106 protein-coding genes, 5 pseudogenes and 1 riboswitch (2 of these 112 running past the window's edge) are annotated in these 112467 nt (G+C 72.5%); of the genes and pseudogenes, 61 read left to right on the top strand and 50 right to left on the bottom strand.

Features of this window, described 5'->3' with window-relative positions; all coding sequences use genetic code 11:
• A protein-coding gene (locus KME66_RS02305) for an ABC transporter substrate-binding protein (RefSeq protein ID WP_216318351.1) crosses the window boundary here: on the bottom strand, positions 1-1258 show its 5' portion. It extends 53 nt beyond the left edge of the window; the window shows 1258 of its 1311 coding nt (coding positions 1-1258); the start codon lies at positions 1256-1258; its stop codon lies beyond the left edge, outside the window.
• Between the two features lie 142 nt (positions 1259-1400).
• On the opposite strand from KME66_RS02305, the gene KME66_RS02300 reads away from it, so the two are divergent.
• Positions 1401-2732, top strand: coding sequence for an ROK family transcriptional regulator (locus KME66_RS02300; RefSeq protein ID WP_073223756.1), 1332 nt, complete (start codon positions 1401-1403; stop codon positions 2730-2732).
• On the opposite strand, the gene KME66_RS02295 is transcribed toward KME66_RS02300, so the two are convergent.
• Both KME66_RS02295 and KME66_RS02290 read right to left on the bottom strand, forming a co-directional pair.
• Positions 2725-3228: an NUDIX domain-containing protein gene (locus KME66_RS02295; protein ID WP_216318348.1), complete on the bottom strand. Its 504-nt coding sequence runs from the start codon at positions 3226-3228 to the stop codon at positions 2725-2727. The two genes, KME66_RS02300 and KME66_RS02295, sit on opposite strands and share 8 nt — an antisense overlap.
• 58 nt (positions 3229-3286) lie before the next feature.
• The gene (locus KME66_RS02290) at positions 3287-4504 is read right to left on the bottom strand and encodes a LacI family DNA-binding transcriptional regulator (RefSeq protein ID WP_216318345.1); all 1218 of its coding nucleotides are present in this window, start codon (positions 4502-4504) and stop codon (positions 3287-3289) included.
• Positions 4505-4848: 344 nt separating this feature from the next.
• Here KME66_RS02290 and KME66_RS02285 point away from each other — a divergent pair, with 344 nt between their 5' ends.
• On the top strand, positions 4849-6195 hold the full coding sequence (locus tag KME66_RS02285; RefSeq protein WP_216318342.1) for a transglycosylase family protein: 1347 nt from the start codon (positions 4849-4851) through the stop codon (positions 6193-6195).
• A gap of 77 nt (positions 6196-6272) precedes the next feature.
• Here KME66_RS02285 and KME66_RS02280 read toward each other — a convergent pair whose 3' ends face one another.
• Positions 6273-7469 (bottom strand): DMT family transporter, encoded by a 1197-nt coding sequence (locus KME66_RS02280; protein ID WP_216318339.1) that lies wholly within the window; start codon positions 7467-7469, stop codon positions 6273-6275.
• A gap of 245 nt (positions 7470-7714) precedes the next feature.
• Here KME66_RS02280 and KME66_RS02275 point away from each other — a divergent pair, with 245 nt between their 5' ends.
• Complete coding sequence (locus tag KME66_RS02275) at positions 7715-8419, top strand: (2Fe-2S)-binding protein (protein WP_216318336.1); 705 nt, start codon at positions 7715-7717, stop codon at positions 8417-8419.
• A gap of 50 nt (positions 8420-8469) precedes the next feature.
• Here KME66_RS02275 and KME66_RS02270 read toward each other — a convergent pair whose 3' ends face one another.
• Together KME66_RS02270 and KME66_RS02265 are read right to left on the bottom strand one after the other, a co-directional pair.
• Positions 8470-8832 carry an STAS domain-containing protein gene (locus KME66_RS02270; RefSeq protein ID WP_073223751.1) on the bottom strand — a complete coding sequence of 121 codons (363 nt, stop codon included), beginning with the start codon at positions 8830-8832 and terminating at the stop codon, positions 8470-8472.
• A 224-nt stretch (positions 8833-9056) separates the two neighbouring features.
• Positions 9057-9572 carry a MarR family transcriptional regulator gene (locus KME66_RS02265; RefSeq protein WP_073223750.1) on the bottom strand — a complete coding sequence of 172 codons (516 nt, stop codon included), beginning with the start codon at positions 9570-9572 and terminating at the stop codon, positions 9057-9059.
• A gap of 86 nt (positions 9573-9658) precedes the next feature.
• On the opposite strand from KME66_RS02265, the gene KME66_RS02260 reads away from it, so the two are divergent.
• On the top strand, positions 9659-10828 hold the full coding sequence (locus KME66_RS02260) for a PP2C family protein-serine/threonine phosphatase (protein WP_216318333.1): 1170 nt from the start codon (positions 9659-9661) through the stop codon (positions 10826-10828).
• Positions 10829-10896: 68 nt separating this feature from the next.
• Here the strand turns inward: KME66_RS02260 and KME66_RS02255 are convergent, their stop codons facing one another.
• Entirely contained in the window at positions 10897-11280 is a 384-nt protein-coding gene (locus tag KME66_RS02255) for a helix-turn-helix domain-containing protein (protein WP_073223748.1), read from the bottom strand.
• Between the two features lie 144 nt (positions 11281-11424).
• Here KME66_RS02255 and KME66_RS02250 point away from each other — a divergent pair, with 144 nt between their 5' ends.
• A complete protein-coding gene (locus tag KME66_RS02250) occupies positions 11425-11835 on the top strand; it encodes a RidA family protein (RefSeq protein WP_216318330.1) in 411 nt (136 codons plus the stop codon).
• Between the two features lie 40 nt (positions 11836-11875).
• Here KME66_RS02250 and KME66_RS02245 read toward each other — a convergent pair whose 3' ends face one another.
• From KME66_RS02245 to KME66_RS02225, 5 genes are all read right to left on the bottom strand, one after another.
• A complete protein-coding gene (locus tag KME66_RS02245; RefSeq protein ID WP_216318327.1) occupies positions 11876-12367 on the bottom strand; it encodes an ATP-binding protein in 492 nt (163 codons plus the stop codon).
• Positions 12368-12463: 96 nt separating this feature from the next.
• Positions 12464-12907: a response regulator gene (locus tag KME66_RS02240; RefSeq protein WP_073223746.1), complete on the bottom strand. Its 444-nt coding sequence runs from the start codon at positions 12905-12907 to the stop codon at positions 12464-12466.
• A complete protein-coding gene (locus KME66_RS02235; protein WP_216318324.1) occupies positions 12904-14535 on the bottom strand; it encodes an ATP-binding protein in 1632 nt (543 codons plus the stop codon). Before KME66_RS02235 ends, KME66_RS02240 begins: the two co-directional genes overlap by 4 nt.
• Entirely contained in the window at positions 14525-15760 is a 1236-nt protein-coding gene (locus KME66_RS02230; protein ID WP_253208207.1) for a PP2C family protein-serine/threonine phosphatase, read from the bottom strand. Before KME66_RS02230 ends, KME66_RS02235 begins: the two co-directional genes overlap by 11 nt.
• A 205-nt stretch (positions 15761-15965) precedes the next feature.
• Positions 15966-16859 carry an RNA polymerase sigma factor SigF gene (locus tag KME66_RS02225; protein ID WP_073223743.1) on the bottom strand — a complete coding sequence of 298 codons (894 nt, stop codon included), beginning with the start codon at positions 16857-16859 and terminating at the stop codon, positions 15966-15968.
• 254 nt (positions 16860-17113) lie between these two features.
• On the opposite strand from KME66_RS02225, the gene KME66_RS02220 reads away from it, so the two are divergent.
• On the top strand, positions 17114-18598 hold the full coding sequence (locus tag KME66_RS02220) for an SDR family NAD(P)-dependent oxidoreductase (protein ID WP_216318317.1): 1485 nt from the start codon (positions 17114-17116) through the stop codon (positions 18596-18598).
• A 673-nt stretch (positions 18599-19271) separates the two neighbouring features.
• Here the strand turns inward: KME66_RS02220 and KME66_RS02215 are convergent.
• The 3 genes and pseudogenes from KME66_RS02215 to KME66_RS02205 form a co-directional block, all read right to left on the bottom strand.
• Positions 19272-20699 (bottom strand): annotated as a pseudogene (locus KME66_RS02215) (lipase maturation factor family protein); the annotation flags it as partial.
• A 78-nt stretch (positions 20700-20777) separates the two neighbouring features.
• Complete coding sequence (locus KME66_RS02210; RefSeq protein WP_216318315.1) at positions 20778-21290, bottom strand: DUF1990 family protein; 513 nt, start codon at positions 21288-21290, stop codon at positions 20778-20780.
• Positions 21287-22168, bottom strand: coding sequence for a YndJ family protein (locus tag KME66_RS02205; RefSeq protein WP_216318310.1), 882 nt, complete (start codon positions 22166-22168; stop codon positions 21287-21289). Before KME66_RS02205 ends, KME66_RS02210 begins: the two co-directional genes overlap by 4 nt.
• A gap of 171 nt (positions 22169-22339) precedes the next feature.
• Between KME66_RS02205 and KME66_RS02200 the strand changes: the two genes are divergently transcribed.
• The 4 genes from KME66_RS02200 (at position 22340) to KME66_RS02185 (ending at position 27983) form a co-directional block, all read left to right on the top strand.
• A complete protein-coding gene (locus KME66_RS02200; protein ID WP_216318307.1) occupies positions 22340-23437 on the top strand; it encodes a DUF6777 domain-containing protein in 1098 nt (365 codons plus the stop codon).
• A 66-nt stretch (positions 23438-23503) separates the two neighbouring features.
• Complete coding sequence (locus KME66_RS02195) at positions 23504-25567, top strand: serine/threonine-protein phosphatase (RefSeq protein ID WP_216318304.1); 2064 nt, start codon at positions 23504-23506, stop codon at positions 25565-25567.
• 151 nt (positions 25568-25718) lie between these two features.
• Positions 25719-27086, top strand: coding sequence for a wax ester/triacylglycerol synthase family O-acyltransferase (locus KME66_RS02190; protein WP_216318302.1), 1368 nt, complete (start codon positions 25719-25721; stop codon positions 27084-27086).
• 36 nt (positions 27087-27122) lie between these two features.
• Positions 27123-27983, top strand: coding sequence for an Fpg/Nei family DNA glycosylase (locus KME66_RS02185; protein ID WP_216318298.1), 861 nt, complete (start codon positions 27123-27125; stop codon positions 27981-27983).
• 5 nt (positions 27984-27988) lie between these two features.
• Here KME66_RS02185 and KME66_RS02180 read toward each other — a convergent pair whose 3' ends face one another.
• Positions 27989-28624, bottom strand: coding sequence for a zf-HC2 domain-containing protein (locus KME66_RS02180; protein WP_216318295.1), 636 nt, complete (start codon positions 28622-28624; stop codon positions 27989-27991).
• Between the two features lie 70 nt (positions 28625-28694).
• On the opposite strand from KME66_RS02180, the gene KME66_RS02175 reads away from it, so the two are divergent.
• The 4 genes from KME66_RS02175 (at position 28695) to KME66_RS02160 (ending at position 32561) form a co-directional block, all read left to right on the top strand.
• On the top strand, positions 28695-29447 hold the full coding sequence (locus KME66_RS02175) for a LytTR family DNA-binding domain-containing protein (RefSeq protein ID WP_216318292.1): 753 nt from the start codon (positions 28695-28697) through the stop codon (positions 29445-29447).
• Positions 29448-29509: 62 nt separating this feature from the next.
• Positions 29510-29872 (top strand): hypothetical protein, encoded by a 363-nt coding sequence (locus tag KME66_RS02170; protein ID WP_073223733.1) that lies wholly within the window; start codon positions 29510-29512, stop codon positions 29870-29872.
• On the top strand, positions 29869-31374 hold the full coding sequence (locus KME66_RS02165; protein ID WP_073223732.1) for a cation acetate symporter: 1506 nt from the start codon (positions 29869-29871) through the stop codon (positions 31372-31374). Before KME66_RS02170 ends, KME66_RS02165 begins: the two co-directional genes overlap by 4 nt.
• The gene (locus KME66_RS02160; protein WP_073223731.1) at positions 31371-32561 is read left to right on the top strand and encodes a sensor histidine kinase; all 1191 of its coding nucleotides are present in this window, start codon (positions 31371-31373) and stop codon (positions 32559-32561) included. Before KME66_RS02165 ends, KME66_RS02160 begins: the two co-directional genes overlap by 4 nt.
• A gap of 18 nt (positions 32562-32579) precedes the next feature.
• Here the strand turns inward: KME66_RS02160 and KME66_RS02155 are convergent, their stop codons facing one another.
• Positions 32580-33095, bottom strand: coding sequence for a hypothetical protein (locus KME66_RS02155; RefSeq protein WP_216318289.1), 516 nt, complete (start codon positions 33093-33095; stop codon positions 32580-32582).
• A gap of 112 nt (positions 33096-33207) precedes the next feature.
• Here KME66_RS02155 and KME66_RS02150 point away from each other — a divergent pair, with 112 nt between their 5' ends.
• Entirely contained in the window at positions 33208-33405 is a 198-nt protein-coding gene (locus KME66_RS02150; protein ID WP_073223729.1) for a zf-HC2 domain-containing protein, read from the top strand.
• On the opposite strand, the gene KME66_RS02145 is transcribed toward KME66_RS02150, so the two are convergent.
• Complete coding sequence (locus tag KME66_RS02145) at positions 33339-33911, bottom strand: sigma-70 family RNA polymerase sigma factor (protein WP_216318286.1); 573 nt, start codon at positions 33909-33911, stop codon at positions 33339-33341. The genes KME66_RS02150 and KME66_RS02145 overlap by 67 nt on opposite strands.
• A gap of 267 nt (positions 33912-34178) precedes the next feature.
• Between KME66_RS02145 and KME66_RS02140 the strand changes: the two genes are divergently transcribed.
• Positions 34179-35375, top strand: a complete 1197-nt coding sequence (locus KME66_RS02140) for a CapA family protein (RefSeq protein WP_216318283.1) — start codon at positions 34179-34181, stop codon at positions 35373-35375.
• Positions 35376-35392: 17 nt separating this feature from the next.
• Here KME66_RS02140 and KME66_RS02135 read toward each other — a convergent pair whose 3' ends face one another.
• On the bottom strand, positions 35393-35854 hold the full coding sequence (locus tag KME66_RS02135; RefSeq protein ID WP_073223726.1) for a universal stress protein: 462 nt from the start codon (positions 35852-35854) through the stop codon (positions 35393-35395).
• 152 nt (positions 35855-36006) lie between these two features.
• Between KME66_RS02135 and KME66_RS02130 the strand changes: the two genes are divergently transcribed.
• A complete protein-coding gene (locus tag KME66_RS02130) occupies positions 36007-36858 on the top strand; it encodes a polysaccharide deacetylase family protein (RefSeq protein ID WP_216318280.1) in 852 nt (283 codons plus the stop codon).
• A 63-nt stretch (positions 36859-36921) separates the two neighbouring features.
• Here KME66_RS02130 and KME66_RS02125 read toward each other — a convergent pair whose 3' ends face one another.
• Positions 36922-37584, bottom strand: coding sequence for a class F sortase (locus tag KME66_RS02125; RefSeq protein ID WP_073223725.1), 663 nt, complete (start codon positions 37582-37584; stop codon positions 36922-36924).
• Positions 37585-37919: 335 nt separating this feature from the next.
• On the opposite strand from KME66_RS02125, the gene KME66_RS02120 reads away from it, so the two are divergent.
• Positions 37920-38402 (top strand): hypothetical protein, encoded by a 483-nt coding sequence (locus KME66_RS02120; protein ID WP_073223724.1) that lies wholly within the window; start codon positions 37920-37922, stop codon positions 38400-38402.
• A 91-nt stretch (positions 38403-38493) separates the two neighbouring features.
• Here KME66_RS02120 and KME66_RS02115 read toward each other — a convergent pair whose 3' ends face one another.
• Positions 38494-39057, bottom strand: coding sequence for a hypothetical protein (locus KME66_RS02115; protein ID WP_216318277.1), 564 nt, complete (start codon positions 39055-39057; stop codon positions 38494-38496).
• 171 nt (positions 39058-39228) lie between these two features.
• Positions 39229-39993: a DUF4239 domain-containing protein gene (locus KME66_RS02110; protein WP_073223722.1), complete on the bottom strand. Its 765-nt coding sequence runs from the start codon at positions 39991-39993 to the stop codon at positions 39229-39231.
• 428 nt (positions 39994-40421) lie between these two features.
• Here KME66_RS02110 and KME66_RS02105 point away from each other — a divergent pair, with 428 nt between their 5' ends.
• The 4 genes from KME66_RS02105 (at position 40422) to KME66_RS02090 (ending at position 44996) form a co-directional block, all read left to right on the top strand.
• A complete protein-coding gene (locus KME66_RS02105) occupies positions 40422-40616 on the top strand; it encodes a hypothetical protein (RefSeq protein ID WP_216318274.1) in 195 nt (64 codons plus the stop codon).
• A 168-nt stretch (positions 40617-40784) separates the two neighbouring features.
• A complete protein-coding gene (locus KME66_RS02100; protein WP_216318271.1) occupies positions 40785-41750 on the top strand; it encodes an SCO0930 family lipoprotein in 966 nt (321 codons plus the stop codon).
• Positions 41751-42006: 256 nt separating this feature from the next.
• Positions 42007-42825: an SAM-dependent methyltransferase gene (locus KME66_RS02095; protein WP_216318268.1), complete on the top strand. Its 819-nt coding sequence runs from the start codon at positions 42007-42009 to the stop codon at positions 42823-42825.
• Positions 42822-44996, top strand: coding sequence for a bifunctional diguanylate cyclase/phosphodiesterase (locus tag KME66_RS02090; RefSeq protein WP_073223719.1), 2175 nt, complete (start codon positions 42822-42824; stop codon positions 44994-44996). The genes KME66_RS02095 and KME66_RS02090 overlap by 4 nt, the downstream gene beginning before the upstream one ends.
• Before the next feature lie 42 nt (positions 44997-45038).
• Here the strand turns inward: KME66_RS02090 and KME66_RS02085 are convergent, their stop codons facing one another.
• Entirely contained in the window at positions 45039-45935 is an 897-nt protein-coding gene (locus tag KME66_RS02085; protein ID WP_216318265.1) for a LysR substrate-binding domain-containing protein, read from the bottom strand.
• Positions 45936-46067: 132 nt separating this feature from the next.
• On the opposite strand from KME66_RS02085, the gene KME66_RS02080 reads away from it, so the two are divergent.
• The 3 genes from KME66_RS02080 to KME66_RS02070 are packed head-to-tail and all read left to right on the top strand — an operon-like array spanning position 46068 to position 49430.
• The gene (locus KME66_RS02080) at positions 46068-46736 is read left to right on the top strand and encodes a succinate dehydrogenase cytochrome b subunit (RefSeq protein WP_073223717.1); all 669 of its coding nucleotides are present in this window, start codon (positions 46068-46070) and stop codon (positions 46734-46736) included.
• Between the two features lies 1 nt (position 46737).
• Positions 46738-48687 (top strand): fumarate reductase/succinate dehydrogenase flavoprotein subunit, encoded by a 1950-nt coding sequence (locus KME66_RS02075; RefSeq protein WP_216318262.1) that lies wholly within the window; start codon positions 46738-46740, stop codon positions 48685-48687.
• The gene (locus tag KME66_RS02070) at positions 48684-49430 is read left to right on the top strand and encodes a succinate dehydrogenase/fumarate reductase iron-sulfur subunit (RefSeq protein ID WP_216318259.1); all 747 of its coding nucleotides are present in this window, start codon (positions 48684-48686) and stop codon (positions 49428-49430) included. The genes KME66_RS02075 and KME66_RS02070 overlap by 4 nt, the downstream gene beginning before the upstream one ends.
• Before the next feature lie 116 nt (positions 49431-49546).
• On the opposite strand, the gene uvrA is transcribed toward KME66_RS02070, so the two are convergent.
• The 3 genes from uvrA to KME66_RS33760 are packed head-to-tail and all read right to left on the bottom strand — an operon-like array spanning position 49547 to position 53248.
• Positions 49547-51985 (bottom strand): excinuclease ABC subunit UvrA, encoded by a 2439-nt coding sequence (gene uvrA, locus KME66_RS02065; protein WP_216318256.1) that lies wholly within the window; start codon positions 51983-51985, stop codon positions 49547-49549.
• 40 nt (positions 51986-52025) lie between these two features.
• Positions 52026-52532 (bottom strand): hypothetical protein, encoded by a 507-nt coding sequence (locus tag KME66_RS33765; RefSeq protein ID WP_253208206.1) that lies wholly within the window; start codon positions 52530-52532, stop codon positions 52026-52028.
• A complete protein-coding gene (locus KME66_RS33760; RefSeq protein ID WP_253208205.1) occupies positions 52529-53248 on the bottom strand; it encodes an MFS transporter in 720 nt (239 codons plus the stop codon). Before KME66_RS33760 ends, KME66_RS33765 begins: the two co-directional genes overlap by 4 nt.
• Positions 53249-53304: 56 nt before the next feature.
• Between KME66_RS33760 and KME66_RS02055 the strand changes: the two genes are divergently transcribed.
• Complete coding sequence (locus KME66_RS02055; protein WP_253208204.1) at positions 53305-53859, top strand: CGNR zinc finger domain-containing protein; 555 nt, start codon at positions 53305-53307, stop codon at positions 53857-53859.
• Positions 53860-53890: 31 nt separating this feature from the next.
• On the opposite strand, the gene KME66_RS02050 is transcribed toward KME66_RS02055, so the two are convergent.
• Positions 53891-54901 (bottom strand): LLM class flavin-dependent oxidoreductase, encoded by a 1011-nt coding sequence (locus KME66_RS02050; protein ID WP_216318251.1) that lies wholly within the window; start codon positions 54899-54901, stop codon positions 53891-53893.
• A 75-nt stretch (positions 54902-54976) separates the two neighbouring features.
• Between KME66_RS02050 and KME66_RS02045 the strand changes: the two genes are divergently transcribed.
• Positions 54977-55465 (top strand): hypothetical protein, encoded by a 489-nt coding sequence (locus KME66_RS02045; protein ID WP_073223712.1) that lies wholly within the window; start codon positions 54977-54979, stop codon positions 55463-55465.
• On the opposite strand, the gene KME66_RS02040 is transcribed toward KME66_RS02045, so the two are convergent.
• Positions 55466-55681, bottom strand: a complete 216-nt coding sequence (locus KME66_RS02040) for a dodecin (RefSeq protein WP_073223711.1) — start codon at positions 55679-55681, stop codon at positions 55466-55468.
• Positions 55682-55884: 203 nt separating this feature from the next.
• On the opposite strand from KME66_RS02040, the gene KME66_RS02035 reads away from it, so the two are divergent.
• From KME66_RS02035 to KME66_RS02025, 3 genes are all read left to right on the top strand, one after another.
• Positions 55885-57141: an extracellular solute-binding protein gene (locus KME66_RS02035; RefSeq protein WP_216318250.1), complete on the top strand. Its 1257-nt coding sequence runs from the start codon at positions 55885-55887 to the stop codon at positions 57139-57141.
• Positions 57142-57416: 275 nt separating this feature from the next.
• Positions 57417-58268 carry a GNAT family N-acetyltransferase gene (locus KME66_RS02030; RefSeq protein WP_073223709.1) on the top strand — a complete coding sequence of 284 codons (852 nt, stop codon included), beginning with the start codon at positions 57417-57419 and terminating at the stop codon, positions 58266-58268.
• Positions 58265-59197 carry a 1-acyl-sn-glycerol-3-phosphate acyltransferase gene (locus KME66_RS02025; RefSeq protein WP_216318247.1) on the top strand — a complete coding sequence of 311 codons (933 nt, stop codon included), beginning with the start codon at positions 58265-58267 and terminating at the stop codon, positions 59195-59197. Before KME66_RS02030 ends, KME66_RS02025 begins: the two co-directional genes overlap by 4 nt.
• On the opposite strand, the gene egtD is transcribed toward KME66_RS02025, so the two are convergent.
• From egtD to egtA, 4 genes are read right to left on the bottom strand one after another with little or no spacing between them, the layout of a single operon-like run.
• Positions 59140-60102, bottom strand: a complete 963-nt coding sequence (gene egtD / locus KME66_RS02020; RefSeq protein ID WP_073223707.1) for an L-histidine N(alpha)-methyltransferase — start codon at positions 60100-60102, stop codon at positions 59140-59142. The genes KME66_RS02025 and egtD overlap by 58 nt on opposite strands.
• On the bottom strand, positions 60099-60854 hold the full coding sequence (egtC, locus tag KME66_RS02015; RefSeq protein ID WP_216318244.1) for an ergothioneine biosynthesis protein EgtC: 756 nt from the start codon (positions 60852-60854) through the stop codon (positions 60099-60101). The genes egtD and egtC overlap by 4 nt, the downstream gene beginning before the upstream one ends.
• Positions 60854-62290, bottom strand: coding sequence for an ergothioneine biosynthesis protein EgtB (gene egtB, locus KME66_RS02010; protein WP_216318241.1), 1437 nt, complete (start codon positions 62288-62290; stop codon positions 60854-60856). Before egtB ends, egtC begins: the two co-directional genes overlap by 1 nt.
• Positions 62287-63726, bottom strand: a complete 1440-nt coding sequence (gene egtA / locus KME66_RS02005) for an ergothioneine biosynthesis glutamate--cysteine ligase EgtA (protein WP_216318238.1) — start codon at positions 63724-63726, stop codon at positions 62287-62289. Before egtA ends, egtB begins: the two co-directional genes overlap by 4 nt.
• 145 nt (positions 63727-63871) lie before the next feature.
• Here egtA and KME66_RS02000 point away from each other — a divergent pair, with 145 nt between their 5' ends.
• The gene (locus KME66_RS02000; protein ID WP_216318235.1) at positions 63872-64693 is read left to right on the top strand and encodes a TIGR02452 family protein; all 822 of its coding nucleotides are present in this window, start codon (positions 63872-63874) and stop codon (positions 64691-64693) included.
• 33 nt (positions 64694-64726) lie between these two features.
• On the opposite strand, the gene KME66_RS01995 is transcribed toward KME66_RS02000, so the two are convergent.
• Complete coding sequence (locus tag KME66_RS01995; protein WP_216318232.1) at positions 64727-65194, bottom strand: type II toxin-antitoxin system PemK/MazF family toxin; 468 nt, start codon at positions 65192-65194, stop codon at positions 64727-64729.
• A 145-nt stretch (positions 65195-65339) separates the two neighbouring features.
• Between KME66_RS01995 and KME66_RS01990 the strand changes: the two genes are divergently transcribed.
• Together KME66_RS01990 and KME66_RS01985 are read left to right on the top strand one after the other, a co-directional pair.
• Positions 65340-66362: a LacI family DNA-binding transcriptional regulator gene (locus KME66_RS01990; RefSeq protein ID WP_216318229.1), complete on the top strand. Its 1023-nt coding sequence runs from the start codon at positions 65340-65342 to the stop codon at positions 66360-66362.
• 54 nt (positions 66363-66416) lie between these two features.
• The gene (locus tag KME66_RS01985) at positions 66417-66695 is read left to right on the top strand and encodes a hypothetical protein (protein WP_073223702.1); all 279 of its coding nucleotides are present in this window, start codon (positions 66417-66419) and stop codon (positions 66693-66695) included.
• A 10-nt stretch (positions 66696-66705) separates the two neighbouring features.
• Here the strand turns inward: KME66_RS01985 and trxA are convergent, their stop codons facing one another.
• Entirely contained in the window at positions 66706-67104 is a 399-nt protein-coding gene (gene trxA, locus KME66_RS01980; RefSeq protein ID WP_073223701.1) for a thioredoxin, read from the bottom strand.
• 125 nt (positions 67105-67229) lie between these two features.
• On the opposite strand from trxA, the gene KME66_RS01975 reads away from it, so the two are divergent.
• The 6 genes and pseudogenes from KME66_RS01975 (at position 67230) to KME66_RS01950 (ending at position 73534) form a co-directional block, all read left to right on the top strand.
• Positions 67230-68675: an NAD(P)/FAD-dependent oxidoreductase gene (locus KME66_RS01975; RefSeq protein ID WP_216318225.1), complete on the top strand. Its 1446-nt coding sequence runs from the start codon at positions 67230-67232 to the stop codon at positions 68673-68675.
• A gap of 144 nt (positions 68676-68819) precedes the next feature.
• A pseudogene (glgA, locus tag KME66_RS01970) lies at positions 68820-69982 on the top strand (glycogen synthase).
• Between the two features lie 37 nt (positions 69983-70019).
• Entirely contained in the window at positions 70020-71237 is a 1218-nt protein-coding gene (gene glgC / locus KME66_RS01965; protein WP_216318222.1) for a glucose-1-phosphate adenylyltransferase, read from the top strand.
• 188 nt (positions 71238-71425) lie between these two features.
• Entirely contained in the window at positions 71426-72205 is a 780-nt protein-coding gene (locus KME66_RS01960; protein ID WP_073223698.1) for a trypsin-like serine protease, read from the top strand.
• 209 nt (positions 72206-72414) lie between these two features.
• A pseudogene (locus KME66_RS01955) lies at positions 72415-72695 on the top strand (hypothetical protein); the annotation flags it as partial.
• Between the two features lie 194 nt (positions 72696-72889).
• On the top strand, positions 72890-73534 hold the full coding sequence (locus tag KME66_RS01950; RefSeq protein WP_073223697.1) for a ScbR family autoregulator-binding transcription factor: 645 nt from the start codon (positions 72890-72892) through the stop codon (positions 73532-73534).
• A gap of 192 nt (positions 73535-73726) precedes the next feature.
• Here the strand turns inward: KME66_RS01950 and KME66_RS01945 are convergent, their stop codons facing one another.
• The 4 genes and pseudogenes from KME66_RS01945 to KME66_RS01930 form a co-directional block, all read right to left on the bottom strand.
• Positions 73727-74665 carry a pentapeptide repeat-containing protein gene (locus KME66_RS01945; RefSeq protein WP_216318219.1) on the bottom strand — a complete coding sequence of 313 codons (939 nt, stop codon included), beginning with the start codon at positions 74663-74665 and terminating at the stop codon, positions 73727-73729.
• Between the two features lie 108 nt (positions 74666-74773).
• Positions 74774-74944 carry a 50S ribosomal protein L32 gene (gene rpmF / locus KME66_RS01940; RefSeq protein WP_073223696.1) on the bottom strand — a complete coding sequence of 57 codons (171 nt, stop codon included), beginning with the start codon at positions 74942-74944 and terminating at the stop codon, positions 74774-74776.
• 175 nt (positions 74945-75119) lie between these two features.
• Positions 75120-75935, bottom strand: a pseudogene (ddaH, locus tag KME66_RS01935) (dimethylargininase); the annotation flags it as partial.
• A gap of 16 nt (positions 75936-75951) precedes the next feature.
• Entirely contained in the window at positions 75952-76896 is a 945-nt protein-coding gene (locus KME66_RS01930) for a methionyl-tRNA formyltransferase (RefSeq protein ID WP_216318215.1), read from the bottom strand.
• A 211-nt stretch (positions 76897-77107) separates the two neighbouring features.
• Here KME66_RS01930 and KME66_RS01925 point away from each other — a divergent pair, with 211 nt between their 5' ends.
• The 3 genes from KME66_RS01925 to KME66_RS01915 all read left to right on the top strand — a co-directional run bounded on the left by KME66_RS01925 (position 77108) and on the right by KME66_RS01915 (position 80608).
• The gene (locus tag KME66_RS01925; RefSeq protein WP_216318214.1) at positions 77108-78685 is read left to right on the top strand and encodes an amidohydrolase; all 1578 of its coding nucleotides are present in this window, start codon (positions 77108-77110) and stop codon (positions 78683-78685) included.
• A gap of 32 nt (positions 78686-78717) precedes the next feature.
• Complete coding sequence (locus tag KME66_RS33755; RefSeq protein ID WP_253208203.1) at positions 78718-79065, top strand: hypothetical protein; 348 nt, start codon at positions 78718-78720, stop codon at positions 79063-79065.
• Positions 79066-79324: 259 nt separating this feature from the next.
• On the top strand, positions 79325-80608 hold the full coding sequence (locus tag KME66_RS01915) for an MraY family glycosyltransferase (protein ID WP_216318213.1): 1284 nt from the start codon (positions 79325-79327) through the stop codon (positions 80606-80608).
• A 17-nt stretch (positions 80609-80625) separates the two neighbouring features.
• Here the strand turns inward: KME66_RS01915 and KME66_RS01910 are convergent, their stop codons facing one another.
• Positions 80626-81513 carry a glycosyltransferase family 2 protein gene (locus KME66_RS01910; RefSeq protein WP_216318209.1) on the bottom strand — a complete coding sequence of 296 codons (888 nt, stop codon included), beginning with the start codon at positions 81511-81513 and terminating at the stop codon, positions 80626-80628.
• A gap of 69 nt (positions 81514-81582) precedes the next feature.
• Here KME66_RS01910 and KME66_RS01905 point away from each other — a divergent pair, with 69 nt between their 5' ends.
• From KME66_RS01905 to KME66_RS01895, 3 genes are all read left to right on the top strand, one after another.
• Complete coding sequence (locus KME66_RS01905; RefSeq protein ID WP_216318206.1) at positions 81583-83802, top strand: hypothetical protein; 2220 nt, start codon at positions 81583-81585, stop codon at positions 83800-83802.
• Positions 83803-83962: 160 nt separating this feature from the next.
• On the top strand, positions 83963-84919 hold the full coding sequence (locus KME66_RS01900) for a metallophosphoesterase (RefSeq protein WP_216318203.1): 957 nt from the start codon (positions 83963-83965) through the stop codon (positions 84917-84919).
• A complete protein-coding gene (locus KME66_RS01895) occupies positions 84916-85632 on the top strand; it encodes a 4'-phosphopantetheinyl transferase (RefSeq protein WP_216318200.1) in 717 nt (238 codons plus the stop codon). The genes KME66_RS01900 and KME66_RS01895 overlap by 4 nt, the downstream gene beginning before the upstream one ends.
• A gap of 69 nt (positions 85633-85701) precedes the next feature.
• On the opposite strand, the gene KME66_RS01890 is transcribed toward KME66_RS01895, so the two are convergent.
• Positions 85702-86292 (bottom strand): histidine phosphatase family protein, encoded by a 591-nt coding sequence (locus KME66_RS01890; protein WP_216318197.1) that lies wholly within the window; start codon positions 86290-86292, stop codon positions 85702-85704.
• Between the two features lie 125 nt (positions 86293-86417).
• A riboswitch (adenosylcobalamin (AdoCbl) riboswitch) is annotated at positions 86418-86511 on the top strand.
• 45 nt (positions 86512-86556) lie between these two features.
• On the opposite strand from KME66_RS01890, the gene KME66_RS01885 reads away from it, so the two are divergent.
• The 3 genes and pseudogenes from KME66_RS01885 to KME66_RS01875 form a co-directional block, all read left to right on the top strand.
• The gene (locus KME66_RS01885) at positions 86557-86772 is read left to right on the top strand and encodes a CbtB domain-containing protein (RefSeq protein ID WP_216318193.1); all 216 of its coding nucleotides are present in this window, start codon (positions 86557-86559) and stop codon (positions 86770-86772) included.
• Between the two features lie 96 nt (positions 86773-86868).
• Positions 86869-87624 carry a CbtA family protein gene (locus KME66_RS01880; protein WP_216318191.1) on the top strand — a complete coding sequence of 252 codons (756 nt, stop codon included), beginning with the start codon at positions 86869-86871 and terminating at the stop codon, positions 87622-87624.
• Between the two features lie 251 nt (positions 87625-87875).
• Positions 87876-87998: pseudogene (locus KME66_RS01875) on the top strand (TetR/AcrR family transcriptional regulator); the annotation flags it as partial.
• Positions 87999-88112: 114 nt separating this feature from the next.
• Here the strand turns inward: KME66_RS01875 and KME66_RS01870 are convergent.
• Entirely contained in the window at positions 88113-88478 is a 366-nt protein-coding gene (locus tag KME66_RS01870) for a tetratricopeptide repeat protein (RefSeq protein ID WP_073223676.1), read from the bottom strand.
• A gap of 147 nt (positions 88479-88625) precedes the next feature.
• On the opposite strand from KME66_RS01870, the gene KME66_RS01865 reads away from it, so the two are divergent.
• Positions 88626-89591, top strand: coding sequence for a pirin family protein (locus KME66_RS01865; RefSeq protein WP_216318188.1), 966 nt, complete (start codon positions 88626-88628; stop codon positions 89589-89591).
• 383 nt (positions 89592-89974) lie between these two features.
• Here the strand turns inward: KME66_RS01865 and KME66_RS01860 are convergent, their stop codons facing one another.
• From KME66_RS01860 to KME66_RS01835, 6 genes are all read right to left on the bottom strand, one after another.
• Positions 89975-90691 (bottom strand): DUF2993 domain-containing protein, encoded by a 717-nt coding sequence (locus tag KME66_RS01860; RefSeq protein ID WP_253208202.1) that lies wholly within the window; start codon positions 90689-90691, stop codon positions 89975-89977.
• A gap of 125 nt (positions 90692-90816) precedes the next feature.
• The gene (locus KME66_RS01855; RefSeq protein ID WP_216318184.1) at positions 90817-92331 is read right to left on the bottom strand and encodes a protein kinase; all 1515 of its coding nucleotides are present in this window, start codon (positions 92329-92331) and stop codon (positions 90817-90819) included.
• A gap of 241 nt (positions 92332-92572) precedes the next feature.
• Positions 92573-94132 carry an MFS transporter gene (locus KME66_RS01850; RefSeq protein WP_216318181.1) on the bottom strand — a complete coding sequence of 520 codons (1560 nt, stop codon included), beginning with the start codon at positions 94130-94132 and terminating at the stop codon, positions 92573-92575.
• A 12-nt stretch (positions 94133-94144) separates the two neighbouring features.
• Positions 94145-95194 carry an amidohydrolase family protein gene (locus KME66_RS01845; protein WP_216318178.1) on the bottom strand — a complete coding sequence of 350 codons (1050 nt, stop codon included), beginning with the start codon at positions 95192-95194 and terminating at the stop codon, positions 94145-94147.
• A 207-nt stretch (positions 95195-95401) separates the two neighbouring features.
• Positions 95402-96193, bottom strand: a complete 792-nt coding sequence (locus tag KME66_RS01840) for a fumarylacetoacetate hydrolase family protein (protein ID WP_216318175.1) — start codon at positions 96191-96193, stop codon at positions 95402-95404.
• A complete protein-coding gene (locus KME66_RS01835) occupies positions 96190-96822 on the bottom strand; it encodes a TetR/AcrR family transcriptional regulator (protein ID WP_216318172.1) in 633 nt (210 codons plus the stop codon). Before KME66_RS01835 ends, KME66_RS01840 begins: the two co-directional genes overlap by 4 nt.
• Positions 96823-96960: 138 nt before the next feature.
• On the opposite strand from KME66_RS01835, the gene KME66_RS01830 reads away from it, so the two are divergent.
• From KME66_RS01830 to KME66_RS01810, 5 genes are all read left to right on the top strand, one after another.
• A complete protein-coding gene (locus tag KME66_RS01830; RefSeq protein ID WP_216318169.1) occupies positions 96961-98565 on the top strand; it encodes a bifunctional 3-(3-hydroxy-phenyl)propionate/3-hydroxycinnamic acid hydroxylase in 1605 nt (534 codons plus the stop codon).
• 30 nt (positions 98566-98595) lie between these two features.
• Positions 98596-99471: an alpha/beta fold hydrolase gene (locus KME66_RS01825; protein ID WP_253208201.1), complete on the top strand. Its 876-nt coding sequence runs from the start codon at positions 98596-98598 to the stop codon at positions 99469-99471.
• Entirely contained in the window at positions 99468-100487 is a 1020-nt protein-coding gene (locus tag KME66_RS01820; RefSeq protein WP_216318164.1) for a VOC family protein, read from the top strand. Before KME66_RS01825 ends, KME66_RS01820 begins: the two co-directional genes overlap by 4 nt.
• Before the next feature lie 129 nt (positions 100488-100616).
• Complete coding sequence (locus tag KME66_RS01815) at positions 100617-101009, top strand: hypothetical protein (RefSeq protein WP_216318161.1); 393 nt, start codon at positions 100617-100619, stop codon at positions 101007-101009.
• Positions 101006-102646: a cation acetate symporter gene (locus KME66_RS01810; protein ID WP_216318158.1), complete on the top strand. Its 1641-nt coding sequence runs from the start codon at positions 101006-101008 to the stop codon at positions 102644-102646. The genes KME66_RS01815 and KME66_RS01810 overlap by 4 nt, the downstream gene beginning before the upstream one ends.
• 32 nt (positions 102647-102678) lie before the next feature.
• On the opposite strand, the gene KME66_RS01805 is transcribed toward KME66_RS01810, so the two are convergent.
• Entirely contained in the window at positions 102679-103425 is a 747-nt protein-coding gene (locus KME66_RS01805; RefSeq protein ID WP_216329018.1) for an IclR family transcriptional regulator, read from the bottom strand.
• 182 nt (positions 103426-103607) lie between these two features.
• Between KME66_RS01805 and mhpD the strand changes: the two genes are divergently transcribed.
• Genes mhpD through dmpG form a run of 3 tightly spaced genes read left to right on the top strand, consistent with a single transcriptional unit; the run spans position 103608 to position 106410 of the window.
• Entirely contained in the window at positions 103608-104429 is an 822-nt protein-coding gene (gene mhpD / locus KME66_RS01800) for a 2-keto-4-pentenoate hydratase (RefSeq protein ID WP_216318154.1), read from the top strand.
• Positions 104426-105382 carry an acetaldehyde dehydrogenase (acetylating) gene (locus KME66_RS01795; protein ID WP_216318151.1) on the top strand — a complete coding sequence of 319 codons (957 nt, stop codon included), beginning with the start codon at positions 104426-104428 and terminating at the stop codon, positions 105380-105382. Before mhpD ends, KME66_RS01795 begins: the two co-directional genes overlap by 4 nt.
• A complete protein-coding gene (gene dmpG, locus KME66_RS01790; RefSeq protein ID WP_216318148.1) occupies positions 105379-106410 on the top strand; it encodes a 4-hydroxy-2-oxovalerate aldolase in 1032 nt (343 codons plus the stop codon). The genes KME66_RS01795 and dmpG overlap by 4 nt, the downstream gene beginning before the upstream one ends.
• A gap of 212 nt (positions 106411-106622) precedes the next feature.
• Here the strand turns inward: dmpG and KME66_RS01785 are convergent, their stop codons facing one another.
• A complete protein-coding gene (locus KME66_RS01785) occupies positions 106623-107489 on the bottom strand; it encodes an alpha/beta fold hydrolase (protein WP_216318145.1) in 867 nt (288 codons plus the stop codon).
• A gap of 106 nt (positions 107490-107595) precedes the next feature.
• On the opposite strand from KME66_RS01785, the gene KME66_RS01780 reads away from it, so the two are divergent.
• The 4 genes from KME66_RS01780 (at position 107596) to KME66_RS01765 (ending at position 110744) form a co-directional block, all read left to right on the top strand.
• On the top strand, positions 107596-108075 hold the full coding sequence (locus tag KME66_RS01780) for a CGNR zinc finger domain-containing protein (protein ID WP_216318143.1): 480 nt from the start codon (positions 107596-107598) through the stop codon (positions 108073-108075).
• Between the two features lie 278 nt (positions 108076-108353).
• Positions 108354-108794 carry a DUF4440 domain-containing protein gene (locus KME66_RS01775; RefSeq protein ID WP_216318140.1) on the top strand — a complete coding sequence of 147 codons (441 nt, stop codon included), beginning with the start codon at positions 108354-108356 and terminating at the stop codon, positions 108792-108794.
• The gene (locus KME66_RS01770; protein WP_216318136.1) at positions 108791-109987 is read left to right on the top strand and encodes an MFS transporter; all 1197 of its coding nucleotides are present in this window, start codon (positions 108791-108793) and stop codon (positions 109985-109987) included. Before KME66_RS01775 ends, KME66_RS01770 begins: the two co-directional genes overlap by 4 nt.
• A gap of 97 nt (positions 109988-110084) precedes the next feature.
• Positions 110085-110744: a TOPRIM nucleotidyl transferase/hydrolase domain-containing protein gene (locus KME66_RS01765; protein ID WP_216318132.1), complete on the top strand. Its 660-nt coding sequence runs from the start codon at positions 110085-110087 to the stop codon at positions 110742-110744.
• Between the two features lie 37 nt (positions 110745-110781).
• On the opposite strand, the gene KME66_RS01760 is transcribed toward KME66_RS01765, so the two are convergent.
• A protein-coding gene (locus KME66_RS01760; RefSeq protein ID WP_216318129.1) for an iron ABC transporter permease crosses the window boundary here: on the bottom strand, positions 110782-112467 show its 3' portion. Its footprint extends 462 nt past the window's final position; 1686 of the gene's 2148 nt are visible here — the last part of the coding sequence; its start codon lies beyond the right edge, outside the window; its stop codon occupies positions 110782-110784.

The following is a 112467-nucleotide window of genomic DNA, read 5'->3' as shown; positions in this document are numbered from 1 at the left end:
CGGTCACCGGGCGTCCGGCCGCCGCGTCCGCCCACAGCTCCTTGACCGCCGTGCCCACGGCCGTCTCGAACTGCGACTCGTTGGGGACCTGGGGGAGCGGGGCGGCGCTGGTGGCGAGGGTGTCGCGCAGGACCTTGAGATCGGGGGCGGCGAACGCGTCGTCGGCCTGGGCGGCCTTGACCGGCGGGATGGAGCCGTAGGTCTTGTTGAGCAGCTTCTGCTCGGCGTCGCTCGTCATGAACTTCACGAACTTCTTCGCGCCGTCGATGTTCTTGCTGTTCTTGAACACCGCCATGTTGATGCCCGCGACCATGGAGTTGACCTGCGTGCCGGTGCCGGGGGCGCCCGAGGGCACCGGCACCGGGGCCGCGCCCCAGTCCTCCGGCTTCATCCCCTGGGCGGCGAAGGTGGAGGCGGCCGCCTGCCACAGCACCATCGCCGTCTTCCCCTTGGCGAAGTCGGTGAGCGACTGGTTCTGGGCGTACTCCGCGTTGCCCGGGGCGATGATCTTGTCCTTGGCCATGAAGTCGATGTACTGCTTCACCGCCGCGACCGCACCGTCCGAGGTGAACGTCGCCTTGCCGTCCTGGTCGAAGAAGTCGGCGCCGTGCTGCCGGCCGAGGACGAAGGTCTGGTGGATGTTGTTGGAGAGGTTCCCGCCCTCGGCGCCCAGACCCCACTTGCCGTCCTTGGATATCCTCTTGCCGGTCGCGACCAGCTCGTCCCAGGTGGCCGGGGGCTTCTCGATGCCCGCCTCGGCGAACATCTTCTTGTTGTAGTAGAGGGCGTACGCCAGCGAGTACAGCGGTACGGCGGCGGGCGGTTCGCCCTCCTTGCCGGCCGAGGCGACCGCCGAGTCGACGAAGCGGTCCCGGCCGCCGATCGCCTCGAAGTTCGCCTCGTCCCACGGCAGGAGCGCGCCGGTCGCCTGGAGCGAGGCCGACCAGGTGTTGCCGATGTTCAGCACGTCCGGGCCCTGACCGGAGGTGGTGGCGGCGAGGATCCGGTTCAGCAGGTCGGCCCACGGCACGACCTCCAGCTTCACCTTGATCCCGGTCTCCTTCTCGAACTTCTTCAGTTCGGGAGTGAGGATCTCCTTGTCGGCCTCGATGCTGGGGCCCTGGTTGGACGCCCAGTAGGTGAGGGTCTTCGGCGACGCGTTGCCGCCGCCCGACGTGGTCCCGCCGCCGCAGCCGGTGGCGGCCACGGCGATGGAGAGGGCGAGGGTGACGGCGCTTGCGGCTCTGAGGTGACGCATGAGAGGTGGCCCCTTTCCGGGGATGGCTGCGTTCGGGAACCGAACGGCCTCCATGACTTAATTTATGCCGTGATTTAAGAGGTGAGAGAAGGTCGCGTCAAGGCCTTGGGCCGGGGTATGTTCCTGGACGGGAAGGAGCACCATGGCCGAGCGCAACAGACGAACCGTGCGTGACCTGCGGCGGGGCAACCGGGCACGCGTATTGCAACGGTTGTATTTCGACGGCCCGTTGAGCCGTCAGGAGCTCGGCCCGGTCACGGGCCTGAGTTCAGGTTCCATCAGCAATGTCGTCGCGGAACTGTCCGCCGAGGGCCTGCTGGAGGAGGCCGGCGTCGTCGACTCCGACGGCGGCCGCCCCCGTACGCTGCTGCGCGTCGCTCCGGACGGCGGCCTCCTCGTCGGCATCGACATCGGCGAGACCCGTGTCCGCGTCGAGCTGTTCGACCTGTCGCTCACCGAACTGGCCCGCACGGAAAGGCTGCTGGCCCAGCACGGTTACGACGTCGAGCGCATCGTCGCCCACGTCCGCACCGGCGTCGCGGACGTGCTGCGCGACGCGGGCGCCGATCCGCGACGGCTCCTCGGGATCGGGATCGGGGTCCCCGGCATCATCGAGCGCGACGGCCCCGAAGGCCCCGACGGCACCAGCGGCGCGGTCGTGCACGGCCAGACGATCGGCTGGCGCGCGGTCCCCTTCGAACACCTGCTGCGGGAGGCGGTCGACGTGCCGCCCGAGGTGCCGCTCTTCATCGACAACGGCGCCAAGACGCTCGGCCAGGCCGAGATGTGGTTCGGCGGCGGCCGGGGCGCGGGCGCCGCCGCCATCGCGCTGATCGGCTCGGGCGTGGGCGCCTGCGTCGACCACGGCGACGTCCTCGACGAGGACCGCACCAGCCTCGCGCTCGAATGGGGCCACACCACCGTCCAGTTGCGCGGCCGCCGGTGCCGCTGCGGCTCCATCGGCTGCCTGGAGGCGTACGCGGGTGCCGAAGCCCTGCGCGAGCGCTGGCGGGAGGCGGGCGGCCCGCTGCCCGAGGACGCCGACGACGAGACCGCGCTCGCCGCCCTGCTCGCCGCCGCCTTTCCGGGACGGGGCGGCACCCCGGATCCGGTGGCCCTCGCGCTGCTCGACGAGACGGCCGAATGCCTCGGCGCGGCCCTCGCGGACCTGGTGAACCTCTTCCTGCCCGAGCGGATCCTGATCGGCGGCTGGGCGGGCCTGCTCCTCGGCCCCCGCCTGCTGCCCGAGATCCGCCGGTACGCGAGCGAGTACGCCCTGAGCCACGCGGCGGCCCGCACCACCATCGAGATGGGCCGACTCGGCCCGGACGCGGTCACCGTGGGCGCGGCCACGCTCCCGCTCGCGGACTTCCTGACCCGAGGAGGCAGCCGCCCGGAGCCGGGCGGCGGCGGAACGCCACCGCGGACGGCCGTCGAGGCGGTACGGGAGCGCCACCGGACCCCGGTCATCTGAGGGGGCCCGCCTCGTCGGGCCGGCCTGCCGCCTCGCCCCGCGCGACCCAGCGCGGGTCCACCCGGCCCAGGTGTGCGTCCTGGCCGTCGGCGAGCGGGTGGGCCAGGGGGAGCGGCGCGAACCGGCAGGCGAACCGCATCCCGGCGTCGCCGCCGTCGCCGCTGACCCGGTGCTCCCACTCCACCGGGCCCTGTGATGGCGCGTCGAGCAGGAGAAAGGTGGTCAGCCGGGGCTGCCCGGTCTCGGGGTGCGGCCGCCCGTCCACGGCGATCCGCCGCACGACGCGGGCCCCGGTCAGCCCGCTCTCCTCGGCGACCTCGCGCAGAACCGCGCGCTCCGGACCCTCGCCGGGCGCGACACCGCCCGCCGGAACCTGGGTGCCGGCCCCGGGGAAGTCCGTGTGGTCGAACACCAGCAGGGCGGGGGAGGGGTGGCGCCGGATCACATACGCGGCGACCCGGGCGCGCGGCGGGGGCGCGGGCGAGGCAGTGGTCATGAACCGCATCCTCGCGTACACCGGCGAGCCCCCGCCCGGCAGGCCCGTGCGCAGGCGCTCAGGCGGATTCCCGCACCACCAGCTCCGGTTCGAAGATCACGGAAGTCACCGGACCGTCCGGCCGGGCGAGCCGGTCCAGCAGCAGACGCGTCATCTCGGCGGCCATCTCCTCCACCGGCTGGCGGACCGTGGTCAGCGGCGGACGGCAGGCGAGGGCCGCGCTGCTGTCGTCGAAGCCGACCACCGCCACGTCCTGCGGCACCGAGCGGCCGTGCTCCCGCAGGACATGGCAGGCGCCCAGGGCCATCAGGTCGTTGGCGGCGAAGACCCCGTCCAGATCCGGGTGTTCCGTCAGCAGCCGCGCCATCGCCGCCTCGCCGCTCTCCTGGGTGAACTGCCCCTCGGCGACGGGGATGCAGGCGTGCCCGTGGCGTGCCATGGTGTCCCGGAATCCCGTCAGACGTGCCTGTCCGGCCGGGACGTCCAGGGGACCGCTGATCGTCGCCGGCCGGCGGCAGCCCCGGCCGAGCAGATGCTCGGCGGCCAGCCGTGCTCCGTCCTGGTGCGCCAGGTCGACGTAGCTGACCGGGACCGGTCGCGCCGGGCGGGCGAACAGCACCGCCGCCAGGCCGGCTTCGGCGATCAGGGCGGGCAGCGGGTCCTCGGCGTGCGTGGAGACGACCAGGGCACCGTCCGCGCTGCCCTGGCGCAGGTACGCCACCACCTCCTCGCGCGCCCGCGGGGACTCCGCGAACATCAGCACCGGGTGCATCCCGTGCGGCCGCAGGGAGCCGACCACCCCGGTCACCACCCGGCCGAAGAACGGGTCGGCGAAGACCTGAGCGGTGAACGAACTCCCGTCCCCGCGCGCTCCGGCCTCCGGCTCGAACCCGGACGCCCCGGTCCCGGAGGCCGCGGTGGTCCCCGGCGCCGCGGTGGTCCCGGAGCCCGCGGTGTTCCCGGCCTTCAACCCGCTGCCGCGCATCCCGGCGGAGACCCCGGTGCCGGGGGAGGCCCCCGGCGCCTCCCCCGGCTCGACGCCCGCGCCCGACACGACCAGCGCGACGGCGTCGGCCCGCCGGGTGACCAGGGACCGCGCCGCCCGGTTCGGGGTGTAGCCCGTGACGGAGACCGCCTGCCGGACCGCCTGCTGGATCTCCGGGTCGACATTGCGTACGCCGTTGACGACCCGGGAGACGGTGGCCCGTGAGACACCGGCCGCTCGTGCCACGTCCTCCAGGGTGGGTGCTGCGGCCGCCCGCCGATCATCTGTCATGGGCGCCTTTATAGCACCGATGGAGAGCGCTCTCCACGAGTGGGCCGCGCCTGCCTGGCCTTGACGGGCCGACGCCGTGTCCCAGGCCAGGAGATGTCGCGGCAGGCCCGGGACGGTGCGGGCGGCGCGGAGCCGGCGGCGCTCGCGGAGGTGGCCGTGCGGGTCCGGCCGGAGGAGTCCGCGAGGGACTGAACCCGCCCGGCCGAGGGGGGAGTTCCGGGCGGCGGTATTCGGCCACGGGCGGGCCGGCGGCGGCCGAGTATCACGTTTTGCTTGTGATCAGTCACGGTGCGGACCTACGTTGCCCCTTGCGAGATGTACCGAAGCCAGTGGGGGAGCCACGTATGGCCGCGACCGGACGGCACCGCAGATACCAGCCCAGTCGGATCAACCGAGCCTCGCTGACGGTGACGGCGGGCGGTGCGGGCCTCGCGCTCCCGCTCATCACCGCGGCCTCGGCCGGGGCCGCCTCGGGCGAGGTCTGGGAGAAGGTCGCCGCCTGCGAGTCCAGCGGCAACTGGGCCGTCAACACCGGCAACGGCTACTACGGCGGGCTGCAGTTCAGCGGCTCCACCTGGGCCGCCTTCGGCGGAACGCAGTACGCGCCACGCGCCGACCTCGCCACCCGGGACCAGCAGATCGCCATTGCCGAGCGGGTGCTCGACGGGCAGGGGCCCGGGGCCTGGCCCACGTGTTCCGTGCGGGCGGGGCTCACGCGGGGCGGTGACGCACCCCGGACCGGAACGGCCCCGCAGAGCGCGGGCAGCCGGACCGTCCAGGCAGCGGCTCCGCAGAGCGCTCCGCCCAGGCAGCCGCAGACCCGGCCCGCCGCGGCGACGCCCACCCATGTGCCGGGCAAGCGTGATGCGTACACGGTCACCAGCGGGGACTCCCTCTCCGGAATCGCGTCCGCCCAGCGGGTCCCCGGCGGCTGGCAGGGCCTCTACGCCGCCAACCGCACCGTCGTCGGGGACGACCCGGACCTGATCTTCCCCGGACAGCGGCTGCGTCTGGACGGGAGCCGGTCTCCGAAGGCGGGGGAGGGCACGAGCGCCGGGAAGCCCACGCGGCAGACCGCCCCGAAGCCCTCGGCCCCCGCCCCCGGCAGGACGGACCGGCACGCCGAGGCCAAGAAGGAAACCCCGAAGCGGGAAGCCCCGAAGAAGGAGACCCCGAAACAGAAGGCGCCCGAGAAGGAAGCGCCCAAGCAGCAGGCCCCGAAGAAGGAGGCGCCGAAGAAGGCCGCCCCCGAGAAGGAGCAGCCCGCTTCGGAACGGGCCGTGCAGCACTCCGGATTCAGTGCCCCCGTCGCCGCCGGCACCGGCACCCCGTACCGTCAGGCCGGTTCCTGGTCGAGCGGCTACCACACCGGCGTGGACTTCCCCGTACCCACCGGGACGTCCGTGAAGTCGGTGGCCCCCGGCCGCGTCGTCTCGGCCGGCTGGGCGGGAGCGTACGGCTACGAGGTCGTCATCCGGCACAGTGACGGCAAGTACAGCCAGTACGCCCATCTCTCCGCGCTGCACGTGCGCGCCGGGCAGTCGGTCTCCGGCGGACAGCGCATCGCCCGCTCCGGTTCCACGGGCAACAGCACAGGGCCCCACCTGCACTTCGAGATCCGTACGGGCCCCGGCTACGGCTCGGACGTCGACCCGCTCGCCTATCTGCGAGCCGGCGGCGTCAGGGTCTGACCACCGGCCGCCCTGCCCGCGGGCAGGGCGGCGCCGGATCCAGCCGTCCGCCTCGCCCGCGAGCCGGAGGCGGCGGGTCAGGTCGTCTCCTGCCTCCGGGCGGGCGGCATCACCGTGTGAACCCTGCGCTCGGTACGGGAGCGCCGCAAGGTGGCTCCGCCGCGCCGCTGCTGCTCCCCGAGCGGGCCCGGCGTGCCGAACCCCACCTGCGGCACGGCGCTCCCCGGCGGCAGTGGCGACGACGTCCCCGCCCTCGGCAGCTGACCCGAGGCCGGTTCCGGCACGGCGGGCCCAGCAGGCACGCCGGGGGACAGCGGGGGACGCCCATGGTCCTGCTCCTCCGCGCCGCGGACCCCGTCCCCCTGGCCCGGGACCGCGCGCCGGGCCCCGCGGCCGGCCCGCCGGGAATGCACCGGCTCGGGGCCGGCCCCCGCCGCCTCGGCATGGGCCCGGCGCATCCGCTCCCGCGTCAGCATGATCAGGCCGGCGGCGGCCAGTGCTCCGCAGGAGAGGGCCAGCACGGTCCCGGGGACGCCGAGGCGGAAGTGCTCGCCGAACAGCGTGAGCCCGATGGCCGCGGCCACCACCGGGTTGACCACCGTCACCGTGGCCAGCGGAGCGGTGAGCCCGGCGCCCCGGTACGCGGCCTGGGACAGGAACAGGCCCGCCGCGGCGAGCCCGGCGATCACCAGCAGCGGCAACGCACCCGAGCGCACCGAACCGGACGTCCACTCCACGGCCACGGTCTTGGTGAACACCGAGGCCATACCGAACGCCGCGCCCGCGCCCGTGGCCAGGACGATGCTGCGCAGGACCGGCCGGCGCAGCGTACGGGAGAGGACGACGAGCGCGCCGACGGCCCCGAACGTCACCGAGGCCAGCAGTGCCTGCTCCGGGCCGTTCAGGGTGTGCGGTTCGGCGTTCCCCGTGAGCGCCAGCAGTCCGCCGAGCCCGGCCGTCGCCATCAGCGCCCCGCGCCACGCGGTCGCCCCGGCCCGCCGCCCGACGAACAGGGCCGCCATCGGCAGAGCGAAGACGATCGTGAGCGCCCCGAGGGGCTGGACCAGGCTGAGCGGACCGTAGGCGAGCGCCACCACGTGCAGGACCGCGCCGATCCCGTTGAGCACGACGGCGACCCACCACACCCCGTTGCGCAGCAGGGAGTTCCAGGCGTTGTCATCGGTCGCGGCCACGCGCTCCTGGATGATCGCCCCGGCCGCGTAGGCGACCGCGGAGACCAGTGACAGCAGCACGGACAACGCAAGGGAGCTCATGTACACCACGATGTCCCGTCCGGGGCCCCACGTCGTCGTCCTTGAGTCTCCACTTCGGCGTACTGCCCCAGGAGTACGCCCGTCGGACCGACGTCCTCCTCCCGACGGTAGTCCTGCCGCCCCCGGTCGTCAGAAGTTGCCGCCCGGCGGATACGGTGAGCCGCCGGGGCGGTACAGCCGGTATCCGCCGGGCCGGTCGCACGGGCCGGCCGCGGACGGACCGGACAACGGGGAAGGGGCGGGCCATGGACCTGGCACTACTGGCATCGGTCGGGGGATTCTTCGCGCTGCGGACCAGCCCGGTGCCGGGTGGCGGGCACCGGCCGCTGGAGCGGTTGTACGCGGGCGAGAACGCTCCGCTCGCCGCGCGTGTCGACCGGGTCGCCGCCCGGCTCCGGGCCCCCGAGCGCCGGGTCGCCGCCTCCATCGCCCACCTGGGGCTCGCCGCGCGGCTCTGGTCCATCGCCCTGGGCCCGGCCGCGCTGTTCGGGCGGATGCCCGCCCTGGCCCCCGGCGACCTGCACTGGGACCCGTCCGCCACCTCCCCGGACGACCTGTGGCTCGCGGGGACGGCCGAGCTGCCCGGCACGGCGGCCCGGATCCGGGCCGAGGTCCAGGACGGGCACCTGGCCCCGCTGGCCGAGGCGTTCCGGCGCGACGGGAACATCTCCCGGCAGCTGCTGCGCGGCAACGAGGGATCCGCGCTCGCCGGGGCCGTCCGCGAACTGGTCGCCTTCGCGCGTGCCCACGACCGGCCGGACGCCGCCGCGCGGGCCCGCGCGCTGGCGGCCGAGCTCTTCGACGACGAGACGCTGCGCGCCACCGGATCCCCGCACGGTACGGCGTTCCGGCGGCGCAGCTGCTGCCTGTACTGGCGCTGCCCCGGCGGCGGGCTGTGCGGGGACTGCGTGTTCGACCGGGTGCCCGGCCCGGCCCGTGCGGAGCCCTAGCCGGACCTCTCGTCACCCTGCCGCCTGCCGCGCGACCCTGGGTCCGGGCGTCAGGAAGGCAGTACGGCGTCGATGGCGTCGTCCACGGACGGCAGGACGGGCAGGGCGCTGTCGAGGCCGATCATGCCGATCAGGCGTCGCATGAACGGGGACGGGGCCGCCAGCCGCAGTCGGCCGCCGAGCGTGGTGTGCCCCTGAAGAAGCACGTTCACCGTCGTCGAATCCGCGAATCCGACGCCCGAGAGATCCACCACGACCGGGCCGGAACCGTCGTCGGCCGCCGAGGCCAGAGCCCGGCTCAAGGGGCCCACGTTGTCGATGTCGAGGTCACCCGAGACGGCGAGGACCAGAGCCTCCCGCTCCCGCCGCGTGATGATGCTGACGGCTCTGTCCTCGTTGGGCGATGAAAGCACGGAAGGCACCTCGGGCGGGATCGGAAGGGGAGTGGAGAGCCGTGTCGCCGGACGGGCCGGAAGCGTTCCGTCCCTGGTCGCGGCGGGATAACGGGATAACGATAGAAGTAACAGTTGCCATTTGACAACATTCACCATCGGGTAACAATCTGATCCCCGACGGGTGATCGTCCGGCCGTCGACGGCGGCGAGCCGATGGATGCGGAAGCAGGAGCTGGATGAGGCTAGGCGCTGTCGGCGACATCATTGCGGAGCGAGGCGGCGCCCGTCTCCCCCTGCGGGGAAAGTCGCTCCGAGGCCGCGGCGTGGAAGGCCGCGAGACCGTCCGTGAGCGCGGCCAGATCGGCCGGAGCCATCCGCTCCAGCACCGCGTTCAGCTCGGCGGCGCGCACGGCCCGGTATTCTTCGAGGAGGGCGCGGCCGCGCAGGCTCAGCCGCAGCTCGACCTCGCGTCGGCTGGTCGGGCTGGGCGCGCGCAGGACGAGCCCCATCGCCTCCATCCGGTCGCAGAGCCGGCTGACGGAGGGGGCGCGCGAGCCCAGGGCTTCGCCCAGGGCCCGGAGGTTGGCGCCTTCGTGCTTCTCGATGACGAGAAGAGCCCGAAGCTGGGAGGGCGATACGGCTCGAGAGGCTGCGGACTCCTGGCCTCGGCCCCACAACACCTCCAGCAGCTCCGAGGCGGCGACGGCGTAGGCGGACGGTTGTTCGCTACGGCGCGGGCGGAATCCTCGGTGGGGCATCCAGCCACTCTGTCATCCGTCGGCCCCACTTGTCAGCCCGGGTCCGGCCCCTACCACGTCACAGGACGAAGATTGCGCGAGAGACCGTGAACAGACGAACCCACATCGAGGCCGCGGTGCGGGCCGCCGCACCGCACGCCCTGCTGGCCACCCTGCGCACGGAGCTCATCAGTGCCTACGGGGCCCTCGCGGTGGAGCTGCACCTCGCCGACTACGGTCTGCGGTTTCTCACGTCGCTCGACGAGCCGGACGGCGAGAGCGAGCCGCTGTCCCTCCACAACAGCCCCGAGGGCCGGGCGTTCGGCAGTCAGGAGCCCCGCGAACAGCAGGTCCGGCACGACGACGCCGTCGATCATCATCTGCCCGTGACCGTCCGGGGCGAACGGCTCGGCATCCTCACCGTCCGGCTGCCCCAGACCCTGTCCACCCCGGAGCTGGTCGGCGAGCTCACCCACGTCGCCGACCTCCTGGGACACGAGATCCTGGTCGCCGAGCGGGACACCGACCTCTATCAGCGGGCCCGGCGCACCAGCCGTCTCACCCTCGCCGCCGAGATGCAGTGGCAGCTGCTGCCCGCCCGCGCCTGCACCGCCGCCGAGTTCGCCGTCGGCGCCCAGCTGGAGCCCGCGTACGCCATCCACGGCGACAACTTCGACTGGGCCGCGGACGCCGACGAGCTGACCCTCGCGGTGACCAACGGCATGGGCGAGGGCATACAGGCGTCCCTCCTCACCAACCTCGCCGTCAACGCGCTGCGCAACGCCCGCCGGGCGGGCATCGGCATCGCGGACCAGGCGGCCCTCGCCGACCAGGCTCTCTACGACCAGCACCGGGGCGCCGCGTACGTCTCCACCCTGCTGCTCCGCTTCGAGCTGGCGACCGGGCGGGTCGGCGTCGTCGACGCGGGATCGCCGCAGCTGTGGATCCAGCGCGGCCGCTCGGTCCGCCGGATCGAGCTGGAGGCGCAGCTTCCGCTCGGTATGTTCGAGGAGTCGCAGTACGCGGTCCAGGAGTTCCACGTCGAGCCCGGAGACCGGCTGCTGCTGTTCAGCGACGGCGTGTACGAGGCGGTGTCCCCGCTCGGTGAGGCGTACGGGGAGCGCATGCTGGCCCGCGCCATCCAGTCGACCCGGCTCCTGCCCGCCGCCACCGTCCCGCGCGCGATGCTCCGCGAGCTGGCCGAGTACCGGGGCACGGAGACGCTCGACGACGCGTTGGTGCTGTGCCTGGACTGGTTCGGCCGACAGGAGAGCTGACCGGACGGGCCGGCCCCGGGGTCTGTCGTCGGACGGCCGTCGCACGGCGGGCGGCGGTCCGACGGGCCCTAGCGTGCGTCGAAGGTGCGGCGGGAGGCCTCGATGTGGCCGATGTGCTCATGGGTCCAGTCGCACATCACATGGACCGTCCGCCGCAGGCCCTGCCCCGGCCCGGTGAGCGTGTACTCGACCCGCGGGGGCACGGTCGGGTGCACGCACCGCTCCACGAGTCCGTAGCGCTCCAGCATCCGCAGGTTCTGCGTGAGCATCTTGTGGCTGATGCCCTCGACCTCGCCCCGCAACTCGCTGAAGCGGAGGGTGCCGTCCCCCAGGGCCTCGATGATCAGCAGCGCCCACTTGTTGGCGACGTCGGAGAAGATCTCCCGTGCCAACGAGTCCGCGCGCCGCAGATCGGCGTCCTCGGGCGAGCCGCTGAACTGCTTGGTCACCATGAGGTTCCCCCGTCACCGAAAAGTGCGTTCTTCCGTCCCGACACACACTCTCCTATGGTTCCTGAGTAACCACAAGTGACCGGGAACCGTCCCGGTCCGGTGGAGAGCCGGGGGCGCGGCCCCCGGGACGAGGAGGCGACAACCATGGCCATCACCCTGGTGAACCCGAGCGGACTGCCGGAGATCGGCGCCTACCGGCAGGTGTCCGTCGCGACCGGATCGAAGCTGGTCTTCGTCGCCGGGCAGGTCGCCCGGGACGCGGACGGCGCCACCGTCGGTGCGGGCGACCTCGTCGCACAGGTCGAGCAGTGCTACCTCAACATCGGCACGGCCCTCGCCGCGGTCGGCGGCACCTTCGACGACGTGGCGAAGCTGACCGTCTACGTCGTCGACTGGACGCCCGACAAGATGCCGCTGTTCCTGGAGGGCGTGGCCCGAGCCGCTGCGGCACTGGGGACCACTCCCGTGCCGCCCGGCACGCTGGTGGGCGTCGCGGCCCTGGACGTCCCCGACCACCTGGTCGAGGTCGAGGCCACCGCTGTGCTCGGCTCCTGACCGAGGAGGCGCGGGGGAGGGGAGGGCGAGCCGGCCGGGCTCAGGTGCTGAGCTGGAACTCCGCGCGGATCCGCTTGCCCACCGGCACGCGCTCGGCGGTGAGCCGGTCGCAGAGCGCCACGACGATCTCCATGCCGTGGCCGCCGAGGCGGGACGGGTCGGGGGCGTACAGCACGGGCATGGCGGTGCTGCTGTCGTACACCGTGACGCTGATGAGCTGGGCGTTGCCCTCCAGCTCCAGCAGGTAGGGGCCGTGGCTGTACCGGTCGGCGTTGGTGACCAGCTCGCTGACGGCGAGCATCAGATCGCTGCGTGTGTGCTCGCCTATCGGAGCGAGGCACTCCACCGCGAGCCTCGTCAGGAAGCGGTCGGCGAGGGAGCGGGCCAGCGCGATGCAGCCCGGCTCACCGTCGAAGACCTCGGCGCTGAGCAGTACGTCGGTGGAAGGCAGCACGTCTGCGGAAGGCGGTACCTCAACGGAAGCCGGCCCCTGACCCGGTTCTTCCGGTGGGGAGGTGACCTGTTCGTTCATGTGCTCCAGCCAGGGCGCCGCAGTGAGGTCGGAGACCTTTTCCGCCAATCGTCTACCCGTGGCGAACGATCCCACTCCAGGAGATCCGGACCGATCCTACGCACGTCCGGGCAGCCGCACCACGGTCACGAAGAACTCGTCGATCTGGCGGACCGCCGCGATGAACTGGTCGAGGTCCACCGGCTTCGTCACGTAGGCGTTCGCGTGCAGTTTGTAACTGCGCAGGATGTCCTCCTCGGCCGAGGACGTGGTGAGGACGACCACGGGGATGAGGGAGAGCTCGGGGTCGCCCTTGATCTGCTCCAGCACCTGCCGGCCGTCGTACTTGGGCAGGTTCAGGTCCAGCAGCACCAGGTCGGGGCGGGGGGCCCCGGCGTACTGGCCGCGCCGGTAGAGGAAGTCCAGCGCCTCCTGCCCGTCGCGCACGACGTGCAGGGTGTTGCGGATCTTGTTGTCCTCGAAGGCCTCACGGGTCATCAGCTCGTCGCCGGGGTCGTCCTCGACGAGCAGGACCTCGATGGGCTGGACTGGCGCGTTCACGATGGGTCTCCCGACTGACTGGTGAGCTGGGCGGGAGCGAGCAGCTCCGCCGTGGTGTGCGCGGGCGCCTCGGGCGCCACGGGCAGGGTGAAATGGATCCGGGTGCCTTCGCCCGGTTCGGGCTCCAGCCAGATCCGGCCACCGTGGAACTCGATGATCTTGCGGCAGAGGGCCAGGCCGATGCCCGTGCCGTCGTACTCGTCGCGGGCGTGCAGTCGCTGGAAGATGACGAACACCTTGTCCGCGAACTCGGGTGCGATGCCGATCCCGTTGTCCGACACGGTCAGGTGCCAGTTCTCGTCCTCGCGCACGCAGGCGACGGTGATCCGGGGCGAACGGTCGGGGTGGCGGAACTTCACCGCGTTGCCGATGAGGTTCTGCCAGACCATGGTGAGGGCGGTGGCGTCCCCGACGAGCTCCGGCAGCTCCTCGGGCCGCTCGACGGCCGCCCCCGACTCCTCGACCGCCGCGGCCAGATTGCCCAGGGCGCGGTCGAGTGAGCGCCCCAGATCGACGGGCTTCCAGCCGTCGTGGACCCGGCCGACCCGCGAGAAGGTCAACAGGTCGTTGATGAGCACCTGCATGCGCTTGGCGCCGTCCACCGCGAAGGCGATGTACTGCTTGCCCCGGTCGTCCAGCTCCGTCCCGTACCGCTTCTCCAGGAGCTGGCAGAACGAGGCGACCTTGCGCAGCGGCTCCTGGAGGTCGTGCGAGGCGACGTACGCGAACTGCTCCAGCTCCGAATTGGACCGGCGCAGCTCCTCCGTCTGCTCCGCGAGCAGGGACTCGCGGTGCTGTGCCTCGGCCAGCTCGTCGGCCAGCCGCCGCCGCATCGCCTCCACCGCCCAGGCCACGGCCTGCACGTCGGAAGGACCCTTGATCTCGATCCTCTTGCCGAAGGCCCCCGACCTGACGCCTTCGGACGCGGCGCGCAGCCGGCTCAGCGGGACGCCCACCACCCGGTGGAGCAGCACGCTCAGCGCCACGATGGTCAGCACGAGGACGCCCAGCAGGATGCCCACCACCCAGTCGCGGGTCGTGCGTGCGGCGTTCAGGTCGGCCCGCGCCCCGTCACGGGCCTCGGCCAGATGTTCCTGCTGGGCGGTGTAGGTGCGTCGCAGGTCGTCGAACGCGCTCTTGCTGCTCTGGAGCTGGGCGGTGGCGCCGGAGCGGCTGGGACCGGCCTGCCGTACGGCCGCGATCAGCGGTTCGGCCTTGTCCTGCCGCCACCGCACGGCGGCGGCCTCGACGGCGTCCAGGTCCTTCGCGAGCCGCTCGTCGCCGCCCACCAGCTGCCGCGCCTGGGCCAGCCGCTCCCGCTCGGCGCTCTTCCCTGCCTCGTACGGTTCCAGGAAGGACCGGTCGCCGGTCAGGGCGAACCCCCGGACCCCGGTCTCCTGGTCGAGCAGGGCGTTCTGCAACTGGAAGGAGACCGACCGCGCCGGCTGGATGCGGTCCACCAGCTCGTCGGTGCGCTCCGACATCCGGGACAGCACCAGACCGCCGATCACCAGGCAGCCGCAGACGACCACCACGAAGCCGCCGAGTATCAGATGGACCCAGGACTGCACCGACAGCCGGGCGGCGAGGCCCTCGTCCGGTATGCCCTTGGTGCGGTCAGTGTTCATCGTCTTCCGATCCCCAGCCCAGATGCAGTACGGCCACATCGTCCGCGAGTCCGCCGTACGGTGCGGCCCCCTCGGCGGCGCCGGCCACCAGGGCGTCCACGAACGCGCGGGCCGGCAGATGCCCGTTGGCCCGTGCCATCGCCAGCAGTCCTTCCTCACCGAGCCGGCTGTCCGGTCCGTCGCGCCCCTCGAACAGGCCGTCCGTGAAGAGCACCACTCCCGCGGCGGGCGGCAGCGGGACGTCCACCGTCGGCCACCGGCCCATGCCGGGCAGCAGCCCCAGCGCCATCCCGCCCTCGGTCTCCACCCAGCTCACATCGGTGCCCTGGCGCATCAGCAGCCCGGGGTGCCCGGCGCGCAGGACCTGGACGGTCCGCCGGTCGGGCGCGAACGCCAGGGAGGTGACCGTGGCGAACACGTGCGCGTCCGACCGCTCGGCGACCAGGATCTCCTCCAGCAGAGCCGTCTGCTCGACATGTGACATACCGCACAGGACGGCGGTACGCCAGGCCACCCGCAGGCACACGCCGAGCGCGGCCTCCGCCGCGCCGTGCCCGGAGACGTCGCCGATCACGGCGTGCACGGTGCCGTCCGAGGTCTGGACGACGTCGTAGAAGTCACCGCTCAGGAGCCCGTGCACCCGTCCCGGCTCGTAGCGGGCGCGGGCACGGAACCGGTCGTCCCGCAGCAGGGGAACGGGCAGCAGCCCGCGCTCCAGCCGGGCGTTCTCCTGGGCCATGAGCTGGTTGGCGCGCAGCGCCGCCGCGGCCCGCTCGACTTCCTTGCGCTGGAGGGCGTAGCGGATCGCGCGCGAGAGGATCTCGGGGCCCAGCCGGCCCTTGACGAGGTAGTCCTGGGCGCCTCCGGCGACCGCGCGGAGTCCGGTGCCCGAGTCCTCCAGGCCGGTGAGGACGACGATCGCGGCCTCGCCGTCGGCATCCAGGATCTGGCGCACGGCGTCCAGGCCGTGGACGTCGGGGAGGTGCAGGTCGAGAAGGACGCACACCGGCTTGGTGGAGGCGCGCAGGAACGTGCGGGCCTCGCCCAGCGTCTTGCACCAGGTGAGGGCGGAGTCCAGCTCGCTGTCGGTGAGCATCTCCTCGACGAGCAGCGCGTCACCCGCGTCGTCCTCCACGAGCAGGATCGTCGCGTCGAGGTTCCACAGCGGGGGCTCTGGGCGATGGGGGACGCCGACCTGCTGGGTGGGGATTTCGGGTATGCCCACAGGACTCGGCGATGTGCCCACGGGCAACTCGGTCAAGCCTCCACCCTCTCGTGCGACGGCGCGGTGCATCCGGCCTGATCGTCCAGAAGCATAAGCGACCTCGGGCCTCTCGGGAGACGGGGCCGTCGGGCGGACGGCACGAAGCCGCCCGCCCGGAGGGGCGGACGGCTGGATGACGTGCGAAGCCCGAAGGGCTCGCGCAGGCTTACGCCTCGATGCTCATGCCCTTGCGCAACTGCTGGACGATCCTGCTGAGCAGCCGCGAGACGTGCATCTGGGACACGCCCAGCTCCGCCCCGATCTGCGACTGGGTCATCTCCGCCCCGAACCGCATCTGCACGATCCGGCGTTCCCGGTCGTCGAGCTGCTCCAGCAGCGGGGCCAGGGTGTGCAGGTTCTCGACGGTCTCCATGCCCGGATCGGCCTCGCCGAGGACGTCGGCGTAGGCCCGCTGCTCCTGGCCGGAGTCGCTGTCCGCGGACGGGGTGTCCAGCGAACCGGCCGAGTAGCCGTTGGCGGCCACGAGCCCCTCGATGATCTCCTCCTCGGGGAGGTCGAGGTGGGCGGCCAGTTCCTTGACGGTGGGGTCGCGGTCGAGGCGGGCGGAGAGCTGCTCCTTCGCCTTGGCGAGGTCGACGCGAAGCTCCTGGAGCCGGCGCGGCACATGCACCGACCAGGTGGTGTCGCGGAAGAAGCGCTTGATCTCCCCGACGATGTAGGGGACGGCGAAGGTCGCGAACTCGACCTCGCGGGACAGGTCGAACCGGTCGATCGCCTTGATCAGGCCGATCGTGCCGACCTGGATGATGTCCTCGGTGTCGTCGCCGCCGCGGTTGCGGAAGCGGGACGCGGCGAAGCGCACCAGCGAGAGATTCATCTCGATCAGGGTGTTGCGCGCGTACTGGTGCTCGTGCGTGCCCTCCTCCAGGACCTGGAGGCGGTCGAAGAAGATCTTCGACAGGGCCCGTGCGTCCTGCGGGGCGACCTTTCCGGCGTCCTCGACCCAGGGCAGCTCTCCGGAGACGTCCGCCGTCCGCACGCCGGTGCGGTCGTCGCTCAGCGGCGTCGTCCCGGTGGCTCGCGCCGACATCGCCGTCATGGTGTCACCCTCCCTGCTGCCCAATGTGTCGGACGGTCGCCTTCCCGGTCCCGGCGAAGTCATGCGTGCCGTCTTCCGCTTTTCTTCTCCCTTTCCTCCGGCGGTGCTCCGGGCCGTCGTGATCCGAGCCGTCCGCGCGGGCCCCTCGCACGCCGCTCGAACGGAGCAGTGGCCCGCGCATGGCAAACTTGAGCGGGGTGTTTCGGCCTGCGGTGATCCACGGCCCGCGGCGAGAAGATGACAGAGGAACGGCAATGACGGTGACAGAGGACAGCCCGGAGTTCGCTCCCGGAATCGAGGAGTTCGGTCCCGGAATCGATCCGGAGCGGCTGGCCGTCTGCCTGAGCGTGCTCGACGAGCTCGACAGGATCGAGGTGGACCACCCGGACGCCATCCGCGTCCGCCGCGCCACCGCCGGGATCTACCGCACCGTGAAGCAGCGTCGCCGTCAGGAGCGCCGCGCCGCGAAGACCGCCCACGACCGGGCCGTCACCGAGGCCACGGCGACCGGCTCGGCCGACCGCATCGACGACGAGACGCAGGGCGTGCTGCCCTCCTCCTCGGCCAAGGCCGAGATCGCGGGCATCCTCCAGCGCCCCAGGTCCTGCTACATCTGCAAGACGCGCTACGTCGAGGTCGACGCGTTCTACCACCAGCTGTGCCAGTCCTGCGCCCAGGAGAACCGTGCCCGCCGCGACGCCCGTACGGACCTGACCGGACGCCGGGCGCTGCTCACCGGCGGCCGGGCGAAGATCGGCATGTACATCGCGCTGCGGCTGCTGCGCGACGGCGCGCACACCACGATCACCACCCGCTTCCCCAACGACGCGATCCGCCGCTTCAAGGCGATGGAGGACAGCGGCGAGTGGATCCACCGGCTGAAGATCGTCGGCATCGACCTCCGCGACCCGGCGCAGGTCGTCGCGCTGGCCGACTCCGTCGCCGCCGAGGGCCCGCTGGACATCCTGATCAACAACGCCGCCCAGACCGTGCGCCGCTCTCCGGGGGCCTACAGCGAACTGGTCGGCGCGGAGTCGGCGCCGCTGCCCGCGGGCGAGCTGCCCGCCGCCGAGGTCATCGGCACCTTCAACAGCGGTTCGGTCGACCGGGTCGCCGCCCTGCCCGGCGCGCGCAAGGAAGGCCTGAGCGCCCAGGAGGTCACCGGCCTCGCCCTGGTCACCGGCTCCGCGTCGCCGGCCCGGATCGCCGCTGGCACCGCGATCGACGCGGGCGGCCTCGTCCCCGACCTGCACGACACCAACAGCTGGATCCAGACGGTCGACGAGGTCGAGCCGATCGAGCTCCTCGAAGTCCAGCTCTGCAACTCCACCGCGCCGTTCATCCTCATCAGCCGGCTGCGCCCGGCGATGGCGGCGACCGCCGCGAAGCACGCGTACGTCGTCAACGTCTCGGCGATGGAGGGCGTCTTCAGCCGTGGCTACAAGGGTGCGGGCCACCCGCACACCAACATGGCCAAGGCCGCGCTCAACATGCTGACGCGCACCAGCGCGCAGGAGATGTTCGAGAAGGACGGCATCCTGATGACCGCCGTGGACACCGGCTGGATCACCGACGAGCGACCGCACCCGGACAAGATGCGCCTCGCCGAGGAGGGCTTCCACGCCCCGCTCGACCTGGTCGACGGCGCTGCCCGGGTCTACGACCCGATCGTGCGCGGTGAGGGCGGCGAGCCCCTCTACGGCTGCTTCCTCAAGGACTACGCCCCGGCGAACTGGTAGTCCAGCAGGCCCGACGGGCCGGTCGATCCGGCAACCCCGGCGGTCCGGCCGGCCCCACCGGCCCGGCAACCCCAACGGCCCAACCGGACGGACGGTCTCCGCGCGGCAGCCGAAAACCCGGCCCAGGATGATTCCTGGGCCGGGTTTTCGCTGTACCCGATGGCCGAAAGTGACCTACTGCACACGTTCTATCGAGCGCGGCGGCGCTCATTTGGTTACGCTGAGGCGAACGGACGTCATCGAGGGGCCCACGAAGGTTCCCCGACCGTCCTGGGACACGGTCGGAAACCCGGTCGCTGTCCCGCCCCGAACCGGCGCCACCGCGACCGAACAACACCATCCCTGCCCCACTCGGGGCGGTCGCGCTCCGGCATCGGTGCCGGAGCGTCGGCGACGCCCTGGGTGACGCGACACAGAGGAGTGCGCGGTGACGACACCGGAACTTACCGAACGCGAAATGCGCCCCGCCGAACGCACCTCCGGGCGGCCCGGCCGCCCGGAGAAGCTGCGGAACATCGAGGTCTGGGCCAGGTCCGCCCCCATCCGGCTCGCCGGATACGAGGACGACCTCGCCGAGCCGCACATCCTGCCCGGCATCGACTGAGGCCCGCCCGGCGGCCCGCGGCGACTGAGCCGCGGGCCGCCGATCAGCCCGTCCCGCGGCCCGTCCCCCGCCCTTCCGCTCCGGCGGCAGCGGCCGGGAGACGGGCCGCAGGAATTCCCGGACGTGGGTGCGGTGCCACCAGCATCCGGTGGCCCGCAGCTCCCGCAGGCCGGTGAACCGGTAGCGGAACACCCGGGCGCGCACCTGGCGGGGCGGCCCCTCGGGGAACGGGTTGCGGCCCAGCAGCCGGAGGGTGTCCCGGTCGCCCGCCAGCAGCCGCTCGACGAAGGGCCCGAACCAGGAGCGGGCGTACGCGGGGGAGAGCGCCGCGAACCACATCATCCAGTCGAGCCGCAGATGGTACGGGGCGAACAGGCGCGGCAGCCTGCGCGGATCGCCCGGTTTGCCGCGGAAGCCGTACTCCCGCCACTCGGCGCCCTCGTGCGCCACCGGATCCGCGCTGCCCTCCACCACGACCTCCAGCCGCATCCGGCTGATCGAACCGAACGCGCCGTAGGTGTTGACCAGGTGCAGGGGATCGTAGGACCGGTTCATCGCCTGCCGCCGCGCGACCAGATTGCGCGCCGGGCGGTAGCTGAGCACCAGCACCAGGGCGGTCACGGCGATGACGGCCACCTCGTACCAGAGGGGCGGCGCTGCCTGAGGTGGCGGCGGCCCGGCCAGGGGGGTCCAGTCGACCACCGAGAGCGCCAGCGCGATGGTGAGCCAGTTCAGCCAGGCGAAGTTCCCCGACAGGACCAGCCAGAGCTGGGTGAGGACCATCAGCCCGGCCGCCGCGCTCGCCACCGGCTGCGGGGTGAACAGCAGGAAGGGCACCAGCAGCTGGGTGACATGGTTGGCCGCCGCCTCCGCCCGGTGCACCGGCCGGGGCAGATGGTGGAAGAACCAGCTCAGCGGCCCTGGCATCGGCTGCGTCTCGTGATGGAAGTCCAGGCACGTCAGCTCCCGCCAGCACGCGTCGCCCCGCATCTTGATCAGCCCCGCGCCGAACTCCACCCGGAACAGCAGCCACCGCAGCAGCCACAGCACCAGCACCGGCGGGGCGGTGTCGCCGGTGCCGAGGAAGACCGCCAGGAACCCCGTCTCCAGCAGCAGCGACTCCCAGCCGAATCCGTACCAGACCTGCCCCACCTGGACGATGGACAGGTACAGCACCCACGGCAGTGCCCAGAGCAGCATTCCGCCCCACAGCGGCAGGAGACCGTCGAGCCCCGCGATCAGCGCGGCCGAGACGGCGCAGCCCAGCCAGGCGACGGCGGCGAAGAAGCGGTCGGAGTAGTGCAGCCGGAAGAGCCCCGGAGCGGCTCGCCACGGGGTGCGCCGGAGCAGTTCGGGGACGGGCAGCATGCCGCGCTCGCCGATCAGCGCGCGGAACTGGAGGACGGCGGAGAGGAAGGCGACCAGGTAGACCGCGGCGAGAGTCCGCTGGAAGATCAGCCGGCTCAGCCAGTAGCCGTCCGCGGTGAACCAATCCATCCCTGCCAGTATCGGCCCGGGGGCGGCTCAGGGCTTCCCGTCGCCGGCCCCGGGGCACTCGGCCGCGGAGGGCGCCTGTCAGCCCGCGGCGACGATCCTGCGGAGCGTACGGCCGAGTCTGCGCGCGTACCAGTGCTGTGCGACGGGGACCAGCGGACCGGCGAGGCGGGTGTACCAGGCGTCGGGCCGCGAGAACGCCAGGACGGTGAACCACACCGTGCCGTCGTCCGCGAGTTCCACCACGAAGCACTCCTCGCCGCGTTCCGGATGCCCGGCCCGGGTGCCGTAGCCGAAGCCGGTGCGGCCGTCCTCCCCGTACGCCGCCCAGATCACCTCGCACGGGGCGGTGAAGCGCAGCGGGCCCAGCCCCGCGGAGATCCGGACGTCTCCGCCGGGCTCCGCACGCCGGGCCGAAGCCTCCACCCGGGCGCCCGACGCGCGGTGCATCCGCCACTCGGTGATCGCCGCGCCGGCGGCCGCGAGGTCCCCCGCGCCCCGGCCGACCGGGGTGCGGTGGTGGAGGTGGTGGTAGCCCCGGGGGAGCGGGCCCAGGCGGGTCGCGCCGACCTCCGGGTAGGTGAGGGTGCTCATGCGGTCCTGCCTTCGGTGGGAGTGCCGATGGGGGTGAGGGCTGCTGCGCGGGCCGGTTCGTGGGTGCGGATACGCCGCCAGGCCAGCAGCGAGCAGAGTGCGAAGCCCAGCGCGTTGCCCAGGCCGTGGGTGGCGGCCATCCAGGTCAGGCTGGGGTGGGGGAGTCCGGTCGCCTCGCCGAGCGCCCAGCTCAGCGCGAGCAGCATCGTCGCCACCAGGACGGCGGCGGAGGCGAGGAGCAGCAGGCGCGTCGTCCGGTCCCGCCCCTCCTCGTGCCCCATGCGCCAGGTCAGCAGGCCCACGGTCCACATGCCGGCGGTCAGGACGACGGCTCCGGCCAGCTCCGCCCAGTCGCCGATGAAGTACCCGAGGAGGACGAGCGCGGTGCCCGTCGGCACGCTCAGTGCGGCGAAGCCGCCCGCGGGGCCGTCGGAGACCCGGCAGACCAGCCCGGCGACCAGGGCCGCGGCGAATCCGGCGAAGTGGAAGTGCGGCACGGTCAGCGCCAGGATGCCGAGATCGAATCCGAACAGCTCGTGCCCCCGGCGTTCGGCGACCAGGGCGGTCGCGGCGACGGCCGGGGCGACCAGTGCGGTGAGCAGGGCGATCCCGGCCGGGTCGAGCCTCCGGCCCCGGGTCGCCCGGCGCGAGGCGTGCGGGGCGTGCAGGGCGAGCGCGACGGTGCCCGCGGCGTAGACGCAGGCGAGGACCGTGGCCGTGGCGCCGCGCGGCAGCCAGAGGGCGAGTGCGCCCGGCGCGGCGAAGAGAGGCCAGAGCCGGCGGATGCGCTCCAGCTCCCGTTGCCCGGTCAGCCGCAGCCCCGCCGGCACGACGACGAGCATGCCCAGCATGACGATGGCATGGACCAGTGCGGACATGACCACCCCCTTTGATTTGAACGTGTTCAACACCTGGCGTCGAGAGTAGAGGATCAATTGAACGCGTTCAAGACGGGGGGTTTCGGCCGGTCGTCCGCTTGCGGGTCCGTGCCCGGTGCGGCACAGATGGTGACACCGATCCTTATCCCCCGGGACAGGCAGGAGAGCTCTGTGCGCTCACCAGGACGATTCCGGCGTACCGCGCTCGCCGCGCTGTCCGCCGGGGTGCTGCTCACCGTCGCCGGCTGCGGCGAGGGCGGCGACCGTACGGCGAAGGGCACCACGGGAACCGCGGAGGCCAAGGACGTCCTGCTCCAGCCGCTCGCCTCGCCCGGCCCCGGGCCGTTCACCGCGTCCACGGCGGGAGCGGCGGCCACCCCGTCCCCCACCGGCGCACCGGACGCCGAACCGGACTCCGGCACCCGGACGGTCCATCCGGTCTCCGGCGCCGTCCCCGGGCTCTACGGCGGCACCCGGTCGGTCGCCGCCTGCGATGTCGAGCGGCAGACCGCCCTCCTGACCGACGACGAGGACAAGGCGGACGCCTTCGCCGAGGCGGCCGGGATCGAGGCCGTACAGATCCCCGGCTATCTGAAGTCCCTCACCCCGGTCGTCCTGCGTGCCGACACGCAGGTCACCAACCACGGATACAGCGCCGGATCGGCCACCGCGTTCCAGGCCGTGCTCCAGGCGGGCACCGCCGTCCTGGTCGACAGCCGCGGGATGCCCCGGGTCCGCTGCGCCTGCGGCAACCCGCTGGGCCCGCCCGAGGCCGCCGACGGGAAGGCGGCCCACCGGGGTGAGCGCTGGCCCGGCTACGACCCCGGGCGCATCGTGGCCGTCGAGCCCGGCGTGAAGGCGGCCACGAGCCTGATCATCGTCAACGCCGACGACAACACCTGGATCGAGCGGGCCATGGGTGACAGCGGCGGCCGCGACCGGGCTCCGGACCGCCCGCCGCCCTTCGAGCCCGACACCGACCTGCTCTTCCCGTCCCCGGGCCGCCCCTCCGAGCCCCCGCCCCCGGACTCCACCCCGTCCGGGCCCGCCCCCTCCGAGCCGGAAGCGCCGACGGACCCCGGCCCCGGCGAACCGTCCGACGGCTTCGGCGACCCGCCGCCCGAAGAGCCGTGGGAGTACGAGGAGGGCGAGCCGGACGTGGTGCCGGAGCCGACCCAGGTCTTCCCGGCCGAGCCGGAGGAGCCGGACGGGCCCGTGGAGCCGGACCTGCCCATGGAAGCGGATCTGGGCGACGTGTTCGCCGGCTGACCGGTCGAGGTTCGAGCAGCGCAATCGGACAAGAGGAATAGGGAAAATGGTGGCAGAGTGGCCCACATGGATGATCGGGTAGCGGGTGCCCTGTCGCTCCCCGAAGACTGGCCCGCCCACCCGGACCTCAGCCTCGCCCTGAACCGAATGGGCAGCTTCGACTGGGATCTCGACAGCGGCCTCATGCACATGGACCGCACCGCCCTGGACGTGTTCGACCTGACCCCGGACGAATACGACGACCGGCCGGACTCGCTGTCGCCGCGCGTGCCGACGGACGAGGCCCAGCGCCTGGACGCGCTCGTCTCGCACGCCCTCAAGAGCGGGCGCACCAACTACGGCGCGTACTTCCGCATCCAGCGGCGCGACGGCTCCCTGCGCTGGACCCACACCCAGGGCTTCGTCCGCCGCGACAGGACCGGGCGCCCGCGTCGCATCATCGGGATCGTCCGCGACGCGACCCAGGAGCTGGCCGACTCCACCGCCCGCCGCGAGCTGGACGAGGAACGCAGCCAGCGCACCAGCCTCGTCGAGGGCACCACGGCCGCCCTGGCCCACGCCCGTACGGTCAAGGACGTCATCGCCGTCCTCAAGAACTCCCAGGGCCTCGCCCACCTCGGAGCCACCAGTCTCGTCATGGGCCTGCTGGAGTCCGGCCGCATCCACCTGGTGGCCGACGGGCCCGAAGGCGCGTACGTCCCCGGCACCCGGTACACCCGGGTGGACGAGCAGTACCCGATGAGCGAAGTGGTCCGCACTCTGTCGCCCCGCTTCATCGAGTCCGCCGAGGACTTCGCCGCTTCCTACCCGATCCTGTGGCGCAACATCAGCCGCCTCGGCATCACCTCCGCCGCCTACATGCCGCTGATCGCCCAGGCCCGCCCGATCGGTGCGCTCGGCCTGCTCTACCGGGACAAGGGCGGCTTCACCGCCGACGAGCGCAATCTGCTGATGGCGCTCGGCACGTCGATCGCCCAGAGCCTCCAGCGCGCGATGCTCTACGAACAGGAGCACGACCTCGCCGAGGGCCTCCAGCAGGCCATGCTGCCGCGCCGGATCCCCTCCGTGCCCGGGGCGCAGGTCGCCGTCCGCTACCGCTCGGCCCGCCTCGGCCGCGACATCGGCGGCGACTGGTACGACCTGATCCCGCTGCCCGGCGGGAGGGTCGGCGCCGTCATCGGGGACGTCCAGGGGCACGACACCCACGCCGCGGCCGTCATGGGGCAGCTCAGGATCGTGCTGCGCGCGTACGCCGCCGAGGGGCACAGCCCCGCCACGGTCATGGCACGCGCCTCCGTCTTCCTGCACGAACTGGACACCGACCGCTTCGCCACCTGCACCTACGCCGAGGCCGACCTCACCACCGGGGTCGTGCAGGTCGTCCGGGCCGGGCATGTGGACCCGGTGGTGCGGGATGTCGACGGCAGCTGCCGCCGCGTGGTGGCCGAGGGCGGACTGCCGCTCGGCCTCTCGGCGGAGTTCGGCCGGCTGGAGTACCCGGTCTCCACGGTCGAACTGGACCCCGGCCAGACGATGATCCTCTTCACCGACGGCCTCGTCGAACTGCCGGGCTCCGACCTCGACGAGGGGATGCAGCGGCTCACCTCCCTCGTCGCCAACGGCCCCCAGGACCTCCAGAAGCTCGCCGACCAGCTCTGCGAAGCGGTCGACGGGCGCGGCGGCCAGGACGACGTCGCGGTGCTGCTGCTGCGCCGCCGGGCCGCGCACGCCCCGCAGCCGGGCGGCCGGCTCCAGCAGCACGTGGCCCAGAACGACCCCGAGGCGCTGAGCTCGTCCCGGCACATGATCCGGGCCGCGGTCCGGGCCTGGGGAGCGAAGGACCGGGCCGACGAGATCGAGCTCGCGGCCGACGAGCTGATCACCAACGCGCTCATGCACACCGACGGCGGCGCCATCGTGACGATCCGCGTGCTCGCCGGAACGGAGCGACGGCTGCGCGTCGACGTCGAGGACCGCTCCAGCGCCCTGCCCCGCCGCCGTGACGCGGGGGAGGAGGGGGTGTCGGGGCGCGGCCTGATGCTGGTCGACCGGCTGGCCGACGTCTGGGGGGTGGAGTCGCGGGGCAGCGGCAAATGCGTGTGGTGCGAGTTCCTCATCCCGACCCGGTGAGGGCCGGACCGGACCTCCCGTGCGGACGTGACCGACGCACAGGCGTAACAGTACGTAACATGTCCATGCTTGACCGTGACCGACCGCAAGCGATTGACTGCGAGGGGCCTCCGCACTCCGGCCCCGCCGCTTCGACGACATGAGGCCCCCGTTGGGTACCGAGCTTCTGGCCCCCCTTGATCTCGCTTTCTGGCACCTCGAATCGGACGCCCATCCGATGCATCTGGGCGCGCTCGCCGTCTTCGCCTCGGCGCCCGGCGCCGGGCCCCAGCGGATCCTCGACCTGCTCGGGACCCGCGCCGCCGCCATTCCCCGGCTGCGCATGTGCGTACGGGACGTCCTGCTGCCGGTCGGCGGCAAGGCCTGGACGGTGGACAAGGACTTCGACGTGCACCGGCACGTCGAGCGGGTCGCCGTGGCCGACGGCGACTTCATGGCGGGGGCCACCCGGCTGGCCGGTGAACTGATGGAGCGGCCGCTCGGGCGCGGGCTGCCGCCCTGGCGGATGTACCTGATCTGCGGTGCGGACGGCGGCCCCTTCGCCGTCCTGGTCAAGCTGCACCACGCCCTGGCCGACGGGATGCGGGCGGTCGCCATCGGCGCCGGGATCTTCGACGAGATCGCCGCCGTCACCGCCGCCCGTACCACCGCCCGGGGCCGCACCGCCGTCCCGCCCCGCTCCTGGCTGCCCGACCCACGCGAGATGGCGGGCATGGCGCTCGGACGGATCGGCGAGGTCGGCCGGGCGCTCGGCGTCGGGGCCTCCGTCGTCCGTGCCGGCCGCCTCGACCTGCGGGGTCCCTCCGCCCTCACCGCACCCTCCAGCGGCACCCGGCGCCTGGCCACCGCCGACCTCGACGCCGGAGACCTCCAGCGGATGCGCCGCGCCGAGGGCGGCACGGCCAACGACGTCCTCCTGGCCGTCGTCGCCGGGGCGTTGCGCCGCTGGATGGCCGGGCGGGGCGAGGCCCTGCCCGCCGCCGACCCGCGCGCCCTGGTGCCCGTGTCCCGGCGCCGGCCCGGCGGAGCCGCCGCTTCCGGCAACCGGCTCTCCGCCTACCTGCTGCCCCTGCCGGTCACCTGCGACGACCCGCGCCGGCGGCTCGGGGCGGTGCGGACCGCGATGGACCGCAACAAGGCGGCGGGCCCTCTCAGGGGCGCCGGAGCCGTCGCCGTGCTCGCCGACCAACTGCCCCCGCTGGCACACCGGTTCGGTGCACCGCTGGCGGCGGGCGCCGCCCGTGTGCTCTTCGACGTCCTGGTCACCAGCGTGCCGCTGCCGCGCTCCGCGCTCTCGCTGGGCGGCTGCCCGCTGACCGCCCTCTACCCGATGGCGCCCCTGGCCCGCGGCCAGTCCCTGGCGGTCGCCCTGTCCACCCACGGCGGCCGGGTGCACGTGGGCCTGGTGGCCGACGGCAAGGCACTGCCCGACCTGGACCGGCTCGCCGCAGCGGTCGAGGACGAGTTCACGGAGCTGTACGCCCTCGTCACCGGCACGGACCGCCAACCGGTCTCCTGACAGGCGGCGACGCACCGGCTGCGGCAGGCTGGAGCCATGCCCGAACTGCCCGAAGTCGAAGCCCTGCGGGCCTTCCTCGACGACCATCTGGCCGGCAAGGAGATCGCCCGGGTGCTCCCCCTGGCGATCAGCGTCCTGAAGACGTACGACCCGCCGCTGACGGCTCTGGAGGGCACGAGGGTCACCTCGGTCGCCCGGCACGGCAAGTTCCTCGACATCGAGGCGGGCGGACTCCACCTGTGCACCCACCTTGCCCGGGCCGGCTGGCTCCGCTGGAAGGACTCCTTCCCCGCCGCCCCGCCCCGGCCCGGCAAGGGGCCGCTCGCCCTGCGCCTGGTGACCACGGACGGCGACGGCTTCGACCTGACGGAGATGGGCACCAAGAAGAGCCTGTCGGTCCACCTCGTCCACGACCCCGCACACGTCCCCCGCATCGCCGGACTCGGCCCCGACCCCCTCGCCGGCACCTTCGACCGCGACGCGTTCGCCGCACTGCTCGCCGGGGAGCGCCGCCAGATCAAGGGCGCGCTGCGCGACCAGTCCCTGATCGCGGGCATCGGCAACGCCTACAGCGACGAGATCCTGCACGTGGCGAAGATGTCCCCGTTCAAACGGACCGCCGACCTGACCGAGGACGACGTCACCCGGCTGTACACGGCCCTGCGTACCACCCTGCGGGACGCCGTGGACCGCTCCAGCGGGATGGAGGCGGGAAAGCTCAAGGCGGAGAAGAAGACCGGGATGCGCGTCCACGGGCGTACCGGCGAGGCCTGCCCGGTCTGCGGGGACACCATCCTGGAGGTCTCCTTCAGCGACTCCTCGCTCCAGTACTGCCCCACCTGCCAGACGGGCGGGAAGCCGCTGGCCGACCGCAGACTCTCGAAGTTCCTCAAGTAGCGGCGTCACCGCGTCACCGTCACCAGCCGCCGCCCGTCCGCCGTGCGCACCTCGAAGTGGTCGATGCCCTCCGGCCGCAGCGCCGCGCCGCCCGACACCTCCACCGGACCGCCCTGCACACCCCCGGCCGACCAGCTCCCCACCGTCTCCTCGCTGCCGTCCCGGCCCACCGCGACCAGCGCGCACACCCCCACCACCGGAAGGCGCGCCACCTCCAGCGCGACCGCCGTCCCCCACTCGCGTCCCGCCGCCGTCACCACGGCGGCCACCCCCGACGACGCGTCCGTCCCGGACCACCGCTGCGGGCCCGCCCCCTCCACCGGACCGCCCGGCAGGCCGGCCACTGCCACCGGGCCGCCCACCGACAGCACCACCGCGGCCGCCACCAGGGCGAGCCGCCGCCGGGCCGCCCTGCGCCGCCCCGCCGCCACCGCGTCCGTCAGGCGCTCCACGAACCCCGGCCCCGGGACCACCGGCGCCCCCACCACCGCCAGACCGTCCCGCACCCCGGCGAACTCCCCGGCCCGCAGCCGGCACCCGGGGCAGAGCGCCAGATGCTCCTCGAAGCGGAAGGTGTCGGCGCTCCCGAGCACACCCAGCGCATAAGCCCCCACCCGTACGTGGGGTTCGGTCGTCTGCATGTACTGCGGTACGGGAACAAGCCGCGCATCACTCACGCCATCGGCCCCCACACGTCCTAAACTCCGGCCCATGCTGCGCGTACTCGCCGTCGACGACGAACAACCCGCCCTGGAGGAACTCCTCTACCTGCTGCGCGCCGACCCCCGTGTCCGCAGCGCCGAGGGCGCCACCGGGGCGACCGAGGCCCTGCGCCGCATCGGCAGCGCCGTGGACGCGGGCCCCGACGACGCGTCCGCGATCGACGTGGTCTTCCTCGACATCCACATGGCCGGTCTCACCGGGCTCGACGTCGCCCAGCTCCTCGCCGGCTTCGCCGCGCCGCCGCTCATCGTCTTCGTCACCGCGCACGAGGGCTTCGCCGTCCACGCCTTCGACCTCAAGGCCGTCGACTACGTCCTCAAGCCGGTCCGCCGCGAACGCCTGGCCGAAGCCGTCCGCCGGGTCGCCGAACAGGTCGGGGACCGGTCCGCGACCGTCCACGACAGCGCGGGCGACCAGATCCCGGTCGAGCTCGGCGGCGTCATCCGCTTCATCCCCATCGACGAGATCGCCTACGCCGAGGCGCAGGGCGACTACGCCCGCCTGCACACCTCCGGAGGCAGCCATCTCGTCCGCATCCCGCTGACCACCCTGGAGGAGCGCTGGCGCTCCCGCGGCTTCGTCCGGATCCACCGCCGCCACCTCGTCGCGCTGGGACGGATCGACGAACTGCGCCTGGACGCGGGCAGCATGAGCGTGCGCATCGGGGAGGCCGAACTCGCCGTCAGCCGCCGCCACACCCGCGCCCTGCGGGACCTCCTGATGCGCCAGGGCGGCCGCTGACCTGGCAGGACCTTCCGGCAGCCCTTCCCAGCACCACCCGGCGACGCCTACACTCCGAGCCCATGTCCGCAGAGCCAGCCCCCCGGCGCGAAGTGGTCACGGGGGAGCCGCGCCGGGTGCGCCCGCTGCCCCGCTACCGCACCCAGTCGGAGATCGACGAGCAGACCGCCCTCGGCGGCGCCTATGTGCGCTCCCTGATGCGCGGCCAACTGCGCGCCGGGCTCACCGTCTTCGGCTTCCTCGCCCTCGTCGCGGGCACCCTGCCGCTGCTGTTCGCCGCGCTGGACAGCTCCGCCCTGGTCTGGGCGGTCCTCGGCTTCGCCGCCTACCCGCCGCTCACCCTCGCCGCCTGGTGGTACGTCCGCAGGGCCGAGCGCAACGAACGCGACTTCGCCCGGCTGGTGGAGGGCCGCCCCGCACCGTGAGCACCCCCGACCACATGGCGTCCTGGGTGGCGGTCGTCCTCGTCGTCCTCGCCACCGTCCTCGTCGGCGGCTTCGGCCTGCGCATCTCCCGGACGACCTCCGACTTCTACGTCGCCTCCCGCACCGTGCGGCCCCGTCTCAACGCCGCCGCGATCAGCGGCGAATACCTCTCGGCCGCCTCCTTCCTCGGCGTCGCCGGACTCGTCCTCGTCCACGGCCCCGACATGCTGTGGTATCCGGTCGGCTACACCGCCGGATACCTGGTGCTCCTGATCTTCGTCGCCGCACCACTGCGCCGCTCCGGGGCGTACACCCTGCCGGACTTCGCCGAGGGCCGGCTCGAATCGCGGCAGGTCCGCCGACTGGTCAGCGTCCTGGTCGTCGGGGCGGGCTGGCTCTACCTCGTACCCCAGCTCCAGGGCGCCGGGCTGACCCTGATGATCCTCACCGGGGCTCCGGGCTGGCTCGGTGATGTCCTCGTCGCCACGGTCGTGACCGCCGCCGTCGCCGCCGGCGGCATGCGCTCCATCACCTTCGTCCAGGTCTTCCAGTACTGGCTGAAGCTCACCGCCCTCCTCGTCCCCGCCCTCTTCCTGGTCCTCGCCTGGCAGGGCGACGGCCGGCCCCGGGCCGGCTTCGACGCCCAGCTCGCCGTCTTCCGCGCCGACCACCCGCTGTACGCCACCTACGGCCTGATCGTGGCGACCTTCCTCGGCACGATGGGCCTGCCGCACGTCGTCGTCCGCTTTTACACCAGCCCCAATGGCCGCGACGCCCGCCGCACCACCGTCGCCGTCCTCGCGCTGGTCGGCCTCTTCTACCTGCTCCCGCCGGTCTACGGGGCGCTCGGCCGGCTCTACACCCCCGAACTGCGGTACGGGGGAGACGCCGACGCCGCCGTCCTGCTGCTGCCCGCCCGGGTCATCGGCGGCCTCGGCGGCGACTTCCTCGGGGCCCTGATCGCCGGCGGAGCGTTCGCCGCGTTCCTGTCCACCGCGTCCGGGCTCACCATGGCCGTCGCCGGGGTCATCACCCAGGACGTCCTGCCCTCGCGCGGGGTACGCCACTTCCGGCTCGCCACCGTCCTCGCCATCGCCGTGCCGCTCGCCGGGTCCCTGCTGGTGAGCCGGGTGCCGGTGGCCGACGCGGTGGGCATGGCCTTCGCCGTCTCCGCCTCCTCCTTCTGCCCGCTGCTCGTCCTCGGCATCTGGTGGCGGCGGCTCACCCCGCCCGGGGCCGTGGCGGGGCTCCTGCTCGGCGGCGGGTCCGCGCTCCTCGCCGTGGCCATCACGGTCAGCGGGGCCGTGCGCCCACCGGGCTGGCCGCACGCCCTGCTCGCCTGGCCCGCCGTCTGGTCCGTCCCCGTGGGCTTCCTCGCGATGATCCTCGTGTCGCTCGCCACCCCGGGGCGCGTCCCCCCGGGCACCAACGCCGCCATGACCCGCTTCCACCTCCCCGAAGCCCTCTCCTCGGCACGGGCGGCCCCGGGGCGGGAGCGATGACCGGGGCCGCCGTCGCCGTCGTCGTCGTCCTCGCCGCGCTGCTGTTCGGCGCCGGCTGTCTGCTGGGGCGCCGTACCGCCCGCCCCGTGCGCCCCAGCGACGTCGGCACGCCCGTCGAGCACGCCACCTTCGAGACCCTGCACACCGCCTCGCTGGCCGCCCCGCCGCTGCGGGCCGGTCTCACCGAGGAGAGCGCCCGGCGCTCCGCCCGCCGGCTGCGCTCGCTGCTCGGCACGGACGCGCTCTGCCTCACCGACCGGGAGCGGGTGCTGGTCTGGGACGGGGCCGGGCACCACCACGGCAAGGAGGTGATGGAGCATCTGAGGGTGCTGCTGGACAACGGCCGCGACACCGCCTTCGACAGCGGCTGCGGCGACCTCGACTGCCCGTTGCGCTGGGCCGTCGCCGTCCCGCTCACCGTCGAGAACCGGGTCCTGGGCGCGCTCGTCGCCTACGCCCCGCGCGAGTCGGCGGTGCTCGCCCGTGCGGCGGGGGAGGTGGCGCGCTGGGTCTGCGTCCAGCTGGAACTGGCCGAGCTGGACCGCTCCCGTACGCAGCTCATCGAGGCCGAGATCAAGGCTCTGCGGGCCCAGATCTCCCCGCATTTCCTCTTCAACTCCCTCGCCGCCATCGCCTCGTTCGTCCGCACCGACCCCGAGCAGGCCCGCGAACTGCTGTTGGAGTTCGCCGACTTCACCCGCTACTCCTTCCGCCGGCACGGGGAGTTCACCACCCTGGCCGACGAACTGCACTCCATCGACCAGTATCTGGCCCTGGTCCGCGCCCGGTTCGGGGAACGGCTCGCCGTGACCCTCCAGGTCGCCCCCGAGGTGCTGCCCGTCGCGCTGCCGTTCCTGTGCCTCCAGCCGCTGGTCGAGAACGCCGTCAAGCACGGACTCGAAGGGGCGGTCACCCGCAGCCGGATCACCATCAGCGCCCTGGACGCCGGTTCGGAGGCCGAGGTGGTCATCGAGGACGACGGGACCGGGATGGACCCCGAGCGGCTGCGGCAGATCCTGCGCGGCGAGGGCGGCTCCTCCACCGGCATCGGCCTGCTCAACGTGGACGAGCGGCTGCGCCAGGTCTTCGGCGACGACTACGGGCTCGTCATCGAGACCGGGGTCGGGGCGGGCATGAAGATCACCCTGCGGCTGCCCAAGTACCGCGCCGGGGTGCACGGTTCCTGACCCCGCACCGCGAGGGGCTCAGCACAGGTGGACGGCCAGGTGCCCCAGCGGCAGCCCCAACTGCCAGGCGGGCGTCCAGACCCGGATCTCCCGGTCGTCCGCCGGGCCGGCCGCGGCCTCCCGGGGGGCGGGGGCGATCGCGTCCAGGTCCGCCGCGAGCAGTTCGGTCTCCTCCAGCCAGCGCCAGGCCTCCCGGGCCAGCTCCAGGTCGGGATCGCCCCTCTCGGCGCACCGCCGCGACTCCGCCAGCCGCGCGCAGACCCAACTGCGCCACGTGCCCTCGTACGCCGTGAGCACGCGCAGTTCGTCGACCCGCGGTTCGGGCAGGGCCCGCGGGGCGGGCGCGTCCCGCGGGAACTCGCACAGGAACATCGTCAGCGCGAGGGCGTCACGCCCCGCCCGGAACTCCAGCGTCGTCGGCTCCATCAGATCGCCGGTCCGTAACAGCTCGTCGGCCAGATACTCGGTGGTCAGCCAGGTCATCGGCACCCGGAGCCCGCTCCCACCGGCCTCATCCGTATCCTCGGGACGCATCCCGTCTCGCCTCTTTCCTTGCTCGGTACCGGGCTTCTCGCAGCATTGAACCGGGGGCGGCCGCCCCGCGTGGGCAGAAGGGGAGGATCGCCCAGGAGATGCGAGGCTGCGAATGAGTGCCGACCCCGGCGACGACCCGCATGTGCACCCGCTGCTGGGCGCCTACGTCCTGGACGCCCTGGACGCCGAGGAGACGTGCCGGGTCGCCCGTCACCTCCAGGGCTGCGACGGCTGTGCCCGGGTCTACGTGGAGGTGGCCGAGGCCTCCGCCCTGCTGGCGCTGCTCCGGGCGGAGGACCTGGGGGAGTAGCCCGGCAGCGTGCGCGCGAGCACTCGCAGGGCGTAGTACGAACGGGACTTGACGGTGCCCGACGGGATGCCGAGCACCTGTGCCGTCTCGCCGACGCTCAGCCCGCGGAAGTAGATCTGCACCAGCACGGCGCGGTGCTCGGCGCTGAGGGTGCGGACCGCCTCCCGGACGTCCAGGGTCCGCACGGCGCGGTCCGCGGTGTCCAGGGCGTCCGGGGTGCTGTCCAGTACCGAGTCGCTGACCTCGACGGGGCGGGCCTGGCGCGAGCGGCGCGCGTCGATGGCCAGGCGGCGGCCGACGGTGAACAGCCAGGGCCGCATCGAGTCGTAGGGAGCGTCGAACGCCTCGGGGTGCTGCCAGGCGCGGACGAGGGTCTCCTGCACCAGGTCCTCGGCGCGCTGCCGGTCCCCGAAGGTGAGACCGAGGAGGAAGTGGAACAGGGCGGGACCGTGGTTCCGCTGCAACTCCGCCAGGGTCCGTTCGTCGGTCGTCGTGGTGGTCTTCATGAACGTCCTCTCCCGCCGGGGTCCCTGACGGCCGCGTTGCCGACTGGCGTATACGAACGCATTCGGCGGCGCGGGAACAGGCGGTGCACCGATGCGTGCGACGAGCGGTCGCTCAGTGCGGCGAATGGTGCGGTGAACGGTCGAGGGGCCGTCGGGGTCGGGCGGTACGGCCAGTTCAGCTAGGTATGCGGCACTGCTTCTTGCCTATCCGGTATGACGATATGTGTAGTCGGATGGTCGCAATCATCCGAACATGGAGTCGAGCAGATGACGCAGCGCATCCGACCGGGCACCGTGGCCGCCATCGCCCTCCTGCTCGCCGCGGCCGCCGGCTGCACCGGGCAGCAGCCCACGACGGCCGAGCCGGGAGGGCCGCCCGCCGCCCGGGGAGCGGGCGGCCAGGGCGCCGCGGGACCCCGCCCGTTCACCCTCCTCGCCGCGGGCGACGTCCTGCCGCACTCCTCCGTCATCGACCGGGCCGCCGTCGACGCGGGCGGCGCCGGCTACGACTTCGCCCCCATGCTGGCCGGCGTCGCCCCGGTCGTCTCCGGCGCGGACCTGGCGTTCTGCCATATGGAGACCGTGTACGGGAAGAAGGGCGGCCCCTACACCGGCTACCCGAGCTTCAAGTCGCCCCCCGAGATCGCCACGGCCCTGCGCACCACCGGGTTCGACTCCTGCTCCACCGCCTCCAACCACACCCTCGACGACGGAGCCGAGGGGGTCCGGCGCACCCTCGACGCGCTGGACGGGGCGGGCATCCGGCACGCCGGCTCCGCCCGCAGCGCCGCCGAGGCCGCCCGGCCCACGATCCTGCCCGCCGGCCCGGGGGAGGGCGCGGCCAAGGTCGCCCACCTCGCGTACACCTATGGCACCAACGACATCCCGCTCCCCGCCGACCGGCCCTGGACGGTGAACGTCACCGACGAGCGAAAGATCATCGACGAGGCCCGGGCGGCCCGCCGGGCCGGCGCCGACGTCGTCGTCCTCTCCGTGCACTGGGGCACCGAATGGCAGGACGAGCCCGACGCGCGGCAGCGGGAACTCGCCGAGCGGCTCACGGCCTCCACGGACCGGGGCCGCCCCGACATCGACCTCGTCGTCGGCACCCATGCCCATGTGCCCCAGGCGTACGAGAAGGTCAACGGGACCTGGGTCGTCTACGGCATGGGCGATCAGATCGCCGGAGCGATGATCAACTACGAGGGCGCCCAGGACCCGCGCGGCAACCAGAGCTCGATGGGCCGCTTCACCTTCGCGCCGCCCGCGAAACCCGGTGAACGCTGGAAGGTGACGAAGGCGGAGTTCGTCCCGCAGTGGTACGACACCAGCACCGGGCGCGCCGTCAACCTCAACACCTCCCTCGGTGCGGGGGCCGAGCACCTCCGCGAGGTCCGCGACCGCATCCGCAGCGTCGTCCTCGGCCGGGGAGCGGACCGGGACGGGCTCCGCATGGGTGAGTGACGGTCGCCGGCGGGGTCCTACGGCACCACGGTGACCGGCCAGCGCCCCGCCTTCACCAGACGTACCGCCACCGAACCGACGAAGCGGTGCCCGGCCGACTCCGAGGCCCCGACCACCACCGCGTCCGCCTTCAGCTCGTCGGCCGCCGTCACCAGCCCGTTGTAGGGGTCGCCCCGGAAGGTGTGGAACTCCCAGCGCACGGCCCACGTGTCCTTGAAGCGCTCCGTCGCCTCCCGGATCTCCGATGCCAGCGAGTCCGCGACCTCCCCCGTCGTGTCGCCGACCGGTACGCCCAGGGCCGCGCCCGCCGTCATGACCGGCTGGACGTAGACCAGGGCCAGCACGGCGTTCTGCCGGCGGGCCAGGCCGGCGGCGTAGGCCGCCGCGCGCATCGACGAGTCGGAGCCGTCGAGCCCGGCGACGATCACCTTCGGGCCGTCCGTGCCGCGTTCGAAACGATCAGGCTGCTGCTCTGTCACGGCTCCGAGGCTATCGGCTCGTCCGGAGCGGGAGAGTCCGGGCCGTCGGCGGGCCTCGGGGCATAGCGTCATACTGGGTCGTTCGGGTGCAAAACGGTCGGCATGCGGTGTCGGCGGCCGGGGTCGGCCTCCCGCCGTGCGAGCAGTGGGCCATGACACGTGATCACACCGGCCCCGAGCGCCGTACCCTGCTGAGGATCGCTCTTGGCCTCGGCGCCGCCACCGCCGTGCACCTGGCCGCCGCGGATCCGGCGTCGACGCCCGGCGGCCCCGCCCGCACCGCGGGCACCCCGCCCGCCGCGGCGGCCGGGCCTCCGGCGAACGTACGGGGCAGGCCCTCCCCGTACCGGCTGACCCCCATGACCGCGGGCGCCCCGCCCCGGTTCAGACCGGCCAGGCCGCCCGTGCGCACCCGTCCCTTCGAGCACCTGCCCGACCTCGGGCACGCGATGGTCCTCACCTTCGACGACGGCCCCGACCCGCGGTACACCCCGGCCGTCCTGGCCACTCTACGTGAACACGGGGTCCGCGCGATGTTCTTCGTCTGCGGCGAGATGGCCAAGGGCCATCCGGACCTGCTGCGCGAGATGGCCGACGACGGGCACGTGGTGGGCAACCACTCCTGGTCCCACCCGCTGATCCCGAAGCTCTCCCGCGCCGCGATCCGCGGCGAACTGGGGCGTACCAGCGACGTGGTGGAGCGGGTGCTCGGCGCTCCGCCGCTGTGGTACCGAGCCCCTTACGGCGCGTGGAACCGCAACTCCTTCGAGATCGGAGCCGCGTTGGGAATGGAGCCGATGGCCTGGACCGTGGACACCCTCGACTGGAAGGAGCCGGGGACCGGCACCATCGTCCGGCGGGTTATGGACGGCGCTGCGCCCGGTGTCGTCGTCCTCTCGCACGACGCGGGAGGCGACCGCTCGCAGAGCGTCGCCGCGCTGCGCCGCTACCTTCCCCGGCTGCTGGAGAAGGGCTACCGGATCACGGTGCCGCACCGCGTCTGAGCGCGTGTGCGCGGGGTGGCGTCCCGGCTCTCCGCCGGGGCACCACCCCGCGCACGCTTACGGTCAGCGGGTGTCGACGAGCCGGGCGAAGACCACCACGTTGCCGTCGTAGCCGCCCGCCTTGGAGTAGCCCCCGCCGCAGGTGATCACGCGCAGTTCCGCGTGGCCCGTGTCGCCGTAGACGCGGGGGCCGGGGAAGTCGTTCTTGGCGAAGACCTCCACCCCGTACACCTCGAAGATCCCGACTCGGCCGTCGTAGCGGGAGACCTCGACGCGGTGCCCCTTCTGGAGCGATCCGAGGCCGTAGAAGACCGCCGGCCCGGACAGGTTGTCGACATGGCCGACGACCACGGCGGTGCCCCGCTGGCCCGGGGCGATGCCGTTCTGGTACCAGCCGGCGAGGTTCGGGTCCTGGGCGGGCGGTGCGTCGATCCACCCGTTGGCGTCCAGGTTGACGTCGATGATCGGCGCGTCCACGTCGATGGAGGCGATCTTCACCCGGGAGGCCGGGGCGTACGGCAGCGGCTGCACCGGCTCGTCCTCCACCGGCGGGCCCGGGAGATCCTTGCTCAGATCCAGCGAGGCGGCGGCCGCGGGCTGCGGCGGGCCCGCCTCCGAGAACTCCGTGCCGTTGCGCATGAGGGCGAGGCCGCTGAGCATCACCAGCGCGATCGCACCCCATGGCACCCGTCTGGTCCGCTCGCCCCCGGTGTAGTCCCGGCCCATGGTTCTCCCTTCGTCGCGACGCTGTGAACGCTAAGGGCGCCGCGTCCGGCCGGCGATCAGGGAGAGGCGAACGGGTGGCGGTGCGTCCGGCCCCCGGGGGCGCCCCTGATGGCTGACTGCCCATCGGAGTAATGAGCAGATAAAAGTTCTGACGGGCCGTGACCTGCGACTCCGTCAGATCCCGGGCTTCTCGCACGGCGTGTCGCATCATCAAGGTGGAGCAACGCCGAAGTGCGAGGCACCGGCCGACTGGTGAGTGTTCGTCCTGGGAGACGTTCTCGTCGATCCACCGGGGGACCAGCCCCCGGGGGCGTTTCCCGCTGGAGGTTCACACGATGCGTGCTTCACGCGCCCTCGCGGTCACCGCGACCGCTTTCGCGGCCGTCGGGCTGGCGGCCCCCATGGCCGCCGCCACCAACGGCCCGGTCAACGTCGCCGTCAACCCCGAGTCCGTCCACCAGGGCGGCATGCTGAAGATCACCGCGCAGGGCTGCGGCCACGGCGGCAAGGTCTGGTCGAACGCCTTCCCGACGACCACCCTCTCCGCGGGTGACGGCACCAACTACGCCCACGCCCGGGTCCGGGACAACGCCACCCCGGGGCAGTACCACCTGTCCGTGAAGTGCAGTGACAACAACCGGATCGCGACGCACAAGTTCACCGTGCTCGCCGGCAACGGCGCCCAGGGCGGGCTCGGCGGCTCGATGGGCCCGAGCTCCGTCGAGATGCAGGTCGGCGGCGGTCTGGTGGCAGCCGCTGCGGTCGGCGGCGCGGTCTTCCTCGTCCGGCGTCGGCGGCCGAGCCATGCGGCGTTCTAAGGCGTCGAACCTCCCGCCCGGCCCGATACGCCCGTCGCCCCGAGTCCTGGACCAGGACCCGGGGCGACTGCCGTGCGCCGCACGGTCGCCGTCAGTGGCGGCGGTCGGCGTTGCGGCGACGTGCGAAGTAGAGCGCGCCGGAGGCCGCCGCGACCACCAGGGCCCCGCCCGCGGCGACCTCCACCGTGTCGGTGGTGCCGGAGCTGCCGCCGAGGCCGCCGCGCACGCCGCCCGGCACGAGCGCCGTCGAGCTGGCGGTCGGGACCGTGGTGGGCGTCGGGGTGGGGGTGGGGGTGCTCGTCGCGCCGCTGGTGATGGTGAGGTTGACGTTGCGGGAGGTGCCGGTGGAGCCGCAGGTGAACGTCACCGCGTAGACGGCGCCCCTGCGTGCGTCGCTGTCCACGGTGGCGGTCGCCGTCGTGCTGCCGCTCGGGATCGTGGTGGTGTCGAAGATGCCCGAGCTCACCGTCGTCTCGCCCGTGCAGCCACCGGCGCCGAGCGTGACCCGGCCGCCCGGGGCGATGACCGAGGGAGTGATCGTCGGATTGAACGTGCTGGAGGCCCCGTCCGGCGCGGCGAAGGCGGCGGACGGGGCGAGGAGTGTCAGGGCACCGGCGCCGAGCAGGGCGAACGGTGCGACACGTATCGCGCGCATGGTGGATCCTCCGGGTTCCCCGAGGGGCAGCTGCGGAACCGATTTCCACATAGCAGGAAAAATGCACCTCGATGCCCGACACGCTAGGAGGGGTGCTCCCGGCCCGCGATCGGGGTCCGGCGAATGGGTCACGCGCTCCCCCGACCGGCGCACCGGCCGGGGGAGCGGGGGTCAGCGGGTGATGCCGGGGAACATGTCGACGAAGGGGTCGGCGGTGGCCGAGATGCCCCGGCCGAAGGGCGCGTCGAAATCCCAGATCAGGAAGAGCAGGAAGGCGATCAGCGCACTGAACAGGCCCGCCAGCAGCAGCTCGCGGAACGTTCTGCGGATCTGGAGCGTGAAGATCAGCCCCACCGTCACCAGCGCCCCGATGATCAGCCCGAACCAGACCACCCCGGGCATCGTCGCCCCGGCGTTCTGCCCCCGTGCGCTGCGGGCGTCGTCCGCCGTCGCGACCTGGTCGACCAGCGGCTGGTAGGCCTGCCCCTCATGGTCGGTCTTCGGCTCGTAGCCGGTGACGTCCGCCCGCACCTTCTCCAGCAGTTCGGTGCCGCGCTCGGTGAGCGTGTTCCGCTCCGACATCACCTTCCACTCGTCGGTGACGACATGACTGACATAGGCGTCGACGTCCGCCCGGATGCGGTCGCGGACCTCCGCCGGATAGACGGACGCCCGCGCCTGCACCTCGTGCAGCGCCTGCGCCTCGATGCGTACGGACTCCTGGGCGGCGCTGCGCCCCTCCCATACCCCGGCGATGGCGAGCCCCAGGACGATCGCGTAGACCACGCCGATCATCATCGTCATGTACTCCATGACGTCGGGGGTCTCGGAGGGGTCGTCGTCATCCCCGACCCGCCGGTGGTTCAGGACGACGATCATGAGGACGACCGCGCAGGCGGACGCCATGGCAATGCTCAGAACGAGCCATTCGGACATGCATCTCTCCTGGTCAGCGGGATGACCGCGGCCGCAGGACGGCAACGGCGAACACCGCCGGGGCGGTGATGAGCAGCGTCAGCGACACCAGGGACGGCCCGCTCCGCGGCCTCTTGCGGGCCGGTTTGCGGTACGTCGGCAGCGCGACGGGCCGGGACTCGGGCGGCTCGGTCCGCACCGGGGGCTTCGGTGGGGGCGAGGGCTTCGGAGGCGGCGCGGGAGGCGGAGCGGGAGGAGGGGGAGGGGGCGGCGGCGCCGGGGGCGGTGGTGGAGGTGGTGGTTCTGCCGCAACGGGCGGTGGTGGTGGCGGTGGAGGGGGCGGCGGGGGCGGAGGGGCCGGTTTCGGCGGGGGCGACGGTGGTGGAGGTGGCGGTGGGGGAGGAGGCTCCGGTCCGGAGACCGCCGCGCAGCCCCCGTCGCCCGCCACGGTGACCGAGGAGCCGCCCCCGTCCTGCCCGATGGAGGCCACCGCGCAGTTGTCGGCGGTCGCGGGCAGCGGTACCGCTGTCAGCCAGAGAAGCGCGGCGGCCGCCGTGAGCCGCGCGATGCGTGATCCGTGCACGACCGGCAGCATGATCCACGCCGCGGGGGAACACGCGGTCGCCGCAGGCGAGTTCGCCTGATCGTGCGATCAAGGGGCCGTTCGGGTTTGCCCGGTCGGCCGGACCCGCCGCATTCTTCTGCGGCTGTGTTTGAACGCGACCGGGTCGGCGTCCCGTACCTAGGGCCACGAACGGCGCGGTCCCGCGCCGGGATCACCACTGGTACGACGAAGCACCACGGGAGTCGACATGAACACCTGGCGCAACGCCTCGCTCGCGGTCACCGCGGCGGCTCTGTTGACGCTCACGACGGCGTGCGGTCAGGAACAGGGCGGCACGTCGCCGAACGGCCAGGCGGTGGGCAACGCCGCCCCTGCCCAGCAGCCCGCCGGGAGCGGATACGGATCGGACGGCGGCGGGTACGGCTCCGGGGCCGGCGCGGAGGCGCCGGAACCCGAGGAGGCCGGTCAACTCGGCGTGCAGGAGGACAAGAAGCTCGGAAAGGTGCTCACCGACAGCGAGGGGTTCACGCTCTACCGCTTCGACAAGGACACCGCGAACCCGCCCAAGTCGAACTGCGAGGGCGAATGCGCTGCGGTCTGGCCGGTGGTGGCATCGGGCAACGCCGTCGCCGCGGCCGGCACGGACGAGGAACTGCTCGGCGAGGTCTCCCGCCCCGACGGCACCAGCCAGCTCACCGTCGACGGCTGGCCGGTGTACCGCTACGCCAAGGACACCGCCCCCGGCCAGATCAACGGACAGGGCGTCGGCGGCACCTGGTTCGCCGCGGCCCCGGACGGGAAGAAGGCGGCGAAGAACGCCGACAGCGAGGGAGTCGCCGAACCGGCCGACCCCGCCGGACTCTCGGTCCGCAAGGACCCGGAACTCGGCGACATCGTGGTGGACGGCCGCGGTATGACGGTCTACCGCTTCACCAAGGACTCCGCCTGGCCGATGAAGACCGCCTGCACCGGCGACTGCCTCAAGAAGTGGCCGGTAGTCGCCCCTGTGGCCAAGAATGCGGTGGACGGTGTCACCACGAAGGGATTCGTCACCTTCGACCGCCCCGACGGCATCGAGCAGCAGACCATCGACTGCTGGCCGATCTACACCTTCGCGGGCGACAAGAAGCCCGGAGACACCAACGGGCAGGGTGTCGGCGGAACCTGGTACGCCGTATCCCCGGATTCGAAACTCGTCGGCGCCGCCAAGTAATCACGGACTCCGCAGAACAATCGCCCACGAGCCCCAAGTGGCCCCGAACCGCCGGGAAACGGCGCCCGGAGTGCCGGTCCGTCGCTGTCCGTACACACGCGGCGACGGACCGGCCGGGTATGCCACCGGAGTGTGACCAATAACGGATCGCTAATTTCCGTTTCCACTCGCTCTCTTGGCGGCCGATCAGTAGCCTCTGGTCAACACTGACCATGAACATGGCCGGACCGCCGTGGCGAACTTGTTGGAGACATCGATGGAGCGTCCCGCCTGGGCACCGCAGGGCATAGACATTTCGGTGCCGAGCGTGTCCCGCATGTACGACTTCTATCTGGGCGGATCGCACAATTTCGAGGTGGACCGGGAAGCCGCGCGCAAGGCCATGGAGTTCCTCCCGGGCCTTCCCAAGATCATGCAGGCCAATCGCGCCTTTATGCGCCGGGCCGTCCGCCACGCCGTCGACTCGGGCATCGACCAGTTCCTGGACATCGGCTCCGGCATCCCGACGTTCGGCAACGTCCACGAGGTCGCCCAGGCCGCCGATCCCGGTGCCAAGGTGGCCTACGTCGACCACGACCCGGTCGCCGTCGCACACAGCCAGGCCGTGCTGGAGGGCAACGACCGCGCGGTCATCGCCGCCGCCGACCTGCGCCGCCCCAAGGAGATCCTGGCGGCCCCGGAGGTCACCGGACTGCTCGACCTGGACCGGCCGGTGGCCCTGCTGCTGGTCGCGGTGCTCCACTTCATCGAGGACGCCGACGAGCCGTACGCCGCGGTCGCCGAACTGCGCGACGCCCTGGCCCCCGGCAGTCTGATCGTCCTGACCCACGCCTCCTACGAGGGCATCCCGCTCTCCAGGGAGGAGGCCGCCGGCACGGTCGGCGTCTACAAGAACATCCGCAATCCGCTGATCATGCGCTCGCGCGAGGAGATCGGCCGGTTCTTCGAGGGCTGCGAGATGGTCGAACCCGGACTCGTGTCGATGCCCGAATGGCGGCCCGAGACCCCGCAGTCGCCGGGACAGGAAGACCCGTACGCCTTCTCGGGCTTCGGCGGGGTCGGGCGCAAGGCGTGAGCATTCCCGCCCAGGCGTCCGGAGAGCCGGACGCGGAACCCGACGGTCCGGAGGGCCGGCTCCGGAGGTTCGCCAGAATCTGGAGCCGGGCCATCTTCCCCCTGACGGCCACCTCCCTGACCCGGCCCGAGTTCGAACAGCATCTGCTGCCCCTGGCACGCGAGCTGAACGGCATCCTGCACGCCCACCCCTTCGACGCCTCGCCCGCCCAGCGGGTCGGCGCGGCCCTGATCGACGCGCACTGCACCGATCCGGACGCCCTGAGCTCCACCCTCGGCGTCGTCGACTCCTACCTCGTCCTGTACTGCGGCGGCAACGGCCCCGGCACGCTGTCGACCGAGGACGGCCGCGCCCGCTGCGCCCGCATCCAGCACACGCTGGCCGCCGGGTTCACCGGTGCCCTGCGCGAACGCACGCTCGCCGAGCAGGAGGCCATCGCCCGCTCGGCGCTGACGGCCCGCTCGCACGCCGAAGAGGCCCTGCACGCCACCGAGGCCCGGTTCCGCGCGGTCTTCAAGGACGCCGCCATCGGCATCGGCATCGCCGACCTGGACGGCAACATCCTGGAGATCAACGACACGCTCACCAGAATGTTCGGCGGTCTGGAGCACCACGTCCGCAGCCACAAGGTGAACGAGTGGGTCCACCCCGAGGACTCGCCGCAGGTGTGGAAGTACTACGACGAGCTGGTGCGCGGCCAACGCGAGCACTACCGGGTCGAGAAGGCGTACTACCGCAACGACGGCACCGTCCTGTGGACCAACCTCACCGTCTCGCTGCTGCGCGACTCCGAGGGCCGCCCCGAGTACCAGCTCGCGCTGATGGAGGACACCACCGAGCGCCGGCTGCTCAACCTGCGGCTGCGGTACGAGGCCACCCACGACGCGCTCACCGGCCTGCCCAACCGGACCCTGTTCTTCGAGCGGCTGGAGAAGGCCCTCACCGCCCAGGAAGGCGTCCGCTTCGGCCTCTGCTACCTGGACCTCGACGGCTTCAAGGCCATCAACGACAGCCTCGGCCACGCCGCCGGGGACCGCCTGCTCGTCGAGGTCGCCGACCGGCTCCAGAGCTGCGCCACCGCGTCCGGTGAGATGGTCGCCCGGCTCGGCGGGGACGAGTTCGTGGCGCTGACCACCGGACCGGACACCGCCGAAGGGGTGCACGAACTGGCCGGCCGCATCCTCAACGCGCTCGCCACCCCGGTCCGCCTCGACGGCCGCGAGCTGACCGTCCGTGGTTCGGTCGGCATCGTCGAGGGGCCCTCCGGGGAGCGGAGCGCCGCCGAGGTACTGCGCAGCGCCGACATCACGATGTACCGGGCCAAGGCGGCGGGCGGGAACCGCTTCCAGCTCGCCGACGCGGAGGCCGACGCGCGCGCCATCACCCGGCACGGGCTGACCACCGCGCTCCCCACGGCCCTGGACCGGGGCGAGTTCTTCATCGAGTACCAGCCGCTCGTGCACCTGGGCGACGGCACGGTGCACGGCGCGGAGGCGCTCGTACGGTGGTGCCATCCGCAGCACGGGGTGCTCGGCCCCGACCGGTTCATCCCGCTCGCCGAGCACACCGGACTCATCGTGCCGCTCGGCCGCTGGGTGCTGGAGGAGTCCGTACGGCAGGCCAACTTCTGGCAGGAGCGGCACAGCGACGGCGGGCCGCTGCGGATCAACGTCAACCTGTCGCCGACCCAGCTGCACCACCCCCGGCTGGTCGCGGAGACGGTCGACGTGCTGGAACGTTCCGGTCTGGAGCCGGGAGCGCTCTGCCTGGAGGTGACCGAGTCGGCGCTGATCGGCGCCGACGACGATCTCCTCAAGCCGCTGCGGCAGCTCGCGGAGATGGGCGTCGACATCGCGCTCGACGACTTCGGTACGGGCTATTCGAACCTGGCGAACCTGCGGCGGCTGCCGGTGAGCGTGCTCAAGCTGGACCGTTCCTTCACCCGGGGCATGCAGCAGCACCCGGCGGACCCGGTCGATCTGAAGATCGTCGAGGGCATCGTGTCACTGGCCCACAGCCTGGAGCTGGCCGTCACGGTGGAGGGCGTGGAGACGGGCGCGCAGGCCGAACAGCTGCGCCGGATCGGCTGCGACACCGCCCAGGGCTGGTACTACGCCCGCCCCGGGGCCCCGGACCGCATTCACTCCCTGCTGCTGGCGGACGCGGTCTGAGCGGCGCGCCGGGCGGGGCCCGCCCGGCGCGCGGGGCCCACGTCAGCCGGGGACCGGCCGGTGCTCCAGCAGCATCCGCTGGAGTTCGCGCGCGGCCCGTGGCGGGTCCACGTCGCTGCGGTGCGCCAGCGCGATCGTCCGGCGCAGTCCGTCGCCCGCGAGTGCTGTCCGGCGCAGGTCGTGGCCCGCGCGGGCGGCGACCATGGCCGGCACGACGGCGATGCCGAGCCCCGCCCGTACGAAGCCGAGCACCGCGTCCATCTCGCCGCCCTCGATGGTGAACGTCGGCTCGAAGCCCTCCGCGCGGCACGCGGCGAGCGTCAGCTCCCGCAGGTTGTACCCGTGCCGGAACATCACCAGCGGCGCCCCCTCCAGATCGGCGATCCGGATCGAGCCGTCCCGTCCCGGCCAAGGCTCCGTCGCGGCTGACACCACCACCAGGTCCTCCCGCAGCAGCTCCACCGTGGTCAGCGCGGGCGAGGCGGCCGGCAGCGGCAGCACCACCAGCGCCAGGTCGAGGGCCCCGCGCGCCAGCTGACGTACGAGGTCGTGCGAGCCCCCCTCCTCCAGCAGCAGCCGCACCCCCGGATGCCGGTCGTGGAAGGCGCGCAGCAGATCCGGCAGCAGCCCGGTGCACAGACTGGGCGTCGCTCCGAGGCGCACCCGGCCGCTGCGCAGCGAAACCAGCTCCTGCACCTCGTGGCGCGCGGTCTCCGCGTCGGCGAGGATCCGCCGGGCCAGCGGCAGCAGCGCCTCGCCCGCGTCGGTGAGGGTGATGTTGCCCCGGGCGCGGCTGAACAGGTCCGCGCCCAGCTCCGCCTCCAGCGCCCGGATCTGCTGGGAGAGGGAGGGCTGCGACACATGGACCGCCTCGGCGGCCCGGGTGAAGTGCCGGGCCTCGGCGACGGCCACGAAGTAGGTGAGCTGCTGGAAGTGCATACGCCGACGATAGACCTCACCGATAGGCTCCACCTATGGAGATCAGCCATTCCATGTCTTGGACTGATCGGGTCCTCCGCCCCTACCTTCGTGTACATGGCATTGGCAACGCGGACGGACCGACGGCCGTCGATGACGCGTACGCTCTGGGACTCGACCGTCGGCAAGAAGACGATCATGGCCGTGACCGGTCTGGTCATGCTCGGATATCTCGTCGCCCACATGGTGGGCAACCTGAAGATCTTCTTCGGACCCGGTGAGTTCGACGGGTACGCCCACTGGCTGCGCACCCTGGGCGAACCGGTCCTGCACTACGAGTGGGCGCTCTGGATCGTCCGCGTGGGGCTCGTCGCCGCCGTCGTGCTGCACGGCGTCTCGGCGTACCAGCTGAGCCGCCGCGACATCAAGGCACGCCCCGCGAAGTACGTCCACAAGAAGCCCCGCGCGAGCTACGCCACCCGGACCATGCGCTGGGGCGGCGTCATCCTCGCGCTCTTCATCGTCTGGCACATCCTCGACCTGACGACCGGCACCGTGCACACGAGCTTCGAGGCCGGACACCCGTACCAGAACGTCATCGACACCTTCTCCACCTGGTACGGCAACGTCATCTACATCGTCGCGGTGCTCGCCATGGGCCTCCACGTCCAGCACGGATTCTGGAGTGCCGCACAGACCCTCGGCGTCGGCAACGCGACCCGCGACCGCATCCTGAAGACCCTCGCCACCATCCTCGCGGCGGTGCTGACCCTGGGCTTCGTCTCCGTACCCGTCGCCGTCATGACCGGAGTGGTGAGCTGACATGCCCGACTACACGCAGTACCGCACGGGCGAGCCCGCCGTCGACACGAAGGCCCCCGAGGGCCCCGTCAACGAACGCTGGGACACCCGCCGCTTCCAGGCGAAACTCGTGAACCCCGCCAACCGGCGCAAACACACGGTCATCGTCGTCGGCACCGGCCTGGCCGGCGGCGCGGCCGGGGCCACGCTCGCCGAACAGGGCTACCACGTCGTCCAGTTCTGCTTCCAGGACTCGCCCCGGCGCGCCCACTCGGTCGCCGCCCAGGGCGGCATCAACGCGGCGAAGAACTACCGCAACGACGGCGACTCCATCCACCGGCTGTTCTACGACACCGTCAAGGGCGGCGACTTCCGCGCCCGGGAGTCCAACGTCCACCGGCTCGCCCAGATCTCCGTCGAGATCATCGACCAGTGCGTCGCCCAGGGCGTCCCCTTCGCCCGCGAGTACGGCGGCCTCCTCGACAACCGCTCCTTCGGCGGCGTCCAGGTCTCCCGTACGTTCTACGCGCGCGGCCAGACCGGACAGCAGCTCCTCCTCGGCGCCTACCAGGCGCTCTCCCGGCAGATCGCCACCGGCGGCGTCGAACTCCACGCCCGCACCGAGATGCTGGACCTGATCGTGGTCGACGGCAAGGCGCGCGGCATCGTCGCCCGCGACCTCGTCACCGGGAAGATCGACACCTACTTCGCCGACGCGGTCGTCCTGGCCACCGGCGGCTACGGCAACGTCTTCTACCTGTCGACCAACGCCATGAACTCCAACGCCACCGCGATCTGGCGGGCCCACCGCCGCGGCGCCTACATGGCCAACCCCTGCTTCACCCAGATCCACCCCACCTGCATCCCGCGCACCGGCGACCACCAGTCCAAGCTGACCCTGATGAGCGAATCGCTGCGCAACGACGGCCGCATCTGGGTCCCCAAGGCCAAGGGCGACACCCGCCCGCCCGACCGGATCCCCGAGGACGAGCGCGACTACTACCTGGAGCGCATCTACCCCGCCTTCGGGAACCTGGTGCCCCGCGACATCGCCTCCCGCGCCGCCAAGAACGTCTGCGACGAGGGGCGCGGCGTCGGCCCCGGCGGGCAGGGCGTCTACCTGGACTTCGCCGAAGCCATCCAGCGCATGGGCCGCAAGGCCGTCGAGGCCAAGTACGGCAACCTCTTCGACATGTACCAGCGGATCACCGACGAGGACCCCTACACGGTCCCCATGCGGATCTACCCCGCCGTGCACTACACGATGGGCGGCCTCTGGGTCGACTACGACCTCCAGACCACCATCCCCGGCCTCTTCGCCATCGGCGAGGCCAACTTCTCCGACCACGGGGCCAACCGGCTCGGCGCCTCCGCCCTGATGCAGGGCCTCGCGGACGGCTACTTCGTCCTCCCCTCCACCATCAACGACTACCTCGCCCGCAACCCGCACACCGAGCACGTCGACGCCGAACACCCCGCCGTCGCCGAGGTGGTGGCGGAGACCGAGGACCGCATCAACCTGCTGCTGTCCGTCGACGGCGACCGCACCCCCGACTCCTTCCACCGCGAGATCGGTGAACTCATGTGGGAGTACTGCGGGATGGCCCGCACCGAGGACGGCCTGCGCAAGGCGCTCGCCAAGATCCCGGAGATCCGCGAGGAGTTCTGGCGCCGGGTCAAGGTCCCCGGCACCGGCGAGCAGTTCAACCAGTCGCTGGAGAAGGCGAACCGGATCGTCGACTACCTGGAGCTCGCCGAGCTCATGTGCCTCGACGCCCTGCACCGCTCCGAGTCCTGCGGCGGCCACTTCCGCGAGGAGTCCCAGACCCCGGACGGCGAGGCCGAACGGCGCGACGAGGAGTTCTCCTACGCCGCCGCCTGGGAGTTCACCGAATCCGGCGGCGCCCCCGTCCTGCACAAGGAAGACCTCGTCTTCGAGTACGTCCACCCCACCCAGCGGAGCTACGCATGAAGCTCACCCTGCGCGTCTGGCGTCAGCGCAACGCCGAAGAGCCCGGCGCCATGGCCACCTACGAAGTCGACGACATCTCCGCGGACATGTCGTTCCTGGAGATGCTCGACACCCTCAACGAGGAACTCACCCTCGCCGGGGAAGAGCCCGTCGCCTTCGACCACGACTGCCGCGAGGGCATCTGCGGCGCGTGCAGCCTCGTCATCAACGGCGACGCCCACGGCCCGGAACGCACCACCACCTGCCAGCTCCACATGCGGTCCTTCGCCGACGGCGACACGATCGACATCGAGCCCTGGCGCGCCTCCGCCTTCCCGGTCATCAAGGACCTGGTCGTGGACCGGTCCTCGTTCGACCGGATCATCCAGTCCGGCGGCTACATCTCCGCGCCCACCGGGACCGCACCGGACGCCCACGCCACCCCGGTGCCCAAGCCGGACGCCGACTTCGCCTTCGAGCACGCCGAGTGCATCGGCTGCGGGGCCTGCGTCGCCGCCTGCCCCAACGGCTCGGCGATGCTGTTCACCTCGGCGAAGGTCAACCACCTGGGCGTCCTGCCGCAGGGCGCCCCCGAACGCGAGACCCGCGTCCTGGACATGGTGGCCCAGATGGACGAAGAGGGCTTCGGCGGCTGCACCCTGACCGGTGAATGCGCAACGGCCTGCCCCAAGGGCATCCCGCTGCCCTCCATCGCCGCGATGAACAAGGAGTGGCTGCGGGCCACCCGCAAAGTCCGCCGCTGAAGGAAGCCCTGATCCGTACGGTTCCGGGTGCGACACCCGGAACCGTACGGGCACGACGGTGCACGGGCCGGCCGGGACCAGGGCCGCACGAGCCGTACGGGAACAGCCGCACCCGCTCAGCGCCGCAGTGCCTCCGCCAGATACGGCGCCGTCCGGCTCCCGGGCTCCCGCGCCGCTTCGGCCGGGGTGCCGGCCGCGACGATCCGTCCGCCCCGGTCCCCGCCCCCGGGGCCCAGGTCGATGACATGGTCCGCCCCCGCCACCACGGCCATGTCGTGCTCCACGACCACCACCGTGCTCCCGCCGTCGACCAGCGCGTGCAACTGCCGCATCAGCAGCTCCACATCGGCCGGGTGCAGCCCTGTCGTCGGCTCGTCCAGCAGATACAGCGTGTGCCCGCGCCGGGTGCGCTGGAGCTCCGCCGCCAGCTTGATGCGCTGCGCCTCCCCGCCGGACAGCTCCGTGGCGGGCTGCCCGAGCCGCAGATAGCCGAGCCCCACGTCCAGCAGGGTCCGCAGCGCACGCTCGACGGCGGGCGTCCCGGCGAAGAACGAAGCCGCCGATTCCACGGTCAGATCCAGGACCTGAGCGACGGTGAGGCCGTCCAGGGTGACCTCCAGCGTCTCCGGGTTGTAGCGGGCGCCGTGACAGTCCGGGCAGGGCGCGTAGGTGCTGGGCAGGAACAGCAGCTCCACCGAGACGAAGCCCTCGCCCTGGCAGGTCTCGCACCGTCCCCCGCGCACGTTGAACGAGAAGCGCCCCGCACCGTAGCCCCGCTCCCGGGCCGCCCCGGTCCGCGCGAACAGCTTCCGTACGGAGTCGAACAGGCCGGTGTACGTCGCCAGATTGGACCGGGGCGTCCGCCCGATGGGCTTCTGGTCGACCTGGATGAGCCGGTCCACCGCCTCCAGCCCCGTGACGGAGGCACAGTGCCGCTCGCCCGCCCCCGCCGGCGCCTCGCCCGCCTGCCGGTCGGCCAGTACCCCGGCCAGCACCTGGCCGACCAGCGTCGACTTGCCCGAGCCGGACACCCCGGTCACCGCCGTGAACACCCCGAGCGGGAATGCCGCGTCGACCCCGCGCAGATTGTGGCGCTCGACTCCGGTGAGCCGGATCCATCCCGTGGGGGTGCGGGGCTCCCGTACCGGCGCGGGGGCCGAGCCGAACAGGAACCGCCGTGTCGCGGACTCCGGCACCTCGGCCAGCCCGTCCGGCGGCCCGCTGTGCAGCACCCGCCCGCCGTGCTCCCCGGCCAGCGGGCCCACGTCCACCAGCCAGTCCGCCCGCCGCACCACATCGAGGTGGTGCTCCACGACGAAGACGGAGTTCCCGGCCTCCCTGAGCCGGTCCAGCACGCCGAGCAGGGACTCCGTATCGGCGGGGTGCAGACCGGCCGACGGTTCGTCCAGGACGTAGACGACACCGAAGAGCCCGGAGCGCAGCTGGGTCGCCAGCCGCAGCCGTTGCAGCTCGCCGAAGGAGAGGGTGGGGGCCGTGCGGTCCAGACTCAGGTAGCCGAGCCCGAGCTCGGTCACCGTGGTGATCCGGGCCAGCAGGTCGGCCGTCAGCACCCGTGCCGTCTCCGCCCCGCCCGCCGGCTCGCCCGCCGCCCCGCCGTGCGCCCCGGCCAGCAGCTCGGCCAGGTCGGAGAGGGGGAGTGCGGCCAGCTCCGCGATGGTCCGCCCGCCGAAGGTCACCGCCATCGCCTCCGGCCGCAGCCGGCTCCCGCCGCAGACCGGGCACGGCGCACTGGTCAGAAAGCGCTCGGCCTTCGCCCGCAGGGTCCTGCTCCTGGTGTCGGCGAAGGTGTGCAGCACATAGCGCCGGGCGCTCATGTACGTCCCCTGGTACGGGCGCTGGATGCGGCCCGCATCCCGTACCGGATGCACGGTCACCACCGGCTGCTCGTCGGTGAAGAGGATCCACTCCCGGTCCTCGGGATCCAGCTCGCGCCACGGCCGGTCGACGTCGTACCCGAGCGTGTCGAGCACATCGCGCAGGTTCTTCCCCTGCCACGCCCCCGGCCAGGCGGCGATCGCCCCCTCCCGGATGGAGAGCGAGGGGTCGGGGACCAGCAGCCCTTCGTCCGTACGGTGGACGCGCCCGAGCCCGTGGCACTCGGGGCAGGCCCCGGCCGCGGTGTTGGGGGAGAACGCGTCGGAGTCCAGCCGCTCGGCCCCCGGCGGATAGTGCCCGGCCCGGGAGAACAGCATCCGCAGCGAGTTGGAGAGCGTGGTCACCGTCCCCACGGACGACCTGGCCCCGGGGGTGGAGCGCCGCTGCTCCAGGGACACGGCGGGCGGCAGTCCGGTGATCTCCCCGACGGCGGGGGCGCCCGCCTGATGGATGAGCCTGCGGGCGTAGGGGGCGACGGACTCGAAGTAGCGGCGCTGGGCCTCGGCGTAGATCGTGCCGAACGCCAGCGACGACTTGCCGGACCCGGAGACCCCGGTGAAGACGGTCAGGGTGTCACGCGGGATGTCGACGTTCACGTCCTGGAGGTTGTGCTCGCGCGCGCCGCGCACCCGGACGTACGGATCGTGGGGGGAGTGCATGGGGAGGTGCTCCGTACGTGAGGGGACAAACGGTTCGATTCTAGGCGTGGCTGCCGGTGCGGACCGGTCCGCGGCCGGTGCGCACGGCGAAGCGGGCCGGCACGGCGAGGGCCGCGGTAGCCGCCGCCACCAGGAGGGCGCCGTGCAGGGACCGGTCCGCCAGGGGCCCGGCGACGGCCGCCCCCACGGCGAACCCGGTGATCTTCAGACTGGCGCCCGTCGTGAAGACCTGGGCGCGCAGCCCCTTCGGCGCCTCCCGATGGCGTACCGCGAACAGGGCGGTGAGCTGGGGTCCTTCCGCGAGGCCCGCGACGGCCACCGCCACGACGAGCGCCACCGGCCCGCCCGTGGCGGCCAGCGCCAGGGCGGCGGCCTGGAGGAGCGGGGCGGCCCACAGGACCGTGTCGGGAGCGACCACGTGCGGGCGCCGGGCGAGGGCGGCGTTGGCGAGAAGTGCGGAGAGTGCCGCGCAGGAGAGCAGCGCCGCGCCGAAACCGGCTCCGCCCATGGCGCGTTCGCCCAGCAGCGGAAGGCAGGCGGTCATCATGCCCTGGGCCGCGCAGGAGCATACCGACGTGAGCGTCGCCCGGGTGAGGGAACGACTCCCGGCGATGGCCCCGATACCCGAGGCGACGATGCCGGCCGGTGGGGCCGCCCGAGGTGGCTCGGTCGGCCCGGGCCCCGTCGCCGGGCCGGGCCCGGCCGCCGGGGCAGAAGCCAGGCGGCGGGTGCGGCCGCCGCGATGAGCGCAGCGGAGAACGCCACAGCCGTCGGCGCCCCCAGCGCCTCGGCGGCACCGCCCGCGAAGGCCGGACCGGCGAGGCCCGCCACGCTGAAGGTCATCGCGTCGAGCGCGCCGGCCCGGGGCAGTCGGCCGGCGGGCACGGTCCGGGGCAGTTGGGCCGTCCAGCCGCCCGACAGTGCGGGCCCCAGCAGTCCGGTCACCCCCGCGACCAGCAGAGTGACGGGGCCCGGGGCCCGGCCGAGCCCGGTGACGACGACCGCCGTCCCGGTCGCGTACAGGACGAGGGCCCCGGCCAGCAGGCGCCCCGGCCTGGGCGAACGGTCGAGCAGTGCCCCGAGCACCGGCCCGCCGACCGCGGCGGAGACGGTGACGGCTGCGAGCAGCGAGGACGCCTCCGCGGCCGAGCCGGTGAGGGTGAGCGCGGCCAGCAGGAGCGCGGGCCCCGCCATGTCGTCCCCGGTACGGGCCACGAGCGCGCCCACCAGGTAGCAGCGGAAGAAGGAGTGACGGTCTGCCATGGGCGGGACGGTACGGAGGTAACGAAAAACTTCGCAATATGCGTTACATTCGGCGGATGCCCTCCACCGCCGACGACTGGTCCACCCGGCACTCCGTGCTGACCAACGCCCGCCGTGCCGCCGCCCTGGTGAATGCCCTCACCGGTCACCACCCGGACCCCGGGGAGGTCGCCAGGGTCCTGTACGCGTACGGGGAGAGCGGCGCCGTCGACCTCACCGCCGGAGACATCGCGGAGATGCGCACGGCCGCCGCCCGGCTGCGCGAGGTCTTCGCCGCCGACGACGCCGACGCTGCGGCCACCGTCCTCAACCGTCTTCTGCGCGAGTACACCGGCCCGCTCCGGCTGACCTCCCACGGCGGCGACAGCCCCTGGCACCCCCACGTCGACCATGGCGACGACGCGCCCTGGGGCGCCTGGCTGCTGGCCTCGTCCTGCCTGGCGCTGACCGTGCTCGTCTGGGAACGTCAGCGTCCGCCCGGACGGATCTGCGCCTCACCGGGCTGCCCCGACGTCTTCATCAACCAGGGCAGCGGCCCGGACCGCCGCTACTGCTCACGCCGGTGCGCCACCCGCGAACGGGTCGCGGCCCACCGCCGGCGGCAGGCGTGAGCGCTTCGACGGCCCCTGAGTCCGCGCCCGCTCAGCGTGCCCGCCGGACGATCCCGGCCAGGCCGCGCAGTGAATCCACCAGCGCCCCGCGGTCGTACGTACTCGTCGTCACGAGCACCTCGTCCGCCCCGGTCTCCTCGATCGCCCGCTCCAACTGCTCGGCGACCTGCTCCCCGGTGCCGTGGATGTGACCGTCGAGGCCGCGTTCGTACAGCTCCCGCTCCTTCGCCGTCATCGTGCGGCGCGTGATCTCCTCGGCGGGGGCGAGCGGCGGAAAGTCTCCGTGGGTACGGGAGTACGCCATGGCCCACGCCTCCGGTACGAGCAGCCGGCGGGCCGCCTCCTCGGTGTCGGCGACGGCCACCGTGCCCGCGACGATCACCTCGGGGCGCTCGGCGCGGGGTGAGGGGCGGAAGTCTCGGCGGTAGACGTCGATGGCCCGCAGGACCTTGTCCCGTCCGCGCAGGTCGCCGATGACGAGGGGGAGCCCGGCTGCCGCGGCGACCGACGCGCCCTCGCCGATCGCGAGCACGTACGCGGGGATCGGCAGGCCCTCCGCCGGGTGGGCGTGCACCCCGGGGTGGGTCTGCTGGGTGCCGTCGATCCAGCCGAGCAGTTCACCCAGACGCCCGGGGAAGTCCTCGGCGTCCTCCTTGCCGTGGCCGAGCGCCCGGCGCACGCCGTCGGTGAACCCCACGGAGCGGCCGAGCCCCATGTCGATCCGGCCGGGAAAGAGGGAGGCGAGCACCCCGAACTGCTCGGCGACGACCAGCGGCCGGTGGTTGGGCAGCATCACGCCTCCGGTGCCGACCCGGATGGTGGAGGTCGCGGCGGCGACGGCGGCGGCCAGCACCGTCGGCGCGGACCCCGCGACCCCCGGCACGCCGTGGTGCTCGGAGACCCAGAAGCGATGGAAGCCCAGTGCCTCCGCCTCCCGGGCGAGAGCCACGGTGTCGCGCAGCGCCCCGGCGGTCGCGTGCCCCTCACGGGTGCGGGAACGGTCCAGGACGGAGAAGCGGGTCGACGCGATCACAGAGCTCACGCTCTGTTCAACGCTCTGGGTCCGCGGGGATTCCCGGGGCGCTCCCCGGGCCCAGGTGCTTCCTAAGCTGGGGGAGTGGAGAACGACGCACGGCCGCTGGCCGTATTCGACCTGGACAACACACTCGCGGGCACCGCCCACCGGCAGCACTTCCTGGAGGGCGCCCGGCGTGACTGGGCCGCCTTCTTCGCCGCGGCCGTGGACGATCCGCCGCTCCCGGAGGGGGTACGGATGGTGCACGCGAGCGCCGAGGAGTGCCGGATCGTCTATCTGACCGGACGCCCCGAGCGGTGCCGTCGCGACACCGTGCGCTGGCTGAGCCGCCAGGGGCTGCCCGAGGGGACGCTGTTCATGCGGCGCAACGACGACCGGCGCCCCGCCCGCCGGACGAAGCTGGACCTCCTCCGGCAGCTGGGCAGGACGGGGCAGGTGCGCATGCTCGTGGACGACGACGAACTGGTCTGCGATGCGGCCGAGGTGGCCGGATTTGCCGTGGTGCGAGCCCGTTGGGCCGATCCGTCGGACGCGCTCAAGGACGCCCAGGAGCGCGAGGGGCGTACCTGATCAGGCGTTTTCGTCGAGCCGAAAGCCCACCTTCAGGCCGACCTGATAGTGCGCGATTCGGCCATCTTCGATATGGCCGCGAACTTGATTAATCTCGAACCAATCGAGATTGTGCAACGTTTCCGCCGCTCTTGCGACGCCGTTCCGGATCGCCGCGTCGACGCCCTCGTCGGAGGTTCCTACGATCTCGGTGACCCGATAGGTGTGATTCGCCATTGTTTGTCTCCTCTCCTGTGACCACGGTGCCCCAATCCCGTGCGGTCCGCGAGGGGGAGAGCGGGGTGGGCCGGGGCGCGCGTCCGCCTTGACCTACCCATTGGTCCATACCAAAATTCAGCCAACCACCCGTGCGAGCGCCGCCCGCAATCCCCCCACACCGGGTCCCGATTTCGTTGTGCCGTTTCGCAGAAGGTGACCACGTGAAGAACCGCATCCTGACCGGAGCCGTCGCGCTTGTCTCGACCGTCGCACTCAGCGGATGCGGCCTGATATCGGGCGCGGGCGGCGGTGACCGGACAGTGACGGTCTGGCTGATGAAGGACAGCGTCTCGCCCGGCTTCCTGGACAAGTTCACCCGCTCGTACGAGGAGGAGAACCCCTCGATCGAGCTGGACTTCCAGATCCAGGAGTGGAGCGGCATCGGCCCCAAGGTCATCTCCGCCCTGGAGGGCGACGACGCCCCGGACGTGATCGAGGTCGGGAACACGCAGGTCGCCCAGTACGCGCAGAGCGGCGGGCTGCGGGATCTGACCCTCGAGTCGATGCGTGACCTGGGCAGCGAGGACTGGCTGCCCGGTCTGGCCGAACCCGGCAGCATCAACGGCGTGCAGTACGGCATCCCCTGGTACGCGGCCAACCGGGTGGTGATCTACAACAAGGACATCTTCCAGGACGCGGGCGTCGACGACGTCCCGAAGACGCGCGCCGAGTGGATCGCCGCCACCGAGAAGCTCAACAGCGCCGGAAACCAGGGCATTTACCTGGCCGGCCAGAACTGGTACGTGCTCGCCGGATTCATCTGGGACGAGGGCGGCGAACTCGCCGACGAGAACGGCGGCGACTGGCAGGGCGCCCTGGACACCCCCGAGGCCCTGGCGGGCATGGAGTTCTACCAGAAACTCCAGGCGCTCGGCGACGGCCCCCAGGACGCCGACGAGGAGAAGCCCCCGCAGACCGACGTATTCGCCGGGGGAGACGTCGCCCAGATCATCTCCGTGCCCGGAAGTGCCGCGCTCATCGAGCAGAAGAATCCCGAACTCAAGGGAAAGCTCGGGTACTTCCCCATTCCCGGCAAGACCGCGAAAGCGCCCGGTTCGGTATTCACCGGCGGCTCCGACCTCATCGTCCCGAAGAACGCCGACGAGCTCAGCGCGGGCATCGCCGTCGTCAAGGCGCTGGCGAGCGAGAAGTGGCAGACGGAGCTGGCCCGGGGCATGAGCTACGTCCCCAACAAGCCGAGCCTCGCCCATGTCATCGAGGGCGACGAGGGCACCGCGGCGATGGCGGAGGGAGCCACCCGCGGTCGCGCGACCCCCAACTCGGCCCAGTGGGCCAGGGTCGAGGCGGAGAACCCGATCAAGCCGTACATGACGGCCGTGCTCCAGGGCGGCGACCCGGCCCGTGAGGCCAGGTCCGCCTCCGAGCGGATCACCGCCCTGCTCACCGGCTCCGGCTGAGCAACGCGGCCGGTCCGCGGGACGAAGGGCCAAGGGCTCCTGCGGCCCCCGGCCTTCGGGCCGTTGTCCGGCGGCCGAGCAGCCCCCGGACAACGGCCCGAAGGCCCCCGGAACGGCGGCTCGGCGGACGTTCCGTCCCGGGGATTCAGCCGTCGCACATCCGCGCTCCCCACGGCGGTCACGTCGAGTCCAGCCGGTGACGGAAGAAGTAAGGGGTCGGTGCGTCGCACCCGCGACGGCCCGGCCCCTGACAGCTCCCGTCCCCGGAGACCGCCATGACCGTGCTGCCCGTCGCCCCCCACCGCGCCGCTCCCGCCTCCGTACCGGAACCCGCCGCCCCTCGGGCCGCCGTTCCGGCCCCGGCGCCCGCCGTCGAACCCGCCACCGCCCCGGAACCGGCCTACCGGGTCTCCCTGGCCGACTGTCAGGAAGACGTGCGCGCCGCGCAGCGGCTGCGCCACCTGGTGTTCGCCGGGGAGCTCGGAGCCCGGCTGGAGGGGCCCGAACCAGGTCTGGACAGCGACGCCTTCGACGCGCACTGCGACCACCTCCTGGTCCGGGAGACCGCCACCGGGGACGTCGTCGCCACCTACCGGCTGCTGCCCCCGGACCGGGCCCGGTCAGCCGGACGCCTCTACGCGGAGAGCGAGTTCGACCTCAGCAGGCTCGCTCCGATCCGCGACGACCTCGTCGAGGTCGGCCGTTCCTGCGTCCACCCCGCCCACCGCGACGGTGCGGTCATCGCCCTCGTCTGGGCCGGACTCGCCCGGTACATGGAGCGCACCGGTCACACCTGGATCGCGGGCTGCTGCTCCCTCCCGCTGGCCGACGGCGGCGCCTCGGCCGCCCGCAGCTGGAACACCGTGCGCGCGGGACACCTCGCGCCCCAGGAGTACTGGGTCACCCCGCACCGCCTCTGGGACTCCTCCGCGTACGGCCCGGAAGCCGGCTCCCGGGCCGACCTCCCGCCCCTGCTGCGCGGCTACCTCCGCCTCGGGGCGCAGATCTGCGGAGCCCCGGCGTACGACCCCGACTTCAACGTCGCCGACCTGTACGTCCTGCTCTCGCTGCGCCGGACCGACCCGCGCTACCTGCGCCACTTCCTCTCCCTGGCCCCGCTGCGATGACCGGCTGGCTGCCCGTCGCCCCGTGCACCCCGGACGGCTGCGCCCGGCACACCGGAGCCGTACGCGCTCCGCTGCCCGCCGCGCTCCTTCTGCTGTCCGGCTGCGCCCTGGTGCTGCTGGGGGTGGCCTGCGCCCCACTGGCCGGGCTGCTCGGGGCCGGCCCGCGGCACCACCTGACCCGGCGCTGGGCGCGCGCGGTGCCGCGGGCCTTCGGCCTCCGCGTCACGGTCCGCCGCCATGCTCCGGACCTGCTCCCGGAGGGCGGTGAACTGCTCGTCGCCAACCACATCTCCTGGCTCGACATACCGCTGGTCGCGTCCGTACGGCCCGGCCGGATGGTCGCCAAGCGCGAGATCCGGCACTGGCCGCTGGTGGGGCCGCTGGCCGCGCTCGGCGGCACCCTGTTCATCGACCGCGACCGGCTGCGCGCGCTCCCCGTCGCCGTACGCGCCATCGCGACGGCCCTGCGCTCCGGCTCGCGGGTCGTGGTGTTCCCCGAGGGCAGCACATGGTGCGGACGGGGCGGCGGCGGTGCGTTCCGGCCCGCGGTGTTCCAGGCGGCGATCGACGCCGGCGCGCCGGTCCGGCCGGTCCGCATCACCTACCGCTCGGGAGCGCACGGCACCGCGGCGCACCACTCCGCCGCGCACGGCGTCGCGGGGCACTGTCCGGGTCCGGGCGCGGGCGCGGCCGCGTTCGTCGGCTCCGACCCCCTCACCGCCTCCCTGTGGCGGGTGGTGCGGGCGGCCGGGCTCACCGCCCACGTCGACGTGCTCGCGCCGATCCCCACGGACGGCGGGGACGGCCGCCGCGCCCTGGCCCGCAGGGCACGAGCGGCCGTCCTCGGCCCCGAGGAGACCAGCCCGTCCGGTCAGACCGCCGTGGCGAGTGACAGGGCGAACCGCCCCGCCGCGTCCGTCCACCACTGAGCCAGCCGCATCCCGGCGGCGGCCAGCTCCTCGCGGACGTCCTCCTGCCGGAACTTCGCCGACACCTCCGTACGCAGCTCCTCACCGGCCTCGAACGGCACCACGAGATCCAGCTCCCGGATCTTCACGCTCAGCGCCCGCCGGGCCCGCAGCCGCATCTCGATCCACCGGTCCTCCGGATTCCACACCGCGCGATGATCGAAGCCGTCGAGCGGGAAGTCGGCCCCCAACTCGCGGTTGACGACGCTCAGGACGTTCTTGTTGAAGGCCGCCGTCACCCCGGCCGCGTCGTCGTACGCGGCCACCAGCGTCTCCTCCTCCTTCACCAGGTCCGTGCCCAGCAGCAGCGCGTCACCGGGCGAGAGCAGCGCGCGCACCGACCGCAGGAACGTGGCGCGCTCCTCCGGCAGCAGATTGCCGATCGTCCCGCCCAGGAACACCACCAGCCGGGGGCCCGGCGTCCCCGGCAGGACCAGGCCGGTGGTGAAGTCCGCGATCAGCGCGTGGACGGACAGGCCGGGGTGCTCGGCGAGCAGCGATTCGGCCGCCCCCCGCAGCGCGCTCTCGCTCACGTCCACCGGGACGTAGGCGTGGAGCTCGGGCAGGACGTCCAGGAGATGGCGGGTCTTCTCGGACGACCCCGAGCCCAGCTCGATCACGGTCCGGGCCCCCGAAGCGGCGGCGATCTCCTCGGCGCGTGTCTGCAGGATCTCCCGCTCCGCGCGCGTCGGGTAGTACTCCGGCAGCCGGGTGATCTCCTCGAACAGCTCGCTGCCGCGGGCGTCGTAGAACCACTTCGGCGGCAGCGTCTTGGGATGCCGGGTCAGGCCGCTGAGGACGTCGGCGCGCAGCGCCGCGTCCGTCGCGTCCACCGGCAGGGTGCGGGTCAGCGAATAAGGACTCACGCGGAGGGCTCCTTGAGCGGGGTGAGCAGGACGTCCGAGGCGGTCGCGACCAGCAGGGTGCGGTCGGGGACCTCGCGCCACAGCGGGTCGTCGTCGTACGGCTCCGAGGCGACCGCGGTGCGGCGGCCCGGCTCCGTGCGGTACCAGAGGGTGTCGCCCCAGGCGGTCGCCGTGATGGTGGCGCCGTCGGTGAGCAGCAGATTCAGCCGGGAGCCGGGAGCGGCGGCAGCGACCTCGCGGACCGTCTCCGCGACGGCACGCGGCACCTCGTCCCCGGCCTCGGTCCGATGCCGGATCAGCGCCCACACGAGCGCCGAGTCGTTCCGGGCGGCCAGCGACAGGAGCTTCTCGGCGGGCAGGCCGGCAGCCGGGCCGGCGAGCGACGCGGGCCAGCCCTTCACCGCCCCGTTGTGGCTGAACAGCAGCCGCCCGGCGGCGTACGGCGCGGCTGCGGCCTCCCCGTCCGCACCCGCCTCGGTGGCATCCCGTACGGCGGCGAGCAGCGCGCCGCTGCGAACCACCCGGGCCAGATCGGTGAAGGTCTCGTCGCCCCATACGGGACCCTGGCGGCGGTACCGTCCGGGTACCGGATCGCCGTCCGCGTACCAGCCGACGCCGAAACCGTCCGCGTTGACCGTGCCGTGGCGCTGGCGGCGCGGCTCCCAGGACTGCCGTACCAAGGAGTGCGCGGGCCGCACGAGCAGCTCTCCCAGCGCGACCGGCTCTCCCACATACGCGATATGACGGCACATCAGGCATCCCTCGCCGTTCGGAAACCGGCGAAGATCTGCCGCCGCACCGGAAGGTCCCAGTTGCGGAAGGTGCCCCGGCAGGCGACCTGGTCGACGGCGAACGACCCGCCGCGCAGCACCTTGTGTCCCGGACCGAAGAACACTTCCGAATACTCGCGGTAGGGAAACGCCACGAACCCCGGATAGGGCAGGAAGTCGCTGGCGGTCCACTCCCACACATCGCCGATCAACTGCCCCGCCCCGGAAGGGGAACGGCCCAGCGGATACGCCCCTGCCCGCGCCGGACGCAGATGGCGCTGGCCCAGATTGGCCCGCTCCGGCGTCGGATCCCCGTCTCCCCAGGGATAGCGCCGTGATCGGCCGGACGCGGGGTCGTGCCGGGCGGCCTTCTCCCACTCGGCCTCCGTGGGAAGCCGCCGCCCCGCCCAGCGGGCGTACGCGTCCGCCTCGTACCAGCTGACGTGCAGCACCGGTTCGTCGTACGGCACCGGCTCGGTCACCCCGAACCGGCGGCGCAGCCACTGTCCCGCCTCCCGCCGCCAGAACAGTGGCGCGGACAAGCCGTGCTCACGCACCATGGCCCAGCCTTCGGGCGCCCACCAGCGCTCGTCCCCGTACCCGTCGTCCTCGACGAACCGGAGATACGCGCCGCAGGTCACCGGGGAGGAGTCCAGGTGGAACGCCGCGAGGTCCCGCCGGTGTGCGGGGCGCTCGTTGTCCAGGGCCCACGGCTCGGCGGAGGTGCCCATCGTGAACGGTCCGCCGGGGACGAGGACTTCGCTCGGCATCACCTCGGCGCCGACGGGCTCTGGCGGGGCCGGAGGGGCCGGTGCGGTGAGCGCCGCCGGGCCGGCGCGCAGCTGATGGGTGATCAGCATGGTCTCGTCGTGCTGCTGTTCGTGCTGGGCGATCATCCCGAAGGCGAACCCGGACCGCTCCAGCGGCCCCCCGCCCTCGTGCAGAGGCGTGCCCTCCAGCAGCTCCAGCGCCCGCCCCCGCACGTCGGACGCGTACGTGCGGGCCTCGGCGGGGGCCAGGAGAGGCAGAGAGGGGCGTGAGGCGCGCGAGTGCTCGAAGGCGTTGTACAGACCGTCGATCTCCGGGCGCAGTGCCTCCCGGCCACCGACGGCGCGCAGCAGCCACTGCTCCTCCTGGTTGCCGATGTGCGCCAGGTCCCAGACCAGCGGCGACATCAAGGGGGAGTGCTGGGCCGTCAGTTCGCCGTCGTCCACACTGTCGGTGAGCAGTGCGGTGCGGGTGCGCGCGGAGAGCAGCGCGTCCAGGGCGCGCCGCCGCAGGACCTCCGGATCGATCCCGGAGGCGAAGGGGAATCCGGCTGCGGCCTGGCCGGACACCCGGGTGGGATCGAACGCGTCGGACAGCTCGCGGGGCGCGAACTCCGCGCTGTGCTCTTCCTTCTCACGGTGCTCGGTCATGCGGAGGCCGCCTTTCCGGAGTGCGGCGGGATCGTCGGCCCGTCGGCTGACAGGCCCTCGTTCGGCTGCGCGGACGGCCCGGCCGGCGGACCGGTGCCGGTGCCCGGCGGCGAACCCGGATCGGTCAGCATCAAGCCCCGCCCGGTCAGCAGGCCGAGATCGGTGAGGTCGCCCGGTTCCGGCAGATCGTCGGCCGGACACCGGCCCCGGGCCACATAGCGGTCGATGAAGGCGGCCACCGTGTCGCGCACCGCCTCGCTCGCCCCCATCCGCTCCAGGGCCGGGAGCGCGGCCCCGAAGCAGGTGACGGCCGCGGCCCGCAGCTCCGGATCGGCCAGACCCTCGCGGGCGGCGGCGGTCCAGAGCGGATTGCGCGGGGCGGCCGACGCGCCCGCCGTCTCGGCCAGTGGCTTCACGGCGCGGTACACGGTCTCGGCGGCCTCCGGGTCGTCGAACAGGGCCGTGGCCACGGCGAGCGGCACCAGCCACCCGTCGGGTCCGCTCTGCGCGTCGATCATGCGCAGTTCGAGATGGCCGCGCGGCCGGATCGGCGGGAACAGCGTGGTGAGGTGGTAGTCGAGATCGTCCCGCACCGGCGGCCGGGGCGCCCCGGTGCGGATCCACTCGCGGAAGGTGAGTCCCTCGGGGACGTCCCAGGGGCCGTCCTCGCACCGGATGCACAGCACGCTCGTGTCCAGGACATGGGCGGCCCAGGCGTCACGGGGCGCGCGCCCCGTGCCCGGGGCGAGGCTCCGGCCCGGATCGAGGTCGGCCCACAGCGCCTGCCGGGTGGAGCGCCAGCCGGTCCGGCGGCCCCGCTGGAACGGCGAATTCGCGAACGCCGCCACCAGCACCGCGCCGAGCAGGTGCGCGAGCTGCCAGCGCCGCCCGTAACCGAGCGGCCCCGGCTCCTCCTCGCCCGCGTCCAGACAGACCTGGACCGACGCGGAGGTGCACATCATCGCCCGACCGGACGGCCCCGACCGGTCCAGGGCGGTCTCCATCGCCGCGTAACGCGGCTCGCGCAGCCTGCGGTGCGCGGTCTGCCACGGATCCACGCCGAGCCCCACCGGTGCGAGCCCCGCCGAGCCGAGCGCGGCACGGACCGCCGCCATATCGGCCGCGGTCCTCGTGACGCACTCCATCAGCGAACCGGCCGGCTGTGAACTCAGTTCCAGCTGCCCGCCCGGCTCGAAGGTCAGCGCCGCGTCGAGCGGCAGCGCGCGGACCGCCTCGACGGCGCTGTCCAGCCTCTCCTGGCCCACCGGGACGTCCGGACGTTCCCGGTCGTGGATGAGCCATTCGAGTTCCACGCCGACGGTCCGGGGCGGACCCGTCTTGAAACATATGCCGCGCAGTAATTCCTCTGCCCCGCTCTCGTCGAGCGGGGCGGCGTCCGGGCGCGAACCGGTCGCGCCGGGAATGTCCAAGGCCATGAGGGCCTCCCTCTCAGCTGCCTGCCTACCAGCCAAACCCGTACCCGGAGATCGCACAAGAGTGCCCCGGTCCGGGGAAAACAGATTGCGCCCAGGCCGGGTTCCCCGCCAGCATGCCCCGTATGCACCACAGGGGGGAGCGCGGGTGAGCGCGCGGCTGCGCGGTATCGCGCGCGAGACGGAAGCGGTCGTCGAGGCCGGGCGATATCGCAACGCAGCAGGTCTGGACGTTTCGATCGAACGAGCGGTAGCCGCCGCACGCTCCGGCACCAGGCTCTACGGCCCCGATCCGGTGCCCGTCGCCGCCCTGGACACCGACCGCGTCCCCCACATCGAGGTCACCGCCGAGAGCAGTCTCGCCGCCGCCCGCCGGATGACCGGCGAGGCCTCCGGCCGGGTCGCCGTCCTGAACTACGCCTCGGCCCGCAATCCCGGTGGCGGCTATCTCAACGGCGCCCAGGCCCAGGAGGAGGCCCTGTGCCGGGGGTCCGCGCTCCACACGACCCTCCTGCGCGCTCCCGAGTCCTACGCGCACCACCGCGCGGAGCGCAGCGCCTTCTACACCGACCGGGTGATCCACTCGCCCGCCGTGCCGGTCTTCCGCGACGACCGCGGCCACTTCCTGGACGCCCCGTACCTGGCGGGATTCCTCACCTCGCCCGCGCCGAACGCCGGTGTGATCCGACGGCAGACCCCCGAGGACGCCCACCGCGTCCCGGCCGCCCTGGCCTCCCGCGCCGAACGGGTCCTGGAGGTCGCGGCCGTACGGGGCTACCGAAGGCTCGTCCTGGGGGCCTGGGGCTGCGGTGTCTTCCAGAACGACCCGCACGAGGTGGCCGAGGCGTTCCGGGCCCTGGTCGGCGCGGGCGGCCGGTTCGGCGGCCACTTCGAGCAGATCGTCTTCGGGATCCTGGACCGGACCCCCGACTCCGCCGTCCGGGCCGCCTTCACCCGGACCTTCGCCTGACCCGGAGCCCGCCCGGCCCCTCACCCGGGGCGCTCAGCTCCAGCCGTACCGCTCGCGCAGCCGCCCGACGACCCGGTCGAACCGCTCCGGGTCCAGCGCGCACGCCTCGCGTCGCATCCCGTCCTCGTGGACCCGCAGCACCCGGTCCAGATCGACCCAGGACGGGCGCCCCGAGCTGTCCCACGGGCCCGCGCCCAGAGCGACCCACTCGTGGTCCTCGTCGTGCCGCTTGCTGGAGAGCTGGACGGCCAGGAGCGTGCCCGCCTCCTCGCGGGCCACGACGAGCACCGGCCGGTCCTTCCCACGCCCGTCGTTCTCCTCGAAGGGCACCCAGGTCCAGACGATCTCGCCGGGATCGGGATCGCCGTCGCGATCGGGGGCGTAGGAGGTGCGCACGGAAGCCACCTCGGCGGGATCGGCCTGCACCGTGGCGGTCGGCCCGCTGCTGCCGGGCACGTCACAGGGGTTGTCGGAACGGTAGGCGCTGTCGTGGAACATCATCATCACACCGTAGAACCCCTGCCCCCGGAACCCGGGAGGCGGGCGGCGGAGCCGAAGCGCGGGGCGGTGTTCCGGCCACGGTGACCGGACCTGCGGGCCCCGGGCCGAAACCCGGCGCGGCCGGTCTGGAAGACTGCCCGACGCCATGAGCCAGTTACCCAAGCAGCCCGCCGAAGTCTCCGCCCCGACCAGCGCCGACGTGGCCCGCCTCGCCGGGGTGTCCCGGGCCACCGTGTCGTACGTGCTGAACAACAACGCCACCGTCCGGATCAGCGATCCCACCCGACGCCGGGTCAGGGAGGCCGCCCTCCAACTCGGATACGTGCCGCACGCGGCCGCCCGCAGTCTGCGCGCCGGACACAGCCGCATGGTCCTGCTCCCCTCGGGCCAGATACCCGGGGGGCCGCTGCACCAGTACTTCTTCGAGGAACTCCAGTCGGGGTTGCGCCGACTGGACTACACCGTCGTCCAGTACGGCAGCGTCGGTCTCACCGCCGACGAGGCCGCCACGGCCTGGGCGGAACTGCGGCCCGTCGCCGTCGTCGTCCCGCCGGGCATCACCCTCACCCCGCACGGCACGGGCATCCTGACCCGCTCCGGGGCCAAGGCGGTGATCACCCTGGGGCCCGATCCGGTGCCAGGGGCGCACGGCCTGGTCATGGACCAACGCCGGGTCGGGGAAAGCGCCGTGGAACACCTCCTGGCCCGCGGCCGCCGCCACATCGGCGTGGTCATGCCCCAGGAACCGAGCCGGGAGTCCTTCTCCGCATCCCGCCTCGCCGGCGCGCGGCGGGCCGCGGAAGGGGCGACGGCCCGCGTCTGCCCGCTGCCGTTGCGGTACGAGGAGGAGTCCGCGCAGCAGTTGGCCGCCCGCTGGCCGGATCTGGGACTGGACGCGGTGTTCGCCTACAACGACGAGTACGCCATGCTGATGATGCGGGCCCTCCAGGACGCCGGTGTGGCCGTGCCCGCCGACACGGCGGTGATCGGCGCGGACGACTCCCTCATCGGCAGGCTGCTGCGCCCCCGGCTGAGCACCGTCCGGATGGACCTGGCGATGCCGCAGCCGCTCGCGGAGACGATCGACCGCATGGTCCAGCACCCGGGCGGGCCACCGGTCCACCACGACCTGCTCCGCACCAGCGCGGTCCACCGGGAATCCAGCTGACCGCCTCCGGCGCCAGACATGCGCCGTGCACCCCGCATGTCTAGCGTCGGAGGCATGAGCCACCCGCAGAGTTACGAACTGCTTCTGATCCCCGACCACAGCAGGACGCGGTCCGGAGCCCCCGGCCGGCCGATCCGGTCCGCCGTCGTGGCCGCGACCGGCGAGACGGGGGCCTCGGGCTATCCCCGGTACGCCGGCGAGGGCATGGAGGCGGACGTCGATCCGGAGACCCGGACGGTGGAGGCCGTGCTCATCGACGGCGAGGAACTCGACTACGGCATGTCGGTCCGCGTCGCCGGGGCCGAGGGCGAGCACCGGCCGGGCGTCTCGTAGGACCGGGCGGCTACGGGGCCTCCGGCTGTCCCTGCCCCGCCTCCGCCGCCCGCTTCTGCTCCTCGACCGACTTGCGGACCTCGTCCATGTCGAGATTCCGGGCCTGTCCGATGACGTCCTCCAGCGCCGTCTCGGGCAGCGCGCCCGGCTGCGCGAACACCGCGACGTTGTCACGGACGATCATCAGCGTGGGGATGGAGCGGATATCGAAGGCCGCGGCCAGTTCCTGCTGCGCCTCGGTGTCGACCTTGGCGAAGACCAGGTCCGGGTGGCGCTCGGAGGCCGAGTCGTAGACCGGCGCGAACTGACGGCAGGGGCCACACCAGGAAGCCCAGAAGTCGATCAGGACGAAATCGTTGTCGCTGACGACCTGGTCGAAATTTTCCTTGGTGAGCTCGACGGTGCTCATGCTGGGGTACCTCTTCCTGTGCCGGTGCGGTCCTGTCGGGTCCTGTCCGGCACAACGGTGACTGCTCTTGCGCTATTCCGCCTGCCCATGTGGCCGGTGCGCACACCCGCGAGGAGACTGTTTCCATGACTGACGCAGGCAAGATCTCCGAAGGCTCGTCCTACGACGTGGTGGTCATCGGCGCGGGACCCGTGGGCGAGAACGTCGCGGACCGGGCCCGCGCCGCCGGGCTCACCACGGCGGTGGTGGAATCCGAACGGGTCGGCGGCGAGTGCTCCTACTGGGCCTGCATGCCGAGCAAGGCGCTGCTGCGCCCCGTGGTCGCCCGCGCCGACGCCCGCCGGGTTCCGGGGCTGAGCGCCGCCGCGCAGGGCCCGCTGGACGTGGGAGCCGTCCTCGCCAAGCGGGACGAGGAGACGAGCCACTGGAAGGACGACGGCCAGGTCGCCTGGCTGGAGAGCGTCGGCGCGGACGTGTACCGCGGTACGGGACGGCTCACCGGCCCCCGGGAGGTCACCGTCACCGGCGCCGACGGTACGGAGCGCCGTCTCGCCGCCCGGCACGCCGTCGCCGTCTGCACCGGCACCCGGGCCGTCGTCCCCGCCCTCCCCGGCATCGAGGAGGCCCGGCCCTGGACGAGCCGTGAGGCCACCAGCGCCAAGGCGGCTCCCGGCCGGCTCGTGGTCGTCGGCGGGGGCGTCGTGGGCGTGGAGATGGCCACCGCCTGGCAGGCGCTGGGCTCGGAGGTGACCCTGCTGATCCGGGGCGGCGGCCTGCTCCCGCGGATGGAGCCCTTCGCGGGCGAGCTGGTCGCCGACGCGCTCACGGAGGCCGGGGCCACGATCCGTACGGGCGTCTCCGTCACCGCCGTGCACCGCCCCGCACCCGGCGGACCGGTCACCGTCGAACTGGACGACGGCGGCCGCGTCGAGGCCGACGAGGTCCTCTTCGCCACCGGCAGGGCCCCGCGCACCGACGACCTGGGCCTGGAGACCGTCGGCTTCGCCCCCGGTTCCTGGCTCACTGTGGACGACAGCTGCCTCGTCGAGGGCACGGACTGGCTGTACGGGGTCGGAGACGTCAACCACCGCGCCCTCCTGACCCACCAGGGCAAGTACCAGGCCCGGATCGCGGGCGCGGCGATCGCCGCCCGCGCCGGGAAGGCCGCCCTGGACAGCGCCCCCTGGGGGCCCCAGGCGGCCACCGCCGACCACGCGGCCGTTCCCCAGGTGGTCTTCACCGACCCCGAGGCCGCGTCCGTCGGCCTGACCCTCGCCGAGGCCGAACGCGCCGGCCACCGGGTCCGCGCCGTCGACCACGACCTCGCCTCCGTCGCCGGCTCCGGCCTCTACGCCGACGGCTACCGCGGCCGCGCCCGGATGATCGTGGACCTGGACCGCGAGATCCTGCTCGGCGTCACCTTCGTCGGCCCGGGCATCGGCGAGCTCCTCCATTCGGCGACGGTCGCGGTCGCGGGGGAGGTCCCCATCGCCCGCCTGTGGCACGCGGTTCCGGCGTACCCGACGATCAGCGAGGTGTGGCTGCGGCTGCTGGAGACGTGGAGGGGATAGGAACGGTCCTCACGGGCGCTCCGCCCTCGGCAGCGGGCCGGGGGCGGCGGCAGGTGCCCGGGGCGGTGCCGCCGTCTGCCCCAGCCGTGGCATGTGAGTGGCCATCAGGGGCAGGAGGGTATCGACGACCCGAGGGGGACAGTCGTGAAGGTGGGCCTGCTGAGCCGTGAGTACCCGCCGGACGTCTACGGCGGCGCCGGTGTCCATGTCGAGTTCCTGGCCAAGGAGTTGCGCGCGCTCACCGATCTCCAGGTCCACTCCTGGGGCGAGGGGGTTCGGACGGGCTGGTCCGGCACCGGCCCGGCCGGGAGCTGGACGGTGCCAACGACGCCCTGCGCGCCTTCTCCGTGGACCTGTCCATCGCCGCCGCGCTCGAAGGCCGCGACCTCGTGCACTCGCACACCTGGTACGCCAACCTCGCGGGCCACCTCGCCCGACTGCTCCACGGCATCCCGCATGTGATGACCGCCCACTCGCTGGAGCCCCTGCGGCCGTGGAAGGCCGAACAGCTCGGCGGCGGCTACGCGTTGTCCAGCTGGGCCGAGCGCACCGCCGTGGAGTCCGCGGACGCGGTGATCGCCGTCTCCCACGGCATGCGTGCCGATATCCTCGGCTGCTACCCGCAGGTGGATCCCGGCCGGGTCAGAGTGATCCACAACGGCATCGACACCCGCCTGTACCGACCCGTTCCCGGAGCCGACGCACTGCGCCGGCTGGGTGTCGACCCGGACCGCCCCTTCGTCCTGTTCGTCGGCCGCATCACGCGCCAGAAGGGCGTTCCGCACCTGCTGCGCGCCGCCCACAGGTTCGATCCCTCGGCGCAGCTGGTGCTCTGCGCGGGCGCGCCCGACACCCCGGAGGTCGAGGCGGAGTTCCGCGAGCTCGTCGGCGCGCTGAAGGGATCGCGCGACGGGGTCCACTGGATCCCGGAGATGCTTCCGCGGCCCGACGTCATCCAACTCCTCGGCTCGGCGGCCGTGTTCGTGTGCCCTTCCGTGTACGAGCCGCTGGGCATCGTCAACCTCGAAGCGATGGCCTGCGGCACGGCGGTGGTCGCTTCCGCGGTCGGGGGCATCCCCGAGGTCGTCACCGACGGCGCCACGGGACTGCTCGTACCGTACGAGGCCGGCGAACCGGCCCGGTATGAGGCGGATCTCGCCGAGGCCGTCAACCAGGTGCTCGCCGATCGTCCGGCGGCCCGGCGGATGGGTGAGGCGGGCCGTGAACGCGCGGTGCGCGAGTTCGGCTGGGACACGGTCGCCCGGCGGACTCTCGGGGTGTACGAGGAGATCGTGCGGAAGAGGTAGCCGGAAGCGGTTCGGTGATTCAGGAGGGGGAGTGGCCATGCGCGCTGGACCTTCGGTGCTCGGGATCGTCCTGGCGGGAGGCGAGGGGAAACGGCTGATGCCGCTGACGGCCGACCGGGCGAAGCCCGCGGTGACCTTCGGCGGAACCTACCGGCTGGTCGACTTCGTCCTGTCGAACCTCGTCAACGCCGGCATCCTGAGGATCTGCGTCCTCACGCAGTACAAGTCCCATTCGCTCGACCGCCATGTGACCACCACCTGGCGGATGTCGAGCCTGCTGGGCAACTACGTCACGCCGGTCCCGGCCCAGCAGCGCCTCGGCCCGCGCTGGTACCTGGGCAGTGCGGACGCCATCCTGCAGTCGCTCAACCTCGTCCACGACGAACAGCCGGACTACATAGCGGTGTTCGGCGCCGACCACGTCTACCGCATGGACGCGCGCCAGATGCTGGAGCGGCACATCGAGAGCGGGGCCGGTGTCACCGTCGCCGGTATCAAGGTGCCCCGCGCGGAGGCCTCCGCCTTCGGCGTGATCACCCCGGCCTGTGACGGCTCCCGCGTGAAACGCTTCCTGGAGAAGCCCGTTGACCCGCCGGGACTGCCGGACGACCCGGCCAAGGTCTTCGCCTCGATGGGCAACTACCTCTTCTCCACGAAGGTCCTCGTCGACGCCCTCCGCCAGGACGCCGAGGACGAGGACTCCGCGCACGACATGGGCGGGTCCATCCTGCCCATGCTCACCGAGCGCGAGGCCGCGCACGTCTACGACTTCGACGACAACCACGTGCCGGGCGAGACGCAGCGCGAGCGCGGCTACTGGCGGGACGTGGGTTCGCTCGACAGTTACTACGAGGCCCACATGGACCTCGTCTCCGAGCAGCCGCTGTTCAGTCTCTACAACCATCGCTGGCCCATGTACACCCACGCGGACCACCAGGCCCCGGCCCGTTTCGTCTCCGGAGGCATCGCCGGCGAGTCGATCGTCAGCCCGGGCTGCGTGATCCGCGGTCAGGTCACCGGCTCGGTGCTCTCGCCGGGTGTGATCGTCGAGCAGGGCGCGGTGGTCCAGGGCTCCGTGCTGCACCACGGTGTGCGGGTGGGCAGGGGAGCGGTGGTGCGCAACGCGATCCTCGACAAGAACGTCGACGTCCCTCCCGGGGCGACGATCGGCGTCAACCCGGAGCGGGACCGTCAGCTCTACACCGTCTCGCGCAACGGCGTCATCGCCCTCGGCAAGGGCCGGGCGGTGGCGTAGCGTCCGCCGCCGTTCCGCGCGAGGGCCGCCCGCGCGTGTCTCTTGTGTGATCGCTTGGCCGAAAAGTGTGTCTTGCGGCAGCGGTTGCCCGTTCCTGACAATCGGATCGCCTTGACGGGTGCATGACTAGCGCGTCGTCGTGCCTCCGTCGTGGTTCTCCAGCAGCCCCCCACGGAAGAAGGCGGTCAGTGAAGCAGCTTCTGCGTGCCCTCAAGAGATGTTCCGTCCTCGTCGCCACCGCCGCGATCGCGGTCGTCGGCCTCCAGCCCGTGGCGGCCTCGGCCGCTCCGAACCCCGTCGTCGGCGGAACCCGTGCCGCACAGGGCGAGTTCCCCTTCATGGTCCGGCTCTCCATGGGCTGCGGCGGCGCCCTGTACACCAAGGACATCGTCCTCACCGCCGCCCACTGCGTGGGCCGATCGGGCAACAACTCCTCGATCACCGCCACCGGAGGCGTCGTCGACCTCCAGTCGTCCAGCGCCATCAAGGTCCGTTCCACCAAGGTTCTCCGGGCCCCCGGCTACAACGGCAGCGGCAAGGACTGGGCGCTCATCAAGCTCGCCCGGCCCATCAACCAGCCCACGCTGAAGATCGCCACCACCACCGCCTACAACCAGGGCACGTTCACCGTCGCCGGCTGGGGCGCCGACCGCGAGGGCGGCAGCCAGCAGCGCTACCTGCTCAAGGCCGAGGTCCCGTTCGTCTCCGACGCCGTCTGCCGCTCCGCCTACGGCAACGAACTCGTCCCCAGCGAGGAGATCTGCGCCGGATACCCCGACACCGGAGGTGTCGACACCTGCCAGGGCGACTCCGGCGGCCCGATGTTCCGCAGGGACAACGCCGGTGAGTGGATCCAGGTCGGCATCGTCAGCTGGGGCTACGGCTGCGCCCGGCCCGGGTATCCGGGCGTCTACACCGAGGTGTCGACCTTCGCGTCCGCCATCGCCTCGGCGGCCGGCACGCTCTGACGCCGTGTATCAGCGCCGTCCGGCCGCCCCCGGGTGACCACGGCTGAACCACCCCCCCCCGGGGTGTGCCCGTGCGCACGGGCACACCCCGGACCCGTCTCCACGGACGGCGGCGCTGATCCCGGAGGCTCCGGACGCGCTGCGACCGGTCCCGCCCCGGAGCCTCTCGCCACCGTCACGGTGCGTCGCCGTCGACGGGATGCATCGACATGCCGCCGCCCGTCGCACCCGAGGTCACGGCCACACGCGGGGAGGCCTCACGCCCCGGCTCCGCAAGCGGCCGGACACGGCGGTCGCCAAGCTCGCCGCCCGCCCGGCACACCGTGACGGGAGCACCGGGACGATCGAGGCCGACGGCGCGGCCGAACTGCGCCTGCCCGCCCCGGGCGGCGTGGTGGTGAGGGCGCGGAACATCACCTGCGGCCGCCTTCTCGCCCCTGCCTGCGTGCACCGCGCGGCCGCGGCCTGCGCCGCCCGGTTGGCCGAACCGCACCGGCGCCTGCCGCAGACCCCGCACCGGCAGCCCCGGGGCGGCCTCAGCGCTTCCGTGCTCGACCGCGTGTACGAGCTCGGCGCCGGTTCCCGCGGAGAGCGGCGGCCCGTGCCGAGAGCATTCGGCCGCGTCCCGGGAGCGCACCCCCGGGACCCCGGGTAACGTCGGACGCGGCTGAGGAAGGTGTGGCCATGACCCAGGATCGCGGGGAGCAGACGTTTCAGCGGATCGTCCAGGCCGCCGGAATCGTGATCGACCGGGACGGCTACGCCGGTGCCTCCACCCCGGCGATCCTCCGGCTGGCCAACGTCTCCCGCAGCGGCTTCTACCACCACTTCGCGTCGAAGGAGGACCTCGGAGACGAGATCCTGGCCCGCCAGCACACGTACTTCCAGCAGGTCTCCGACCAGATGGCGGCGGGTCCGGCCCCGGAGCTCTGGCTCCAGGCCCTGGTGGACATCAGCCACCACTACACCGCCGGCCTGCTGGAGGACCCGGTCCTGCGGGCCGCTGTGCGCCTCTCGATCGAGCCGGGCCCGTACCAGACCGCCGAGAGCTACGCGGGTTCGCTGGGCGCCGTCACCGCCGCCCTCGAATCGGCGCGCGAAGCCGGGGAACTGCAGGACCACGTGGAGCCCGTGGAGGCCGCGCGGACCCTCGTCGGCTGCTACAGCGGCGTACAGATGCTGTCCCTCGCCCTGGCGGAGCGGGACGCCCTGCACCAGCAGGTCAGTGCGATGTGGGCCCTCGTCATGCCCGGCATCGCCCGTGGGGACGTCTTCGCCCGTCTGCGTCTGGGGCCACCGCGCTCCATGGGGACGTCTCCGCCACGCTGAGACGGCGGTCACCGGCGGCGAGCGGCGCCCCCGTCGGCGGCGAGCCCCGGCAGGAGGGCTACCCGCCCCGTGCCCTGCCGGGAGGGCCTGTCCCGGCCGTGGCGCCGAGAACCAGCCCGGTGCCGTGACCACCCCCGGGCACCCTCTGCGGACTCGGTCCCACCCTCCCCGCCTCGCCCGTCCGGGGCTCCTTCACGGGGAGGACGGCGGACCCGCGGACCGGCGCCTTCGGGAACCGGCGGCCCGCCCGGTCCTGCGGGGCGGCGCGGAGTCCCCGTCCCCGGGCAAGGGCGCCGGGACACCCTGGTCCGCCCAGTGGGACGGGCGCTCCAGGGTCTGCGGGAGCTTCGTGCGGGCGTCGCCCCGTGCGGAGTTGACCTGCGGCTGGGTGAGGAACAGGGCGCCGCGCAGATCCGCCCCGCGCAGGTCGGCGTCCCGCATGTCCGCGCCGATCAGGTCGGCGTCCCGCAGATCGGAGCCGGACAGGTCGGCCGCGACGAGGAGGGCGCCGCGCAGGCTGGCGCCCCGCAGATTCGCACCGCGCAGCCGGGCGCCCATGAGATCGGCGCCCCGGTGGTTCTTCCTGCGTCCGGGGACCTTCGCCCGCGCCAGCTCGCCGGCCCGCAGGAGCAGCGGGTTCACCTCGCCGCGCAGTACGTCCATGTCGAGGGCGAGCAGCACCTCGGGCGTGTCACCGGTGAGGGCGTCCAGCCGCTCGTACGCGCGCCGCAGGTCGCGGTGGACGAGCCTGGCCGCGGGCAGGTCCAGGGCCTGCGCGAGGTATTTGAGGAGCTCATGGAGCTGCCGTACGACAGGGAAGACCTCGTACATCACACGGGCCGACTCCGGCTCCTCGCGCCAGCTGACGCCCTGGAAGACGACCTGGGAGACCTTCTGGCCCGCCCCGAAGCAGTCGAACACCGTGCAGCCGTTGTACCCCTCCCCGCGCAGCCGCTGGTGGATGCCGCAGCGGAAGTCCTCCCGGAGGTTTCCGCAGGGCGTGCCGGCGGACTTGTCGACCGGGAAGTCCGAGGAGCGCGAGAAGGGCAGTGCCACGCAGCACAGCCCGAAACAGGCGGCGCAGTCGGCGCGCAGGTCGGGCTGGGCGGCGTGCGTCGTGCTCTCGGACAAGACGGTGACTCCTGGTGGCGTGCGCGGTGGGCCGGGCGGGCGGCGGTGTGCCGCCGCCGTACGCCCTCATTGTCCCGCGCGCGGACCACGGCGTGGCGGCGGGCCCGGTCAGTCCTCCGGACGCAGCAGGCCGCGTTCATAGGCCTTCACCAGGCGCTGCGGCACCTGGTGGACGGTTCCGTCGACCGTGACGGGGACGAGCTGCGGCGTCGCGGCCTTCCACTGGGAGCGACGGTGACGGGTGTTGCTGCGGGACATCTTCCGCTTGGGGACTGCCATGAGGACTACCTTCGACGTTGAGCTCGCACGCTACATGAAAACGATAGTCAATACCAAGGTGTGATCGCTCGCCGGTCCGCCGTCGCCGGATCGGACGCGTCGGTCCCGTTCGGAGCCCAGGCTGACGGGGCGTGGGCGGCCTCCCCGCGGGAGACTCCGCGGGGAGGCCGTCCGCTCAGGCGTCCCGGCGCAGCTCCAGGGTGCAGCACTTCACGCTGCCGCCCGCTTTGAGGAGCTCCGAGAGGTCCACGCCGACCGGGTTGAAGCCGTGCTCACGCAACTGGGCTGCCAGGTCCGTGGCGTTCTGCGGCAGGACCACGTTGTACCCGTCCGACGTCGCGTTCAGCCCGAACGCCCCGGCGTCGCCGGGGGTGGCGATGAGGGCGTCCGGGAACAGCCGCTCCAGGACGGCCCGGCTGCCGGGGGAGAAGGCCGCCGGGTAGTAGGCGACGGTTTCCTCGTCGAGTACGGTCAGGGCGGTGTCCAGGTGGTAGTAGTCGGGATCGACGAGCGTCAGCCCGATCACCGGGCGTCCGAAGTACTCCTGTGCCTCGGCGTGCGAGCGCGGGTCGCTGCGGAAGCCGGTGCCCGCCAGCAGCCAGTCGCCCGCCAGGAGATAGTCGCCCTCCCCCTCGTTGACGAAGGCGGCCGTGCGCAGCTCCGTGAAGCCGTTCTCGTGCAGCCAGTGGTGGTAGGCGGGGCCCTCGGCGATGCGCTCGGCGTCGCGGAACCGGGCCACGAGGGCCCGCCCGTCGATGACCGTGGCGCCGTTGGCCGCGAAGACCATGTCGGGGAGGCGGGGGACGGGGGCGATCGTGTCGACGGTGTGCCCGAGGCGCAGATAGACCTCGCGCAGCCGCTCCCACTGGGCGATGGCCAGCGGAGTGTCGACGGGCTTCGCCGGGTCCATCCACGGGTTGATGGAATAGACCACGTCGAAGTGGGTGGGCCGGCACATGAGGTAGTGCCGGGCGCGTGCGGTACGCATAGGGGGTAGGTCCCGATCGTCAGGGGCGGCCGGTGAGGTATCCGCCCATCGTGGTGAAGTACTCGGTCGCGGGCAGCTCGCGGCCGTCTTCGGTCCGTACGCGGGTGATCGCCAGGCCGTGGTTGCGCCCGGTACGGGCGTCGGCTCCGGCGACGATCACGACGCCGTCGCCCTCGCGGTAGAAGACGCGGCCCGGGGTGCCGCCGTAGCGGCCCTCGGACACGACCGCCGAGACGACCTCGATCCGCCGCCCCCGGTGGTGGGTGAAGGCGGCCGGGTACGGGGCCGACTGGGCGCGGACCAGACGCTCCAGATCCTCGGCCGGCCAGTTCCAGTCGATGCGGATGTCCTCCTCGGCGCGCTTGTGGAAGAAGCTCGCCTTCGACCGGTCCTGCGGGGTGAACTCCCGCTGCCCGGAGGTGATCAGCCCGAGGGCCTCGATGGTCACCGGTGCGATCAGGTCGACCGTGCGGTGGAAGAGGTCGGTCGCGGTGTCCGCCGGCCCCACGGGCACCGCCCGCTGGACGACGATGTCGCCGGCGTCCAGTTCCTCGTCCATCATGTGGGCCGTGACGCCGACCTCCGGCTCGCCGTTGACGAGCGCCCAGATCAGTGGCGAGAACCCCGCGTAGGCGGGCAGCAGCGAGTCATGGATGTTGAGCGTGCCGTGGACCGGGAGGGTGAAGATCTCCGGCGGCATCCAGGTCCGCCAGTTGTTGGCGACGATGACGTCCGGGGCCACCTCCCGCAGCCGGTCCGCGAGTGTCCCGTCCGGCCGGTTGCGGATGATGACGGGGACCCCGTGCTTCTCCGCGAGATCGGCGACCGAGTCGCTCCAGATCTTCTCGTAGGCGTGCTCGCTCCGGGGATGGGTCACCACGGTCACCACGTCGTGCTCGGAGTCCAGCAGGGCTTGCAGGGTGCGATGGCCCCACGTCTGGTATCCGAACATGACGACCCGCATGAAGGTGCCTCCTTGGGTGAGCGATGACCGGCGCTTCAGTAAAGCAAGGCTTACCTAAGAGCACAACGCCCCATGGTTTACAGGAAGGTTGACGGCCGAGGACGGCTGGAAATCCACGCCGACGTCGACAGAACGGGGCGTGCGGGTTAACGTGACGCGGCCCGCTCTCCGGCCGCCCGCCGTGGATCCCAACGCGAACGGGAGGGATCCCGTGCTCTGTACGAGGCTGACGAACGCGCGAGTCCTCACGATGGACCCCCGCCACCCCGTCGCCCATGACCTGGGGATCTGGCGCGGGCGGATCGTCGGCGTGGACGAGGCCGTGACCTCCCTGCCCGCCCGCGAGGTCGTGGACCTCGGTGGGGCGACCGTCCTGCCCGGCTTCATCGACAGCCATGTCCATCTCGCCTGGGCGGGGTTGAAGGCCGGCACCCCCAGCGTCGCCCCGTGCGAACGGGTCGAGGACATCCTCGCCGTCGTCGAGGCGGCGGCCCGGCGGCCCGCCCCCGCCGGAGCCTGGGTGGACGTCGCCGGATACGACCAGCGCGCCCTGGGGCGGCATCTGACCGCCGCCGAACTGGACCGGGTCAGCCACGGCCGCAAGGTCTTCCTGATGCACGACTCCGGGCATGCCTGCGTCGTCAACACCGCGGTGCTGGACCTGCTGCCGGACGGGACCCCGCACGAGGACGGCTTCCTCGCCGAGAGTGCCATGACCGCCGCCCGCCGACTGCGGCTCCCCTACTCCCAGGAGGAGCTGGCCGACGCCGTCGAGCTCGCCGCCCGCGCCTGCCTGGACGAGGGGATCACCGCCTGCGCGGAAGCGGGCATCGGCGGCGGGCTCCTCGGCCACAGCCCCGTCGAGCTGGGCGCCTATCAACTGCTCCGGGACCGCGGCCGGCTGCCCCTGAGGGTTCAGCTCATGGCCTCCGGCGACACCCTGCGCCCGCGCGCGGCACACACCCGTGACGGGTTCACCCGGGCCCTGGACCTCGGCCTGCGCACCGGGTTCGGCGACGACTGGCTGTCGCTCGGCGCGCTCAAGATCTACACCGACGGCGGGATGATGGCCCGTACCGCGGCGCTCACCTCCCCGTACGAGGGTTCGAGCGGGAACCTCGGCCGCTTCCAGGACGATCCCGAACGCCTCACCGCCCTCATCGTCGACGGTCACCTCGCCGGCTGGCAGCTCGCCGTTCACGCCATCGGCGACCGCGCCGCCGACCTCGCCCTGGACGCCCTGGAGCGGGCGCAGGAGCTGCGGCCCCGACCCGACGCCCGCCACCGCATCGAGCACGCCGGGCTGATCCGCCCCGACCAGCTGCCCCGGTTCGCCGCGCTCGGCGTGAGCGCGGTGGTCCAGCCCAACTTCCTGCGCTGTTTCGGCGACGACTACGCGAGCGTGATGGGCCAGGAACGGGCCGGCTGGATGTACCGGGGGAGGGCCTTTCTGGATCACGGCGTCGCGCTGGTGGGCAGCTCGGACCGCCCCGTCGCGGACGGAGCGCCCCTGCGCGCGATCCAGTTCATGGTCGAGCGCACCTCCGCCTCCGGCCGTCCCGTCGGCCCGGACGAGGCCGTCACCGTCGACGAGGCGCTGCGGGCCTACACGGTCGCCGGCGCCCACGCCTGCCGCTGGGAGGACACGGCGGGCGCCCTCGCGCCGGGGATGCGTGCCGACCTGGTCGTGCTGGGGGACGACCCGCACCGCGTGGACCCCTCCCGGATCGAGGACATCGAGATCGTCCGGACCCTCGTGGACGGCCGGGACGCCCGCGCCGCAGGATGACGGTCCCCCGGTGACCGGCGTGCGGAGGCGCCATGAGCGAGAGGGCCACGGCACCCGGGCCGGACGCCGAGTGGGTGGTCATCGCGTCGTACGAGAGTGCGCCGGGCGGCCCGCGGCCCCCGGCGGCCCTCCGTGCCCGACTGCGTGACCGCGGTATCGACCGGATGCCCTTCGCCGGTGAGCTGAGCCGCTGCGATCTCGCCTGCGGGACCGGTCCGGACGGGTGCCGGCGCCGCGGGTACACCGTCCGGGCCGCCGCCGACGCCCTGCCGGCCCTGGGGCCGCACCCCGATCAGCCCGCCTCCGTCACCGGGACCTCCTCGCCGCGCTGCCGGCCCGCCGCCGCGGAGCGCAACGCCGAACGGTGTCCCCGGGGCTGACGCTCCCTCCGCCCGCAGCGCCTCCCAACTCCTGCCGTGTCCAGACCCCTTGACGGGCGTCGGCCGGACGCCACGGGCCGGTCCACGAGCGGGTGGCAGAACTATGCGTCGCCCTTTTCGTGTTATTTGGGGTGAATCGGAGCATCGAGTCGTAGGTTGGGGAGAAACGCCACCCGGGTGGCGTCCTGCTGTTGTGTCCCACGGCCCACCACCGGCAGGGACCCGGGCGGCAGGTCACGAACGAGGAAAGGCAGGGCAGGTGAACGTGCTGGGGATCATCGCCTCCGGTGTGGCCGCGCTGTTCATCACGGTCGCACTCGCCAAGAGCGCCCGCCGCGTGGCGCTCCGCCCCCACGTCCCGGACGAACCGGGCGGGCGTGCGCCACGGGCCGACGTGCTGCGCAGGACGGGCGGTGCGACGGCCGTGCTCGGCGTCGGTACGGCGACCGGTGCGGCCCTGTGGCTCGGTGCGGCGGACGGCTCGGCGGGCTCCGTCGGAGGGCTGCTCGCCGGCGCCGGGACCGTGGCGGTCCTCGGTCTCGTCCATGACCTGAAGCCGTTGGGGGCGGCCCCGCGCCTCGCGGTCCAGACCGGTGCCGCGGTCCTCGTCGTCTGCCTGGCGGGGCTCTCACCGGCGGCGGGCGTCCTGGCCGTCCTCTGGACCGTCCTCGTCACCAACGCCTTCGCCCTGCTCGACCACGCCCACGGACTGCTCACCGCCGTCGGACTGGTCACCGCCGCCGGACTGCTCGCGTGCGCCGTCGTCGGCGGGGACCCCGCCCTGGCGCTGCTCCCGACGACCCTGCTGGCGGGGCTCTCCGGCTTCCTGCTCCACACCTGGCACCCCGCACGGCTCCGGCTCGGGGCGGTCGGGGCGCAGTTCACCGGGTTCGCCCTGGCGGCCTCCGGGGCGCTCGTCCTGGCGGCGGCCCCGGCGGGCCGTACCGCGTGGGCCGCGCTGCCGGTCCTGGCCACGGTGGCCCTCGCGGACAGCGGCCTCGTCCTGATCTCCCGCCGCCGCGCGGGGCGTTCCCCGCTGCGCGACACGGACGACCACATCGCGCACCGACTGCGCCGGGTCCGCGTCACGGTGCCGGGCGCTGCGGTCCTGGCCGCTCTGTGGGCGGCGGTTCCCGTGGCGTCCGGCACCCTGGTGTACGCGGAGCTGTTGCACCCCGCGTTCCTCCTCCTGCCGCTCGCGGGGACGGCCGCCGCGGTGTACGCCCTGCTGAGAATCCCGGCGTACGCCCCGCCCCGCACGGCCCAGTCCCGCACGGGCTCCTCCCGTACGGCCTCGTCCCGCACAGCGTCGTCCCGTACGACCTCCTCCGGCGTGGCTCCCTCCCGTACGGCCGCCGCCCGGCGCGCCGGGGCGACCGGCGCCGGTGCCGTGATCCCCGCCGCGGCCGGTGCGCCGGGCGCCAAGGGCGCGGCTCCCGGCCAGAGCGCCGCCAGGACCGCCGCGGGGCAGCCCACCGTGCCGCCCCCGCCCACCGGCCGGCCCGCGGCCGAGGCCGCCACGGCCGCGGCCGAGCGGGGCTGACAGCGCCCGGTCCCCACTCACGCCCGCAGCCGCCCGAGCGTGGCGCGGGCCGCGGTGCGCGCGTACGGGGAGACCATCAGGTACGGCGCCCACGGCCAGGTGTGCCGCAGGCAGTACACCCACCACTGGCGCGGCGGCAGTTCCCGCGCGGAGGACACCCGGCGCAGCGCCTCCAGGACGCCGATCCCCGGCTCCCGGCTTCCGGGAGCCGCCGGTCCGTCCACGCACTCGCCGGCATGGCCGGGGGCGACGAACGCGGCCACCCCGGCCCGCCGTGCGCGCCGCCCGTGGTCGTAGTCGCCCATCCGGTGGCGGAAGACCTTGTCGGGGTCGCCCACGGTCTCGAAGACGCCTCGGGGCAGCAGGACCACCCGGCCGTCGTACGTGTCGCAGGGCTCGGGGCGGTGCGCGGCGGGTTCGACGAGCGTCAGGGACCGGCCCCGCCGTCCGGAGTACACCGTGTCCCCGTACGCGTTGCGCACCGCCCCGACGACGACCGCGTCGCGGCCCGCCGCCCGCGATGTCCGCAACAGCGTCGCGAGGCCGCCCCGGAGCAGGTCCACGCCGTCGTCGAGCCACAGCTGATGCGTCCACGCGTGGCTCGGACCGCCCGGGTCGTCGCCGAGCGGTCCGCCGCCCCCGCCGCCACTGCGGCTGTTCCGGCTCGCGATGCGCAGCGCCTGATTGCGGGACACGTCCGCGCCGACCGACATGACCTCCACCGCCGGATGGCGCAGCCGGACCGCCTCCGGCGTACCGTCGGTGCTGCCGGTGTCCACGAGATGCACCCCCAGCGTCGTCCCGGCGGGGAGGCCGTGCTGCTCCTCCAGGGCCCGCAGCGCGGACAGCGTCCGCGCGCGGCGGTCGTGACTTGTCATCAGCACGGCCAGGTGGACGGGGTGCACAGCACGCTCCTCAGCTCACGATTCTCATCATTCATGCATGGAATCTGATATTCCGCATAGGCTGAGTGAGTGAGCGCCGAACCGATCGCGAACCCGCTCGGACCCGTGCGGGGCCCCACGGCCCCGCGCCGGTCCGGCCGTCTCGTGGCGGCGCTCGCCTTCCTGGTGGCCGTCCTGTGCGTGAGCACGGTCGCGCTGACCGCCACCGTCCGCTCCACGGTCGCCTCACCCGGCTTCTACCAGGCGGTGCTGGACGAGGAGTCGGCCTACGACCGCCTCTACGGCGAGATCCTCGTCGACCCGGAGATCTCGCCCGTCACCCGCGATCTGCTCGCCCGGCTGCCCGTGCCCGAGGCACTGGTGACGTCGAACATCAAGGTCGTGCTGCCGCCCGCCACGGTCCGGGCCCTCACCGACCAGCAGATCGAGGCGGTGACCGGCTATCTGCGCGGCGAACGCGACGAGCTCCGGCTGACCGTCGACCTGGACCCGGTGCTGGAGAACCTCGTCGACCTCGCCCGCGTCTACTTCGGCGACCTGGTCGCCGGTGTCCAGGGCCGGGACCAGCCGGACTTCGAACAGTTCACCGCCGACCTGGCCTCGGGGCTCGACGACCTCAGGGAGGGCCGGGCCCCCGACCTGCCGAGGCTGCCGCTCACCGAGGACCAGGCCGACAGCGCCGCCGACTTCCTCCTCGGGGCGGTACCGGAGTGGCAGCGGACAGCGTTGCGCCCGGAGGTCGAGGTGGCGCTGGGTGAGGGGGACGTGTCGACCGCGCTGGCCGCCACCGCGGCAGCCGTGCTCTCCGACGGTTCCCTCAGTGCGGCCGCGAACCTCCGTACCACCCTCCGGAACGGCACCTGGGACCTCACCGCCACCCTGACCACCGCCGGGGTGGACCTCACCGCCCTGGAAGAAGCCCGCGGCACCATCAGGCTCCTGACGCTGCTCCAGACCCTGGCCCTCACCCTCGCGCTGGCCGCCCTGGTGACGCTCTGGTTCACCGGTCCCGCCACCCCGTCCCGCCGGCTGATGCGGCTCGGTCAGGTGCTCGCCTGCGCGGGCGTGCTGACCGGAACCACCGTCCTCCTCGCCCGGCTGGCCACCGGCGGGCGCCTGTTCGCCACACCGTCCTCGTGGGCCCCGAGCGTCGCCTCGCTCGTCGACGACCTCCAGCGCAACGCCGTGAGCCAGGCGGTGGCCACCGGTCTGGGCGCCGCGCTCGCGGCACTCGTCGGCGGCGTACTCCTCACGGCTGCGGGCTGGGCGCTGCTGGTGCGCCCCGACCGGATGCCGACGCCGACCCCGACGGCCGTGCGGACGACGGCGGCGGGCGTGGCCTGTGCCGCACTGGCCGGCGTCCTGATCGTGCCCCCCGTGTTCGGCCCGTCCGCACCCCGCCAGTGCCTGGGCAGCAGCCGCCTGTGCGACCTGGGCTACGACGAAGTCGCCTACCTCACCTCGCACAACGCCATGTCCACCACCGCCGACCGGTTCATCGGCCCGCTCCAGGACCCCGACATCACCACCCAGCTCAACACGGGCGTCCGGGCCCTCCAGCTCGACACGTACCGCTGGGAGAGCCCTCAGGAGATCACCGCGCGGCTCGACTCCCCCGAGTTCACCCCCGAGCAGCGGCGCCTGATCGCCGGCGCGGTCGACAAGGCCAACCCGCCGCGCGAGGGCCTGTGGCTCTGCCACAGCGTGTGCCGCGCCGGGGCCGTCGAACTGGTCCCGGCCCTGGAGGACATCGGCGACTGGCTGCGCGCCCACCCCACCGAGATCGTGACGCTCATCGTCCAGGACGACATCGGCCCCGAGGAAACCGAGCAGGCGTTCGGCGAGGCGGGCCTGGACGACCTCCTGCACACCCCCGACGCGGACCCGGACGCCCCGTGGCCGACCCTGGCGGAGATGATCGACAGCGGCCGCAGGCTGGTGGTGTTCGCCGAGAAGGCCGACGGCCCGGCTCCCTGGTACCGCAACTTCTACCGGTACGGCATGGAGACCCCGTTCGCCTTCCGCAGTCCCGCCGAGATGACCTGCGTACCCAACCGGGGCGGCACCGGCAAGCGGCTCTTCCTGCTCAACCACTTCATCACGAACGCCGGCGGCAGCCGCCTGGACGCCGGTCGTGTCAATGCCCGCGAGTGGGTCCTGGAGCGGGCCCGGGCCTGCGAGGCGGAGCGCGGCAGCCCGGTCACGTTCATCGCCGTCGACTACTCGACGATCGGCGACGCGCTCGGAGCGGTGGACGAACTGAACTCCCGCCGCACACAGGACGACTGACGGCACGGTGCCCGCCGGCGAGACGCCCGGCGGCCGCGACGCGGGGTCGCCCGAAACCCCCGGAGACCCGGGAGGCGAGCGTGAGAGGCTACGTCCCCAGGGGCTCCCCACCGTGCGGACGGAGCCGGACGACCGCCGACAGATCAGGAACTCAGCACCCATGACGCCTCCGAGCGACCCGGCACCGCACGGTGCCCCCGCCGCCGCACCGGCCCCCCGGGGCCGTCTGCTGGCCGTGAGCGACCTGCACGCGGCGGTGAGCGACAACCGGCCGATCGTCGAGTCCCTGCGTCCGACGTCCGACGCGGACTGGCTGATCGTCGCGGGCGATGTGGCGGAGCGGCCCGAGGACATCCGGTGGGCACTGGGGCTCCTCGCGGAACGCTTCGCCCACGTGATCTGGACCCCCGGCAACCACGAGCTGTGGACCGTGCCCAAGGACCCCGTCCAACTGCGCGGCCGGGCGCGCTACGACCACCTCGTCGAGCTCTGCCGGGAGCTCGGGGTGACGACCCCGGAGGACCCCTACCCGCTCTGGCCGGGCCCCGACGGGCCGGTGGCGATCGCGCCGCTCTTCCTCCTGTACGACTACACCTTCCGCGCTCCGGGGACGCACACCAAGGATGAGTCGCTCGCCGTCGCGCACAAGAGCGGCATCGTCTGCAACGACGAGTACCTCCTGCACCCCGACCCCTATCCGACCCGGGAGGACTGGTGCCGTGCCCGGGTCGCCGAGACCCGCCGCCGACTCGGGGAGCACGACCCGCAGATACCCCTCGTCCTCGCCGGGCACTGGCCGCTCGTCCGCGAACCCACGTCGGTGATGTGGTACCCGGAGTTCGCCCAGTGGTGCGGCACCGAACTCACCGCCGACTGGCACCGCCGCTTCAACGTCGCCGCCGTCGTCTACGGCCACCTCCACATCCCCCGGACGACCTGGTACGACGGGGTGCGCTTCGAGGAGGTCTCCGTCGGCTACCCCAGGGAGTGGCGCCGACGGGGCCACCCGCGCGGGCTCCTGCGGCAGATCCTCCCGTACGAGGGTGAGCCCGCCTCCCCGGAACGGACCGGGGCCGAACCGTCCACCCAGCCGCGCACCCCCGGAGCCACCTCGTGATCGACCTCCTGCTGCCCGCCGACGTCTCCTCGGCGCACACCCGCGCGGAGACCGTCCCGGACGGAGCCCTCTTCCCGGAGGAGGAGGCACTGATCGCCCAGAGCGTGGCCAAGCGCAGGAACGACTTCGCGACGGCCCGCGCCTGTGCCCGGCGCGCCATGGCCGGACTCGGTCTGCCGCCCACGCCCGTGCTCCACGGTCACCGGGGGAGACCCCTGTGGCCCGAGGGAATCGTCGGCGCCCTCACCCACTGCACCGGCTACCGGGCGGCCGCGCTGGCCCGTGCGACGGACGTGCTGTCGCTGGGCATCGACGCCGAGCCGCACGCCCCGCTCCCGACCGGCGTAAGAGAGTTGGTGACCCTGCCCGCCGAGCGCGAGCGGATCGGTCCGCCGCTGCCGGAGGGTACGGGTGACATCCACTGGGACCGCGTCCTGTTCAGCGCCAAGGAGAGCGTCTTCAAGACCTGGTATCCCGTCACCGGGCTCGAACTTGACTTCGTCGAAGCAGATCTGACGTTCCGTCGCATTGACGTCCCCGGCAGCGGTGACGGACCGCGCGGCCCCGTCGCCGAGGGGACGTTCGCCGCCCGCCTGCTGCTCACCGATCCGGCCCTGCCGACGACGCTGCACGGGCGTTGGCGGGTGGAGGACGACATCGTCGCCACGGTGGTGCTGGTCCGGCCCGACTGGCGCAAAAAGGCTGCTTCCTGACGTGACGTCAACCATTGAGGAGCAGTGGGATGCGAGGGCCGGTCCGGCGGTGACGGCCGGCCGTGGCGGTCAGCCGGCCGGGGGAGCGGTGAGCGGGCGTCCGAGATTCACGTTCCAGCGGCCGGACCGCCCGCTGAGTTCGGTCAGGGCCAGCGGGGCGACGTCCAGTCGCCAGAAGGCCTCCGCCGGCAGGCGCAGGCCGTGGACGACCGCCGCCCGGACGACGGCGGCCTCCGCCACCGCCAGGAAGCTCGTGCCGGGCGCGCCCGGTCCGCCGAGGGATTCCAGCCATGTCCCGGTCCTGGCCACCAGGTCGCACAGCGACTCGCCGCCGTGCGGAGCCGCCGACGGGTCGCCGAGCCAGGAGGCCACCGCCACGGGTTCGGCGGCCGCCACCTCGTCGAGGCGGCGGCCCGCCCAGCCCGCCAGGTCCCAGCCGCCCAGGGCCGGTTCGGTCCGGGCCGTCAGACCGAGGGCCTCGGCGGTCTCACGGCACCGGCGGGAGGGACCGCTGAGCGCGAGCCCGCCCGACGGCACCGCACCGGCGGCGGCCCGCGCGCTCGCCCGGCCGGACCGGTCCAGCGGGGAGTCGCCGTCGAAGCGTGCCTCCCGCAGCGCCGCGTTCATCGCCGGTGAGATCAACATCACCCGTACGGTCATGTCCCAGCCTTCCCTGCCGCCTCAGGGGCCCCACAGCCCTGTCGCCCCAAGGCATCCGTCCCCCGAGACGCTCCCATTCGACCATGGCGGCGCCCGCGTACAGGCGGTATGGTCACGTCGACCATGACGAGGGTGAGACGGAAGTCCGGTGAGAATCCGGCACGGTCGCGCCACTGTGTACCCGCCCCCGGGCGGGAAGTCAGACCCGGCACCTTCGTCTGAGGCACCACGACAGGGACGCGTGTTCCCACAGGAGGTTCTGCCATGGCACAGTCCGCCGTTTCCGCGACGGGGACATCCGAGATCACTCCGATCTCGGCGAAGACCCTTGCCCCGTGGGCGGTCTTCTTCGGCATTCTCATGCTCGTCCTGCTGTACTTCGTCGGCGCCGAACAGGGCGCCACCGCACTCATCTCGGGCGAAGGCGTCCACGAGTGGGTTCACGACGGCCGCCACCTGCTCGGCTTCCCCTGCCACTGAGACGCCGGAGGAACCAGTCCCCGCCGGACAGACCGTCCGCCGGGGAATCAGCGGACGCGGCCGGCAGCGGCAAGCAAGAGAAACCAGGAAACCATCGTGAACCCCATATCTGTCAGAGCCCTGCTCGTGCGCGGCATGCTCGCGGGCCTGATCGCGGGTGCGCTCGCGCTCGTCGTGGCCTACTTCCTCGGTGAGTCGCAGGTGGACGCGGCCATCGCTCTCGAAGAGGCGCACAGCCATGACCACGGCGGCGGCGAGGAGTTGGTCAGCCGCACCATGCAGGCCACCGGCGGACTCGCCACCGGCGTCCTCGTCTTCGGCGTCGCGGCGGGCGGTGTCGCAGCCCTCGTGTTCTGCTACGCACTGGGCCGCATCGGCGGGTTCGGCCCCCGGGCCACGGCGGCGCTGATCGCGGGTGCCGCCCTGCTCACGGTCTACGTCGTGCCGTTCCTCAAGTACCCGGCGAATCCGCCCGCCGTCGGCAACCCGGACACCATCGGCCGGCGTACCGCCTTGTTCTTCCTGATGATCGCCCTCAGTGTGCTGCTGGCCGTCGCCGCCGTCATCGTCGGCAAGCGGCTCGCACCCCGCCTGGGCAACTGGAACGCGAGCATCGCGGCCGTCGCCGGATTCATCCTGCTGATCGGTCTCGCCTACGCCTTCCTGCCCTCCTTCGACGAGGTGGGCAAGGACTTCCCGGCGACCCTGCTGTGGGAGTTCCGGCTCTCGACGCTGGCGGTCCAGGCGACGCTGTGGAGCACCTTCGGCATCGTCTTCGGTTACCTCACCGACCGGCTGCTGACGCCCGTCGGGCGTGCGGCGGCACCGCGGGCCGCGAGTGCGGTGAGCTGAGCCGTACCGACGCGATCGCGTACGGCCTGCACGTCAGAACCCGCCGGGGAGCATCCGGCGGGTTCTGTCGTGCACCCTGCGGTCCGAGATCCTCGCGCGCAGGCGACTGCCGCCGGCCGTCCAGGCCGAGGGGGAGCTTCCCCGCGACCGCCGTTCACCGCGGCGGCGTCGCGCCACCCGAAGGTGCGCTCGGCGGGTCCGGCCGGTGGCCCCACAGCGGATGGGCGAGGTGCGGAGGGCGTAGCGGTGCTACGGCAGTGGCCCGGTTGAGCGCCCTCCTGCGGAAGGAGCACGGGGCGGGGCTGAGCACCGCCGAGGCCGCGCTGATGAAGGAGTGGCTCGACCGGGTGGCGAACGCCCGCCCGGGCGCCTGATCCGGAAGCCCGAGAGGGCCGGTCGAGGCGTGGTGCGCCCGGGAGTCCGGGCGTCATCGGAGGCCGGGCCCGCACCGAGGGGTGCGGACCCGGCAGGCGGAAGTGCGCGAACACTCAGGAGTGTTCGGCACCGGGGCCGAAGTCACCGACGAGGGCCGCGGCCATCCGCAGGTGCGGTGCCGCTTCGGCGCCGCGCCCCTGGCGTTCCAGCGTCCGGCCCAGCATGAGGTGCGCGTACGTCTCCACCGGGTCCAGCTCCAGGATCCTGCGCAGTTCCCCCTCCGCCTTTCCCAGCCGGGCGGAGTGGTAGTAGGAGCGGGCCAGCAGCAGCCGCGGCGCGACCTGCTCCGGCGCTTCCTCGACGAGTCCGCCCAGGATGCGCGCGGCCGTCAGGTACTCCTTCGCCTCGAAGAACATCTGCGCGCGGTCCCACCGGTCGGCGGCGGTGCCGAACTCGTAGTAGGTCTCGGTCTCGCTCACCCTGTCCTCCTTCGTGTGGTGCGGGCCGCCTCCGGACCGCCCCGCCGTACGTTCAGCCATGACAACACCGCACACTAGTTGAACATTCCACTAAACTTCGGCGTGGTACCCGGTCCGCCACGCCCCTACGGGAATAGGTTGAGCGCCATGAGTAATCTCGATCGCCAGGCCACGCCCTCCATCTGCGGAGGACGGGGTTTCGTCGTCGCCGAGCCCGTGCGTGAGCTTCTGGCTCCCCGCCGCGTCCGGCTGGGCGAGTCCACCGAGGTCCGCCGTCTCCTGCCCAACCTCGGACGGCGCATGGTGGGCGCGTGGGCCTTCGTGGATCACTACGGCCCCGACGACATCGCCGACGAGCCGGGGATGCAGGTCCCGCCGCATCCGCACATGGGCCTCCAGACCGTCAGCTGGCTGCACGACGGGGAGGTGCTCCACCGGGACAGTCTGGGCAGCCTGCAGACGGTACGCCCCCGGGAGCTGGGCCTGATGACCTCGGGCCGCGCCATCAGCCATTCAGAGGAGAGTCCGAAGGAGCACGCCCGGCTGCTGCACGGGGCGCAGCTCTGGGTGGCCCTCCCGGACGCCCACCGCCACATCGAGCCGCACTTCCAGCACCATGCGGATCTGCCCGTCGTGACCGCCCCCGGCCTGTCCGCCACCGTCATCCTGGGCGAGCTGGACGGGGCGACCTCGCCCGGCACGGCGTACACGCCGATCGTCGGCGCGGACCTGTCCCTGGCCGGCGGCGCCGAGACCCGCCTGCCCCTGGACCCCGACTTCGAGTACGCGGTCCTGTCCATGTCGGGCGAGGCCGAGGTCGACGGCGTACCCGTACTGCCCGGTTCGATGCTCTACCTCGGCTGCGGCCGCACCGAACTGCCGCTGCGCGCCGTCTCCGACGCCGGCCTGATGCTCCTGGGCGGCGAGCCGTTCGAGGAGGAGCTCGTGATGTTCTGGAACTTCATCGCCCGATCCGGTGAGGAGATCGTACAGGCGCGAAAGGACTGGGAGGAGGGCTCGCGGTTCGGCGAGGTGCAGGGCTACGACGGCGCCCGCCTGCCCGCACCGGAGCTGCCCGCGACTCCGCTGAAGCCACGCGGGCGGGTGCGCTGACCTGCGGAAAGCCGTGGTCTGTCCGACCCTCCTCCCATCGGCGGCCGCCCTGCCAGGACCCTCGATCCGCATCCTGTTCCGTGCCTGGCCCCCGGGGGTCTGCTGGGCTCGGTTGGAGGTGCGTGAACTCTCGCGGCTGAGCATGTGTCCCAGCGTTCGATGGGATCGATGCTTACCCGTTGCTGACTCTTCCGGCAACCCGTCAGGTATCGATGGCGGCCTTCTGTCGGCGGATGCCGAGGGGCAGGCCCGGACGGAGCGTGACTGGGCGACACAGGACCCGGGCACCGAGTTGGTACGGCTGTCCGCCGAGTCCTGCCAGCGCGCGGCCGGCGCTCCTGGGCTGTCAGCGGGGACTCCGTGACAGCGGTCGGGGTCGGCTTCTAGGCAGTGCGTGGTTGCAGGTCGACATCATTCCCGGACATGTGGGCAACGATTCCGTGGTCGGTGACGGTCACGGACCGGATCGCGAGTCCTTCGGGCAGGTTGTCGAGCGGCATGGTGCGCTCCAAGCTGCTTTCCAGCAGGGTGCGTGCGGCAGGAGGCACATTCTCGGAGAGCCGGACGTCGTCGACTCCGATGGTTCTCGGGCCGGCGATGCCGATGCGTGTGGAGGCCGAGATCTGTCCGAGCAGCGGGACCCGGGTGGTCACCTCCAATTGGTCGTCGCCGTGCCCTCGGTCGACGGCGACCCCGTAGAAGGCCGAGAGGTCTCCGTACGCGATGGTCGCCGTGACCTCTGCATCGTCGGCCCGTTCCCGTCCCCCCTGCTCTTGGTGGACTCCGTGCAGTTGGACGGCGAGATCCTGGATGATCAGGACACGGCCGTTCACGGTGGCCGGAACCTGCGCGGCGTCGATGTCAGCCTCAGTGATCTTCTTCCGAGCCAGCTGCATTGACACGGGAAAGCCGTTCACATGTACCAGGGGAACGGAGTCGAGGCCCATGCCCCGCCGAACCGATTCGGCGATGCGGTCCTGCACGTGCTGTGTGGCCCACACTTCACCGCCGCCGGCGGCGAGCAGTGCCAGAGCGATCGCGATCAATCCGTTCCGGCGACGCCTGCGCCGCATCGCCCGGCTGTTCTCCGGTCCGTTCATGCTCTTCCCTTCCAGGGACCTCTCAGCCTTGTGCCGAGCTTCTGTTGGGTTGGTTTTCATGGAATGTGTTCGCCCCTTGGGAAAGCGTCGCGAACATGGCGCTCGGTCGCGACGGCGTCGGCCCGTCAGTGGTGGAAGGGCGGTTGGTGCTGGCGGAACACCGGGTCGGTGCCAGCGGTCGTGGGCGGCGCCGAGGCACGGCGACCGCTGCCTTCCGATCCACTCGTCGGAGTAGCGTCGGCGGGTGTCTCCGTATCGGCCCGGGTGGCGAGGAGAACGGTGTCGCCGGGGCTCAACTGCGTACCGGCAGACGGAATGGTTGCCGTGACGGTGCTGGAGCCGATGCCACTGGAGCGCGGAGTGAGTGCGATGTTCAGGTTCAGCTCGGCAAGGTCTGCGCTGGCTTGTGCGAGGGTCTTCCCGACCAGGTTTCCGGGGACGACGACGGTTGGCGTCGTAGGCTCCGTCGATGCGTGCGGGCTCATCGGGCCGGCCCCGCTGCTGGGGCGGGTGGTGCCTTCCGAACCTCTGGTGGAGGGCTCTGGTCCGGTAGAAGGGCTTGCGGAGGAGGAAGGCGAGGGCTGCGGGCCGGGACCGATGGCATGCGTCGCGTCCGGAGCTGCAGTGAGGACGGCAGCGGTGACTGCGCCTGCGCCGAGAAGAGCCAACGCTGCCAGGGCCGTCCGCTGGGGACCGTGGGACTCCTTGGGAGTCCTGAGCACCGTTGTCGCCGGTTCCTCCGGGAAGGTCGGTGCTTGCGGGAGCGTGGTGTCCTGAGGAGGCGCGAAGCCGTGACTTCGATGGGCGACCAGAGCCTCATGCATGGCCGTCGCGTCGGCGAACCGGTCGTCGGGGTTCTTGGCCATGGCTCGGGTGAGCACCGCTTGGACGTGCGGGGGCAGTTGCACCCCGAGGTCCCCGGGGGCCTGCGGGTCTGCGCACATGTGCTGGTAGGCGATGGCGAACGGGCTGTCCCCGGTGAAGGGTTGGCGGCCGGTGAGGAGCTCGTAGAGCATGCACCCGGTCGAGTAGAGGTCGGAGCGGGCATCGAGGGGTCGGCCTTGTGCCTGCTCGGGGGACATATAGGCGGCGGTGCCGACCGCGCTGCCCGTCCTGGTCACCCCCTTGTCGTGTCCGTCGGAGATGTGGGCGATCCCGAAATCCATGACCTTGACCAGCCCGTCGGCGGTGATCATGACGTTGGCCGGCTTGACGTCCCGGTGGACCAGCCCGGCCGCGTGTGCGCAGGTGAGTGCTTCCAGTGTTCCTGCGACCCAGTCGACCGCCTCCTGCGGCGAGGGTGGGGCCGACCTCAATCGTTCGGCTGCGGTGTGTCCGGAGACGTATTCCATGACCAGGAAGGGACGCGGAGGTCCTGTCGGGAGCCGGCCGGCGTCGTAAACGGCCGCGACGCGCGGATGGTTGAGGGAGGCCGCCGCGCGGACCTCGCGCTGGAAGCGGCTCTGGGCGACTGCGTCGAGGGTGAGCTGCGTGTGCAGCAGCTTCACGGCGACCGCGCGGCGCAGAACCAGGTCGTCGGCCAACCAGACCTCGCCCATGCCGCCGCGGCCGATCATCCGGCGCAGCGCGTACCGGTCGTCGATCAGGGCGGTCCACGTGTCGTCGAGAGGGTGCTGCATGACGGGTACCTGCGGTCCTTCGAGTGGTCGGGCTGACGGGGAGGGGTGCGGTGGGGTTCCTGGCTCGCGCTGTCTTCCGCTCGTCGATGGGAGGAGGCCGTACGGGTCCACGGACTCTCGTGTGATGCCGTCCGGGTGAACGAGAGCGGCCGAGATGCGTCGTTGCATCAGTCAGCGGCGCTGTTCGGAGCCGAGGATCCCGGTCCGCCGGAGGGCCGCAGGGCGTCCGGCCACGGGCAGTTCAGTCCGACGTGGGTGGTGTCTTCGGGGCCCGGAGCAGGCAGCCGATCGCGGCGGCGAGCACGATGACGCCGACGGCGACGAGTGAGGCGGACAGGCCGTCCATGAAGGCGGACTTGACGCCGTCTGCCAGGGCCGCGCCCCGGGCACCGAGTTGATCGGCGACGTGCAGGCCCGCTGCGGCGGAGTCGCGTGCGGCCTCGGCGGCTTCGTGGGGAAGCCGGTCGATGGAGTCGGGCAGGTTCGAGCGGTAGTGGCTGCCGTAGATCGAGCCCATGAGGGCGATGCCGACGGCCGAGCCGACCTCGCGGGTGGTGTCGTTCATCGCGGAGGCGACTCCCTGCTGGCCGCGGCCGAGTGAGCCGGTGATGGCGGAGGTTCCCACGGCTCCGGACAGACCGATGCCGAGGCCCGCCAGGACGAGTCCGCCGAGGAACGGCAGGTAGCCGGAGCCGACGTCGAGTCGGGAGATGACGAACAGGCCGGCGCTCAGCAGGAGCAGCCCGGCGGTCATGGTGAGCTTCATCCCGACCCTTCGCACCAGGTGAGGGGTGGCCTGGGAGGTGGGCAGGACGACGACCGCGACGGGTACGAGGGCGGCGGCGGCCTTGAGCGGGCTGTAGCCGAGGATGAGCTGCAGGTACTGCAGGCCGACGAAGAAGAACCCGAAGACGGCCATGAACTGCACGAGGACGGTGATCGCGCCGGCCCGGAAGCCGCGGATGCCGAACAGGGCGGGATCGAGCAGGGGGTGCTCACGCCGCAGTCCGAGCCAGGCGTAAACGGTGAAGGCCAGCACCGTGACCACGAGTGCGGCGATCACGACGGGTTCCGTCCAGCCCCGTTCGTTGCCCTCGATGATGGCGAAGACGAGGGCGCCGATACCGACAGCCGTGGAGATGGCTCCGGAGACGTCGGGCGGGGAGGGGCGCTCGTCCTTGGTGTCGGGCGCCAGGAGGAGGGCGGCGACGGCGGACACGAGGGCGGCCGCGGCGCTCGTGATGAAGATCGACCGCCAGGAGTACCACTCCAGCAGGGCCCCCGCGGCCAGCATGCCGATGATGGCTCCGGCGGCGGCGAATCCGGACCAGGTGGCCACGCCCTTGACGCGCTGCTCGGGAGGGAAGGCGGCGGTGATCGTGGACAGGGTGCCCGGCATGATCATCGCTGCCCCCAGGCCCATGACGATCCGCCAGACGATGAGCGTGGTCGTGGAGTCGGCGAAGGAAGCGGCCAGGGAGGCGGTGCCGAAGACGACGGTGCCGGCGACGAGGACGTTGCGGCGCCCGACCCGGTCGCCGATGGCGCCGAGGGGCAGGACGAGAGCGGCCAGGGCGACGGTGTAGCCGTCGGCGATCCAGGTCAGTTCGCTGTTGGTGGCCGACAGGTCGATGGCGAGGTCGGGCAGGGCGAGGTTGAGCGCGGAGACGGAGGCGACGACGAGGACCAGGGACAGACACATGGCGAAGAGCACGCCGTTGTGGCCGGCCCTGCCGGTCGCGACGGCGTCCTGCCGGTCTTCGGTCTGGCTCTCGGGCTTGTCGTGGGGAGTGGTGGACATGAGGAACCTGTCTCAGTCGGTGCTGGGCTGGAGGAGCTTGAAGACCAGGCGCGCGGCGTTGCGCTGCGCCGCCTGGCGCAGGCGCGCCGGTGTCGGCCGTGGCGGGGGCGCGGTTGGGGGAGTTACGGCCAGGTGGGGGAAGAGCGCTTCGGCGTTTGTGCGGTTGACGGCCTCGCGGGTGTCCGGGGCGAGGTGGTCGTCGAGGCCACTCGCGAAGTACTGCCCGGCGGGAGTGGGGGCAAAGGGCCAGTCACTGCCGAAGAGCACGTGGCCGGAACGGGCGAAAGCGAGCAGGGTGGGCAGCGCGGCGGGGCTGGAGGACAGCGCGGTGTCGAAGTAGAAGGAGCGGAAGTCGTCCAGTACGTCGAGCGGGCTGCGCGCCGTGTCGTTGGCGATGGTGAGGGCCATGCGGTGTGAGGCGTAGGGAACGAAGCCGCCGGCGTGGCTGAGGATGAACCGGATGTTCGGGTAGCGGCGAGGGATGCCGTTGCGGACCAGGAGGTAGGCGGCGCGGGTGGTGTCCAGCAGGAAGTCGGCGGCGAAGGGGGGAATGCCGTCGACTGGGGGAGCGGGCAGTTCGGCCGGGTGCACGAAGACCACCGCGCCGCGGTCGTGCAGCTTCTGCCACAGCGTGTCCTGGCCGTCCGCGCCGAGGTAGGCACCGCGGTTGTTGGCGAGCAGGGTGACGCCGTCGGCGCGCAGCTCGTCCAGTGCGCGCGCGGCCTCGGTGGCCGAGGCACCGGTGTCGGGCATGGGGAGGGTGGCGAAGAAGCCGAAGCGGCCGGGATGGTCGGAGACCAGGGCCGCACAGTGGTCGTTGAGGCGTCGGGCCAGGCCGGCGGCATCGGCGGGTGCGGTGAGGAAGCCGGTTCCGGGCGTGGAGACGGAGACGATCGACGTGGTGGTGCCGAGCAGGTCCATCAGCTGCAGGGCGGACTCGGGGCTCCAGTCGGGCAGCGCGCGTCCGCCGGCGTCGGCGATGCCGGCCCTGGCGAGCTCGTCGCGGTAGAACGCGGGCACTATGTGCTGGTGTACGTCGATGCGCTGTGCGGCGGGGGACATGAAGCGGCCTTTCATGGGGTCTGCGGAGTGCGGAGGGGAGGCATCCTCGGCCGCCGACCGTGCATCTCCGCCGACCCGAGGAGGCTATGAGGATCAGTGCTTCCGGGCGGCGAAGCAGTCCGGCGTGGCGGTGGGGGAGAGCTGTCGGGAGAGCGGCGAAGACGTTCAGAGCGGGCTCTGAGGGTTCCCAGGAGTTTTGCCGGAGCTTCAGACGAAGGAGACGGACACCGAGCCGAGCGCTCCGAAGCGGGCCTCCGCGTTCTGGCCGGCACCTATGAGTGGAGCGGTGGTCATGGCTCCGGGCAGGATGACGTGTTCGGCGTCCAGTGCTGCGCCGTAGGCGGCGAGGGTGTTGGCCAGCCAGGCGACGGCGGTTGCCGGATGACCGAGGACTTCTTTGCCGCCGCCGGTCGCCACCTTGTTTCCGTCGATGAGCAGGTCCACGGTGACTGCCGCGAGGTCGGGTGCGTGCTCCAGTGGGGTCCAGGAGCCGCACACCAGACCTGCGGAGCCGGCGTTGTCCGCGAAGGTGTCCACCAGGGTGATCTGCCAGTCGCGGACGCGGCTGTCGACGATCTCCAGTGCGGGGGCGACCGCTTCGGTTGCGGCCAGTACGTCGGCGGTGGTCACGCCGGATCCGCGCAGCGGGCGGGCGAGGCGGAAGCAGATCTCGGGTTCGACGCGTGGGGCGCAGTACCGGGCGGCGCTTACCGTGCCGCCGTCGCGGTGGACCATGTCGTCCAGCAGATGCCCGAAGTCCGGCTCATGCACTCCGAGGAGCTGTTGCATCGGGGCTGAGATCAGACCGACCTTGTGGCCGATCACTGTTGCTCCGGTGGCCAGGCGGCGGGTGATGTTGTCCTGCTGGACGGCGTAGGCGTCGGCCAGGTCGAGGGCAGGCCACGTCATGGAGAGAGGCTCGACCGGTGCCGTGCGGCGCTCGGCCTCTCGTAGCAGCTGTGCGGCTTCCGCGCGGTGCCGGAGAGCCGCCGGCTTCATGCCTCGCCCCTCGTGGCCATGCGTGTCGCTGCCTCGAAGACCAGCTGGGCGTGCAGTTCGAACATCGCCACCAGGTCCAGGGCGTCCCCGTTGATCTCCCGCTGGACGAACAGCCCGTCGGCACCCGCGACGGCGTAGGCCGTCAGGATCCGGACGGCCTCCTTGTCGAGGCCCGGAACGAGGGTTTCGGCCATCTCGGCGATCTTGGCGCTCGCGATGTCGCGGACTTGCAGGAACACCGTACGGCCGCGGGGTTCGACGGGGCGCCGCTCCAGGGCGAGCATCAGCCCCAGGCGGAGGAAGTCGGGGGCGTCGACCAGTGACTTCGCCACGTTCCCGGCCACGGCGGTGACTCGCTCCAAGGGAGTGCCCGTCTCCTCACCCGGGAGTTCGAACGCGGCCAGCCAGGTGTCGAAGCTGCGCTCGATGACCGCGGCGATCAGGTCGTCCTTGTCCTTGAAGTGCCAGTAGATCGAGCTGGCGGGCAGTCCGCACGCGGCGCTGACGGCGGCGATCGACGTGCCTTCGTAGCCGCGCTCGCCGGCGATCTCCACGGCGGCGTCGAGGATGCGCTGCCGCGATTCCACCCCGTTCGCGCGCTTCTTGCGGGTCGTCTGCGGCTTCGTCATGGCAGGTGCCCTCCTGTCGGTGCGTTCCGCGCCGGCCGCTTGACCGTCGCCGGCCACCAGCCTACCGTAGCAGTCGTTCCAATTGTAGTGACCGATCCAGGAAGGGTCGAGCGTCATGATCGACAGCGAGGTGGCCCGATGAGTGAGACCACGGCCGAAGCCGGGGCCGAAGACGTCTACGACGTCGCGGTGATCGGATACGGGCCCACGGGCGTGACCGCGGCGAACCTGCTGGGAGCCATGGGTCTGCGCGTCCTGGTGCTGGAGCGGGACGCCGCGATCTTCACCCGCGCCAGGGCCATCTCCACCGACGAGGAGGTCGTCCGTATCTGGCAGCGGATCGGCCTGGCCGAGCGGCTCAAGCAGGACATGCTGACCGAGCGGGATGTGGACTTCGTCGACGCCGGCGGCCGTCCGTTCATCAGTGCCCGCCCCACCCCGCGCGGGCACGGCCACCCACCGCAGATGTTCATCTACCAGCCGGCGCTGGAGCAGGTCCTGCGTGACGGCGTCGACCGCTATCCGAACGTGGAGATCCTTCTGCGCCACGAGTGCCTGCGCCTGCGCCAGGACGCCGACGGGGTGGAGCTGACGGTCGTCGGGACCGCTGACGACTCCGTCCACCGGCTGCGCGCGTCGTACGTGATCGCTGCCGACGGCGGATCCAGCCTCACCCGTGCCCAGTTGAACATCGGCTACGAGGGCACGACGTACGAGGACCGCTGGGTGGTCATCGACACGAAGATGCTCAAGCCCTGGCCGGACCACGACAAGCTGCGCTTCCACTGCGACCCGGCCCGTCCGGCCGTGGACTGCCCGACCCCGCTCGGCCACCACCGGTGGGAGTTCCCGATCCTGCCCGGCGACGACGAGAAGCAGCTGACGACCGAGGAGGCCGTGTACCGGCTGGTATCCCGGTACGGCATCTCCAGGGACAGCATCGATGTCCTGCGTGCCACCGTCTACAGCCACCACGTGCGCTTCGCCAGCCGCTTCCGTATGGGCCGGGTCTTCCTCGCCGGCGACGCCGCCCACGCCATGCCGCCGTGGATCGGTCAGGGCATGGCCGCCGGCGTCCGCGACGTGGCCAACCTCTCCTGGAAACTCGACGCCGTGCTGCGCGGCGAACTGCCCGAGAGCATCCTCGACAGCTACGAAGCCGAGCGCATGCCGCACGTCAAGGAGGTCACCAAGCGGGCGGTTTTCGTCGGCCGGATCATCACCGAGCGCCGCCGGCCGGTCGCCCGCGTCCGCAACGGCACCCTGCGCGCCCTGGACCGCATACCGGGCTTCGGCGACTGGACGCAGAACTCCAACTGGATCCCCGTCGCCCGCTACGACGCCGGTTTGCAGGCCCGCCCCCGCACCAAGGCGACCGGCCACCAGATTCCCCAGCCCTGGGTCACCGCCCCGGACGGCACCCGTGTCCGGCTCGACGACGCGCTCGGCGGCCGATGGGTCCTTCTCCACGCCGGCACCGCCGTCGCCCAGCCCGCCTGGAACCTCCCCGGCATCTCTTCCCTGACCGTCACACCCGTCGGCTCCGGGCCTGCCGAGGGCACCCTCGTCGACACCGACGGCGTCCTGCTGCCCTGGATGAGACGGCACGGCGCGGCCATGCTCGCCCTGCGCCCCGACGCCTACGTCTATGCGGCGGCCTCCGGAGGCGCCCTGCTTCCGCCACCACCCCAGGGCTTCACCCCGTCCACGCCTCGGCGCGTCGACGCATACACCGCTCAGTGAGAACCCCGGCACAGTGAGGACACCGGCACCATGACGACGACACCTACCGGCCTGCCGACGATGCAGGAGACGACGTACGACATCGGCGGAAGGAACATCTTCGCCGCGGAGACCGGAGACGGCCCGCCGGTCCTGCTGCTGCACGGCGGCGGACCCGGAGCCTCCGGCGTCTCCAACTACGCCCGCAACATCACCGAGCTGGCCAAGGAGTACCGGGTCATCGTGCCCGACCTGCCCGGCTACGGCCGCAGCACCAAGGGCGTCGACGGCAGCGACCCCTTCGGCGACCTGGCCGACGGCATCCGTGGACTGCTCGACGAACTCGGCCTGGAGAAGGCCCATCTGGTGGGCAACTCCTACGGCGGCGCCTGCGCCCTGCGCCTCGCCCTGGACACCCCGAACCGGGTCGACCGTATGGTCCTGATGGGCCCCGGCGGCATCGGCACCACCCGCAGCCTGCCCACCCCAGGTCTCAACAGCCTGCTGAACTACTACACGGGCGACGGACCCTCGCGGCAGAAGCTGGAGAAGTTCATCCGCAACTACCTCGTCTTCAACGCCGCCGACGTCCCCGACGCCGCGATCGACGAGCGCTACCGGGCCAGCATCGATCCGGAAGTGATCGCCGCACCGCCGCTGCGACGCCCGTCCGGGCCCAACGCCCTGCGAACCGTGTGGAAGATGGACTTCACCCGTGATGCGCGTCTGTCCCGACTGCCGGTGCCCACCCTGGTGCTGTGGGGAGCGCAGGACAGGGTCAACCGGCCGTCCGGCGGCCCGATGCTCGCCGAACGCATGCCCAACTGCGACCTCTACATGGCCGCGAACACCGGGCACTGGGTCCAGTTCGAACGCGCGGAGCTCTTCAACCGGCTGTGCGCCGACTTCCTGGCGGGCCGACGATGAACACCGCAGCGACCAGCACGGCCTCCGTCTTCGGCGCCGTCCACCTGGGCTACATCGTCATCGAGACCAACCGCTTCGCCGACTGGCGCCGCTTCGGCACCGACGCCATCGGCATGCACCACGACACCCTTTCCCGCGACCTGATGCGCTTCCGTCTCGACGACCAGGAATGCCGGTTCCTGCTCAGGCGAGGCCCCGCCGAGGACGTCGTCGCCACCGGCTGGCACATCGACGACCACGCCTCCTTCGAGCAGATCGAGGCCCGTATCCGGGCCCGCGGCGTCCCTGTCGTACGGGGCTCCGACGAGGAGGCCGCCCTGCGGGGCGTGGAACGCCTCCTTCGGTTCCCCGGCCCCAAGGGCATCACCCAGGAGATCTACACCACCCCGCTGACCTCCGCCGAACCGCTGCGCATGCTCGCGTCCGGCTTCGTCACCGGCGACTCCGGCATGGGGCACATCGCGCTCACCTCCACCAGGCCGACGCAGATCCGCGGCTACTTCAACGCCGTCTTCGACGCCCGTCTGACCGACTACATCGACGAGACGATCAGCGGCGTCAAACTCAAGATCCGCTTCCTCCGCGTCAACGAACGACACCACTCCATCGCGGTGGCCACCACCCGCGGGCTGCCCATCGACCCGATCCGTACCCGCGTCCAGCACCTCAACATCCAGGCCACCACCCTGGACGACGTGGCCCGGAGCTACCAGCGGGTGCACGAACTCGGCTTCGACATGGCGCTGTCGGTCGGCCAGCACACCAACGACAAGGAACTGTCGTACTACGCCCGCACCCCCTCGGGCTTCGAATGGGAAGTCGGCTGGAACCCGATCGTCATCGACGAGACGATCTGGGAACCCTCCACCCACCAGGGGATCAGCATCTGGGGTCACCTCCCCGTCGGTCAGACCATCGTGGACAAGCTCGCCCAGTTCCGTGCCGGCGCCCGCTCCCTCGCCCACCCCGAGAACACGGTGCCCGCCCTCAGCGGCGCGGGCATCGCCGACGACTGACCCGTCACGGTCATTCCACCGCCCGGTCAGTCCGGCGCACCGCCCGTCGTGCCTCCCGTACGGCACGTCAAGAACCGTGATGCCGGACCCCGGTGAGCGGCCATCCACCTCGCGAGAGGACTGCGACCCATGTCCGTCCCACCGCCCGGCCCCGGCAACGGGCCCCCGTCGCAAGACCGGCCCCACGATGCCGTCGCAAGCGCCCTGCAGCGATTGCCCCGCACGCTGTCCGGTGCGCGTCGGCGGTTCCTGGCGGTCAACGGCACCGCCTTCCTGCTCACCGCCTCACTGTCCGCCACGGCCGGCGAGCCGTTCGCCACCCGCCCGGTCGGCACCATTCCTCTGGGCGTCGTGCTCTGTTCGCTGCAACTGGCTGTTCTGCTGCTCACCTCCTGGTGGTACGACCGCACGCTCCACCGCCACTCTGATCCACTCGTCGGCCTGATACGACGCCAGGCCGAGCTCGTGAGCGCGGCCACGCCTCAGCCGGCTCCGGCAGAAGCCCCGGGGAGGCGGAGATGAGCGAGCTGTCACTCGCCGCGGGGCTCGTCTCGGCCGCAAGCGGTTCCGACGACCGGACGATGGTGGTGACCGCCTTCATGGCGTTCATCGTGCTGTCCCTGCTGCTGTGCGTCATGGCCGGACCCGAGGGCGACACCACGGCCGACTTCTACACCGGCAACCGGTCACTGACGCCGGCGCAGAACGCGCTGGCGCTCACCGGGGACTACATATCGGCCGCCACCCTCCTGGGCGTGTCAGGCCTGGTGGCCGTGGCCGGATACGACGGCATCTCCCTGGCGGTCAGCAGCTGTCTGGCCGTCGGGGTGTTCCTGCTGCTGGCCGGTCCGCTGCGCCAGGCCGGCCGCTACACCCTGGGCGACATCCTCGCGCTGCGTGCGCCGGGGCCCTCGTCCCGTATCGCCGCCGCCACGGCCACATTGGCCGTGTGCCTGCCCTTCCTCGTCCTCCAACTGGCCGGAGCCGGCAGCGCCACGGCCCTGCTGCTCGGACTGACCGGCCCCGGCGCCGCACAGGTGTGCACCGTCTTCGTCGGCTTGCTGATGATCGGCTACGCCGTGCTCGGCGGCATGAGAGGCACGAGCCTCGTCCAGATCGTCAAGGTGGCCGTGGTACTCACCACCATGGTGATCCTCGCCTTCCTGGTCCTGCGTCACCACGGCTTCGCGCCCGGCGCCCTGCTGACCGCGGCCGAGCAGGGGAGCGGGTTCCACGACCGCTACTTCGAACCCGGACACGCCGTGGGGGAGAGCGCAGCCGGCCGCCTCGACTTCCTGAGCCTGCAACTGTCCGTCGTCCTAGGTGGCGCGTGCATGCCGCACGTCCTCATGCGCATCAACTCGACCGCCGACGGCGCCACCGCCCGCCGTGCGACCCGCTACACCATCGTCATCATGGCCGTCTTCCTCCTCTGCGTCGTCATCGCGGGACTCGGCGCCGCCGGTGTCGTGGGCGGCCAGAAGATCCGTGCCGTCGACGGCGGCGGCCAGATGGCCCTTCTCCTCCTGGCCGAGGAGCTGGGTGGTCGCACATCGGGGCTCGCGGGCAGCGTGCTGTACACCGCCGTCGCATGCTCCGTCTTCGTCACCGTACTGGCGGTGGTCGCCGGAATAGCCTTGAGTGCTGCGGCCGCCCTCGCCCACGACCTGCACGCACACGCGGCACGCGGGGGACGCATGTCCGAGCGCCGCGAGGTCCGGTCGGCCAGATGGGCCGTAGGAGCCGTGGGCGGGCTCGGCATCTTCCTCGCGGCGACCGCCCAGGGACGGAACCTCCAGTCCCTGACCTATCTGGCACTCGCTCTCGCCGCCTCCACGGTCCTGCCCGCCTGCCTGTACGGACTGTTCTGGAGCCGGTACAACCGGACCGGGCTGCTGTGGACCGTGTACGGCGGTCTCCTCTGCACCACCGTCCTGTACGTCTGCTCCCTCTCCTTCTCGGGCACGCCCACTTCGCTGCTGCCGGAACACGACTTCCACCTCATCGGGCTCCAGTCGACCGCCGCGATGGCCGTTCCCGCGGGATTCCTCCTCGGGTGGGCGGGCAGCGCCGTCGGACGGCGTGCACGGCGCATGGACGAAGCCGCGGCGGATCTCCGATGGCGGGAACGCGTTCTCGTCGGAGTCCGACAGGAATGATGTGCACCGCCGCCCGGCAGTTCGGTTCCGGCTCAGAGCGAAGTACCACCCACCGTTCCGCCGCCGGAGCGCAGCACGCGGGACAGGCCCAGAGCGGCCGTCCGCACGGCGGCCGCCAGTTGGGCGGGGTGGAACCGGCCACGCGGCACGGCGACCGACAGGGCGGCCACCGCCGTCGCCCCGTCGAAGACGGGCGAGGCGATGCAGCTCACGCCCAGGGCGGCCTCCTGCTCCTCGTAGGCGAGACCGGAGACCTGGATCTGCTCCACGACGGTGCGCAGCCGCGCCGGGTCGGTGACCGAGTACGGGGTGAGCCGGGCCAGGGGCCCTGCCAGTACCTCGTCCGCCAGCTCCGGGCCGGAGAAGGCCAGCAGGGCCTTGCCCACGCCCGTGCAGGTCAGGGGCAGCCGTCCCCCGATGCGGGAGGGCAGCGACAGGGTCCGGTGTCCGTGAATCCGCTCGATGTAGACCACGTCGTGCCCCTCCCGCACGCCGAGGTGCACGGTCTCGCGCGTGGCCTCGAACAGGTCCTGCAGGAACGGCAGCGCAGCCTCCCGCAGGTCGAGCCGCCGCGGCACCAGCGAGCCCAGCTCGAAGAGCTTGCCGCCGAGCCGGTAGCTCTCGCCGTCGCGTTCGAGCAGACCAAGGCGCACCAGATCGGCGCAGAGGCGGAACGCGGTCGTCTTGGCCAGCCCCGTGCGGGCGGCGATTTCCGTGAGGCGGAACGCACCGCCGTCCGGGCGGAAGCATTCGAGGACGGAAGTCGCTTTGTCGAGCATGTTTCCCTGCGCGCTGTTCCGTGTCATGGAACATATTTTGCCGCCGATCGAACCGTACGCCTATACCTGTCGTGGATCGACGGACGGCCACCGCCGCCTCTCCGACAACCCGCCGCTTTCCGCCCGGAGGTAACCCGCATGTTCGCCCCGTACCGCCGCACCAGCCCCCGCAGGGGGCGACCGTGAGCCCGCACAAGCCCGCCGACGCGGTGACCGGCGCGGCGGCCGTCCTGGAGGAGGCCGCCCGCACCGGCGTCCCCTGCGCCCCGGTGCGCTCGCTCCTGCCCGAAGGCGACGTCGAAGCCGCGTACGCCGTGCAGCGCCTGCACGTGGAACGCGGGATCGCCGCCGGGCGGCGGCTGGTGGGCCGCAAGATCGGCCTGACCTCGCCCGCGGTGCAGCGGCAACTCGGCGTGGAACGGCCGGACTTCGGCGCGCTGTTCGCCGACATGGCGGTGCCCGAGGGGCGTCCGATCGCCCCCGGCCGGCTCCTCCAGCCGAAGATCGAGGCCGAGGTCGCCCTGGTCCTCGGCACGGACCTGCCGCATCACGCCCCGACCGTCGCCGACCTGCTGCGCGCCACGGCCTTCGCGCTGCCCGCGCTGGAGATCGTCGACAGCCGCATCGCCGACTGGGACATCACCATCGTCGACACGGTCGCCGACAACGCCTCCTGCGGCCTGTACGTCCTGGGCGGTACCCCCGTCCCCCTGGACCGTGTCGACCTGCGGGCCGTGACGATGACCCTCACCAAGAACGGCGAGACGGTCTCCGAAGGCACCGGAGCCGACTGCCTGGGCAGCCCGCTCACCGCCGCCCTCTGGCTCGCCTCCACCCTCGCCTCGCTCGGCGACCCGCTGCGGGCCGGTGACATCGTCCTGACCGGCGCGCTGGGCCCCATGGCCGTCGCCGCCGGGGGCGACGAGTTCACCGCGCACATCGAGGGGCTCGGCACGGTCGGGACCTCGTTTGCGTCCGCTGCCACGGAAGGAGCCGCGGCATGAGCAGGAGCGCGAAGGTCGCCGTCATCGGGTCGGGCAACATCGGCACCGACCTGATGATCAAAATTCTGCGGCTCTCCGAATCCCTGGAGATCGCCGCCATGGTCGGGATCGATCCCGCCTCCGACGGCCTGGCCCGCGCCCGCCGCCTGAAGGTCGCCACCACCCACGAGGGCGTCGACGGTCTGGTGAGGCTGGACGAGTTCGCGGACGTCGAGATCGTCTTTGACGCCACCTCGGCCGGCGCGCACCGCCACCATGACGAGGTACTGCGCTCGCTGGGGCGCAGGGTTGTGGACCTGACGCCCGCCGCGCTCGGCCCGTACGTCGTCCCGCCGGTCAACGGCGAAGCTCACCTCGACGCACCGAACGTCAACATGGTCACCTGCGGCGGCCAGGCCACCATTCCGATCGTGGCCGCCGTCGGAGCCGTGACGCCCGTCCACTACGGCGAGATCGTCGCCTCAATCTCCTCCCGCTCAGCCGGCCCCGGCACCCGGGCCAACATCGACGAGTTCACCGAGACGACCTCGTCGGCCATCCAGAAGGTGGGCGGCGCGGCCCGGGGCAAGGCGATCATCGTCCTGAACCCGGCCGAACCCCCGCTGATCATGCGCGACACCGTGTACTGCCTGGTCGGCGCATGCGACGACGCCGCGGTGACCGCCTCGGTGGAGGACATGGTCGCCCGGGTCCAGGCGTACGTGCCCGGGTACCGCCTCAAGCAGAAGGTCCAGTTCGAGCACGTCGCCGCCGACGACCCCCTGCGCTCCCTGCTGCCCGACGGCACACGATCCACCGACGCCGCGAAGGTCTCGGTGTTCCTGGAAGTCGAGGGCGCCGCCCACTACCTGCCCGCCTACGCCGGGAACCTCGACATCATGACCTCGGCCGCCCTGCGCACCGCCGAACGCATGGCCGCCGCACAGCCCTTCACGGAGGTGGTCTCCCGATGACCGCAAACCAGCCACCCGCCCTGTACGTACAGGACGTGACCCTGCGGGACGGCATGCACGCCGTGCGCCACCGCTACACCGTCGACCAGGCCCGCACGATCGCCACCGCACTCGACGAGGCCGGGGTCGCCGCCATCGAGATCGCACACGGCGACGGCCTGTCCGGCTCCAGCATCACCTACGGCGTCGGCGCGCACACCGACTGGGAGTGGATCGAGGCCGTCTGCGAAAGCGTCCACCTCGCGGTGCCCACCACGCTGCTCCTGCCGGGCATCGGCACCCTGCACGACCTGCGGCAGGCCCACGCCCTCGGCATCCGCTCGGTCCGCGTCGCCACCCACTGCACCGAGGCAGACATCTCCGCCCAGCACATCGCCGCCGCCCGGGACCAGGGCATGGACGTGGCCGGGTTCCTGATGATGTCCCACATGGCCGAACCCGCCGAACTGGCCCGCCAGGCCAAGCTCATGGAGTCCTACGGAGCCGGTTGTGTCTACGTCACCGACTCCGGCGGCCGCCTGACGATGGACGGCGTCCGTGACCGCGTCCGCGCCTACCGCGATGTCCTCGACCCGGACACCGAGATCGGCATCCACGCCCACCACAACCTCGGCCTGGGCGTCGCCAACTCCGTCGTAGCCGTCGAGAACGGTGTCACCCGCGTCGACGCCTCCCTCGCCGGCCAGGGCGCCGGAGCCGGGAACTGCCCGTTGGAGGCGTTCGTCGCGGTCGCCGACCTGATGGGCTGGAAGCACGGCTGCGACCTGTTCCCCCTGATGGACGCCGCCGACGACGTCGTACGTCCTCTGCAGGACCGCGAAGTCCGCGTCGACCGCGAAACGCTAACCCTCGGCTACGCGGGCGTGTACTCCAGCTTCCTGCGCCACGCCGAAGCCGCCGCCCGCCGATACGGCCTCGACACCCGGGCGATCCTCGTCGAGGTCGGCCGACGCAAGATGGTCGGCGGCCAGGAGGACATGATCACGGACATCGCCCTCGACCTCGCGGCAGCCGCCTCCGCGGGCTGACTGAGAACGGTCGGCGCGGAGGGCCCCTCCAGGTCGACGCCGGCCCTGTACGCGCTCGTCGACACCCGGCAGCTCGCGAAGCTGAACGACTTCGGCCAGCCGTTCACCGGCGCGGAACCTCTTCTCGAAGTAGACGCGACTGGCTGTCGGTTGACGGGACTGGGAGGAGGGCTCGCGACCACGCCTTCCCTCGGGGCGGGCCCCGGCCCTGTCTATCCCAGCACCCGCCCCAGGAATCCGCGGAGGTAGCCCGCGACGACGTCCAGGTGGCTCTCCAGCAGGAAGTGGCCGCCGTTGATCAGGTGCACTTCCGCGTCCTTGGCGTCGCGGGCGAAGGCGTGTGCGCCCGCCGGGCCGAAGATTTCGTCGTTGCGGCCCCAGACGGCGAGCACCGGGACCTGACTGGTGCGGAGGTATTCGTGCAGCAGCGGGTAGAGCGGGCGGTTGTTCCGGTAGTCCCGGAACAGTGCCAGCTGGACCTCGTCGTTGCCCTCGCGGGACACGAGCGCGACGTCGTGTTCCCAGGTGTCCGGGCTGACCACGCTCGGATCGGGCACGCCGTGCACGTACTGCCAGCGGATGGCGTCACGACTCATCGCGGTGCGGACGGCGGGTTCGGTGTCGGGGCCGGGATTGGCTCCGTAGGCCCACAGGCCGGCCCAGAAGGAGTCGACGAAACCGTCCTCGTAGCCGTTGCCGTTCTGGGTGACGAGGGCGGAGATCCGCTCGGGGTTCTTCAGCGCGAGGCGCCATCCGATCGGTGCGCCGTAGTCCTGGACGTAGAGGGCGTAGCGGTCCAGGCCCACGTGGTCGAGCAGCCCGGAGGTGAGGTCGGCGAGCGCGTCGAAGGTGTAGTCGAACTCCGTTGCGGGCGGGGCGTCGGAGTGGCCGAAGCCGAGGTGGTCCGGCGCGATGACGTGGTAGTCGTCGGCCAGCAGCGGGATGAGTTCCCGGAACATGAACGAACTGGTCGGGTAGCCGTGCAGCAGCACGATCGCGGGGGCGTCGGCGGGGCCGGCCTCGCGGTAGTAGATCTCATGACCGTCGATGGTGGCGGTCCGGTGGTGCACCGAGCTCATGTCTAACCCCTTCGAGTGTGTAGTCTGGTTAGTCATTCGCTACGCAAGCATGGAGTGGGCTAACCTGTCAAGCGCCCCCATCTGGTTAGGAAGGCGGTGAGGCCCGATGGACGTACTACTGGACCTGCTGAACAGCAGGCCGCTGATCAACGGCGAGGAGCAGGACGCGCTCGGCGATCCGGCTGAAGGCCGGCGCTGGGCGCGGGAACGCGGCGGCGACGGCAGCCTCGCGGAACTGACGTCGCTGCGCGAGGCGCGAGACGCCCTGCAGGACGTGGTGCGCGGAAACAGCTCGCCCGCCGTCTTGGGCCCGCTGCTGGAAGGGGTCCATCAGATCCCGGAGGTCACGTCGAACGGTCTCCGGTGGGCGGTCAGTTCGCCCCCGCACGCCCGGCTGGCCGTCGAGGCGGTCCTCGCCTGGGCCGCCGCCGAGGAGCGCATGCCCGGCCGGCTGCGCCCCTGCGCCAATGCCGAATGCCGGTTGTTCCTGCTCGACCGCAGCCGTGCCAACCGCGCCCGCTGGTGCTCGATGGCTGTCTGCGGCAATCGCGAGAAAGCGCGTCGCCACTACGAGCGCACTCGCTGAATCCGCACACGAGAACCCGGCGGGAGTCGTAGGGGACCCCCGGCCGGCGGGGCGGGTGGCGGGAGCGATCCCCTGTCCGGCCGTCGGGCCCGGAAGCATCCGGAGCCCGTTCATGAGGCCGTCCCGGACGCGCCCGGCCGCCCGGAGGAGATCAAGGCCACCCGTCCGAAGGGCACCCCCGTCGACTACGGGCCCCGCCCGCGCTCGACGACGCGTGGCCCGCCCAGCCCCCGCCCGAACGACGCGCGTCCAGCACAGCCCCCGGTTACGCTCACGGCATGCGAGACAGCGGACAGGACGAGGCCGTCGAGCCGCCCCCGCACCGGGTCGAGCCCGAGGCCGCCCAGGCTCGGCCCGCCGCGATCGTCGGCGTCCGGCCCGCCGCGGTCGTCCCACTCGACGCGGAACGGATCGCGGGCTCCATGGCCGACGGGTGGGGTGGCGTCTCCGGGGCCGACAGCACGGACCGCAAGACCCTCCTCGGTCGCGTCCGGTCCGGCGGCCCGACGTCCTCGGCGAGGGACGCCGTCACCCCGCCGAGGGCCCGGGGCCACGGGGACACCGCGACGGTCACCGCCCGGATCACCGACACCGCCCCCTGCGGGTGCCGTCGCTGCTACGCCGACGCGGGGACCACGGACGTCCTCGTACGGCGGTACGGGCACGGGCGCCGCCCGCTGCGCCGGACCACCCCCGCGACCCCGCCCAGCGGTTCATGAGTCCTGCGCCTCGGAACGGGAAGCGCCTCGGCTACCCGGCCGCCGCGGCCGTCTTCGCCATCGGCATGGCGGGCACCACGCTCCCCACTCCGCTCTACGGCCTCTACCGGGAACAGCTCGGCTTCTCCGAGCTGACGGTGACGGTGGTCTTCGCCGTCTACGCCCTCGGAGTCATCGCCACCCTGCTGCTCGCCGGGAACGTGTCCGACGAGGCGGGGCGGCGGCCGGTCCTCCTGGCCGCCCTGGGCTTCTCGGCGGCCAGCGCGCTCTGCTTCCTCTTCGAGGGCGGGCTCCCCGCCCTGTTCGCCGGCCGGCTCCTCTCCGGGTTCGCCGCCGGACTGCTCAGCGGCGCCGCGACGGTCACGGTGATGGAGCTCGCCCCGCCCGGGCGCGCGGCACGCGCCGGGCTGGCCGCGACCGCCGCCAACATGGGCGGTCTGGGGTGCGGGCCGCTCCTGTCGGGGCTGCTCGCCGAGTACGCCCCCTGGCCCCTGCGGCTCCCGTTCCTCGCTCACCTGGCCCTGGTTGCCGTGGCCGCTGTGCTCACCTGGTTCCTTCCCGAGACGGTCGCTTCCGCCCGCGTACGGGGCCTGCGCCTGCGGCCCCGGGGCCTGGTCGTCCCGCCGGCGATGCGCGGTGTGTTCGCCACCTCCGCGCTCGCCGCCTTCGCCGGGTTCTCCCTGCTCGGTCTCTTCACGGCGGTCGCCCCCGCGTTCGTCGCCGAGACGCTCGACGTGCACAACCTGGCCCTGACCGGGCTCGTCGTCTTCTCCGTCTTCCTCGCCTCGACGGCCGGGCAGGCGCTCATGGCGCGGGTCGGGGAGCGCCGGGCCCTGCCGGGCGGCTGCTTCGTCCTGGTCGCCGGCCTCGTCCTCGTCGGCTCGACGCTGCTGTTGACCTCGCTGCCCCTGCTGGTCGCCGGGGCCCTGTGCGGAGGCCTGGGCCAGGGGCTGGCGTTCCGGGGCGCCGTGGCGGCGATCAGCGCGGCGGCCCCGCCCGAGCACCGGGCGGCGACCGTCTCCGCGTTCTTCGTCGTCGCCTACCTGGGCATCTCCCTGCCCGTCGTCGGCGTCGGCGCCCTCACCCTCGGCATCGGACTGCGGAACGCCGGACTGGCCTTCTCCGGCTGTGTGCTGGCCCTCGCTCTGGGCGTCGGCCTCTATCTGGCCCGCCGGCCTCCCGCGCCCCGGTGACGGAGGACCGCCCCCTGCGGACCGCGCCGGGTGCCGCCCCGGCGGCGTACGGGAAATCCCTTGTCGTACCCGCCGATCACGGTGCGAGACTGGCCCGGTGGACACAGCGACGCGCTTGAGGCAGGCGGTCATCTCCTGGGCCGCGGACGACAGCGGCACGCCGGTGTCCGCCGGGGCCGCCGACGAGCTGGCGGCGGAGCTGGGCCTGCGCACGGTGGTCCTCGTCGAGGGCGTCAGCGACCGTGCGGCGGTGGAGGCGCTCGCCGAACGCCAGGGCCGCACCCTGACCGCCGAGGGCGTCGTGGTGGTGCCGCTCGGGGGTGCCACCAGCATCACCCGGTTCCTGCGCCTCCTGGGACCCGGTGGCCTCGGTGTCCGGCCCGCAGGTCTCTGCGACGCGGCTGAGCAGCGCTTCTTCCTCCAGGGACTGGAGCGCACCGGCTTCGGCACCGGCCTCACCCCTGACGACCTGGAGGCGCTGGGCTTCTTCACCTGCCACGCCGACCTGGAGGACGAGCTGATCCGGGCGCTCGGCACCGACGGCGTACAACAGGTCATCGACGACCAGGGCGACCTGCGGACCTTCCGGCTCTTCCAGCGGCAGCCCGCACAGCGGGAGCGTCCGGTCGAGGCGCAACTGCGGCGCTTCATGGGCACCATCGGGGGACGCAAGGAGCACTACGCCCGTGCGCTGACCGAAGCTGTGGACCTCAGCCGCCTGCCCCGCCCGCTTGACGGACTCCTCGCCCACCTCTGAACCGGGACGGGCCCGGTGGGGGAGTGAACAGAGTCCGTCAGCCCTCGCGCCTCGACCGCCAGAGCAGCCAGATGAAGTACGGGGCGCCGATCACGGCTGTGAGCAGGCCGACCGGGATCTGCGCCGGGGCGATGACCGTCCGGCCGACCGTGTCGGACACGACCACCAGCAGCGCGCCGAGCAGTGCGCTGACCGGCAGGACCCGCGTGTGCCGGCGGCCCACCAGGGCGCGTGCCGCGTGCGGGGCGACGAGTCCGACGAACCCGATGACGCCGACCGCCGCCACGGCCCCCGCCGTCAGGAGGACGGCGAGGCTCAGCAGACCCAGCCGGGTGGGGCCGAGCCGCACGCCGAGCAGGGCGGGCGTCTCGTTGTCCAGCCCGATCAGGTCCAGTTCACGGCGCATCACCGCCAGCACGGGCAGCGCGACGACCAGCGCCACCAGCACCGGAATCAGCTCGGGGAACGTCCGCCCGTACGTCGATCCGCCCAGCCACGCCAGCGCCTTCGTCTGGTTGTACGGGTCGGTGAGCACGATCAGCAGACTCACGAACGCGCCCGCACCCGCCTGGACCCCGATACCGATGAGCACCAGGCGGTTCTGCTCCAGACCACGCCGTGCGGCGAGCCCGAACACCAGCGCCGCGGCCGCCGCCGCACCGGCCAGCGCGGAGCCGCCGATCAGCCAGAAGCTCGCCAGCGGTACGACGGTGAGCGCGGCGACCGCCCCCACCCCCGCGCCACTGACGACGCCGAGGACGCCCGGCTCCGCGAGCGGGTTGCGCGACACCGCCTGGACGACGGCTCCGGCTACCGCCAGCGCCGCCCCGGCCAGCAGAGCGGCGGCGACCCTGGGGACCCGGGTGTCCAGGACGTAGCCGACGAACTGCCCCGACCGGCCCGCGAGCCAGTTGCCCACGTCGCCCAACAGCAGCGTCGCGTCGCCGAGGAGCGTCGCCGCCACCACCGCGCCGAGCAGCCCGGCCGCTGTCACCACCAGGGTCACCACGAACGCGCGCCGGCTGCGCAGCCGGGCGAACGCCGTCGAGCCGCTGTCCGTGCCCATGTCCCGTGACCGGTGGGCCAGGACGATGAGGACGAGCGCACCGAAGCAGGTCGTCACGATGCCGGTCGGCACCTCGGCCCCCGCCTGGGCGCCGAACACCGCGCGCAGCAGCACATCCGCGCCGAGCACCACGAGCACGCCCGCGAGCGCCGACGCGGGGATGAACGCGCGGTGGCGGACCAGGCCCGGGATCCACGTGCCGAGCAGCCGGACCATCGCGGGCGCGCACAGGCCGACGAAGCCGACGGGCCCCGCGACCGCCACCGACACCGCGGCCAGCAGCACCGCGAGGATCACGGCGATGCTGCGCGTCAGCCGGGGGCTCACCCCCACGACCGCCGCACCGTCGTCGCCGAGGGCGAGGATGTCGAGGCGCCGGCCCAGCAGCATGAGCCCGGTGAACGCCACGAGGGCGACCGGGGCGAGCCGGTCGATGGACTGCATGCCGATCTGGGCCAGCGCACCGTTGCCCCAGGCGAACAGCCCGGTCGTCTGCTGGGAGCGCAGGAGCAGCAGCATCCCGCTCAGCCCGGACAGTGCGAGGGTCAGCGCGGATCCCGCCAGCACCAGCCGGATCGGCCCGGCCCCCGCGCGGGACAGACCGAGCACGACGGCCGCCGCGAGGAGCCCGCCGAGGAAGGCGGTGCCGCCGGCGGG

The organism is Streptomyces sp. YPW6 (genome assembly GCF_018866325.1).
In the GTDB taxonomy this organism is placed as follows: Bacteria; Actinomycetota; Actinomycetes; order Streptomycetales; family Streptomycetaceae; genus Streptomyces.
The sequence above is the reverse complement of the archived record's forward strand: the minus strand, read 5'-3'. Positions and strand labels throughout refer to the sequence as shown.

Bases quoted from the DNA above. Each gene is read 5' to 3' on its own strand.
- KME66_RS02300 (WP_073223756.1), top strand. From the start codon at position 1,401: ATGGCCGAGCGCAACAGACGAACCGTGCGTGACCTGCGGCGGGGCAAC.
- KME66_RS02295 (WP_216318348.1), bottom strand. From the start codon at position 3,228: ATGACCACTGCCTCGCCCGCGCCCCCGCCGCGCGCCCGGGTCGCCGCG.
- KME66_RS02290 (WP_216318345.1), bottom strand. From the start codon at position 4,504: ATGACAGATGATCGGCGGGCGGCCGCAGCACCCACCCTGGAGGACGTG.
- KME66_RS02285 (WP_216318342.1), top strand. From the start codon at position 4,849: ATGGCCGCGACCGGACGGCACCGCAGATACCAGCCCAGTCGGATCAAC.
- KME66_RS02280 (WP_216318339.1), bottom strand. From the start codon at position 7,469: ATGAGCTCCCTTGCGTTGTCCGTGCTGCTGTCACTGGTCTCCGCGGTC.
- KME66_RS02275 (WP_216318336.1), top strand. From the start codon at position 7,715: ATGGACCTGGCACTACTGGCATCGGTCGGGGGATTCTTCGCGCTGCGG.
- KME66_RS02265 (WP_073223750.1), bottom strand. From the start codon at position 9,572: ATGCCCCACCGAGGATTCCGCCCGCGCCGTAGCGAACAACCGTCCGCC.
- KME66_RS02255 (WP_073223748.1), bottom strand. From the start codon at position 11,280: ATGGTGACCAAGCAGTTCAGCGGCTCGCCCGAGGACGCCGATCTGCGG.
- KME66_RS02250 (WP_216318330.1), top strand. From the start codon at position 11,425: ATGGCCATCACCCTGGTGAACCCGAGCGGACTGCCGGAGATCGGCGCC.
- KME66_RS02245 (WP_216318327.1), bottom strand. From the start codon at position 12,367: ATGAACGAACAGGTCACCTCCCCACCGGAAGAACCGGGTCAGGGGCCG.
- KME66_RS02235 (WP_216318324.1), bottom strand. From the start codon at position 14,535: ATGAACACTGACCGCACCAAGGGCATACCGGACGAGGGCCTCGCCGCC.
- KME66_RS02225 (WP_073223743.1), bottom strand. From the start codon at position 16,859: ATGACGGCGATGTCGGCGCGAGCCACCGGGACGACGCCGCTGAGCGAC.
- KME66_RS02220 (WP_216318317.1), top strand. From the start codon at position 17,114: ATGACGGTGACAGAGGACAGCCCGGAGTTCGCTCCCGGAATCGAGGAG.
- KME66_RS02210 (WP_216318315.1), bottom strand. From the start codon at position 21,290: ATGAGCACCCTCACCTACCCGGAGGTCGGCGCGACCCGCCTGGGCCCG.
- KME66_RS02205 (WP_216318310.1), bottom strand. From the start codon at position 22,168: ATGTCCGCACTGGTCCATGCCATCGTCATGCTGGGCATGCTCGTCGTC.
- KME66_RS02195 (WP_216318304.1), top strand. From the start codon at position 23,504: ATGGATGATCGGGTAGCGGGTGCCCTGTCGCTCCCCGAAGACTGGCCC.
- KME66_RS02185 (WP_216318298.1), top strand. From the start codon at position 27,123: ATGCCCGAACTGCCCGAAGTCGAAGCCCTGCGGGCCTTCCTCGACGAC.
- KME66_RS02180 (WP_216318295.1), bottom strand. From the start codon at position 28,624: ATGCAGACGACCGAACCCCACGTACGGGTGGGGGCTTATGCGCTGGGT.
- KME66_RS02175 (WP_216318292.1), top strand. From the start codon at position 28,695: ATGCTGCGCGTACTCGCCGTCGACGACGAACAACCCGCCCTGGAGGAA.
- KME66_RS02170 (WP_073223733.1), top strand. From the start codon at position 29,510: ATGTCCGCAGAGCCAGCCCCCCGGCGCGAAGTGGTCACGGGGGAGCCG.
- KME66_RS02160 (WP_073223731.1), top strand. From the start codon at position 31,371: ATGACCGGGGCCGCCGTCGCCGTCGTCGTCGTCCTCGCCGCGCTGCTG.
- KME66_RS02155 (WP_216318289.1), bottom strand. From the start codon at position 33,095: ATGCGTCCCGAGGATACGGATGAGGCCGGTGGGAGCGGGCTCCGGGTG.
- KME66_RS02150 (WP_073223729.1), top strand. From the start codon at position 33,208: ATGAGTGCCGACCCCGGCGACGACCCGCATGTGCACCCGCTGCTGGGC.
- KME66_RS02145 (WP_216318286.1), bottom strand. From the start codon at position 33,911: ATGAAGACCACCACGACGACCGACGAACGGACCCTGGCGGAGTTGCAG.
- KME66_RS02140 (WP_216318283.1), top strand. From the start codon at position 34,179: ATGACGCAGCGCATCCGACCGGGCACCGTGGCCGCCATCGCCCTCCTG.
- KME66_RS02130 (WP_216318280.1), top strand. From the start codon at position 36,007: ATGACACGTGATCACACCGGCCCCGAGCGCCGTACCCTGCTGAGGATC.
- KME66_RS02125 (WP_073223725.1), bottom strand. From the start codon at position 37,584: ATGGGCCGGGACTACACCGGGGGCGAGCGGACCAGACGGGTGCCATGG.
- KME66_RS02120 (WP_073223724.1), top strand. From the start codon at position 37,920: ATGCGTGCTTCACGCGCCCTCGCGGTCACCGCGACCGCTTTCGCGGCC.
- KME66_RS02115 (WP_216318277.1), bottom strand. From the start codon at position 39,057: ATGCGCGCGATACGTGTCGCACCGTTCGCCCTGCTCGGCGCCGGTGCC.
- KME66_RS02110 (WP_073223722.1), bottom strand. From the start codon at position 39,993: ATGTCCGAATGGCTCGTTCTGAGCATTGCCATGGCGTCCGCCTGCGCG.
- KME66_RS02100 (WP_216318271.1), top strand. From the start codon at position 40,785: ATGAACACCTGGCGCAACGCCTCGCTCGCGGTCACCGCGGCGGCTCTG.
- KME66_RS02095 (WP_216318268.1), top strand. From the start codon at position 42,007: ATGGAGCGTCCCGCCTGGGCACCGCAGGGCATAGACATTTCGGTGCCG.
- KME66_RS02085 (WP_216318265.1), bottom strand. From the start codon at position 45,935: ATGCACTTCCAGCAGCTCACCTACTTCGTGGCCGTCGCCGAGGCCCGG.
- KME66_RS02080 (WP_073223717.1), top strand. From the start codon at position 46,068: ATGACGCGTACGCTCTGGGACTCGACCGTCGGCAAGAAGACGATCATG.
- KME66_RS02075 (WP_216318262.1), top strand. From the start codon at position 46,738: ATGCCCGACTACACGCAGTACCGCACGGGCGAGCCCGCCGTCGACACG.
- KME66_RS02070 (WP_216318259.1), top strand. From the start codon at position 48,684: ATGAAGCTCACCCTGCGCGTCTGGCGTCAGCGCAACGCCGAAGAGCCC.
- uvrA (WP_216318256.1), bottom strand. From the start codon at position 51,985: ATGCACTCCCCCCACGATCCGTACGTCCGGGTGCGCGGCGCGCGCGAG.
- KME66_RS33765 (WP_253208206.1), bottom strand. From the start codon at position 52,532: ATGATGACCGCCTGCCTTCCGCTGCTGGGCGAACGCGCCATGGGCGGA.
- KME66_RS33760 (WP_253208205.1), bottom strand. From the start codon at position 53,248: ATGGCAGACCGTCACTCCTTCTTCCGCTGCTACCTGGTGGGCGCGCTC.
- KME66_RS02055 (WP_253208204.1), top strand. From the start codon at position 53,305: ATGCCCTCCACCGCCGACGACTGGTCCACCCGGCACTCCGTGCTGACC.
- KME66_RS02040 (WP_073223711.1), bottom strand. From the start codon at position 55,681: ATGGCGAATCACACCTATCGGGTCACCGAGATCGTAGGAACCTCCGAC.
- KME66_RS02030 (WP_073223709.1), top strand. From the start codon at position 57,417: ATGACCGTGCTGCCCGTCGCCCCCCACCGCGCCGCTCCCGCCTCCGTA.
- KME66_RS02025 (WP_216318247.1), top strand. From the start codon at position 58,265: ATGACCGGCTGGCTGCCCGTCGCCCCGTGCACCCCGGACGGCTGCGCC.
- egtC (WP_216318244.1), bottom strand. From the start codon at position 60,854: ATGTGCCGTCATATCGCGTATGTGGGAGAGCCGGTCGCGCTGGGAGAG.
- egtB (WP_216318241.1), bottom strand. From the start codon at position 62,290: ATGACCGAGCACCGTGAGAAGGAAGAGCACAGCGCGGAGTTCGCGCCC.
- egtA (WP_216318238.1), bottom strand. From the start codon at position 63,726: ATGGCCTTGGACATTCCCGGCGCGACCGGTTCGCGCCCGGACGCCGCC.
- KME66_RS01995 (WP_216318232.1), bottom strand. From the start codon at position 65,194: ATGATGTTCCACGACAGCGCCTACCGTTCCGACAACCCCTGTGACGTG.
- KME66_RS01990 (WP_216318229.1), top strand. From the start codon at position 65,340: ATGAGCCAGTTACCCAAGCAGCCCGCCGAAGTCTCCGCCCCGACCAGC.
- KME66_RS01985 (WP_073223702.1), top strand. From the start codon at position 66,417: ATGAGCCACCCGCAGAGTTACGAACTGCTTCTGATCCCCGACCACAGC.
- trxA (WP_073223701.1), bottom strand. From the start codon at position 67,104: ATGAGCACCGTCGAGCTCACCAAGGAAAATTTCGACCAGGTCGTCAGC.
- KME66_RS01975 (WP_216318225.1), top strand. From the start codon at position 67,230: ATGACTGACGCAGGCAAGATCTCCGAAGGCTCGTCCTACGACGTGGTG.
- glgC (WP_216318222.1), top strand. From the start codon at position 70,020: ATGCGCGCTGGACCTTCGGTGCTCGGGATCGTCCTGGCGGGAGGCGAG.
- KME66_RS01950 (WP_073223697.1), top strand. From the start codon at position 72,890: ATGACCCAGGATCGCGGGGAGCAGACGTTTCAGCGGATCGTCCAGGCC.
- rpmF (WP_073223696.1), bottom strand. From the start codon at position 74,944: ATGGCAGTCCCCAAGCGGAAGATGTCCCGCAGCAACACCCGTCACCGT.
- KME66_RS01930 (WP_216318215.1), bottom strand. From the start codon at position 76,896: ATGCGGGTCGTCATGTTCGGATACCAGACGTGGGGCCATCGCACCCTG.
- KME66_RS33755 (WP_253208203.1), top strand. From the start codon at position 78,718: ATGAGCGAGAGGGCCACGGCACCCGGGCCGGACGCCGAGTGGGTGGTC.
- KME66_RS01900 (WP_216318203.1), top strand. From the start codon at position 83,963: ATGACGCCTCCGAGCGACCCGGCACCGCACGGTGCCCCCGCCGCCGCA.
- KME66_RS01890 (WP_216318197.1), bottom strand. From the start codon at position 86,292: ATGACCGTACGGGTGATGTTGATCTCACCGGCGATGAACGCGGCGCTG.
- KME66_RS01885 (WP_216318193.1), top strand. From the start codon at position 86,557: ATGGCACAGTCCGCCGTTTCCGCGACGGGGACATCCGAGATCACTCCG.
- KME66_RS01865 (WP_216318188.1), top strand. From the start codon at position 88,626: ATGAGTAATCTCGATCGCCAGGCCACGCCCTCCATCTGCGGAGGACGG.
- KME66_RS01860 (WP_253208202.1), bottom strand. From the start codon at position 90,691: ATGAACGGACCGGAGAACAGCCGGGCGATGCGGCGCAGGCGTCGCCGG.
- KME66_RS01855 (WP_216318184.1), bottom strand. From the start codon at position 92,331: ATGCAGCACCCTCTCGACGACACGTGGACCGCCCTGATCGACGACCGG.
- KME66_RS01850 (WP_216318181.1), bottom strand. From the start codon at position 94,132: ATGTCCACCACTCCCCACGACAAGCCCGAGAGCCAGACCGAAGACCGG.
- KME66_RS01845 (WP_216318178.1), bottom strand. From the start codon at position 95,194: ATGTCCCCCGCCGCACAGCGCATCGACGTACACCAGCACATAGTGCCC.
- KME66_RS01840 (WP_216318175.1), bottom strand. From the start codon at position 96,193: ATGAAGCCGGCGGCTCTCCGGCACCGCGCGGAAGCCGCACAGCTGCTA.
- KME66_RS01835 (WP_216318172.1), bottom strand. From the start codon at position 96,822: ATGACGAAGCCGCAGACGACCCGCAAGAAGCGCGCGAACGGGGTGGAA.
- KME66_RS01830 (WP_216318169.1), top strand. From the start codon at position 96,961: ATGAGTGAGACCACGGCCGAAGCCGGGGCCGAAGACGTCTACGACGTC.
- KME66_RS01825 (WP_253208201.1), top strand. From the start codon at position 98,596: ATGACGACGACACCTACCGGCCTGCCGACGATGCAGGAGACGACGTAC.
- KME66_RS01820 (WP_216318164.1), top strand. From the start codon at position 99,468: ATGAACACCGCAGCGACCAGCACGGCCTCCGTCTTCGGCGCCGTCCAC.
- KME66_RS01815 (WP_216318161.1), top strand. From the start codon at position 100,617: ATGTCCGTCCCACCGCCCGGCCCCGGCAACGGGCCCCCGTCGCAAGAC.
- KME66_RS01810 (WP_216318158.1), top strand. From the start codon at position 101,006: ATGAGCGAGCTGTCACTCGCCGCGGGGCTCGTCTCGGCCGCAAGCGGT.
- KME66_RS01805 (WP_216329018.1), bottom strand. From the start codon at position 103,425: ATGCTCGACAAAGCGACTTCCGTCCTCGAATGCTTCCGCCCGGACGGC.
- KME66_RS01795 (WP_216318151.1), top strand. From the start codon at position 104,426: ATGAGCAGGAGCGCGAAGGTCGCCGTCATCGGGTCGGGCAACATCGGC.
- dmpG (WP_216318148.1), top strand. From the start codon at position 105,379: ATGACCGCAAACCAGCCACCCGCCCTGTACGTACAGGACGTGACCCTG.
- KME66_RS01785 (WP_216318145.1), bottom strand. From the start codon at position 107,489: ATGAGCTCGGTGCACCACCGGACCGCCACCATCGACGGTCATGAGATC.
- KME66_RS01780 (WP_216318143.1), top strand. From the start codon at position 107,596: ATGGACGTACTACTGGACCTGCTGAACAGCAGGCCGCTGATCAACGGC.
- KME66_RS01775 (WP_216318140.1), top strand. From the start codon at position 108,354: ATGCGAGACAGCGGACAGGACGAGGCCGTCGAGCCGCCCCCGCACCGG.
- KME66_RS01770 (WP_216318136.1), top strand. From the start codon at position 108,791: ATGAGTCCTGCGCCTCGGAACGGGAAGCGCCTCGGCTACCCGGCCGCC.